The 109,658-nt window shown below is 58.8% G+C and carries 120 protein-coding genes, 3 tRNA genes and 1 riboswitch (2 of these 124 only partly in view); of the genes, 77 read left to right on the forward strand and 46 right to left on the reverse strand.

Translation table 11 applies throughout. The features are described 5' to 3' along the window. The 3 genes from V6N02_RS14320 to V6N02_RS14330 all read left to right on the forward strand — a co-directional run. Positions 1-229: EF-Tu C-terminal domain-related protein (locus V6N02_RS14320; RefSeq protein WP_478013484.1), on the forward strand; the 229-nt coding region annotated here is incomplete at its 5' end. Between the two features lie 395 nt (positions 230-624). Next, the gene (locus V6N02_RS14325; protein WP_371226383.1) at positions 625-1,485 is read left to right on the forward strand and encodes an HTD2 family dehydratase; all 861 of its coding nucleotides are present in this window, start codon (positions 625-627) and stop codon (positions 1,483-1,485) included. After that, on the forward strand, positions 1,482-2,735 hold the full coding sequence (locus tag V6N02_RS14330; RefSeq protein ID WP_371226385.1) for a CoA transferase: 1,254 nt from the start codon (positions 1,482-1,484) through the stop codon (positions 2,733-2,735). The genes V6N02_RS14325 and V6N02_RS14330 overlap by 4 nt, the downstream gene beginning before the upstream one ends. Positions 2,736-2,823: 88 nt before the next feature. Here the strand turns inward: V6N02_RS14330 and V6N02_RS14335 are convergent, their stop codons facing one another. Then, the gene (locus V6N02_RS14335) at positions 2,824-4,584 is read right to left on the reverse strand and encodes a trypsin-like peptidase domain-containing protein (protein ID WP_371226387.1); all 1,761 of its coding nucleotides are present in this window, start codon (positions 4,582-4,584) and stop codon (positions 2,824-2,826) included. 212 nt (positions 4,585-4,796) lie between these two features. On the opposite strand from V6N02_RS14335, the gene V6N02_RS14340 reads away from it, so the two are divergent. The 4 genes from V6N02_RS14340 to glyS are packed head-to-tail and all read left to right on the forward strand — an operon-like array spanning position 4,797 to position 9,000. Further along, the gene (locus V6N02_RS14340; protein ID WP_371227135.1) at positions 4,797-5,726 is read left to right on the forward strand and encodes a glycine--tRNA ligase subunit alpha; all 930 of its coding nucleotides are present in this window, start codon (positions 4,797-4,799) and stop codon (positions 5,724-5,726) included. Further along, positions 5,723-6,079 carry a VOC family protein gene (locus V6N02_RS14345; RefSeq protein ID WP_371226389.1) on the forward strand — a complete coding sequence of 119 codons (357 nt, stop codon included), beginning with the start codon at positions 5,723-5,725 and terminating at the stop codon, positions 6,077-6,079. Before V6N02_RS14340 ends, V6N02_RS14345 begins: the two co-directional genes overlap by 4 nt. Beyond that, complete coding sequence (locus V6N02_RS14350; RefSeq protein ID WP_371226391.1) at positions 6,079-6,603, forward strand: DUF6446 family protein; 525 nt, start codon at positions 6,079-6,081, stop codon at positions 6,601-6,603. The genes V6N02_RS14345 and V6N02_RS14350 overlap by 1 nt, the downstream gene beginning before the upstream one ends. 3 nt (positions 6,604-6,606) lie before the next feature. Then, complete coding sequence (glyS, locus tag V6N02_RS14355) at positions 6,607-9,000, forward strand: glycine--tRNA ligase subunit beta (protein ID WP_371226393.1); 2,394 nt, start codon at positions 6,607-6,609, stop codon at positions 8,998-9,000. Here glyS and V6N02_RS14360 read toward each other — a convergent pair. Both V6N02_RS14360 and V6N02_RS14365 read right to left on the reverse strand, forming a co-directional pair. Further along, entirely contained in the window at positions 8,997-9,710 is a 714-nt protein-coding gene (locus tag V6N02_RS14360; RefSeq protein ID WP_371226395.1) for an NUDIX hydrolase, read from the reverse strand. The two genes, glyS and V6N02_RS14360, sit on opposite strands and share 4 nt — an antisense overlap. A gap of 26 nt (positions 9,711-9,736) precedes the next feature. After that, a complete protein-coding gene (locus tag V6N02_RS14365; protein ID WP_371226397.1) occupies positions 9,737-10,126 on the reverse strand; it encodes a DUF983 domain-containing protein in 390 nt (129 codons plus the stop codon). Positions 10,127-10,342: 216 nt separating this feature from the next. Here V6N02_RS14365 and V6N02_RS14370 point away from each other — a divergent pair, with 216 nt between their 5' ends. The 4 genes from V6N02_RS14370 (at position 10,343) to V6N02_RS14385 (ending at position 12,332) form a co-directional block, all read left to right on the forward strand. Beyond that, the gene (locus tag V6N02_RS14370) at positions 10,343-10,804 is read left to right on the forward strand and encodes an EF-hand domain-containing protein (RefSeq protein ID WP_371226399.1); all 462 of its coding nucleotides are present in this window, start codon (positions 10,343-10,345) and stop codon (positions 10,802-10,804) included. 81 nt (positions 10,805-10,885) lie between these two features. Then, positions 10,886-11,470 (forward strand): RNA polymerase sigma factor, encoded by a 585-nt coding sequence (locus tag V6N02_RS14375; RefSeq protein WP_371227138.1) that lies wholly within the window; start codon positions 10,886-10,888, stop codon positions 11,468-11,470. Continuing rightward, the gene (locus V6N02_RS14380) at positions 11,467-11,841 is read left to right on the forward strand and encodes a hypothetical protein (RefSeq protein ID WP_371226401.1); all 375 of its coding nucleotides are present in this window, start codon (positions 11,467-11,469) and stop codon (positions 11,839-11,841) included. Before V6N02_RS14375 ends, V6N02_RS14380 begins: the two co-directional genes overlap by 4 nt. Beyond that, complete coding sequence (locus V6N02_RS14385) at positions 11,841-12,332, forward strand: periplasmic heavy metal sensor (protein WP_371226403.1); 492 nt, start codon at positions 11,841-11,843, stop codon at positions 12,330-12,332. Before V6N02_RS14380 ends, V6N02_RS14385 begins: the two co-directional genes overlap by 1 nt. Before the next feature lie 7 nt (positions 12,333-12,339). On the opposite strand, the gene V6N02_RS14390 is transcribed toward V6N02_RS14385, so the two are convergent. Further along, positions 12,340-13,776, reverse strand: coding sequence for a diguanylate cyclase (locus V6N02_RS14390; protein WP_371226405.1), 1,437 nt, complete (start codon positions 13,774-13,776; stop codon positions 12,340-12,342). Between the two features lie 86 nt (positions 13,777-13,862). Here V6N02_RS14390 and V6N02_RS14395 point away from each other — a divergent pair, with 86 nt between their 5' ends. From V6N02_RS14395 to V6N02_RS14410, 4 genes are all read left to right on the forward strand, one after another. Beyond that, the gene (locus tag V6N02_RS14395; RefSeq protein ID WP_371226407.1) at positions 13,863-14,147 is read left to right on the forward strand and encodes a DUF3572 domain-containing protein; all 285 of its coding nucleotides are present in this window, start codon (positions 13,863-13,865) and stop codon (positions 14,145-14,147) included. Then, positions 14,144-14,857: an HAD family hydrolase gene (locus V6N02_RS14400; RefSeq protein ID WP_371226409.1), complete on the forward strand. Its 714-nt coding sequence runs from the start codon at positions 14,144-14,146 to the stop codon at positions 14,855-14,857. Before V6N02_RS14395 ends, V6N02_RS14400 begins: the two co-directional genes overlap by 4 nt. Further along, on the forward strand, positions 14,854-15,747 hold the full coding sequence (locus V6N02_RS14405; protein WP_371226411.1) for a DMT family transporter: 894 nt from the start codon (positions 14,854-14,856) through the stop codon (positions 15,745-15,747). Before V6N02_RS14400 ends, V6N02_RS14405 begins: the two co-directional genes overlap by 4 nt. Before the next feature lie 88 nt (positions 15,748-15,835). After that, complete coding sequence (locus tag V6N02_RS14410) at positions 15,836-17,398, forward strand: trimethylamine methyltransferase family protein (RefSeq protein WP_371226413.1); 1,563 nt, start codon at positions 15,836-15,838, stop codon at positions 17,396-17,398. 419 nt (positions 17,399-17,817) lie between these two features. Here V6N02_RS14410 and V6N02_RS14415 read toward each other — a convergent pair whose 3' ends face one another. Genes V6N02_RS14415 through hisF form a run of 3 tightly spaced genes read right to left on the reverse strand, consistent with a single transcriptional unit; the run spans position 17,818 to position 19,202 of the window. Beyond that, complete coding sequence (locus tag V6N02_RS14415; RefSeq protein WP_371226415.1) at positions 17,818-18,123, reverse strand: Dabb family protein; 306 nt, start codon at positions 18,121-18,123, stop codon at positions 17,818-17,820. A 3-nt stretch (positions 18,124-18,126) separates the two neighbouring features. Beyond that, positions 18,127-18,441 (reverse strand): phosphoribosyl-ATP diphosphatase, encoded by a 315-nt coding sequence (locus V6N02_RS14420; RefSeq protein WP_371226417.1) that lies wholly within the window; start codon positions 18,439-18,441, stop codon positions 18,127-18,129. After that, entirely contained in the window at positions 18,438-19,202 is a 765-nt protein-coding gene (gene hisF, locus V6N02_RS14425; protein ID WP_371226419.1) for an imidazole glycerol phosphate synthase subunit HisF, read from the reverse strand. The genes V6N02_RS14420 and hisF overlap by 4 nt, the downstream gene beginning before the upstream one ends. 106 nt (positions 19,203-19,308) lie before the next feature. On the opposite strand from hisF, the gene V6N02_RS14430 reads away from it, so the two are divergent. Beyond that, positions 19,309-19,767 carry a DUF302 domain-containing protein gene (locus V6N02_RS14430; RefSeq protein ID WP_371226421.1) on the forward strand — a complete coding sequence of 153 codons (459 nt, stop codon included), beginning with the start codon at positions 19,309-19,311 and terminating at the stop codon, positions 19,765-19,767. A 6-nt stretch (positions 19,768-19,773) separates the two neighbouring features. Here the strand turns inward: V6N02_RS14430 and V6N02_RS14435 are convergent, their stop codons facing one another. Both V6N02_RS14435 and hisA read right to left on the reverse strand, forming a co-directional pair. Next, positions 19,774-20,118, reverse strand: coding sequence for a hypothetical protein (locus V6N02_RS14435; protein WP_371226423.1), 345 nt, complete (start codon positions 20,116-20,118; stop codon positions 19,774-19,776). A 160-nt stretch (positions 20,119-20,278) separates the two neighbouring features. After that, a complete protein-coding gene (hisA, locus tag V6N02_RS14440) occupies positions 20,279-21,004 on the reverse strand; it encodes a 1-(5-phosphoribosyl)-5-[(5-phosphoribosylamino)methylideneamino]imidazole-4-carboxamide isomerase (protein WP_371226425.1) in 726 nt (241 codons plus the stop codon). Between the two features lie 138 nt (positions 21,005-21,142). Between hisA and V6N02_RS14445 the strand changes: the two genes are divergently transcribed. Together V6N02_RS14445 and V6N02_RS14450 are read left to right on the forward strand one after the other, a co-directional pair. After that, positions 21,143-21,532, forward strand: a complete 390-nt coding sequence (locus V6N02_RS14445; protein WP_371226427.1) for a DUF2147 domain-containing protein — start codon at positions 21,143-21,145, stop codon at positions 21,530-21,532. Between the two features lie 145 nt (positions 21,533-21,677). Continuing rightward, a complete protein-coding gene (locus tag V6N02_RS14450; RefSeq protein ID WP_371226429.1) occupies positions 21,678-22,058 on the forward strand; it encodes a DUF2147 domain-containing protein in 381 nt (126 codons plus the stop codon). Between the two features lies 1 nt (position 22,059). On the opposite strand, the gene hisH is transcribed toward V6N02_RS14450, so the two are convergent. Then, on the reverse strand, positions 22,060-22,698 hold the full coding sequence (hisH, locus tag V6N02_RS14455) for an imidazole glycerol phosphate synthase subunit HisH (RefSeq protein ID WP_371226431.1): 639 nt from the start codon (positions 22,696-22,698) through the stop codon (positions 22,060-22,062). A 5-nt stretch (positions 22,699-22,703) separates the two neighbouring features. Beyond that, positions 22,704-23,291 carry an imidazoleglycerol-phosphate dehydratase HisB gene (gene hisB, locus V6N02_RS14460; protein ID WP_371226433.1) on the reverse strand — a complete coding sequence of 196 codons (588 nt, stop codon included), beginning with the start codon at positions 23,289-23,291 and terminating at the stop codon, positions 22,704-22,706. Between the two features lie 161 nt (positions 23,292-23,452). Between hisB and V6N02_RS14465 the strand changes: the two genes are divergently transcribed. Continuing rightward, on the forward strand, positions 23,453-25,393 hold the full coding sequence (locus V6N02_RS14465) for a hypothetical protein (protein ID WP_371226435.1): 1,941 nt from the start codon (positions 23,453-23,455) through the stop codon (positions 25,391-25,393). A 33-nt stretch (positions 25,394-25,426) separates the two neighbouring features. Here the strand turns inward: V6N02_RS14465 and V6N02_RS14470 are convergent. Beyond that, positions 25,427-25,501, reverse strand: a tRNA-Gly gene (locus V6N02_RS14470). 152 nt (positions 25,502-25,653) lie between these two features. Between V6N02_RS14470 and V6N02_RS14475 the strand changes: the two genes are divergently transcribed. Next, positions 25,654-26,169, forward strand: coding sequence for a CIS tube protein (locus V6N02_RS14475; RefSeq protein WP_371226437.1), 516 nt, complete (start codon positions 25,654-25,656; stop codon positions 26,167-26,169). On the opposite strand, the gene V6N02_RS14480 is transcribed toward V6N02_RS14475, so the two are convergent. The 6 genes from V6N02_RS14480 to V6N02_RS14505 form a co-directional block, all read right to left on the reverse strand. Then, the gene (locus tag V6N02_RS14480) at positions 26,138-26,938 is read right to left on the reverse strand and encodes a phosphodiesterase (protein WP_371226439.1); all 801 of its coding nucleotides are present in this window, start codon (positions 26,936-26,938) and stop codon (positions 26,138-26,140) included. The genes V6N02_RS14475 and V6N02_RS14480 overlap by 32 nt on opposite strands. Positions 26,939-27,023: 85 nt before the next feature. Continuing rightward, positions 27,024-27,413, reverse strand: a complete 390-nt coding sequence (locus V6N02_RS14485) for an MAPEG family protein (RefSeq protein ID WP_371226441.1) — start codon at positions 27,411-27,413, stop codon at positions 27,024-27,026. Between the two features lie 7 nt (positions 27,414-27,420). Beyond that, positions 27,421-30,864 (reverse strand): pyruvate carboxylase, encoded by a 3,444-nt coding sequence (locus V6N02_RS14490; protein WP_371226443.1) that lies wholly within the window; start codon positions 30,862-30,864, stop codon positions 27,421-27,423. 161 nt (positions 30,865-31,025) lie between these two features. Then, positions 31,026-32,090 carry a DMP19 family protein gene (locus tag V6N02_RS14495; protein WP_371226445.1) on the reverse strand — a complete coding sequence of 355 codons (1,065 nt, stop codon included), beginning with the start codon at positions 32,088-32,090 and terminating at the stop codon, positions 31,026-31,028. 26 nt (positions 32,091-32,116) lie between these two features. Next, positions 32,117-34,459: an ATP-dependent helicase gene (locus V6N02_RS14500; RefSeq protein ID WP_371226447.1), complete on the reverse strand. Its 2,343-nt coding sequence runs from the start codon at positions 34,457-34,459 to the stop codon at positions 32,117-32,119. Between the two features lie 75 nt (positions 34,460-34,534). Continuing rightward, complete coding sequence (locus tag V6N02_RS14505; protein WP_371226449.1) at positions 34,535-34,996, reverse strand: hypothetical protein; 462 nt, start codon at positions 34,994-34,996, stop codon at positions 34,535-34,537. Positions 34,997-35,155: 159 nt separating this feature from the next. Between V6N02_RS14505 and V6N02_RS14510 the strand changes: the two genes are divergently transcribed. From V6N02_RS14510 to V6N02_RS14525, 4 genes are all read left to right on the forward strand, one after another. After that, complete coding sequence (locus V6N02_RS14510) at positions 35,156-36,304, forward strand: alpha-hydroxy acid oxidase (RefSeq protein WP_371226451.1); 1,149 nt, start codon at positions 35,156-35,158, stop codon at positions 36,302-36,304. A gap of 81 nt (positions 36,305-36,385) precedes the next feature. Further along, positions 36,386-36,697, forward strand: a complete 312-nt coding sequence (locus V6N02_RS14515) for a hypothetical protein (RefSeq protein ID WP_371226453.1) — start codon at positions 36,386-36,388, stop codon at positions 36,695-36,697. A 67-nt stretch (positions 36,698-36,764) separates the two neighbouring features. Further along, a riboswitch (cobalamin riboswitch) is annotated at positions 36,765-36,966 on the forward strand. A gap of 103 nt (positions 36,967-37,069) precedes the next feature. Next, a complete protein-coding gene (locus V6N02_RS14520) occupies positions 37,070-37,339 on the forward strand; it encodes a hypothetical protein (RefSeq protein WP_371226455.1) in 270 nt (89 codons plus the stop codon). Positions 37,340-37,357: 18 nt separating this feature from the next. Further along, positions 37,358-37,906 carry a sugar O-acetyltransferase gene (locus V6N02_RS14525; RefSeq protein WP_371226457.1) on the forward strand — a complete coding sequence of 183 codons (549 nt, stop codon included), beginning with the start codon at positions 37,358-37,360 and terminating at the stop codon, positions 37,904-37,906. 195 nt (positions 37,907-38,101) lie between these two features. Here the strand turns inward: V6N02_RS14525 and V6N02_RS14530 are convergent, their stop codons facing one another. Further along, entirely contained in the window at positions 38,102-38,323 is a 222-nt protein-coding gene (locus V6N02_RS14530) for a DUF1127 domain-containing protein (RefSeq protein WP_371226459.1), read from the reverse strand. A gap of 267 nt (positions 38,324-38,590) precedes the next feature. On the opposite strand from V6N02_RS14530, the gene V6N02_RS14535 reads away from it, so the two are divergent. Further along, the gene (locus V6N02_RS14535; RefSeq protein ID WP_371226461.1) at positions 38,591-39,682 is read left to right on the forward strand and encodes an Mrp/NBP35 family ATP-binding protein; all 1,092 of its coding nucleotides are present in this window, start codon (positions 38,591-38,593) and stop codon (positions 39,680-39,682) included. 18 nt (positions 39,683-39,700) lie between these two features. Here V6N02_RS14535 and metF read toward each other — a convergent pair whose 3' ends face one another. Further along, positions 39,701-40,567 carry a methylenetetrahydrofolate reductase [NAD(P)H] gene (metF, locus tag V6N02_RS14540; protein ID WP_371226463.1) on the reverse strand — a complete coding sequence of 289 codons (867 nt, stop codon included), beginning with the start codon at positions 40,565-40,567 and terminating at the stop codon, positions 39,701-39,703. 98 nt (positions 40,568-40,665) lie between these two features. On the opposite strand from metF, the gene V6N02_RS14545 reads away from it, so the two are divergent. Then, positions 40,666-41,598: a LysR family transcriptional regulator gene (locus tag V6N02_RS14545; protein WP_371226466.1), complete on the forward strand. Its 933-nt coding sequence runs from the start codon at positions 40,666-40,668 to the stop codon at positions 41,596-41,598. 48 nt (positions 41,599-41,646) lie between these two features. Then, complete coding sequence (locus tag V6N02_RS14550) at positions 41,647-42,432, forward strand: inositol monophosphatase family protein (protein WP_371226468.1); 786 nt, start codon at positions 41,647-41,649, stop codon at positions 42,430-42,432. Between the two features lie 18 nt (positions 42,433-42,450). On the opposite strand, the gene V6N02_RS14555 is transcribed toward V6N02_RS14550, so the two are convergent. From V6N02_RS14555 to putA, 3 genes are read right to left on the reverse strand one after another with little or no spacing between them, the layout of a single operon-like run. Beyond that, entirely contained in the window at positions 42,451-42,828 is a 378-nt protein-coding gene (locus V6N02_RS14555; protein WP_371226470.1) for a GFA family protein, read from the reverse strand. Then, a complete protein-coding gene (locus tag V6N02_RS14560) occupies positions 42,825-43,568 on the reverse strand; it encodes a rhomboid family intramembrane serine protease (protein WP_371226472.1) in 744 nt (247 codons plus the stop codon). The genes V6N02_RS14555 and V6N02_RS14560 overlap by 4 nt, the downstream gene beginning before the upstream one ends. 32 nt (positions 43,569-43,600) lie before the next feature. After that, complete coding sequence (gene putA / locus V6N02_RS14565; protein WP_371226474.1) at positions 43,601-47,032, reverse strand: bifunctional proline dehydrogenase/L-glutamate gamma-semialdehyde dehydrogenase PutA; 3,432 nt, start codon at positions 47,030-47,032, stop codon at positions 43,601-43,603. A gap of 106 nt (positions 47,033-47,138) precedes the next feature. Here putA and V6N02_RS14570 point away from each other — a divergent pair, with 106 nt between their 5' ends. The 6 genes from V6N02_RS14570 to V6N02_RS14595 all read left to right on the forward strand — a co-directional run bounded on the left by V6N02_RS14570 (position 47,139) and on the right by V6N02_RS14595 (position 51,533). After that, the gene (locus V6N02_RS14570; RefSeq protein WP_371226475.1) at positions 47,139-47,615 is read left to right on the forward strand and encodes an Lrp/AsnC family transcriptional regulator; all 477 of its coding nucleotides are present in this window, start codon (positions 47,139-47,141) and stop codon (positions 47,613-47,615) included. 31 nt (positions 47,616-47,646) lie between these two features. Further along, positions 47,647-48,192 carry a tetratricopeptide repeat protein gene (locus V6N02_RS14575; RefSeq protein ID WP_371226477.1) on the forward strand — a complete coding sequence of 182 codons (546 nt, stop codon included), beginning with the start codon at positions 47,647-47,649 and terminating at the stop codon, positions 48,190-48,192. A gap of 68 nt (positions 48,193-48,260) precedes the next feature. After that, entirely contained in the window at positions 48,261-49,238 is a 978-nt protein-coding gene (locus tag V6N02_RS14580) for an SGNH/GDSL hydrolase family protein (protein WP_371226479.1), read from the forward strand. A gap of 145 nt (positions 49,239-49,383) precedes the next feature. Continuing rightward, a complete protein-coding gene (locus V6N02_RS14585; protein ID WP_371226481.1) occupies positions 49,384-50,268 on the forward strand; it encodes an SGNH/GDSL hydrolase family protein in 885 nt (294 codons plus the stop codon). Positions 50,269-50,366: 98 nt separating this feature from the next. Then, a tRNA-Leu gene (locus V6N02_RS14590) sits at positions 50,367-50,452 on the forward strand. A gap of 175 nt (positions 50,453-50,627) precedes the next feature. Further along, positions 50,628-51,533 carry a DMT family transporter gene (locus tag V6N02_RS14595; RefSeq protein ID WP_371226483.1) on the forward strand — a complete coding sequence of 302 codons (906 nt, stop codon included), beginning with the start codon at positions 50,628-50,630 and terminating at the stop codon, positions 51,531-51,533. Here V6N02_RS14595 and V6N02_RS14600 read toward each other — a convergent pair. Further along, positions 51,530-51,841 (reverse strand): ArsR/SmtB family transcription factor, encoded by a 312-nt coding sequence (locus V6N02_RS14600; protein WP_371226485.1) that lies wholly within the window; start codon positions 51,839-51,841, stop codon positions 51,530-51,532. The two genes, V6N02_RS14595 and V6N02_RS14600, sit on opposite strands and share 4 nt — an antisense overlap. 57 nt (positions 51,842-51,898) lie before the next feature. Between V6N02_RS14600 and V6N02_RS14605 the strand changes: the two genes are divergently transcribed. Further along, positions 51,899-52,693, forward strand: coding sequence for an alpha/beta fold hydrolase (locus V6N02_RS14605; protein WP_371226487.1), 795 nt, complete (start codon positions 51,899-51,901; stop codon positions 52,691-52,693). 127 nt (positions 52,694-52,820) lie between these two features. Here the strand turns inward: V6N02_RS14605 and V6N02_RS14610 are convergent, their stop codons facing one another. Further along, a complete protein-coding gene (locus V6N02_RS14610) occupies positions 52,821-54,380 on the reverse strand; it encodes an ABC transporter substrate-binding protein (RefSeq protein WP_371226489.1) in 1,560 nt (519 codons plus the stop codon). Between the two features lie 310 nt (positions 54,381-54,690). On the opposite strand from V6N02_RS14610, the gene betI reads away from it, so the two are divergent. The 5 genes from betI (at position 54,691) to V6N02_RS14635 (ending at position 59,352) form a co-directional block, all read left to right on the forward strand. Beyond that, entirely contained in the window at positions 54,691-55,284 is a 594-nt protein-coding gene (gene betI / locus V6N02_RS14615; protein WP_371226491.1) for a transcriptional regulator BetI, read from the forward strand. Continuing rightward, entirely contained in the window at positions 55,281-56,789 is a 1,509-nt protein-coding gene (gene betC, locus V6N02_RS14620; protein WP_371226493.1) for a choline-sulfatase, read from the forward strand. Before betI ends, betC begins: the two co-directional genes overlap by 4 nt. Before the next feature lie 64 nt (positions 56,790-56,853). Further along, a complete protein-coding gene (gene betA, locus V6N02_RS14625; RefSeq protein WP_371226495.1) occupies positions 56,854-58,512 on the forward strand; it encodes a choline dehydrogenase in 1,659 nt (552 codons plus the stop codon). Positions 58,513-58,580: 68 nt separating this feature from the next. Beyond that, positions 58,581-58,997: a hypothetical protein gene (locus tag V6N02_RS14630; protein WP_371226497.1), complete on the forward strand. Its 417-nt coding sequence runs from the start codon at positions 58,581-58,583 to the stop codon at positions 58,995-58,997. Positions 58,998-59,115: 118 nt separating this feature from the next. Then, entirely contained in the window at positions 59,116-59,352 is a 237-nt protein-coding gene (locus V6N02_RS14635) for an HP1242/YdcH family protein (protein ID WP_371226499.1), read from the forward strand. On the opposite strand, the gene V6N02_RS14640 is transcribed toward V6N02_RS14635, so the two are convergent. From V6N02_RS14640 to V6N02_RS14650, 3 genes are all read right to left on the reverse strand, one after another. Then, the gene (locus tag V6N02_RS14640) at positions 59,341-60,159 is read right to left on the reverse strand and encodes an alpha/beta hydrolase (protein ID WP_371226501.1); all 819 of its coding nucleotides are present in this window, start codon (positions 60,157-60,159) and stop codon (positions 59,341-59,343) included. The genes V6N02_RS14635 and V6N02_RS14640 overlap by 12 nt on opposite strands. After that, positions 60,159-61,550: a helix-turn-helix domain-containing protein gene (locus V6N02_RS14645; protein ID WP_371226504.1), complete on the reverse strand. Its 1,392-nt coding sequence runs from the start codon at positions 61,548-61,550 to the stop codon at positions 60,159-60,161. Before V6N02_RS14645 ends, V6N02_RS14640 begins: the two co-directional genes overlap by 1 nt. A 67-nt stretch (positions 61,551-61,617) precedes the next feature. Beyond that, positions 61,618-62,835: a multidrug effflux MFS transporter gene (locus tag V6N02_RS14650; protein WP_371226506.1), complete on the reverse strand. Its 1,218-nt coding sequence runs from the start codon at positions 62,833-62,835 to the stop codon at positions 61,618-61,620. Between the two features lie 178 nt (positions 62,836-63,013). Between V6N02_RS14650 and V6N02_RS14655 the strand changes: the two genes are divergently transcribed. From V6N02_RS14655 to V6N02_RS14695, 9 genes are all read left to right on the forward strand, one after another. Then, positions 63,014-64,546, forward strand: coding sequence for an acyl-CoA carboxylase subunit beta (locus V6N02_RS14655; RefSeq protein ID WP_371226508.1), 1,533 nt, complete (start codon positions 63,014-63,016; stop codon positions 64,544-64,546). Positions 64,547-64,624: 78 nt separating this feature from the next. Continuing rightward, on the forward strand, positions 64,625-64,960 hold the full coding sequence (locus V6N02_RS14660) for a hypothetical protein (RefSeq protein WP_371226510.1): 336 nt from the start codon (positions 64,625-64,627) through the stop codon (positions 64,958-64,960). Then, a complete protein-coding gene (locus V6N02_RS14665) occupies positions 64,957-65,397 on the forward strand; it encodes a DUF6497 family protein (RefSeq protein WP_371226512.1) in 441 nt (146 codons plus the stop codon). Before V6N02_RS14660 ends, V6N02_RS14665 begins: the two co-directional genes overlap by 4 nt. A 217-nt stretch (positions 65,398-65,614) precedes the next feature. Next, positions 65,615-65,758 (forward strand): hypothetical protein, encoded by a 144-nt coding sequence (locus V6N02_RS14670; RefSeq protein ID WP_371226514.1) that lies wholly within the window; start codon positions 65,615-65,617, stop codon positions 65,756-65,758. Positions 65,759-65,836: 78 nt separating this feature from the next. After that, positions 65,837-66,184 (forward strand): hypothetical protein, encoded by a 348-nt coding sequence (locus tag V6N02_RS14675; protein ID WP_371226516.1) that lies wholly within the window; start codon positions 65,837-65,839, stop codon positions 66,182-66,184. Positions 66,185-66,563: 379 nt separating this feature from the next. After that, positions 66,564-66,761, forward strand: coding sequence for a hypothetical protein (locus V6N02_RS14680; RefSeq protein ID WP_371226518.1), 198 nt, complete (start codon positions 66,564-66,566; stop codon positions 66,759-66,761). 355 nt (positions 66,762-67,116) lie between these two features. Then, positions 67,117-69,162, forward strand: a complete 2,046-nt coding sequence (locus V6N02_RS14685) for an acetyl-CoA carboxylase biotin carboxylase subunit (protein WP_371226520.1) — start codon at positions 67,117-67,119, stop codon at positions 69,160-69,162. Positions 69,163-69,164: 2 nt separating this feature from the next. Then, the gene (locus tag V6N02_RS14690) at positions 69,165-69,560 is read left to right on the forward strand and encodes a hypothetical protein (RefSeq protein WP_371226522.1); all 396 of its coding nucleotides are present in this window, start codon (positions 69,165-69,167) and stop codon (positions 69,558-69,560) included. A gap of 75 nt (positions 69,561-69,635) precedes the next feature. Continuing rightward, positions 69,636-70,115, forward strand: a complete 480-nt coding sequence (locus V6N02_RS14695; RefSeq protein ID WP_371226523.1) for a hypothetical protein — start codon at positions 69,636-69,638, stop codon at positions 70,113-70,115. Between the two features lie 7 nt (positions 70,116-70,122). On the opposite strand, the gene V6N02_RS14700 is transcribed toward V6N02_RS14695, so the two are convergent. After that, complete coding sequence (locus tag V6N02_RS14700; protein WP_371226525.1) at positions 70,123-70,578, reverse strand: DUF4174 domain-containing protein; 456 nt, start codon at positions 70,576-70,578, stop codon at positions 70,123-70,125. Between the two features lie 114 nt (positions 70,579-70,692). On the opposite strand from V6N02_RS14700, the gene V6N02_RS14705 reads away from it, so the two are divergent. Together V6N02_RS14705 and scpA are read left to right on the forward strand one after the other, a co-directional pair. Continuing rightward, entirely contained in the window at positions 70,693-71,697 is a 1,005-nt protein-coding gene (locus V6N02_RS14705; RefSeq protein WP_371226527.1) for a hypothetical protein, read from the forward strand. Next, positions 71,669-73,798, forward strand: coding sequence for a methylmalonyl-CoA mutase (gene scpA / locus V6N02_RS14710; protein WP_371226529.1), 2,130 nt, complete (start codon positions 71,669-71,671; stop codon positions 73,796-73,798). Before V6N02_RS14705 ends, scpA begins: the two co-directional genes overlap by 29 nt. Positions 73,799-73,855: 57 nt before the next feature. Here the strand turns inward: scpA and V6N02_RS14715 are convergent. Next, a tRNA-Met gene (locus tag V6N02_RS14715) sits at positions 73,856-73,932 on the reverse strand. A 151-nt stretch (positions 73,933-74,083) separates the two neighbouring features. Between V6N02_RS14715 and V6N02_RS14720 the strand changes: the two genes are divergently transcribed. From V6N02_RS14720 to V6N02_RS14745, 6 genes are read left to right on the forward strand one after another with little or no spacing between them, the layout of a single operon-like run. Further along, complete coding sequence (locus V6N02_RS14720; protein WP_371226531.1) at positions 74,084-74,584, forward strand: MAPEG family protein; 501 nt, start codon at positions 74,084-74,086, stop codon at positions 74,582-74,584. A 13-nt stretch (positions 74,585-74,597) separates the two neighbouring features. Beyond that, the gene (locus V6N02_RS14725) at positions 74,598-75,209 is read left to right on the forward strand and encodes a VOC family protein (RefSeq protein ID WP_371226533.1); all 612 of its coding nucleotides are present in this window, start codon (positions 74,598-74,600) and stop codon (positions 75,207-75,209) included. Further along, a complete protein-coding gene (locus V6N02_RS14730) occupies positions 75,206-75,694 on the forward strand; it encodes a GNAT family N-acetyltransferase (protein WP_371226535.1) in 489 nt (162 codons plus the stop codon). Before V6N02_RS14725 ends, V6N02_RS14730 begins: the two co-directional genes overlap by 4 nt. A 43-nt stretch (positions 75,695-75,737) precedes the next feature. Beyond that, a complete protein-coding gene (locus tag V6N02_RS14735; RefSeq protein ID WP_371226537.1) occupies positions 75,738-76,415 on the forward strand; it encodes a TerB family tellurite resistance protein in 678 nt (225 codons plus the stop codon). A gap of 3 nt (positions 76,416-76,418) precedes the next feature. After that, positions 76,419-77,450: an endonuclease/exonuclease/phosphatase family protein gene (locus V6N02_RS14740; protein ID WP_371226539.1), complete on the forward strand. Its 1,032-nt coding sequence runs from the start codon at positions 76,419-76,421 to the stop codon at positions 77,448-77,450. Between the two features lie 36 nt (positions 77,451-77,486). Continuing rightward, positions 77,487-77,852, forward strand: coding sequence for a hypothetical protein (locus tag V6N02_RS14745; RefSeq protein WP_371226541.1), 366 nt, complete (start codon positions 77,487-77,489; stop codon positions 77,850-77,852). Here the strand turns inward: V6N02_RS14745 and V6N02_RS14750 are convergent, their stop codons facing one another. The 5 genes from V6N02_RS14750 to V6N02_RS14770 all read right to left on the reverse strand — a co-directional run bounded on the left by V6N02_RS14750 (position 77,853) and on the right by V6N02_RS14770 (position 84,070). Beyond that, positions 77,853-79,400 (reverse strand): Ppx/GppA family phosphatase, encoded by a 1,548-nt coding sequence (locus tag V6N02_RS14750; RefSeq protein ID WP_371226543.1) that lies wholly within the window; start codon positions 79,398-79,400, stop codon positions 77,853-77,855. It abuts the gene before it with no gap. A gap of 54 nt (positions 79,401-79,454) precedes the next feature. Beyond that, a complete protein-coding gene (locus V6N02_RS14755; protein ID WP_371226544.1) occupies positions 79,455-81,629 on the reverse strand; it encodes an RNA degradosome polyphosphate kinase in 2,175 nt (724 codons plus the stop codon). Between the two features lie 75 nt (positions 81,630-81,704). After that, positions 81,705-82,379, reverse strand: a complete 675-nt coding sequence (locus tag V6N02_RS14760; protein ID WP_371226546.1) for a P-loop NTPase family protein — start codon at positions 82,377-82,379, stop codon at positions 81,705-81,707. Then, complete coding sequence (locus tag V6N02_RS14765; protein WP_371226548.1) at positions 82,379-83,455, reverse strand: AI-2E family transporter; 1,077 nt, start codon at positions 83,453-83,455, stop codon at positions 82,379-82,381. Before V6N02_RS14765 ends, V6N02_RS14760 begins: the two co-directional genes overlap by 1 nt. A 99-nt stretch (positions 83,456-83,554) precedes the next feature. Next, positions 83,555-84,070, reverse strand: a complete 516-nt coding sequence (locus V6N02_RS14770; RefSeq protein ID WP_371226550.1) for a fasciclin domain-containing protein — start codon at positions 84,068-84,070, stop codon at positions 83,555-83,557. 189 nt (positions 84,071-84,259) lie between these two features. Between V6N02_RS14770 and proS the strand changes: the two genes are divergently transcribed. The 6 genes from proS to V6N02_RS14800 all read left to right on the forward strand — a co-directional run bounded on the left by proS (position 84,260) and on the right by V6N02_RS14800 (position 90,257). After that, entirely contained in the window at positions 84,260-85,603 is a 1,344-nt protein-coding gene (proS, locus tag V6N02_RS14775) for a proline--tRNA ligase (RefSeq protein WP_371226552.1), read from the forward strand. A 124-nt stretch (positions 85,604-85,727) separates the two neighbouring features. Further along, the gene (locus V6N02_RS14780) at positions 85,728-86,225 is read left to right on the forward strand and encodes a DUF2937 family protein (RefSeq protein ID WP_371226554.1); all 498 of its coding nucleotides are present in this window, start codon (positions 85,728-85,730) and stop codon (positions 86,223-86,225) included. A gap of 3 nt (positions 86,226-86,228) precedes the next feature. After that, entirely contained in the window at positions 86,229-87,191 is a 963-nt protein-coding gene (locus tag V6N02_RS14785; RefSeq protein ID WP_371226556.1) for a hypothetical protein, read from the forward strand. 107 nt (positions 87,192-87,298) lie between these two features. Next, positions 87,299-88,549 (forward strand): lipoprotein-releasing ABC transporter permease subunit, encoded by a 1,251-nt coding sequence (locus V6N02_RS14790; protein WP_371227140.1) that lies wholly within the window; start codon positions 87,299-87,301, stop codon positions 88,547-88,549. Then, positions 88,542-89,225: an ABC transporter ATP-binding protein gene (locus V6N02_RS14795; protein ID WP_371226558.1), complete on the forward strand. Its 684-nt coding sequence runs from the start codon at positions 88,542-88,544 to the stop codon at positions 89,223-89,225. The genes V6N02_RS14790 and V6N02_RS14795 overlap by 8 nt, the downstream gene beginning before the upstream one ends. A gap of 54 nt (positions 89,226-89,279) precedes the next feature. Further along, positions 89,280-90,257, forward strand: coding sequence for an Ldh family oxidoreductase (locus V6N02_RS14800; protein WP_371226560.1), 978 nt, complete (start codon positions 89,280-89,282; stop codon positions 90,255-90,257). Here the strand turns inward: V6N02_RS14800 and V6N02_RS14805 are convergent. Beyond that, positions 90,254-90,697 carry a DMT family transporter gene (locus V6N02_RS14805; RefSeq protein ID WP_371226562.1) on the reverse strand — a complete coding sequence of 148 codons (444 nt, stop codon included), beginning with the start codon at positions 90,695-90,697 and terminating at the stop codon, positions 90,254-90,256. The two genes, V6N02_RS14800 and V6N02_RS14805, sit on opposite strands and share 4 nt — an antisense overlap. 125 nt (positions 90,698-90,822) lie before the next feature. Here V6N02_RS14805 and V6N02_RS14810 point away from each other — a divergent pair, with 125 nt between their 5' ends. Beyond that, on the forward strand, positions 90,823-91,224 hold the full coding sequence (locus tag V6N02_RS14810; protein ID WP_371226564.1) for a c-type cytochrome: 402 nt from the start codon (positions 90,823-90,825) through the stop codon (positions 91,222-91,224). A 20-nt stretch (positions 91,225-91,244) separates the two neighbouring features. Continuing rightward, complete coding sequence (locus tag V6N02_RS14815) at positions 91,245-91,649, forward strand: c-type cytochrome (RefSeq protein WP_371226566.1); 405 nt, start codon at positions 91,245-91,247, stop codon at positions 91,647-91,649. 26 nt (positions 91,650-91,675) lie between these two features. On the opposite strand, the gene V6N02_RS14820 is transcribed toward V6N02_RS14815, so the two are convergent. Beyond that, positions 91,676-92,056: a hypothetical protein gene (locus V6N02_RS14820; RefSeq protein ID WP_371226568.1), complete on the reverse strand. Its 381-nt coding sequence runs from the start codon at positions 92,054-92,056 to the stop codon at positions 91,676-91,678. A gap of 358 nt (positions 92,057-92,414) precedes the next feature. On the opposite strand from V6N02_RS14820, the gene V6N02_RS14825 reads away from it, so the two are divergent. Next, entirely contained in the window at positions 92,415-92,816 is a 402-nt protein-coding gene (locus V6N02_RS14825) for a DUF4864 domain-containing protein (protein WP_371226569.1), read from the forward strand. Between the two features lie 180 nt (positions 92,817-92,996). After that, complete coding sequence (locus tag V6N02_RS14830; protein ID WP_371226571.1) at positions 92,997-95,288, forward strand: glycosyl hydrolase family 28-related protein; 2,292 nt, start codon at positions 92,997-92,999, stop codon at positions 95,286-95,288. 8 nt (positions 95,289-95,296) lie between these two features. Here V6N02_RS14830 and V6N02_RS14835 read toward each other — a convergent pair whose 3' ends face one another. Further along, the gene (locus V6N02_RS14835; protein WP_371226573.1) at positions 95,297-95,950 is read right to left on the reverse strand and encodes a hypothetical protein; all 654 of its coding nucleotides are present in this window, start codon (positions 95,948-95,950) and stop codon (positions 95,297-95,299) included. A 123-nt stretch (positions 95,951-96,073) separates the two neighbouring features. Here V6N02_RS14835 and V6N02_RS14840 point away from each other — a divergent pair, with 123 nt between their 5' ends. The 5 genes from V6N02_RS14840 to V6N02_RS14860 all read left to right on the forward strand — a co-directional run bounded on the left by V6N02_RS14840 (position 96,074) and on the right by V6N02_RS14860 (position 98,477). Continuing rightward, positions 96,074-96,394 (forward strand): antibiotic biosynthesis monooxygenase family protein, encoded by a 321-nt coding sequence (locus tag V6N02_RS14840; RefSeq protein WP_371226575.1) that lies wholly within the window; start codon positions 96,074-96,076, stop codon positions 96,392-96,394. Continuing rightward, on the forward strand, positions 96,391-96,681 hold the full coding sequence (locus tag V6N02_RS14845) for a DUF5665 domain-containing protein (protein ID WP_371226577.1): 291 nt from the start codon (positions 96,391-96,393) through the stop codon (positions 96,679-96,681). Before V6N02_RS14840 ends, V6N02_RS14845 begins: the two co-directional genes overlap by 4 nt. A 61-nt stretch (positions 96,682-96,742) precedes the next feature. After that, positions 96,743-97,651, forward strand: a complete 909-nt coding sequence (locus tag V6N02_RS14850; RefSeq protein WP_371226579.1) for a DMT family transporter — start codon at positions 96,743-96,745, stop codon at positions 97,649-97,651. A 68-nt stretch (positions 97,652-97,719) separates the two neighbouring features. After that, entirely contained in the window at positions 97,720-98,127 is a 408-nt protein-coding gene (locus V6N02_RS14855) for a universal stress protein (RefSeq protein WP_371226581.1), read from the forward strand. Between the two features lie 95 nt (positions 98,128-98,222). Further along, positions 98,223-98,477 carry a TFIIB-type zinc ribbon-containing protein gene (locus V6N02_RS14860; RefSeq protein ID WP_371227143.1) on the forward strand — a complete coding sequence of 85 codons (255 nt, stop codon included), beginning with the start codon at positions 98,223-98,225 and terminating at the stop codon, positions 98,475-98,477. Positions 98,478-98,542: 65 nt separating this feature from the next. Here the strand turns inward: V6N02_RS14860 and V6N02_RS14865 are convergent, their stop codons facing one another. The 3 genes from V6N02_RS14865 to uvrB form a co-directional block, all read right to left on the reverse strand. Continuing rightward, complete coding sequence (locus V6N02_RS14865) at positions 98,543-98,971, reverse strand: hypothetical protein (RefSeq protein WP_371226583.1); 429 nt, start codon at positions 98,969-98,971, stop codon at positions 98,543-98,545. Positions 98,972-99,432: 461 nt separating this feature from the next. Beyond that, positions 99,433-100,182 (reverse strand): hypothetical protein, encoded by a 750-nt coding sequence (locus V6N02_RS14870; protein ID WP_371226585.1) that lies wholly within the window; start codon positions 100,180-100,182, stop codon positions 99,433-99,435. 3 nt (positions 100,183-100,185) lie between these two features. Continuing rightward, positions 100,186-102,396, reverse strand: a complete 2,211-nt coding sequence (gene uvrB, locus V6N02_RS14875; RefSeq protein ID WP_371226587.1) for an excinuclease ABC subunit UvrB — start codon at positions 102,394-102,396, stop codon at positions 100,186-100,188. Between the two features lie 177 nt (positions 102,397-102,573). Between uvrB and V6N02_RS14880 the strand changes: the two genes are divergently transcribed. From V6N02_RS14880 to V6N02_RS14890, 3 genes are all read left to right on the forward strand, one after another. Further along, positions 102,574-102,885: an ETC complex I subunit gene (locus V6N02_RS14880; RefSeq protein WP_371226589.1), complete on the forward strand. Its 312-nt coding sequence runs from the start codon at positions 102,574-102,576 to the stop codon at positions 102,883-102,885. Positions 102,886-103,045: 160 nt separating this feature from the next. Next, positions 103,046-103,912, forward strand: coding sequence for a polyphosphate kinase 2 (gene ppk2, locus V6N02_RS14885; RefSeq protein ID WP_371227145.1), 867 nt, complete (start codon positions 103,046-103,048; stop codon positions 103,910-103,912). Positions 103,913-104,081: 169 nt separating this feature from the next. Then, on the forward strand, positions 104,082-105,443 hold the full coding sequence (locus V6N02_RS14890; RefSeq protein WP_371226591.1) for an MATE family efflux transporter: 1,362 nt from the start codon (positions 104,082-104,084) through the stop codon (positions 105,441-105,443). Here the strand turns inward: V6N02_RS14890 and V6N02_RS14895 are convergent. The 3 genes from V6N02_RS14895 to V6N02_RS14905 form a co-directional block, all read right to left on the reverse strand. Next, positions 105,440-105,850, reverse strand: a complete 411-nt coding sequence (locus V6N02_RS14895) for a hypothetical protein (RefSeq protein WP_371226593.1) — start codon at positions 105,848-105,850, stop codon at positions 105,440-105,442. The genes V6N02_RS14890 and V6N02_RS14895 overlap by 4 nt on opposite strands. A gap of 104 nt (positions 105,851-105,954) precedes the next feature. Then, positions 105,955-106,332 carry a VOC family protein gene (locus V6N02_RS14900; RefSeq protein WP_371226595.1) on the reverse strand — a complete coding sequence of 126 codons (378 nt, stop codon included), beginning with the start codon at positions 106,330-106,332 and terminating at the stop codon, positions 105,955-105,957. Beyond that, positions 106,329-107,531: a pyridoxal phosphate-dependent aminotransferase gene (locus V6N02_RS14905; RefSeq protein WP_371226597.1), complete on the reverse strand. Its 1,203-nt coding sequence runs from the start codon at positions 107,529-107,531 to the stop codon at positions 106,329-106,331. The genes V6N02_RS14900 and V6N02_RS14905 overlap by 4 nt, the downstream gene beginning before the upstream one ends. 85 nt (positions 107,532-107,616) lie before the next feature. Here V6N02_RS14905 and V6N02_RS14910 point away from each other — a divergent pair, with 85 nt between their 5' ends. The 3 genes from V6N02_RS14910 to V6N02_RS14920 all read left to right on the forward strand — a co-directional run bounded on the left by V6N02_RS14910 (position 107,617) and on the right by V6N02_RS14920 (position 108,881). Next, positions 107,617-108,018, forward strand: a complete 402-nt coding sequence (locus tag V6N02_RS14910; RefSeq protein ID WP_371226598.1) for a helix-turn-helix domain-containing protein — start codon at positions 107,617-107,619, stop codon at positions 108,016-108,018. Between the two features lie 5 nt (positions 108,019-108,023). Further along, positions 108,024-108,287 (forward strand): FAD assembly factor SdhE, encoded by a 264-nt coding sequence (locus V6N02_RS14915; protein ID WP_371226600.1) that lies wholly within the window; start codon positions 108,024-108,026, stop codon positions 108,285-108,287. 93 nt (positions 108,288-108,380) lie between these two features. Then, the gene (locus tag V6N02_RS14920; RefSeq protein ID WP_371226602.1) at positions 108,381-108,881 is read left to right on the forward strand and encodes a MarR family winged helix-turn-helix transcriptional regulator; all 501 of its coding nucleotides are present in this window, start codon (positions 108,381-108,383) and stop codon (positions 108,879-108,881) included. Between the two features lie 47 nt (positions 108,882-108,928). Here the strand turns inward: V6N02_RS14920 and V6N02_RS14925 are convergent, their stop codons facing one another. Then, positions 108,929-109,658, reverse strand: partial view of a DUF1194 domain-containing protein gene (locus V6N02_RS14925; RefSeq protein ID WP_371226604.1) — the 3' portion only. The gene runs 2 nt beyond the window's last position; 730 of the gene's 732 nt are visible here — the last part of the coding sequence; the start codon is cut by the window's right edge — 1 of its three bases falls inside, at position 109,658; the stop codon is at positions 108,929-108,931. Beyond that, positions 109,657-109,658, reverse strand: a 2-nt sliver of a protein-coding gene (locus tag V6N02_RS14930; RefSeq protein ID WP_371226606.1) for a DUF1194 domain-containing protein. The gene runs 694 nt beyond the window's last position; only 2 of the gene's 696 nt are visible here; the start codon falls outside the window, past its right edge; the stop codon is cut by the window's right edge — 2 of its three bases fall inside, at positions 109,657-109,658. The genes V6N02_RS14925 and V6N02_RS14930 overlap by 4 nt, the downstream gene beginning before the upstream one ends.

The raw sequence follows: 109,658 nt of genomic DNA on the forward strand, positions 1-109,658 counted from the left end.
TCACACGCCGTTCTTCGCCAACTACCGTCCGCAGTTCTACTTCCGCACCACCGACGTGACCGGTACGGTTGAGCTGCCCGAAGGCACCGAGATGGTGATGCCGGGCGACAACCTGAAGTTCGGTGTTGAACTGATCGCGCCGATCGCCATGGAAGACGGCCTGCGCTTCGCCATCCGCGAAGGCGGCCGCACCGTCGGCGCCGGCGTCGTCGCTAAAATCATCGAGTAAGGGTGGCTTGCGTTAGCAAACGCCCGTAAGGCGATAGGGGAATTGCCCGGCAACTCACCAAAAAACCTGATCTCTAAACCACACGAAAAGGGCGCCCCCAAGGGTGCCCTTTTTTTGTCCAGAAGACACCTGTCCTCTCTTTTTCCGAGCAGATGGGTCAATCTGCCGCGCCTTTGCGAGGCGTGCGCGGCGCAGCATTTGCTCTGAAATGTGCTGGTTTCGCGCTCATCGGATGCAGCGTTTTGATCCGAATTTTCCTATAGGAAACAAAAGGCAATACCGAGTTTCTGCAATTGCAGCATCGCTTCGGCATACTACGGTATTCCGCTAAGTCATTGAAATATTGACTTTTTTATTTCCTCCGGCACTCTGGTTATGACACGGAGGAGAGATAGATGGATCAGATAAATGTGATCGCTTGGGAAGGTCGGAGCGAAACCCTTGACGGGTGCATCAGCCAGAGACAGGCCGCGCAGATCCACGCCACGCTTGGCAAACCCGGCACCCCCACTCCGACCCAAGGCGAAGCGATGCCGCAGTTGTGGCACTGGTGCGCTTTCCCGCCCGCGGTGCCGATGAATGAACTGGCGCGCGATGGGCACCCCATGCTGGGCGATTTCCTGCCGCCGGTGAAACTGGAGCGGCGAATGTGGGCCTCGGGCCGTCTGACATTTGGCGCGCCTTTGCGTGTCGGCGAACAGTTCACCCGCCGCTCGACCATCGCCAAAGTGTCCGAGAAAGAGGGTGCCACCGGACCCATGGTGTTTGTCACTGTCGATCATCAGATTTACGGCGACCGCGGGCTGGTGATCGAAGAGCAGCAGGACATCGTTTACCTGGCCATTCCCGACACATTCAGTCCGCCGAAAAAACGGCCATTGCCCGAAACGCCCGTGTTGCATGAGACCGCCGAAGCCTCCGAAGCACTGTTGTTCCGCTATTCAGCAATTACCTTCAACGCACACCGCATTCATTACGATCTGCCATATGCGCGGGAGGTTGAACACTATCCCGGGCTGGTCATTCACGGCCCCCTGCAGGCGATGTGGCTGATCGAGGCCGCGCGCGCATACAAGGGCCGCCTGCCACAGCATTTCGATTTTCGCGGCGTGCATCCCTGCCTGCTGACCCCGGGGGAACCGCGCACGCTCGATATCATGGGGGTCGAACCAAACCCATGCGCTCTTGAACTTTTTGTCGGTCAGGCCGGGCATCAGACGATGCAGGCCACAGCCATCTGGGAGGAAACGCAATGAACAGAATTCTTGACGGAATGCGTGTCGTTGAAAGCTCGGCCTTTGTGGCAGTCCCGCTGGCGGGGATGACCCTGGCGCAAATGGGGGCCGAGGTGATCCGAATTGACCGCCTGGAAGGAGGCCTTGATGCAACCCGCCTGCCGCTGACCCCGTCGGGCGACAGCCTGTTCTGGGCGGGCCTGAACAAGGGCAAGAAATCCATCGCCGTGGATATGCGCACCCCCGAGGGGCGCGATCTGATCACGCAGCTGATCACGGCGCCCGGCAAGGACGCTGGCATGTTCATGACCAACCTGCGCGTGCCTGGATTTACAGATTACAAAACCCTCAGCGCCCAGCGTCCCGATCTGATAATGGCGACGCTGACCGGGGATCGGAATGGCAATCCGCAGGTGGATTATACCGTCAATCCTGCCCTTGGCATCCCTGCCATGACCGGGCCTGAAGGCTATGATGAACCGGTGGCCCACGCGCTGCCCTGCTGGGACCTGATGGCCGGGCATCAAATGGTGTCTAACTTGCTGGCGGCCGAGCGTCACCGCCTGCGCAAAGGATCGGGGCAAGAGGTGGTGATGTCGCTCAAGGACGTTGCTGCTGCGACGATCGGGCATCTGGGGATGATTGGCGATGCGGTGATCAACGACAATGATCGCAGCAAATCCGGTAATGCGCTTTACGGGGCTTACGGGCAGGATTTCGTCTGCGCCGACGGGCAGCGAGTGATGGTAATTGGTCTGACAGACGGTCAGTGGAAGGGCCTGTTAAACGTGACAGGCACGGTCGAGGCAATGGCCAAGCTGGGTCGTCGCATGGGCCGTGACATGAATGAAGAGGGCACCCGCTGGGACCTGCGTCATCAGATCACCGCCATTCTGGCCCCGTGGTTTGCCGCGCGCCGCGTAGAAGAGTTTGCCCCCGAGTTTGAAACGCGCGGCCTGACATGGTCCGTCTTTCGCACGGTCAAGGAGGCGGTTCAGAAAGACCCTGACCTGAGTGAGGCAAACCAGATGTTCTCGGTGATTGATCAACCCGGTGTGGGCCGTTTCCCGGTACCAGGATACCCGGCCGAGTTCGGCAGCCATGGGCGATGCAGACCCGTACCTGCGCCGCGATTGGGTGAGCACACCGAGGAAATCCTTGGCGATGTGATCCGCCTGTCAGATGGGGAGATCGGACAATTGTTCGACAAGGGTGTGGTGCGCGGCATGGACCTGTCCAAGCACAGTAGCGCCTGCCGCTCGGCCGCTTGATCGGGCGGCAGAGGATCTCTGAGACACACCCGGCTGGTTACACTCCGGGGCGATTTTCAAAAGGTCGGATGGGCGCGCTGCGCTTACCTCATTCCCAGCAACTGACCAGCACCGTCATATTCGACGCTTTGCGGGTCAGGGCCTCGGGCGCGATTTGAGTGTTGCCTGTGGCCGCCGATGGCGACACACCGGCCTGTTGCAGGACTTGTGCCACCGTATCGGCGTTTGCAGCCAAGCTGACCCCTTCAGGCAGTTGCCGTCCTTCGCTGGGCGCAGGAAGCAGCATACCCAGAACACCGCCTGTGGCATCAACCACCGGGCCACCGGCATCGCCTTCAAGGGCTGCCAGCGCCAGGCGTTTCTGCTCCACCTCACCGTTCAGGCCCTTTACATCGGCCAGCTGTCCAAAGGTCAGCGTGGGTGCGCCCAACACACCGCCATAGGAATAGCCGGCGACGGCCACATCCGATTGCAGGCGGGGGGCAGCCATTTGGAACGCGGCCACGGCCATTGGCGCCAACTGCTCGACAGGGCGCAGCACTGCGATGCCAAACTTTGTGTCATTGGCGGCCAGCTCGGCCTCATAAATCTCGTCCAGGGTGATGCGTCCGCAATTGGCCACCACGTCGGATGTGGTCACGACCATGCCTGAGTTGTCCACGAAAAAGCCGGATCGCGACAGGGTAGGCCGGCGGATTTCCAACCCCGAGACCAGATCGATACTTTGGTTCTCCAACGTGCCCGCAGCCGCATCCAGCACTCCGTCAATACGTTGGAAGCTTTCCTGCATCTCACCCAAAAGGCGGGTGCGGCGCTCTTCGTCGCCTGCAGGCCAGACCAGGGTGAAGCCCTTGATCTCGCCATCCTTCAACCACGCTTGGGTGTGCGAGATTTTCAACGTACTCTCGCCGATCAGGACAAAAGAACTGTCCTTCAGGTCGCGCGGGCCGGTTTCGGGTACGATCTCAAGCGTTTGCATTATGTCAAACAGCCCGCCCAGCGTGCTTTTGTTGCCTCGCTGGCTGATCAGCAGAACTTTCGCGTCGATATCCCCGGTTGGGGCAAAATGTGCAAACGGGCTTTCATAGCGGTCAAAGCTGACCACCCCGGTGGGCAGGCGCATTTCGATACCCACGGCCTCGTCACGCACCAATTGCAGACCCAGCCCATCCAGCACCGCGTTGTACTGCCGCAACAACTCGGCACGTTGTTTGGTGGTCAGGATACCTGTGGATTCAAACGCGTTGGCCTCTTGCCAGTTGCGCATGGAATTGCGGGTGCCGCGGCCAAAGGCGGCATCGATCGCGCCGTTATAGAAACCGGCCCATTGCAAGGCAGTTTGCAGTTCCGCACGCTCCTCGCGGGACAGCAAAGCCTCGCTGGCGCGGGCCTCGCGCGGGGTTTCATCTGCGGCCTCGGGTTCGGGGACCGGGTCCACCTGCACCACATCCGGATCGGGTTGGGTGGGTTCAGGTTGGGGTTCGGTGATGATCAGCGCCGGACTGTCCAGAAGGTTGGCCCCGACGGGCCAGAATTGTTGCCGGAAATCGGCGCTTTCAGCCAGATAGCTGTCGCGCGGGATCACCCGATCTGCCCGCAGCGCGCGCAACCGTTGGGCCGCTTGTTCCGGTGTGTAGGGACCAAGCGCAATGGCGTACCAGCCGCCACCAAGGGAGAACCCGTTCACATCCGAGAAGCGGTTGGCATATTGGCGGATGCTGGCTTGCGCCCGGTTCAGGCTGGGTTGGGCCTCGATCTGGATCCAGGCGGTCTGTTGTGCCTGGGCGGGCTGTCCTGCCGGAATAAGCAGGGTAATCGAAAAAAGGAGTGTAATAAAAACGCGCGTCATCTTGGCTCTTTTGCCCTTCCGTGGAACAGACCTTGTTAAGGTTCCCTGCTTTTTAACAAATCTGTCGCCGGGCGCATCAGAAATATGAACCTGCCTGCCTGTCAGTACAGCCCTGTGACAGGGTGCGCACGCCCCAAACCTGCGATTGACGCTGCCGGGCCTGCGCCGTAGGTAGGGGCGGCACAATGACGGGGCATGGATCAGAGGACAGCATGGCCGAAAACAAGGCAAAACCACGCAGTTTTCAGGAGATTATCCTGCGGCTTCAAAGCTACTGGGCACACCAAGGCTGTGCCATCATGCAGCCCTATGACATGGAAGTGGGGGCAGGGACGTTTCACCCGGCCACGACCCTGCGTTCGCTGGGTTCCAATCCATGGGCAGCCGCCTATGTGCAGCCCTCGCGCCGCCCCACCGATGGGCGCTATGGTGAGAATCCCAACCGGCTGCAGCACTATTATCAGTATCAGGTGCTGATCAAACCCAGCCCGCCGGATTTACAGGATTTATATCTCGGCTCGCTTGAGGCGATTGGCATCGACATGGCCCTGCATGATATCCGTTTTGTCGAGGATGACTGGGAAAGTCCCACCTTGGGTGCCTGGGGCCTTGGCTGGGAAGTTTGGTGTGACGGAATGGAAGTCAGTCAGTTCACCTATTTTCAGCAGGTCGGCGGCCATGATTGCCACCCGGTCTCGGGCGAGTTGACCTATGGGTTGGAGCGTCTGGCGATGTACGTGTTGGGCATTGATCATGTGATGGATATGCCATTCAATGATCCCGATGCTCCGATTGCATTGAAATACGGCGACGTGTTCCGCCAGACCGAGCAGGAATACTCTCGTTTCAATTTTGACGTGGCCGATACCGCAGTGCTGCTGCGTCATTTCGAAGAGGCCGAGGCCGAATGCGCCGCGATCCTTTCGCAGGAGCACGTTGATCCCAAAACCGGTAAGCGCATCATCATGGCCCATCCGGCCTATGACCAATGCATCAAGGCCAGCCATATCTTCAACTTGCTGGATGCGCGCGGGGTGATCTCTGTCACCGAACGCCAGGCCTATATCGGACGTGTGCGCGCACTGGCCAAACAATGTGCCGACGCCTTCGTGCAAACCGAAGCCGGGGGCCACGCGGCATGACGATTACATCCTCCATCCCCGTTTTGCGCGGTGCGGATTATCCGCGCGCCAAGGCGTTCTGGGTGGACACCATGGGGTTCTCTGTTGCTGAAGAAGGCGGTGATCCGCCACGGTTTGGCATCTTTCGCCGGGATCAAGCCACGGTCTTTGTTGATACGTGGAAAGGTGCAGACCCCGCGCCATCACCCACCTGGCGGGCATACTTCCATGTCGGGGATGTCGACACCTTTGCCGCCGGCCTGCCTGCTGGAACCGTGATCGAAGGCCCGCGCGACGCCGTTTACGGAATGCGTGAAATCGAGATCGTGGACCCGGACGGCAACCGTCTTTGCTTCGGGGCGGACAACGCATGATGGGTAAAATTCTGGGAGGATCCATTGTGGTCGCCGCCTTGGTCGCCGGCGCGGCGATGTATTATCTGCAGGTCTATCATTTCTACGAAACGCTTGAGCCGAACGGCACAGACGACGTGACCCTCGTCTCGCTTGTTTCGGGTGAGGCTGAACCGGTGCTTTACGATGAATTTCAGGGCATTGACGCCAGCAGTTCTCCGATCCGCTATCGTGCCTGTTTCACCACCACGATGAGCCATGCGATGCTTTCTGAGACCTATGAACCTTACGAGGACGCCGAACCATTGGTCGCCCCCGACTGGTTTGAGTGTTTTGATGCCGAGGCCCTCGGGTCAGAACTGGAAGCGGGTACCGCGTTGGCCTTTCTGGGGGTGCGCGACGTGCAATACGGGATCGACCGGATCGTGGCGATCACCGAAGATGGCCGCGGCTATGCCTGGCACCAGATCAACCGCTGCGGCGAGGTTGTGTTTGATGGCAACCCGGTGCCCGAAGACTGTCCGACCCCACCGGAAAGGAATTAAGCCATGCCTGACCTTCTGATCGAACTCTTTTCCGAGGAAATCCCCGCCCGCATGCAGGCGCGTGCCGGTGAGGATCTGAAAAAGCGGATGACCGACGGGCTGGTCGAGGCCGGGCTGACCTATGCCGGGGCGGCGGTGTTCACCACGCCGCGTCGTCTGGCGCTGACCATCAACGGCATGCTGGCTGAATCGCCCGCCTTGCGTGAAGAACGCAAAGGCCCGCGGGTTGATGCACCTGAAAAAGCCATCGAAGGGTTCTTGCGCGGGGCCGGTGTGGCCCTTGAGGATCTGGAAATCCGGGACGAGAAAAAAGGGCAGGTCTACTTCGCGGTTATTGAAAAGCCCGGCCGTCCGGCGGCCGAGATCGTGGCCGAGGTGCTTGAGGATGTGATCCGCAATTTCCCCTGGCCCAAATCCATGCGCTGGGGGGCGGGCGGCCTGCGCTGGGTGCGCCCATTGCACTCGATCCTGTGCATCCTGACCGATGACGCGGGCGAGGCACAGACCGTTGCGTTGGAGATCGACGGGATTACGACGGGCAACAGCACGCAAGGTCATCGCTTTATGGCCCCGGATGCGTTTACCGTGTCGTCGTTTGAAGACTACGAGACCAAGCTGAAACGCGCCCATGTGGTGCTGAACGCGGGTGAGCGGGCCGAGCATATCTGGCAGGAGGCCAGCAATCTGGCCTTTGCATCGGGGCTTGAAGTGGTTGAGGATAAAGGGCTTTTGACCGAGGTCGCAGGGTTGGTGGAATGGCCCATCGTGCTGATGGGTACGATTGATGAAGATTTCCTGAGCCTGCCGCCCGAGGTGTTACAAACCTCGATGAAAGAGCATCAGAAATTCTTTTCGGTGCGCAATCCCAAGACGGGGCGGATTGAACGCTTTATCACCGTCGCCAATATTGAGACGGCCGATCAGGGCGCGACCATTCTGGCCGGCAACCAAAAGGTGCTGTCTGCCCGGCTGGCCGATGCGAAATTCTTCTGGGAAAACGACCTGCGCATCGCCAAGGACGGCATGGGCGCGTGGATCAAACAGCTTGAGAATGTCACGTTTGAGCGGCGTTTGGGATCACAGGCCGAGCGGATCAATCGCATTGCCGCGCTGGCCCGCGAACTGGCCCCGGTTGTGGGGGCCGATCCCGATCTGGCCGAACAGGCGGCGAAGGTGGCCAAGGCCGATCTGAGCTCGGAAATGGTCTATGAATTCCCCGAATTGCAGGGCTTAATGGGACGCTACTATGCGCTTGAGGCGGGCCTGCCCGAAGAGGTCGCCGTTGCCGCTGAAGAACACTACTCGCCGCTTGGCCCATCCGATGATGTGCCCACAGCGCCTGTCGCAGTGGCCGTGGCCCTAGCCGACAAACTGGACCTGCTGACCGGCTTCTGGGCGATTGACGAAAAACCCACCGGGTCAAAGGATCCCTTTGCCTTGCGCCGTGCGGCGCTAGGGGTGATCCGTTTGATTTTAAAAAATAATTTGAGAATTTCGCTGCCCGAGGTAAACTTCGGACAAATGCTCCAGAAGCTGATGCGCTACTATGATCTTGATATGCTGTACTCTGTAGAAGAATATAGGAATATCGGATCATTTACTTCTGAGGGTGCTGTAGATGCCATTTGGGAAGCATTCATCGGTTGGCGATCTAAGCTGCCGTTTTTGGCAATGTGGCGAGACTTGGAAAACTCACCATCTAAAGAACTGGCAGATTACTCCGGCCTGCTGTACGGAGTGGTCAACTACCTTAGTTTCGATGAAGATGGCAGAACCGAATACATGGCGGACATGTATGGAGGGTCTGAACACGAACATGCTCGGGAATTTCTTGGTGAAGTAGAGAATGTAGTTTCGTTCCTTAAGAATGAAGCGGATTCGCTCCTCTCCTTCTTCCATGACCGCCTCAAGGTTTACCTCCGCGATCAGGGTATTCGCCATGACGTGATTGACGCCTGTCTTGACGAAGGTGCCGATGATCTGGCGCGGGTGGTGGCGCGAGCCAAGGCGCTAAGCGAGGTGCTGGCGACCGAGGATGGTGAGAACCTTGTGCAAGGCTTCAAGCGGGCCAACAACATCCTGTCTCAGGCCGAAGAAAAAGATGGGGTCGAGTATTCCTATGGGGCGGATGTGAAATTCGCGGAAACCGACGAGGAAAAGACCCTCTTTGCCGCGCTTGATACCGCCGAAGGGCAGATCTCCAAGGCGCTGGAATCCGAGGATTTCGCCGGGGCGATGGGGGCGATGGCCGCCCTGCGCCCTGCTGTTGATGCGTTTTTCGAGGCGGTGCAGGTCAATACCGACAATTCCGTGGTGCGGCGCAACCGGTTGAACCTGCTCAGCCGCATTCGCCAGATTTGCGGGCAAGCAGCGGATTTAACCAAGCTGGAAGGTTAATCGTCGGCGTTCGGATCGTAGCCGCGCAGGCGCAGGAACAGGCTGGTTTCGTCATCATTGCGAAAGAACGGCACCGATTGAGGCGGGCTGGGATCATGCGCGCGCGCCTCGACCTCGGCCAGCACGACCTCGGTGATGAAGGGCAGGTCATATTCATGCCGTGCCTTGGCCAGCGGGACCCATTGCAGATGGGACAACTCATCCTCAGCGCGCGAGAAATCATCCAGATCGCTGGCAATCGCCCCGGAATCAATCAGGAAAAACCGCGCATCAAACCGGCGCGGGCGGCCCGGCGGCGTGATTGCGCGGAACACGAATTGCAGTGCCTCGGCCGAAGGCACGTGGCCCGTTGCGGCAAATTCGACCCAATCCTCGGCCGGGGTGCCGGGCCAGTCGCCGGGGGTGCCAAGGATCAGCCCGGTTTCCTCCCAAAGCTCGCGAATGGCGGCGATGGCAAGGGCATGAGAGAGGTCGCTCGCGCTGTCCTCGGCCAGACGATCGGCACAGAGCGCGGGTAGGGGCGTGGCCAGCGGCACATGCGAATCTGCCGCATCCAATGCGCCGCCGGGAAAGACGAACTTGTTGGGCATGAAGGCCGCCTTGGCTCCGCGCTGGCCCATCAATACATGTGGATCAGTGGCGCGATCGCGCAGCACGATCACCGTGGCGGCGTTGCGAATGGCGGTCTTGTCGATGGTGGCAGTGCTCATGATCGGCCCTTTCTCGGAGGAAAGGGTCAGGTCTTGTTGCCGAACCCATGCATCATGCGCGCCCATTGGAAGCCCACGATTGCCCCTTTCAATCGAGGCAGAAGGTAAAGCGACAGGCCGACACATCCAATAGCGAAAATGGTGAACAGAACCAGTGGCTCGGGGCGGAAATGCACGAACACGATATGCAGAAGCGGCGCCATCAGGTGCCCCACAATCAGGATGGTCAGGTAGGCCGGGCCATCATCGGCGCGGTGATGATGCAATTCCTCGCGACACACCGTGCAGGTGTCCCGCACTTTCAGGTATCCTTTCAACAGCGGACCGCTGCCACAATTCGGGCATTTGCCGCGGAACCCTTTGAACACTGACGGCCACACCGGGCGTTCCACTGGAATATCTGTTGCGTCACTCATAGCGCACCTGCTCGTTCGCGAATGCCCGTTTCTGATCCATGTGAGTGGAAACATAAAGGATTAAATTCCCGATGCGTCTCCATGTCGCAAAGCCCTGCAAGTTTTTTGAGCTTTGTGCGACGGAACGTTCGGGCTGCGCCGTAAAACCTATCAGAAACAGGCAGAGAGGCCGGTTTCGAACAGTAGATGAGACAGAGTGTTAAAGAGAGGCAGACCATGAACAACGTATTTTTGATGGGCGCGCTCAGCGTTGCGATCCTCACCGGTGCCGGTTTGGCCCATGCCCAAGAAGATGGCAAACCGCCCCGTGGCCCGCAATTCAGTTTTGAAGAGGTTGATACCAATGCCGATGGCAAGCTGACCAAGGACGAGATGCGCGATCATCGTCGCATCCAATTCATGAAGATGGATACCGATGGCGACGGTCAGGTCAGCGAAGCCGAGATGCGCGAAGGGATGCAGGCGAAATCGGCTGATCGTATCGAAAAACGCATCAGCCACATGATGAAGCGCCATGATGCCAATGGCGACAATCAACTCAGCCCGGATGAGATCAAACCCAAACGGATGGGCAAGATGTTCGATCGGGCCGATACTGATGGCGATGGTGCAATCTCGCGCGCGGAATTCGACGAGATGAAAGCCAAGCGTGCCAAAAACAAGGCTGATAAAGGCTGATACCACTCGCGGGTGGGCGCGGGGGTTTCGACCTCTGCGCCCCTCATTGCACGAAGGGGCCGCGCAGGGTAGGCCCGAATGATGGACATGGCGCTGGATCAGACAAGTGATATCCCGGATGAGGCGTTGTTGGTGCTGTTTGCCAATGGCGACCGCGTCGCGGCGCGTGCCCTGACCCTGCGCTTGACGCCGCGTGTGCTGGCCCATGCCTTTCGCATGACCGGCAATCGGTCCGAGGCTGAAGACATCGCGCAAGAGGCGATGTTGCGCTTGTGGAAAATCGCGCCTGAATGGCGGCAGGGCGAGGCCAAGGTGACCACCTGGCTTTATCGCGTGGTGGCCAATCTGAGCACGGATCGGTTGCGCCGCCGGGCGCGCTCGAGCCCGCTTGACGCGGCGGAGGATCCTCAGGATGAGCGCCCCTCGGCGTTAGAGGCCATGCAGGACAGGGCCCGTGCCGATGCGCTGCAAGCCGCGTTGAGTGATCTGCCGGATCGGCAGCGTGAAGCGGTGGTGCTGCGCCATATTGAGGGCTTGGCCAATCCGGAGATTGCCGAGATTATGCAGATCAGCGTTGAGGCGGTGGAAAGCCTGACCGCGCGGGGAAAACGGGCGCTGGCGGCCGGGCTGAAAGACAGACAGGATGAATTGGGGTACACAGAATGACGCAGGAAGATGATGACATGACCGCGCTTGACGCCCATTTTGCCGTCGCGCGCGCCGCCGCGCCGACCCCTTCGGACGATCTGCTTGCCCGCGTTCTGAATGATGCCGAGGCTGTGCAAAAGAAAGCGCCGTCGGCTGTGACGCCCGCGCCCGTTCGGATCAGTCCCATGACACAGCTGTTCTGCCTGCTGGGAGGCTGGCCTGCGATGGGTGGGCTGACCACTGCGGCAGTGGCCGGGCTCTGGTTGGGGATCAGTCCGCCGGTTGTTTTGCAGGAGTTGAGTGGCGGATATCTGGGGCCGGATGCCACTGCCTATCTGATTGATACCAGTGCTGATGTGGCCCTTGGTCTGGTTGAGGAGGCTATGTGATGGACAGCCCGGAACAAAAAACCAGCGCTGGGATGCGGCCTTGGCTGCGGGTGGTGTTTGGTCTTTCGCTGGCGCTGAATCTGCTTGTAGTGGGTGCCGTTGTCGGCTCGGTCATAAAATGGGGCGGCAAAGAGCGTGGCCCCGGCGCACGCATCGAACAGATGGGTGGCCCACTGACCCGGGCGCTGTCGAAACGCGACCGACACGAGATTGGCCGCGAGATGCGCCGTGCCTTCGATAAGACGCCCGACGGGCAAAACGAAAGACGTGCCGCCCTAGAGGCACTGGTGGCGGATCTGCGCGTAGACCGTTTTGATCGTGAGGTGGTCGCCGGTCACCTCGCGCGCCAACGGGCCTTCCTGAATGATCGGATGGCCTTTGGTCAGGGATTGATGCTGGAGCGGATCGAGAAGATGAGCGTTGAAGAGCGTGCTGCCTTCGCGGACCGCTTGGAGAAAAGACTGGATCGCGGACGTAAAGAGAAACGATAACAGATCGTTACGCCGCGCAAACCGTGTTACGCCCTTCGGCCTTGGAGCGATAGAGCGCGCGGTCCGCAAGATCCAGAAGATCATCGGTTCTGGTTTCGCTTGCATCGGCCAACGCCAACCCGATGCTGATTGTCACCCTGGCCGGGGCGCGTTGACCGGGCAGGGCAATGGGTGTGTCACGCACCAGGTGACAGAGTTGGGTCGCTATCTCACGGGCCTGATCCTGGGTTGTGCCGGGCACAATGATCAGAAACTCTTCGCCACCAATTCGCGCTACCAGGTCATCCTTGCGCATATGGCCCTGCAAAAGCTTTGCCACGTGGGTGAGTACCGCATCGCCCGCAGCATGACCGAACCGGTCATTGACCTGTTTGAAGTAATCGAGATCGGCCACCATAACCGCAAAACTACCCGCTTCGCTGCCTTGAGTTTCCATCAGGCAACGGAGATAGGACAGCGCGTAACGGCGGTTATAGAGCCCGGTCAGCGGATCAATCACGGCAGCCTGAAGCCCATCTTTCAACCTGTCGCGCAACCGGTCGCTGTTGCGTTTCTGTTCCAGCTGCTTGTCGATACGGAGCGCCATTTCCTCTGTCTCGGTGTCGATCACGATCACATCGCCAGCCCCCAGATCCAGCAGGTTCGAGGCCAGCGTCGTATCCCACTCGGGCATGACGGCAACCACCGGGCAATTGCGCGTGACCGGGTCGGCGCGCAGCTCGGCCAGCAGACGCAGCCCGTCTTGTCCCTGACCCTCGGCCAATTGCAATAGAAACAGATCCGGTACGGGTGTGGCCCCCATCGCAGGGTCGGGGACGACGGCGCACATGATTTCCTCGGCGCTCACCATCCGCAGGCTGTGATGCACATGCGAGGCCAACCGGGATTGCAGAACGCGCGCAGTTTGTTTTTGCTGGGCGATAAGACCGATGTTACCGAGTAGGTCAAAACAACCCTGGTCTTCTGCAAAGCCAAGCGCCTGCGCCGTCAGGGAGTGATGGCGCAATTCCTGATCCGAAAGGCGCTGACGCATGAGATTACGTAACCGGGCCAGCAATATCTGTTCATCCAGAGGCCGGCAAAGCACATCCTCCGCCCCGGCCTTGAGGGCACGGACACGATCTTCGGCAGTATCAGAGTTGAGGAGAACGACAACCGGGGTGGCCACGGCATCATCAGTGGAGAGTTGGAGGCGGTGAATACTATCGCTCAGCGCGCTGGTTCTGGCGTTGGCAGAGCTTTGATCCGCGCAAGAGCCTGTTTCGCCCTCTTCCCCCTGGCGTGCACTAAGAAGGATCATATCGGGGCGTAGATCGGGCAAGCGCGCACAGGCGTCATCCACCGAAGCTGCCTGCGCCACATCGTAATAGGCGGCCGACAATTTGACCTTCAGGATAATCCTGTTGGTCGCAAGATCGTCAATGATCAGCACACGGCCTGGCATATGGAGGGACCTTTCTGGCTTGCCCTTCTCGTTGGCTTGACTATCCATGGGAGAAGTTAAGAAATCCTTTCCGGGAATTAGGACACATGAGCATGTCGCAGCAGGCCGCGGAGGTCGTCGGATTGAAGGCGTTAACGTGGTTGGCGGGTCATGAAGACCTGCTGCCTGTTTTCCTGGGTGCTACTGGCGCATCTGAGGGTGACTTTCGCCAACGTATTGATGATCCAGAGTTTTTAGGGTCTGTTTTGGACTTCATCCTGATGGATGATGCATGGGTGCAAGAGTTCTGCGAGGCAGCCGCGCTGCCCAACGAGACACCCTATATGGCCCGGGTGACCCTGCCGGGCGGTGCCGAGGTAAACTGGACATGAGCGGTTTTGCGCCTAAAAGAGTTAACCCCGAAGGATTTCTGTTCGACAAGGACGGCACCCTTTTTGACTTTCATGCGACTTGGAATGTGTGGGCAGGTGGTCTGATCAGGGAGCTGTCTGGTGGCGATCCCGCGGTGATCGACGCGCTGGCCAGGTCGATGCATTACGATCTGGCCACGCAACGGTTTCTGCCTACCAGCCCGGTGATTGCCGGCACCAATCGCGAGGCGACGGAATGTGTTGCCGTCGCCCTGCCAGAGCGTGATTTCGACGAGCTTGAACATCATTTGATGGTTTCTTCATCGCAGGCACCTCTGGTGGCGGCCGTCCCTCTGGCGCCGTTTCTGGATGATCTGGCCGGGCGCGGCATGGCACTGGGCGTGATGACCAATGATACCGAGTTCGGCGCGCGGGCGCATCTCGACGTGGCGGGGGTCACGGAGAAATTCGACTTTGTGGCGGGGTTTGATTCCGGGCACGGGGCCAAGCCCGATCCCGGCCCGTTGCTGGCGTTTGCCCGCAGCATGCAACTGGACCCCGCAGCTGTCGTGATGGTGGGTGACAGCGCCCATGACCTGATTGCGGGCCGTGCGGCAGGGATGCAGACGATTGGGGTGCTGACCGGCGTCGCTGAAACGGACGACCTTGCCCCGTTGGCTGATATTGTCCTGCCCGATATCGGGCATATCCCCGCTTGGCTGGAGGGATGACACGACATCCGCTGTTTGGGTTGGGGCTGGCCACATTTGGCACCCTCATATTGACGCCTGACGCGTTGCTGATGCGGCTGTCGCAGATGGACGGGTTTCAGATGGCAGGCTGGCGTGGGCTGATCATGGGGATTGTACTGATCTTGGCCTGGGCCGTCACCAGCCGTCATCACCGGGCCGATGTCGAGGCACTGACCGAGCGGTTCGGTATCACCATCGTTATCTGTCAGGTTTTCAACTCGACCCTGTTCTGCCTTGGGATTGCCATTGCCCCCGTGGCCATCGTGCTGTTTGGCGTGGCCGCGGTGCCGGTTTTTGCCGCGCTTTTGGCCTGGCTTATCCTGGGCGAGCCGACCCGCGCTATCACATGGGCGGCCATCATCGCCGTGCTGATCGGCATTGGAATTGCTGTTTCAGGCAAGGCCGAGACGGGCGTAGCGTTTGATGCCACCTCGCTTTATGGTGCGCTGTTCGGGTTGGGCGTGGCGCTGGTGCTGGCGCTTAACTTCGTTGTTGTTCGGGCGCGTCCCCGCCTGCCGATCCTGCTGGCCATCGGTCTGGGTGCCCTGGTCGCCGGGATCGTCAGCACGTCGATCACTGGCATAGGTCAGATGGGGCAGGGACATATATGGCCGATGGCACTCACGGCAATGGTCGTGTTGCCCGTGTCATTTGCCTCCCTCTCGATTGCGTCGCGCTACACCCATGCGGCCAATGTAAGCCTGCTGATGTTGTTGGAGACGGTGTTGGGGCCGCTTTGGGTCTGGCTGGTTCTGGCCGAAACGCCAACACCGCGCATGATGCTGGGGGGCACCATCGTGGTGTTGAGTCTGTTTATCTACTTGATCGTTACCGGGCGTCGTGCGGTGAAACCCAAGCCGGGATCATGAAAACGACAAGCTAAGTCGCAAATCGGCATACCTTTGCCTGTGCCCCGGTGTTTCGTGAGGACACACCGGATCAGGGGAGGCACAGGGTATGGCCGAAGAGACCAAGCGCAGACGCAGAGGCGGAGGCCGGGCAGGCAATGCCGAACGCCGGGGCACCGCTGTGATTGAGCAGATGCCATGGAACCCGCCGGTCAACATTGACCGCCCCACAGAGCCGCTGACCGAAGAGGGTGTGCTGGCCATTCATGACGGGGCCATGCGTATTCTTGAGGAAATCGGGATCGAAATCCTGAACCCCGAGGCACTGGAGATTTTCCGCGATTCCGGTGGCTGCACCATCAATGGTGAAAACCTGCGTATGGGCCGTGATTTCGTGATGGAGATGGTCGCCAAGGCCCCTGAAAGCTGGACCATCACGCCGCGCAATCCTGACCGCACGATCACCATTGGCGGCAAGCATCTGAATTTCGGCAACGTATCTTCCCCGCCCAGCTATTGGGATATGCGGATTGGCAAGAAGGTGACCGGCACCCGCGAAATGTGTGCCAACCTGCTGAAACTCAGTCAGTATTTCAACTGCATCCATTTTGTGGGCGGCTATCCGGTAGAACCTCAGGACGTACATGCCAGCATCCGCCACCTCGACGTGCTTTATGACAAGCTGACTTTGACCGACAAAGTGGCGCATGCCTATTGTCTGGGCAAAGAGCGGGTCGAGGATGTCATGGAGATGGTACGCATTGCGGGCGGTCATACCCATGAAGAGTTCGAATCCGGCCCCAAGATGTACTCCAATATCAACTCCACCTCGCCGCTGAAACACGACTATCCGATGCTGGATGGCTGGATGCGGTTGGCGCGGCGCAATCAGGGCCTTGTGGTCACCCCCTTCACCTTGGCCGGGGCGATGGCCCCAGTGACCATGTCAGGCGCCGTGGCGCAATCGCTGGCCGAGGGACTGGTGGCGGTTGTTCTGGCACAGTTGATCCGCCCGGGTGCGGCCTGTGCCATCGGCACTTTTACCTCCAACGTGGATATGAAATCGGGCGCGCCCGCGTTCGGGACCCCGGAATACATGCGTGCCACCCAGATGACGGGGCAATTGGCACGGTTTTACAAACTTCCCATGCGCGCCAGCGGGGTGTGTGCCGCCAATGTGCCGGATGGGCAGGCGATATGGGAGACTTCAAACAGCCTCTGGTCGGCCGTGCAGGCAGGGGCGCATATGGTCTATCACGCCGCCGGATGGCTGGAGGGCGGATTGATCGCATCCCCTGAAAAATTCGTCATGGATTGCGAGATTCTACAGCATATTCAACGCTACATGGATCCATCTCTGACAGCGACAGGCCCCGATGAGATCGCGGTAGAGGCCGTGCGGGAAGTTGGTGATCAGGGGCATTTCTTTGGCATTCAGCACACCCAGGATCGCTATGAGACGGCCTTCTATCAACCCTTCCTAAGCGATTGGCGGAATTTCGAGGCATGGGAAGTTGCTGGCGGGGTCTGGACTTCGCAGCGCGCGCATCAGGTGTCTCAGGACATCATCGCCAATTTTGAAGCTCCGCCGATGGACGAGGCCATTCGCGAGGAACTGGCCGCATTCGTCGAGCGCCGTAAATCCGAGGGTGGCGCGCCGACAGATTTCTGAGGTTGCACGGCAGTTGTCCTCACCGCTTCGCCAAAGACTGCTGGCCAGTGGGCCTGATGATTTGCTCGGGCAGGCATGTGTCTGCTATCCGCAAGGGATTGGGGGCTGTCGGTCGCAAAACAGATATCCGACGACACAGATCTCATGACTGCTTTGAGCCCTGGGCGGTCATCCCCGCGCGGAATCAAGGCCGCAGGCCGCCGCGCGATCGTCCGTTGACCGAAAGTCGATTGCCCGGCAATCGACGCAGGGGGCCTCCCGTAAGGGCTGGCGATTTGGCCGGGCTTGGCGCGATGCGGTGAACTCTTGCGGATTTGGCTGCAATAAAGTGCACCAAAACGGGCGCTTGATCGCCAACCCGCGGTCTGGCCATCGCGCGGCTTTCAGATGTCCGCTCGGCCCCGCAAAGCGCGACTTAATTAGACATCTGCACGCCCAGTCGCCTCAAAATCCGCTGCGATCCGCAATTCCCGCATGGGCCGGACCAGGTCAATGCATTGTTGATAAACCGGATCGGCCTTATAGGCAGCAAGTGCGGCGTCATCGGCGAATTCGGCATAGACGACCACGTCGATCTGGGCACCCGCGATCTGATCGGCCTGCAGGTTGCGCCCCACCTCGAAATGCTGAGAATGCGGGATCCCGCCCAGCATCTTCAGCCCTTCCTGAATACGCTCAACATCTTCGCGCTTCTTGGCGCTGAAAAACACGATGTGACGAATCATGAGTTACCCTTTATTCCGTGCGGCCTTTTCGGCCAATCCGCTGGTGCCCTGGCGGCGGGCGAGTTCATCCATGACCGCGCTCAGCGACACCTGCCGTGATTCCAGCATCACCAGCAGGTGAAACAGCACATCTGCCGCCTCCGAGATCAATGCGTCACGGTCGCCCTTGACCGCCTCGATGATGGCTTCAACCGCTTCTTCGCCGAATTTCTCGGCCACTTTTTCGGGGCCTTGCGCCAGCAATTTGGCGGTCCAGCTGTCGCTGGGGTCAGCCTTGGCACGGTCCGAGATGATGTCTGCCAGATCTTGCAGGGTCATGCGGCTATCCTCACCGGAATTCCGGCCTTGGACATATGGGCTTTGGCCTCGGCAATGGTGTATTCGCCAAAGTGAAAGATCGAGGCGGCCAGAACGGCGCTGGCTCCGCCTTTGGTGACGCCTTCAACCAAATGATCCAGCGTGCCAACCCCGCCCGAGGCAATCACGGGAATGCGCACCGCGTCGCTGATCGCGCGGGTAAGAGGCAGGTTGAAGCCTTGCTTGGTGCCGTCGCGATCCATGCTGGTCAACAGGATTTCACCGGCACCCTTGGTTTCGACCAATTGCGCGAACTCGACCGCATCAATGCCGGTGGGCTTGCGCCCGCCATGGGTAAAGATCTCCCATTTGCCGGGGCTGACGGTTTTGGCATCAATGGCCACGACGATGCACTGGCTGCCAAACTGATCCGAGGCGTCGGCCACCACATCCGGGTTGGCCACGGCAGCGGAATTGAAACTGACCTTGTCGGCCCCTGCAAGCAGCAGGGCGCGTACATCCGCCGCCGATCGCACGCCGCCGCCCACAGTCAGGGGAATATAGCATTGCTCGGCCGTGCGCCGGACCACGTCAAACATCGTGCCGCGATTTTCATGCGTGGCGTGAATATCGAGAAAACACAGCTCATCCGCGCCAGCTGCATCATAGGCGCGCGCGGCATCCACCGGATCGCCCGCGTCTACCAGATCGACAAAATTCACGCCCTTCACCACGCGGCCATCGGCCACGTCAAGGCAGGGGATGATCCGAGTTTTCAGCATGGTTTCGCCGCTGTCATGATTGTCACGGGATTGTTTATGTCCAATCGCGTCCGGATGCCAGAGGATGGAGCCAACATTAATTGCCGCATCACGGAGATTTTTTGCGATGAAACAGACCATTGCCGCCGCAGCCATTGCCATCACCGCCGCCGGAGGAGCTCAGGCCATGAATGACGACATCATAAAAGTCCAGGCGCAGGGAGACGTTGCCACCACCATGGACGCGCTTGTTGCCGCTGTGGAAGGGGCCGGGGCCACGGTGTTCGCCCGGGTCGATCATGCTGGTGGGGCCGCGAAAGTCGATATGGAACTGGACCCGTCGCAGGTGCTGATTTTCGGCAACCCCAAGCTGGGGACACCCGCCATGCAGGACGATCCGCTGGCCGGGCTGTTTTTGCCGCTGAAAGTGTTAGTCTACACTGATGGGGCAGGGCAGGTCTGGCTGGCCTACGAGGATCCGAAAGAAATGTTGGATGACTTGGGCAGCGTGTCCGAGGATGCCGCGTACATCAAGAAGATGAGCGGTGCCCTGGGCAAACTGACCGCAAAAGCTGCCGGAGGCTAACCGGTATCACGCGCCTTTCGATTTAAGGCCCAGCCCCTCTATCGCGAAAGCGAAAAGGGCCAGCGGAATTCCGAGAAGAACGTAAATCTTGCCTGCGACAATCATGAGAGGTTGTCCCCGGGCGGCGAGGGAAGTTACGGCCTCGCCGCCAAGGCAGTTGGAATAGGTTGCTAAAAGCGTCCCGTCGCAGGCCAACATCGGCAAGATGACCAACGAGATCAACACGACGGCCACCAGCCCGCCCTGAACAAGTATCACGCGCGCCACCGGGCTTTTCATCTCGCGCCCCTTGATCACCGCGACGATGGCGGGCATGCCGAGAAAGAAGGATAAAAGGAAATCGCCAAGCATTTGAAATCACGTATCAAGTAAAGAAATTCAGTGATTTCATTATGTTCAGGGCGTCCAGCAAGTCAATCACGCATTCACGAATGCAAATGCGCGCGGGGTTCGCCCAAAACGGAAAAGGCCGAGGGCAGCCAACAGTACGGCGACCCGGAACAGGATCGTATCAACCCGCGTTAAACAGGGCCAATGCCTTGCCCAGATCGATCGCCCCATCATAAAGCGCGCGGCCCGAAATGGCACCATCAAGCGGGGCGCCGCAGGTCTTGAGGGCGCGCAGATCGTCCAACGAGCTGACCCCGCCAGAGGCGATCACAGGAATCGACACAGCGTTGGCAAGGGCCGCCGTCGCCTCGACATTCGGACCTTGCATCGCGCCGTCGCGGTTGATGTCGGTATAGATGATCGCCGCCACGCCCGCGTCCTCAAAGGATAGGGCCAGATCAGTGGCCTCAACATCGGTTTCTTCGGCCCAGCCTTTGGTGGCGACAAACCCGTTGCGCGCATCAATCCCGACGGCAACCTGGCCGGGGAAGGCCTTGGCGGCCTCGCGCACCAATGCGGGGTTCTCCACCGCCACGGTGCCCAGGATCACGCGGGCCAGACCCTTGGAAATCCACCGCTCAATCGTGGCCATGTCACGAATGCCACCGCCCAGTTGCGCAGGTACTCTTGTGCGTTCCAGGATCGCCTCGACCGGCGCGGCGTTCACGGGCTCACCCGCAAAAGCGCCATTCAGATCAACAAGATGCAACCACTCGCACCCCGCTTCGACAAAGGCCATCGCCTGCGCTGCTGGATCGTCGTTGAACACCGTCGCCTGGTCCATTTCACCTTTGACAAGCCGCACAGCCTGTCCGTCTTTGAGATCGATTGCAGGATAAAGGATCATTGGCCGCGCGCCCCCCGAAATACATTGAAACTCATTTGACATGGAGGGCAGGCGAATGCAACGCGACCCGACGTCAGACTTGATTGCAGAGGCCGCAATAGACCACACTCCGCCCACCACTCAGGGAGGAGTAAAGATATGAAGAGTTTCGCAATCGCCGCAGCGGCCTTGATGATCAGCACCGGCGCTGCGTTCGCCGATCCGATTTTGGGTACATGGAAGACCCAACCGGGGGATGATGGAAATTACGGTCTGGTGACGATCAGCAAATGCGGCAGCCAGATTTGTGGTGTCTTGGGGCAGGGATTTGATTCCGCTGGGAACAAGATCGATTCACCCAATATCGGGCGCAAGATGATCTGGGATATGAACGCCGATGGCGGTGGTAAGTATTCCGGCGGTAAGATCTGGGCCCCGGATCGTGACAAGACCTATAATTCCAAGATGGCGCTCAGTGGCAATTCACTGAAAGTGTCAGGCTGTGTGCTGGGCATTTGCCGCAGTCAAAACTGGACCCGCGCTAAGTGATCAAGGGCCGTTTCGGCCAAAAATTGCTGACAGGCCGCACGCTCAGGTTGCTGGGTGTGCGGCCTGTTTTATATGGTGCGAGGAAGATGTGATTGGCGCTTTGAGAGTGGTCGGCCCTCAAGCGCCCTCGCTTGGAGGAAACATCATGCGCCTTGTCCTTGTCTTTCTGTTTGCCGGATTTGCCAGCACGGCCGCGGCTGACCCCATTGTTGGAATGTGGCATACGCAGGCGGATCGCAAAGGTCAGACCGCCTATGTGCAAGTTCAAAACTGTGCTCAGGCCCTGTGCGGAACCATCGTCAAGGTGTTCAGCCCGGGCGGTCAGCAGATTGCTCATAAGAATGTCGGCCGGAGAATCTTCTGGGATATGATCGCGCAGGGCGGGGGCAGCTATGCCGGGCGGGCCTTGGTGCCAGCCTATAACAAGGAGTACGACGCGCAGATGTTGCTAAGCGGAAACAACTTGACCGTCAAAGGCTGTCTTGGACCGATCTGCGAAAGTCAGAAATGGTCGCGTGTGAACTAGCCTAGGGCGCCCAATTCAGGAAATTGGCGATCATGCGCAGACCGGTTGCCTGGCTTTTCTCGGGATGAAATTGGGTGCCGATCACGTTGTCGCGCCCCACCACGGCGGTGATCGCTCCTGCATAATCCGCATGCGCCAACAAGTGGGCGGCATCGTCCACGCGGAACTGATAGGAATGCACGAAATAGGCGTGATCCCCGGTGCTGATGCCTTGAAATATGGGATGGTCCTGATCAATCACCAGATCGTTCCAGCCCATATGCGGCACCTTTAGCGTTGGATCACTGGGTGTGATCGGCCCGACCGAGCCTCCAATCCAGTCAAACCCGGGCGTGGTTTGGTATTCCAGCCCTTCGGTGGCCATCATCTGCATACCGATGCAAATGCCCATGAAGGGCTTGCCACCTGTGATCACCGCCTCTTCGATGGCCTCGAACACGCCGCGATGATCGAACAGTGCCTGGCGACAGGCCGGAAATGCCCCGTCACCGGGCAACACGATCCGGTCAGAGGCCCGGATGACGTCCGGGTCCGAGGTGACAACGACGTTCCCTGCGCCGGTCTCGGATGCCATGCGCTGAAACGCCTTTTCGGCCGAATGCAGGTTGCCCGATTCGTAATCAACGATTGCAGTGGTCATGCGCTCTACAACGCGCCTTTGGTCGAGGGGATAGCATCGGCCTTGCGCAGGTCCGTTTCGACCGCATCGCGCAGGGACCGGGCCACGGCCTTGAATGCCGCCTCGGCAATGTGATGGCTGTTGATGCCGTGTAACTGATCGACATGCAGGGTGATGCCGCCATGGGTGCCGAGTGCCTGAAAGAACTCGCGCACCAGTTCGGTATCAAACGTGCCGATCTTGGGGGTGGGCAGTTCGATATGCCACACCAGAAACGGTCGCCCGGACAAATCCAGCGCGGCGCGCACAAGCGCGTCATCCATCGGCAGCAGGCAGGCGCCATACCGCCGGATTCCCTTTTTGTCCCCAAGGGCTTGGGTCAGGGCCTGACCCAGTGCGATCCCTACATCCTCGACCGTGTGGTGATCATCGATATGGGTGTCCCCGCTGCAGCGGATAGTCATATCGATCAGGGAATGGCGCGCCAGCTGATCCAGCATATGATCGAAAAAACCGACGCCGGTCGCATTGTCATAAGCCCCGGAGCCATCGAGATTGATCTCGACCGAGATATCCGTCTCGGCGGTTTTGCGGGTGATCTTGGCTGTGCGCATGGTGTGATCCTCGAAGATTGTGGGCGTTATAGGCGCGCGCGGAGACAGTTCCAAGCCTCAGTCGCGCCGGGGTGCCATGAATCAAAAAACCTGTGACATAGGATCAATTCGCCAATACGTTGTTTAGATATTCAAATTTCTTATTCAACGGTCTTATTCCGATGCGAACGTTACTCTCACGGCTGGGCCTGGCCCTTGGTGTTTGCGCCTTCATTGGCAGTTGTGCAGCGCCCAATCCACCCTATCGCACAACGCAGATGAGCGAGGCGATCTGTGCTAACGACCACGTTCTCGCGGCATCCAACTTTGAGCTGTCGAGCCGTGCCCCTGGGCAAGCGCTTACCAGGGAAGAGCTGAAAACGCTGCGCAAGTGCCCCCGGCAAAAGCACTTGCTGCCTGATGTCGATGCGCCGCAGGTCATGCTGGTCAGTACGGCATCTGATGGGGTCACCGTTCGTTCTGACAATGACTGGACCCGGCTTGCGGCCAATGCGGGGCGTCCCGGAGAGCTGCTGCACTCGGACAGTTATCATCTGGCCTTTGTCGAGGTGGAGGAAAAGGAAAACAACCTTGGCGCGCGTCAGACCAAGGTTGTCACGCAACACCTGGACAGGCTGGACAAGGCCGGGGCGCAGAACGTGGTCGTCGTTTTTGTTCACGGGTGGCGCCACGATGCAGCGCTGCGCGATGGGGATGTGCGCAAGTTTCGCCGTGTTCTGGGCTATACTCGCGCGGCGCTGAATTCGCGCTGTATCGAGAACGGAAGCTATTGCAATGCCGAGCTGACCGGGATTTTCGCCGCCTGGCATGGGCGGGCCTTTGACGAAGGCGAAACCGAGACGGATGCCGATACCGGCGCTGGAAACGGAATCGGGGCAATCGGCCCGATCCTGAGTTTCTGGAACCGGTTTGATCGCTCTGAATGCCTGGGTAAATGGCGGCCAAGTTGTGGTGGCGAGCCGCCTGCGCGATCTTCTTCGCCGCTCAAGGATTTGCTGAACGATGTCGAGGATGAGTTGCGCCTGAACGCAGGCAACCCCAAGGCGGACAAGCTGATGGTGGTAGGCCATTCGATGGGCGGCAACATTCTGGCCACCATGCTGCGCGACGACGCTATCGCGAAGGTCGCCCGTCATCGCGCGGGGCGCGAGATGACACCTTTGGCCGGTGACCTCGTTGTTTTGATCAATCCGGCCTCGCGGGCTGAAAACTGGTCACCCATCCAGATGCGAGAACGTCAGAAAGCCGGGTATGATCCGGATGATAACCGGATCAGTTGCATCGGGTCTGATCCGAACGTTCCGGTGGAGTGTGATCAAGCAGATCGTGATAGGCTGCAACGCTGGCACACGCTCTATCCTGCCACACAACGCCCGATCTATATCTCGCTGACGGCAACGACGGGATGGGGTACCCTCAAGAACGCAAACCGTGAGGTCGAGTACGACACTGCGACCGGTTGGGTGTTCGAGCTTTCACAAGAGGTGATCGGCATCGAACGGCGCGATGGGCAAATCGCGCTTGGTCACCAATTGCCGGATTATGCGGGTAAACGCAGTCTAAACGGTCGGGCCGTGGGCAATTCGCATGAAATGGCGGTGCTTGAAGGCGCACGCACGGATGATGGCAGGCGCTTTGCCTCAAGATATGCCAGCACGATGACCGCCGAGGCGGCATGGTGCGCGCCCGCCGACGGGTGGCTGCTGCGCGCGCGCACCAACGATCTTGGGCAGCCCGTGGCGCGCAGCATAAGTTGGGATTACGGCTATGTGCCGGTGGGCGAGGATGGCACGCGCGTGTCCACGCGTAACGTTGGCGGAGCCTTCAACAAGGCGGCCGTGCAATGGCGTCAGGCGATCTATCCCGCTGGTAAATCCCGACACTTGTCGGTTAGCCCGTGGACCACACCATTCTGGAACACCCGCGTGCTGGACAGCGCGATCCGGGGACACGCGGGTTGGGCCAATTACGCCACCTGGTGCGCGCTGAACCAGTTGGTGCTGGATGACGTTACACGTCCGGCAGAGGCCCCCGAGGTTGAACAGGCCTTGGCCGATGGCAAGCCGGTTGAGCCGCACGCAGCAATGAGCGTTGCGCAATGACGATGATACTTCTTGGTGGTTGGGTAGAGAATTTGGAGCGGGTGATGAGATTCGAACTCACGACATTTACCTTGGCAAGGTAACGCTCTACCCCTGAGCTACACCCGCATCCTTGAGTGAGGTGGGAGATATAAAGTCTGGGCCAAGCCTGCAAGCCCTAAATTGGGATGCAGCCCAAAAATGTGTAGCTTTGCCCCAAAATGAGGGGCCTAAAAGGGCTGCGGACAAGGGCTTTCTGTAAAAAAGAGGACTGGTGATGGATGGTTGATCTTGAGATCATGGCGTTTTCAGATGCGGAGCAGGTGTCTCAGATCGGCATAACCGTGGTTCGGGTTACCGCTGAGGCCTTGTATCAGACAAAGCCGGAAATCAATGAAACACAGGTGTTTCAACCGGCATCTCCAGCCACGCTGGTTGTGGAGATCATCCTGGATGCAACCGGTGTTGAGGAGGGTAAAGGCATCAGCTCGGTGCCGGAGGCGATCGAAAACTTCAAAAAGCTGACCTATGACTACAACGGAAGTCTTCATTCTCCCAACTTTCTGAAACTTAGATGGGACGGCAATGAATTGCGCTGCAGGTTGGCGGGGCTCAACCTGGATTATCTTCTTTTTGACCCCTCAGGTGCCCCGCTCAGATGCAGGTTGAACGCGACGTTCATTGAACATCAAGCAACTGGTACCCGTGACTGGCGGTCGGGTAAAAAGTCGGCCGATATGACGCGCGAGGTTGCGACCGCGCCGCCTAAATCGCCGAGGCCGGAGGCAGAGGGTTAAGCGTGAAATCCTCGGTATGGACGATAATCTGGTCGTCCTGCAGCAAGACCATACCATAGGCCCCTGGTTCGTCGATGGAGACATGATGATCGTCATCACCAAGGCTCATCGGCATCTGGTGGCATGGGCTTTTGAAGATGGCAGTCGGGATGCCACCTGCCGAGCCCGAAATGGTGCGGTGCACATGGCCCGCGACGATCTGTTTGACTTGCTGATGGGCGCGCAACCATTGGATCAACTCGGCGCGGTTGCGCAAACCGATATGGTCCATGCCGTCAAACCCGGTGAGGATCGGCGGGTGATGCATGAACAGGATTGTGGGGGTGTCTGATGCCTCGGTCAGTCGGTCTTCCAGCCAGCTCAGACGCGCTTCACACAGCAGACCACTATGTTGAATCTCGGCCTCCTCATCTGCCGTATCCAGCAGGATCAGGCGGTACCCATGGGCGTCGATTACCGTTTGGACAAACCCGTTTTCGTCCACCGGCGCCTCGGGAAAGGCGGCGCGGAACTTGGCGCGGATGTCGTGATTGCCGATGGTCATAGCCACCGGGATCGGGCAATCGGCGAGGGCGGCGCGCAACCGCGCGTATTCCTTTGAACTGCCATAATGTGCCAGGTCACCGGTGATGATGACATGGGACGCATCCGGATGCGTGGCCAGGGCGTGGGCCAGCCCTTGGGAAAACCGCGCAACCGGGTCGAGGCCGATAATATCACGGCCCTCTTTGACAAAATGAATATCGGTGAAAACAAGGAGCTTTTGCATCGGCTTGTCCGCTTAGGAAGGTTTGTTAAGCAGTGTATCGCGGATTCCTCACGCCCGTGATTTCCCCAAAACGACATAAGCGCGATCAGAAAACGCCATGTCCTACCAGGCCCAGAGCAGCGAGCAACAGCATCGCAAATGTCGCCAGCATGCCAGCCTGGCGTAACCACAGGCGTTTTCCGTCGGCCGTCAGCCCCACGGCGTGCAGGGTGCGACCAAGCAACAGAAGTGCACCCAGAAAATGCACTGACCAGAGCGGCGCACCCTGTATCTCGCACAAGGCCAACAGCAGAAGGCCAAGCGGGGCGTATTCGGTACAGTTGGCCTGAGCACGGATACGCTCTGACAGGTGTTTGTCGCCCCCATCCCCCAAAAGCGTGCGGGAACGGCGTCTCGCCAGGATCACCCGAATGCTGAGGATGATCAAAAGCAGGGTGAGCAAGCCAGCGTAAAGCGGAGTTGCGATGAGCGTCATCGAGGTCTCACTCCAGTTCGATCAGAAGGTCCTTGGCATCAATCTGACCGCCTGCACTCACATGCACGGCCTTCACGGTGGCGTCGCGCTCGGCATAAATGCCGGTCTCCATCTTCATCGCTTCGATGGTCAGCAGCAAGTCATCCTGTTTGACCTCCTGTCCCACGCTGACCGCGACCGAGGCAACCACACCCGGCATCGGGGCGCCGATATGGTTGGCATTGCCTTGCTCAGCCTTGGGGCGTTGGGTGGTTTGCGATTTTACCAGACGGTTGGGCACACGGATCACACGGGGCTGACCGTTCAATTCGAAGAACACCCGCACTTCGCCGTCATCCTGTGTTTCGCCCACGGCCTGCAGCAGGATTTCCATGGTCTTGCCGGGGTCAATCTCGACGCTGATCTCTTCACCTGGCTCCATGCCGTAGAAGAACGTCCGCGTCGGTAGGGTGCGCACCGGGCCATAGGCGCGATGGCGGCCCATGTAGTCAAGAAACACCTTCGGGTACATCAGATAACCGTTCAGGTCCTCGTCATCGACCGACTTGCCCTCCAGCTGCTCGCTGAGGTCCTTGCGCGTGGCCTCAAGATCGACCGGCTCAAGATGCTTGCCGGGGCGTTCGGTGTTGGGGCTTTCGCCTTTCAACACCTTGGCCAGGATCGTTTCTGGGAAGCCACCGGGAGGTTGGCCCAGATTGCCGCGCATCATGTCGATCACACTGTCAGGGAAGGCCACATCGGTATCCGGGTCTTCCACATCGTCGCGGGTGAGGCCCTGAGAGACCATCATCAGCGCCATGTCACCCACCACCTTGGAGGACGGTGTCACTTTCACGATATCACCGAACATCTGGTTCACATCGGCATAGGTGCGCGCCACTTCGGGCCATTTCTCTTCCAGACCCAGCGAGGCGGCCTGTGCCTTGAGGTTGGTGAACTGTCCACCGGGCATTTCATGCAGGTAAACCTCGGAGGAGGGGGCCTGCATCCCGGTTTCAAAGGCACGGTAATGGCTGCGCACTTCTTCCCAGTAATCCGAGATTTCGCGGATCGTGCCCATGTCGATGCCGGTGTCGCGGTCGGTGTTCTTCAGGGCCGAGACAACCGTGCCGAGCGTGGCCTGCGAGGTATTACCCGACAGCGCGTCCATCGCGGCGTCGGCGGCGTCTACCCCGGCGTCGGCAGCAGCAAGAATAGTGGCCGAAGCCGCGCCCGCAGTGTCGTGCGTGTGGAAATGGACCGGGATGGTCAGTTCGTCCTTCAGCGCCTTGATCAGCACGCGGGCCGAAGCAGGTTTCAGCAAACCCGCCATATCTTTCAGGCCCAACACATGGGCCCCTGCGGCCTCAAGCTCTTTGGCCATGCCGACATAGTATTTCAGGTCGTATTTGGCGCGGTCAGGATCAAGGATATCACCAGTGTAACAGACGGTGCCTTCGCAGATTTTGCCCGAGTCGATCACCGCATCCATGGCAACGCGCATGTTTTCCACCCAGTTCAGCGAGTCAAAGACACGGAATACATCGACTCCGGTCTCGGCGGCTTGCCGGACGAACTCCTGAACCACGTTGTCGGGGTAATTGGTGTAGCCCACACCGTTGGAAGCACGCAGCAGCATCTGCGTCAGCAGGTTCGGCATCCGTTCACGCAGGTCGCGCAGGCGCTGCCATGGGCATTCCTGCAGGAAGCGATAGGCGACGTCGAATGTGGCCCCGCCCCAGCATTCCATCGAGAAAAGCTGTGGCAGCTTGTGGGCATAAGCCGGTGCAACACGGATCATGTCAAACGAGCGCATCCGAGTGGCCAGAAGCGATTGGTGCGCATCGCGCATGGTGGTGTCTGTCAGCAAAAGTTGTTTTTGCTCCAGCATCCAGTCGGCAACGGCCTTGGCGCCTTTTGCATCAAGCAGGGTTTTGCTGCCCGGGGGCGGCGTTTCCAGCGGCGTGCGCAGGGCGCGTGGCAGCTTGAGATCAGCGGGCGGTTTGGGCTTGTCCGTCGTCTCGGGGTGCCCGTTCACCGTGATGTCGGCGATATATGTGAGAACCTTGGTGCCGCGGTCGCGTCGCTTGTTGAACTGGAACAGGTCGGGCGTCGTGTCGATGAACTTGGTTGTGTATTCATTGCTGAGGAATGTGGGGTGTTTCAGCAGATTTTCGACGAAGGCGATGTTGGTGCTGACGCCGCGAATCCGGAACTCGCGCAGGGCGCGGTCCATCCGTGCAATGGCCCCTTCCGGGGTTTGCGCATGGGCTGTAATCTTGACCAGCAGGCTGTCGTAGAACCGGGTGATCACGCCACCCGAATAGGCCGTACCGCCATCAAGGCGGATGCCCATCCCCGTCGCCTCGCGGAACGCGGTGATGCGGCCGTAATCGGGGATGAAATTGTTCTGCGGGTCCTCGGTGGTGATCCGGGTCTGCAAGGCGTGGCCGTTCAGGGTGACGTCATCCTGGCTGGGCTTACGGGTGGCTTCGTGCAGGGTCTTGCCCTCGGCGATCTTGATCTGGGCCTGCACGATGTCGATGCCGGTCACTTCTTCGGTGACGGTATGTTCCACCTGTACACGGGGGTTCACCTCGATGAAGTAGAACTGCTGCGTGTCCATATCCATCAGGAATTCGACGGTGCCCGCGCATTCGTAGTTAACGTGTTTGCAGATCTTGTAGCCGAGCTGACAAATTTCTTCGCGCTGTGCGTCGGTCAGGTAGGGGGCAGGGGCGCGTTCGACCACTTTCTGGTTGCGGCGCTGGACCGAGCAATCCCGCTCGAACAGGTGATACATGTTGCCGTGCTTGTCGCCGAGGATCTGCACCTCGACGTGGCGGGCGCGCAGGATCATCTTTTCCAGATACCCCTCGCCATTGCCAAATGCGGCCTCGGCCTCGCGCCGGCCTTCCAATACTTTTTCTTCCAGCTCTTCGGGCTTCTCAATGGGGCGCATCCCACGTCCGCCACCACCCCATGACGCCTTGAGCATCATCGGATAGCCCACCTCATCCGCTTGTTTGCGGACCAAGCCCATATCATCGCCCAACACATCCGACGCCGGGATGACCGGCACACCGGCCTCGATCGCGACGCGCCGTGCGCTGGCCTTGTCGCCCAGTGCGCGCATGGTTTCGGCCTTGGGCCCGATGAAAGTGATGCCATTGGCCGCGCAGGCATCCACGAAATCTGGGTTCTCGGACAACAGGCCATAGCCGGGGTGAATCGCATCGGCACCACACTGCTTGGCCACGCGGATGATTTCGTCAATCGAGAGGTATGCGGCGACAGGCCCCATGCCTTCCCCGATGCGATAGGCCTCGTCCGCCTTGAAGCGATGCAGCCCCAGTTTGTCCTCTTCGGCAAAGACAGCCACGGTGCGTTTACCAAGTTCATTGGCGGCCCGCATGATGCGAATGGCGATCTCGCCACGGTTGGCAATCAGGATTTTCTTGAATTCAGCCATCGGTTCTGTCTCCGTGATTGATGAGGCAGGGACGTTACGTCATGCCGCAGTGCAGCGCATTTGCGGCGTTTGTAAGATTTGTGAAAGGTTTTCGCAATGGCCGGTAAGAAACACTTACCGCTTTGCGAAAAATCCTACCCGCTCGTGCATGGCTGCGCGCGTTATTGGGGCCAGTAACCAGCGGCTTGCGCGCGCTCCTCGACCGCGTCCCAAATCGCAGGATCATCGGAAATCCACGTCCCGTCATTAAGGGCGCTATCGGTCGCCCGATCAAAGCCTTGCATGATACCTCGCCGTCGCTGTGTGTCACGCGGGTAGGGGGCGGGAAAATACGCCATCGCATCCCTCACGGCGGCTTCCTGCTCGGGTAGGTCCCACCGTGCCAGAACATCGGCAAACTGTGGGGCCAGCATTCCGGCCGAGTTGAAAATGTACTGATGCATCCCGCCATTCCCTGACTCGAGCAGGAAAAGATCAATCACATGAAGATCGGCCAGAATCGGGGGCAGGGCGGCTAAAGCGGTATCTGCCTGTTCCGGGGTGGCATAGCGTGGCACGCAGGTGCCGATCTGCTGCATAAGATAGATATGGCGATCATACGCCTCTACATTCTCCAGCTTCGCGGCATAAACGGGATAAGAGGGGTCGCCCTCCAAAAGTGCCTGCGCCTTATCCAAAAGGGGTGGTTGGGCCTTCAGGAAGGCATCGGATTGCGCGCGCAGGGTCGTATCCAGCAAGGGGTCTAGGATGTTGCCCTTGCCATCGCTCCACTGCGCATAGCGTTCCTCGGCCGTTGTGTTCCATATGGGAAAACCCGTGCGGGCAATGCGCAGTGCCGCCGCGTGCTGTTCCAGTCCATTGCGCTCCAGCACATCAAGATAGGTGTCAAACAAGCCAGCCTCGGGGAAGGCCGTGATACTCAGCAGCGGAAGGGTGCCCTTGGTCGACCACGACAATCGCCCCAGCAGAAGCGCGTCGCGTTCGGCGACGGACTTGCCTTCAAGCGCGCGCAGAACCGTATCGCGTTGTTGGCGGACATGGGCCGGAGAACCATAGTCGGGATAGGTGGTTTGGGCGAAATCGAACTCCAGCGCCAAGCCTTCGCGCTCGATCACCTCTGCCAATGGATAGAAAACCTGATGTGGTGCCGGGCAAGGCGAGTCTTCGGCATTGGCGAGGTTGGCCAAAGCCGTTAGGACAACAAGTGCAATACATCGCAGGTTCATGGCGAGGCCTGGCTAAATCATAGATTTTAGAACGGAATGTCGTCTGCACCGGTGATAAATCGGGCCACGACTTTCTTCAGCCCGGCTTTTTCAAACTCGATCTCCAGTTTGTCGCCCTCGATGCCGACAATCAGGCCATAGCCGAATTTCTGGTGGAACACGCGCTCACCCATCGTGTGCGCACTGGTGGCTTGCATGTCGATCACGCTGGATTTGGATTCGGCGGGTTGGCTGACGGGGCGGTTGCCGGCGCGGGCCTGCATGCGTTTCCAGCCGGGTGAGTTATAGACATCGGCATTCACGGCCTTTTGTTCGATGCTGCTGTCCATGCCCACGGCGCCATAGCCGCCACCATAAAGGCCCGGCGGGGTCAGCACCTCGACATGATCCTCGGGCAGTTCATCAATAAAGCGCGAGGGCATTTGCGATTGCCACTGGCCATAGACACGGCGATTGCCCGCAAAGGATATCGAGCACAGTTCCTCGGCGCGGGTGATGCCCACATAGGCAAGGCGGCGTTCTTCCTCGACGCCTTTCAGGCCGCTTTCATCCATGCTGCGTTGCGAGGGGAACAGACCATCTTCCCAGCCCGGCAGGAACACGGCGGGGAATTCCAAACCCTTGGCGGCGTGCAGGGTCATGATCGAGACCTTCTCGCCCGCTTCTTCGCTTTCATTGTCCATGATCAGGCTGACATGTTCCAGAAACCCTTGCAGGTTCTCGAACTGTTCCAAAGCCTTGACCAGTTCTTTGAGGTTTTCCAATCGCCCGGGTGCTTCGGGAGTCTTGTCGTTCTGCCACATCTCGGTATAGCCGGATTCATCCAGTATGATCTCGGCCAGTTCGATATGGCTGATGGTTGGATCGCCCGCCATCCGACCCCAGCGGGCAAGGCCCTGAAGCAGTTTGCCAAGTTCGCTTGCGCCCTTGCCGCCAAGGCCCTTTTCCTCAAGCAGGATCGCGGCACCCTCGACCAGCGGCACCCCATTGGCGCGCGCCATCGTCTGAATTTTCTGTTGCGCCTTGTCGCCAAGCCCCCGTTTGGGCGTGTTCACCACTCGCTCAAAGGCCAGATCATCCGAGGGACTGACCACCAGCCGGAAATAGGCCATGGCGTCGCGGATTTCCATGCGTTCATAAAACCGAGGGCCGCCAATGACGCGGTATGGTAGGCCGATGGTCAGAAACCGATCCTCAAAGGCGCGCATCTGATGAGAGGCGCGCACGAGGATCGCCATGGAATCCAGCCCGATTTCGCGCATGCCACGGGTGCCGCGCTGCATCGCCTCGATCTCTTCCCCGATCCAGCGCGCCTCTTCCTCGCCATCCCAATGGCCGATCAGGCGCACCTTCTCGCCGTTCTCGGCCTCGGTCCACAGCTCTTTGCCCAGACGGCCCTTGTTGCCCGCAATCACGCCGGATGCGGCGGCAAGGATATGCGGGGTCGAGCGGTAATTCTGCTCGAGCCGGACCACATGCGCGCCGGGAAAGTCTTTTTCAAACCGCAGGATATTGCCCACTTCGGCGCCGCGCCAGCCATAGATTGACTGATCGTCATCGCCCACACAGCATATGTTTTTATGTCCGCCCGCCAACAGGCGCAGCCACAGGTATTGGGCGACATTGGTATCCTGATATTCGTCCACCAGGATATAGCGGAACCAGCGTTGATACTGTGCCAACACATCCGGATGGGCCTGAAAAATCGTGACCATATGCAACAGCAGATCGCCGAAATCGACCGCGTTCAGCTCTTTCAGGCGGGTCTGGTATTGGGTGTAAAGCGGCACGCCCTTGTCATTATAGGCCGTCGCCTCGCTGGCAGGCACTTGTTCCGGCGTCCAGGCGCGGTTTTTCCAGTGATCAATCACCCCGGCCAGCGCCCGGGCAGGCCAACGCTTGTCGTCGATATTCGCGGCCTGAACCAGTTGTTTCAACAGGCGCAACTGATCATCAGTATCGAGTATGGTGAAGTTTGATTTCAATCCGACCAGCTCGGCATGGCGGCGCAGCAGTTTTACACAGATCGAATGGAAGGTTCCCAGCCAGGGCATTCCTTCCACATGTTCGCCCAGCATTCGGCCGACACGGGATTTCATCTCGCGCGCGGCCTTGTTGGTGAAGGTCACGGCGAGGATTTCGTTGGGGGCCGCCTTGCCGGTGTTCAGCAAATGCACGATCCGCGTGGTCAGCGCCTTGGTCTTGCCCGTGCCAGCCCCCGCCAGCATCAGCACCGGGCCATCCATCTTTTCCACTGCCTCTCGCTGGGCCGGGTTCAACCCGTCCAGATAGGGGGTAGGCCGCGCGGCCATGGCGCGGGCGGCAAGGGAAGGGGAGGTTTGCGCCCCGGATTCGTCATAACTGCTCATGATCGGCACGATAACGTGGCTTTCGGATGAGTTAAAGAAAATGTTCGGGGATTGTTCCTTGCGTGTTGCGCATATTTATGACCCGGCGATTTCGTGCGGGAGAACGGCTGACAGGTCGCACACGTCCGTTCGTGGCACGTCGTTTCTCGCCTCGCGCCACGCCGGGCGCATGGGGCCGGTGGCGGCCCATCTGACAATGAAATCCTCGGCGCAGCGCAGATAGGTCACCCCAACCATTCCTGCGGTCTGGCGCAGCTCGTATTCAAACCGCCCTTCAAGCCCATCGCGGTCGATCAGGATCACTACCGGGATTTTTCCGGTCAGATGTTCATAAAACAGCGCCTGATGCAGGCTGTCGCGGGCCGAGGATTTGCCGTCCAGCCCGATTTCGATCACGTGGCTATCGGTCTCACAATCCACGCGTACATGGCGGCTGAGGCCGTTCACATCGAAATATTGCCGTGTTTCGCCATCGCTTCCGGCCAGAAAGGCGCATAGCAGCGCGGCCAGTTCCACTTCGCCCATAGGGTTGCTCACTCAAGTCCAAGCATTAACGCTTGGTTAAGAATTGTTACCATGGGGCGCGTTCAGGTTTAAACAAAAGAAGAACATTTGGTTAGCGGCCCGGCCTGACGCTCATCTGGATCTACTCGGTCCTCTGGACAATTTCGCCCTTCCCACCGCACAGTCCCTCGGATGGACTTGCATGTCAGATATCCCGCCCTCAGCGATCTGCGTATCCGTGCCAAGCGGCGTTTGCCGCATTTTGTTTGGGAGTACCTTGATAGTGGCACGGGGCAAGACCTGGCCAAGATACGCAATCGGCAGGCGTTGGATGATGTGCGGTTGATGCCTTCGGTTTTACATGGTGAAACCACCCCCAATTTACAGACGGCTTTGCTGGGCCGTACCCATGCTTTGCCTGTAGGCATCGCGCCAGTTGGTATGTCCGGGCTGATCTGGCCCGATGCCGAACGCCATTTGGCCCGGGCGGCGGCGGTGGAACAGATTCCCTATACGCTCTCGACTGTGGCCAGCCAGAGGCCCGAAGACCTGCAACCCGTCATCGGCGAAGACGCGTGGTTCCAGCTTTACACGCCCCGCGATCCTGACATTCGCAGCGACATGCTGACCCGGGTCAAAGCCGCTGGTTTCTCGACCCTAGTGATGACGGTTGATGTGCCCGTGGGCAGCCGCCGCGAACGCCAGATGCGCTCGGGGTTGACGCAGCCGCCTCGTTTGACAGCACGCCTTCTGGCGCAGATCGCGTTCCGTCCGGCCTGGGCATTGGGCATGACGCAGCAAGGGATGCCGCGGATGCGCCTGATTGACGATTATGCGCCCGATACCAAGGGGTTGCCCTCGAACGCTCATGCCGGATACCTGCTGCGCACCGCACCGGATTGGGACTATCTGCGCTGGGTGCGCGATGCCTGGGACGGGCCGATGGTGGTCAAAGGGATCTTGCGGGTTGAGGATGCCCAGCGGCTTGAAGATGAGGGCGTTGATGCGATCTGGGTGTCCAACCATGGTGGTCGACAGTTTGATGCGGCCCCGACCGGCATCGAGATGTTGCCGGCGATCCGGGCAGCGACACGCCTCCCCTTGATCCTGGATGGCGGTGTCGAGAGCGGGCTTGATATCTTGCGGGCCATCGCTTTGGGCGCGGATTACGTGATGATGGCGCGCGCGTGGCACTATGCGCTGGCCGCGCTTGGCCCTGCTGGCCCCGCGCATCTGGCTGATATCCTGCGCGCTGATCTGATCGCCAATATGGGGCAACTTGGCCTGACCAAGCTTACCGAGGTGCGCGAATGTGTTTGGTCCGGCTCGGTTCCGCGTTAACGATGTCTTTACCTTGTCGTTGAGCGGCTGCGCGCGATCCAATAGTTTGTGGTCACCGTGTTAACCCGGCGGAGAGGCGCGATGAAAGTGACCAGACTGATCCTGATCGCGACAGGTCTTTTGCTTTCAGCCTGCGCTGCGCCGCCCAAGGCTCCAACGATGAGCGCTTTTGATCTGGATTTGTCGCACCCATCGCCAAATTCCAATTACATCCGCGTCGCCCCGGGGGCGGGTGAAACCGGGTTGCCCCTGCCTCAACATATCCTGAGTCCCGATTTTTCAACCTATCTGCGCCAACAGACCGGGTGTGTGCGGGATGCCTCGCGTCCCACAGCAGTGTTGGGGAATCGTGTCATGCCCGCCGGGTATATGGTTCCGATCACCTGTCCATGACGACCTCTGCCTGTCGGTTTCATGCCGCATCGCGGCGAAGTTTGACTTGCGCGGTGTATCGCTTTGGGCAAAACTGAAAGTCTGAGGTGCCCCTGCGATTTGCACGATCAACGGGGAGAATTGGGAAGCCGGTGAGATACCGGCGCTGCCCCCGCAACGGTAAGAATTGGGGGATGTTGCACGATGCCACTGGGCCAGCCAACGGCCCGGGAAGGCGCAACATCCAGAGCCCGCCAAGCCCGGAAACCAGCCTTGGGTCTACGTCGAATCGCGGTGGGCGGTCGGGACGGATGATTGGCCTCAAAAGGCCCCATCCCTCTAGGCTCCATCGCCCCATCCGGCCCGGGGTGTGGCCGGGGAGAAACTGAGAACATGACTGCCACACGCATTATAGACGGGTTGGAAGCCCTTGACTTGAAAGGTGAAGATGCAGCCGCAGCCGCGCGGCTGGGGTTTCTGGAATGGGTGTTTGCCATGCCGGGCGCGGCCACGCCACAAGACGCGGTTGATGCGCTGAAAGTACCTGAGGCGCAGAATCCCGGTAGCGCTGCGGCGCAGGCTTTTGTCGATTTCCTGCACCAGGCGACCAGCCCTGTGACGCGACCCCGGTCACGGGGCGGGCGCGCGCGGCGCTTGCATTAGAACAGGAATCGGGCGGCCATGAATTCAGAACGCGAGAAAATGGCCGCCGGGCAATGGTATACCTGCCTGGACCCCGAATTACTGGCTATGCAGATGCGGGCGCGGGATGCGCTGCATCAACACAATCACCAACACCCGGATGAGCGTGGGCCGTTAGGGGCCAAACTGGCCGCGCTGATGGCACATGTTGGGCAGGATGTCTGGATCGAGTCTCCGTTTCATTGCGCCTATGGCGTGAACATCTATCTGGGCGACCGGGTCTATCTGAATTCGGGCTGTGTGTTGCTGGACACGGCCGAACTGCGCATCGGCGCGCGCAGTATGTTGGGGCCTCAGGTGCAGATTTACTGTCCCAACCACCACAAGGATCGCCAGAAGCGTGCCGAGGGGCTGGAACGTGCGCGTCCTGTCAAAATCGGAGAAGATGTCTGGATTGGGGGTGGTGCGATCATCCTGCCGGGCGTCACTATCGGCGACGGGGCCATTGTCGGCGCTGGCAGCGTTGTGACAAAAGATGTGCCTGCCGGCGTGACCGTCGTCGGAAACCCGGCGAAACCTTTGACTTGAAATAAGAATGGCGGCACCCGAGGGAGGAGAGGGTGCCGCCATCAAAGCACGTCAGACCCAAATGGGAGGAGGAGGGTCGTTCGCGATCTTGACCGGGTCAGAAACCCGGGAATTTTGGCTATGACATCAGGGAGGAGGAGTGCCATAGCCGGGTACAGATGCCCCGGGGGAGGAGGAGGGACATCCGATCTGGTGTTAGGTCTCTGCGCCGTAGACAGCCTCGCGGGCCGCGCGTTTGATCTCGCTGCGGTGCAGGCCCATATCGGCCAGTTGTGCGCTGCTGAGTGAGGACAACTCGTCCATAGTGATGCGGTAGTTGCGGTAATCCTGGATCCGCTGCACAGTCTTGTTCAGCGTTTCGGCGATGGTCAGGGTGAGCGCGTTGCTGCGCGATTGGGTCAGGGGTGCAAACGTCATTGTCTTGGGTCCTTGCGGAATACTATTCATTGCGACGCCCGTTCTGGGCTGCTCGTGTCTCTTGTTGGAGAAGATAGGTATATGCTGCAGGTGCACAATCCCCTGTCGGAGCAATGCTGCTATGCAGCAAGCGCATAGAAGAAAGTGACCTAACGTCATGCTATTGTTGCAATAATCCTGAGCGACACTAAGAGTGTTACGAAGTCGCCTTGCGCCCGGCGCAAAACATGCCACCTATAGATCAAAGGCCAAAACAGGAGCGCGCGTATGTCCATCACCCCAGAGCAGATCAAAGCCGAGTTGGATCGTCTGGAGCTGCCGGATGGCGGTACGCTGATCTCGCGCGATATGGTGCGTGCATTGATGATTGAAGGCGATACGGTGCGCTTTGTGATCGAAGCGCCTAGCCCGGATATTGCCCGCCAGATGGAACCTCTACGCGCGGCTGCAGAACGTGCAGTGCTTTCGCTGGAGGGTGTGGCAAATGCCAGCGTTGCCCTGACCGCGCATGGACCCTCAAAAGCCCCGCCCGCCGCCCCCGGCGGCGGCGCAGCGCCCAGCCTGAAAATCGGGGGGCATGCCAAGGGCGGTCAGGAATCGATACGGCCCGATACTATCCGCTCGATCCTGGCTGTAGCGTCGGGGAAGGGCGGTGTAGGGAAATCGACCGTTTCGTCCAATCTGGCCGTGGCCCTGGCCAAGCAGGGCCGCCGTGTTGGGCTGCTGGATGCCGATATCTATGGCCCCTCGCAGCCCCGTATGATGGGCGTCAACAAACGTCCGGCCAGCCCCGATGGCAAGATTATCGAGCCGCTGCATGCCCATGGCGTCACCCTGATGTCGATTGGCCTGATGCTGGACGAAGAAAAGGCGGTGATCTGGCGCGGGCCGATGTTGATGGGTGCATTGCAACAGATGCTTAGCCAGGTGCGCTGGGGCGAATTGGACGTGCTGATCGTCGATCTGCCGCCGGGCACGGGCGATGTACAGATGACCTTATGTCAACGGGCCGCGCCCACCGGGGCGTTGGTTGTCTCGACCCCGCAGGACGTGGCGTTGCTGGATGCCCGCAAGGCGATTGATATGTTCAACACGCTGAAAACCCCGGTGCTGGGCATGATCGAGAACATGTCGACCTTCCATTGCCCCAATTGCGGGCACGAGGCGCATATTTTTGGACAGGGTGGGGTTGCAGCCGAGGCCGAAAAACGCGGCTTTCCGTTCCTCGGCGCGTTGCCGATTGACCTCGACACGCGACTGGCCGGGGATTCGGGAATCCCGATTGCCGCGGGAAACAGCCCTGCGGCCGAAGCCTATGCGCGGTTGGCTGACCGTTTGATTAAAGGCGGGGTGGCCTGAGGCGCACAGGGTCGACGCTCAGGCCACATCCCGCAGCTGAACACGGGGTGTTACGCCCAAGGCATGACAGATATCCCGTGTCAGGTCCGGTTTGTTGAGAGTGTAGAAGTGCAGATGCTCAACACCGCCATCCAGCAGCTCTGAACATAGTTCGGTTGCAATGGCGGTTGCCAACAGGTCATGACGGTCGTCACGCAGCGCCTTTTCAAACGCATCGTCCATCCAGGCGGGGATATTGGCCCCGCAGGCCGTTGCAAACTTTCGCGTCCCGGTCCAGTTTTCAATTGGCAGAATGCCAGGGATAATCGGCGCATCAATCCCGGCTTTCTCGCAGGCATCGCGGAAACGGAAGAAGGTTTCGGCCTCAAAGAAGAACTGGGTGATCGCTTCGGATGCACCGGCATCAATCTTGCGCTTGAGCCACTCGACATCGGCCTGAGCGCTGACTGCTTCGGGGTGCTTCTCGGGGTAGGCGCCCACGCGGATGGTGAAATCACCGGTATCTGCCAGCGCCTCAATCAACTCGCAGGAATTGGCGAATCCGTCGGGATGGGGTTCGAACCCAGCGCTGCCTTTGGGGGGATCTCCGCGCAGGGCCACGATTTCGGACACGCCTGCGTTGGCGAAGTCACGGGCGATGGCCAGCGTTTCCGCACGCGAGGCATCGACACAAGTCAGATGCGCCGCCACGTTCAGGCCCGACGAGGCATGCAGGGTGCCGACCGCATCGCGGGTCAATTCGCGTGTCGTGCCGCCCGCACCGTACGTGACCGAGACAAAACTGGGGTCCAGCGGGGCCAGTGACTGCACCGTGTCCCAAAGGCGAAACGACGCCTCAAGGGATTTCGGAGGGAAGAATTCGAATGAGATGGAGGGAACGGGCATCTGATTTTCCTAGCGAGACGGTGGTTGCCCTCTTGTTACAGGTCGATCTATATGAGACAACTTCATATAATTCATGGTTTGAATGAGGTTCGTTCATAATGCATATCGAGTTCCGTCATCTGAGAACCATCCGTGCCATCCACCAGGCGGGGGGACTGGCCCGCGCCGCCGACGTGTTGAACATCACCCAGTCTGCTTTGAGCCATCAGATCAAGGGGTTGGAAGATCAGGCCGGCGTTGAATTGTTCGTGCGCCGCTCAAAACCGTTGAAGCTTTCCGCAGCAGGGCAGCGCCTATTGCGGTTGGCCGAAAAAATCCTACCCGAGATCGAAGCGCTGGAAGACGAGTTTTCAGGCCTGCGCGAGGGCAGCGCCGGGCGCATGCATATCGCCATTGAATGTCACGCCTGTTTTGAATGGCTTTTCCCGGTGCTTGAGCGGTTTCGCAGGACCTGGGGCGATGTGGATGTGGATATCCGCCCGGGGCTTGCCTTTGATGCGTTGCCGGCCTTGCAGAAAGAAGAGGTCGATCTGGTGGTCTCGTCCGATCCCGAGGATTTGCCGGGGGTCATCTTCAAACCGCTGTTTGACTATGAACCGGTTTTCGTGGCCTCCAGTCAGCATCCATTGGCCCGGAAAGACTATGTCGAAGCCGATGATTTCCGCGATCAGACCCTGATCACTTATCCGGTGGATCGCACTCGCTTGGATGTCTTCACCGAGTTATTGATCCCGGCCAAGGTGGAACCCCAAGCCGTGCGCAAGGTTGAACTGACCGCTGTTATCCTGATGCTGGTGGCCTCCAATCGCGGGGTCTCGGTACTGCCGGATTGGGTGGTGCGCGAGGTCAAGACAAGCAGCGATTACGTGACCCGAAAAGTAACCCGCGAGGGGCTGACCAAGCGTCTCTACGCTGCCATCCGGGAGGACGACGCAGACAAGCCCTATGTCGCACAGCTGATCAAACTGGCGCGCGACATTCCAGTACGCTTGCAACGCGGTGACGAGGTGAAGGCACAGGCCCTTGTATGAGCGGGCCTGGGGGCGTATATGCGCGGCCTGAACATCAGGAGTTTTCCCATGGCGGGCAGTGCCAATCTTAACATCATGCTGAAAGCCGCGCGCAAAGCGGGCCGTGCCCTGGCCAAGGATTTTCGCGAGGTCGAGAACCTTCAGGTGTCGATGAAAGGTGCCGGTGACTTCGTCAGCCGCGCCGATCTTGCCGCCGAGAAAATCCTGAAAGAAGAACTGATGGGTGCACGCCCGACCTATGGCTGGCTGGCCGAAGAGGGGGGCGAAGAAGAAGGACAGGACCCGACCCGCCGGTGGATCGTTGATCCGCTGGATGGCACCACCAATTTCCTGCATGGATTGCCGCATTGGGCGATCTCCATCGCGTTGGAGCATAAGGGTAAAATCGTCTCGGGCGTGATATATGATCCCAGCAAGGACGAGATGTTTCTGGCCGAAAAAGGCGAGGGTGCGTTTGTGAACGAGGCGCGTTTGCGGGTCTCGGGGCGCTCGAAAATGATCGAAAGCATCTTTGCCACGGGCGTGCCTTTTGGGGGCCGTCCTGATCTGCCGACGACTTTGCAGGACCTTGCCCGCCTGATGCCGGCCTGCGCCGGTGTGCGTCGGTTCGGGTCCGCCGCGCTGGACATGGCTTACGTCGCGGCTGGTCGCTATGACGGGTTCTGGGAACGGGGCCTGAACGCCTGGGATATGGCCGCCGGGATCATCATTTGCCAGGAAGCGGGTGGGCTGATCGAGCCGCTGAACCCGCACGGTAACATCCTGGAAGATGGTCAGGTAATCTGCGCCAATGAAGCGATTTTTGACAAGTTTTCCAAAGTGATCCGCGGCTAAGCAGACCGGGTTCGGTTTCTACGCTTTTGATGAACGATCCGAAGGATGGTTAACACCATCCGTCCACGGAATAGGTTCGTATTCAGCCGGATTGACGCCCTCGATACAGCCCAGGTTTACCCCGTATTCATCGGGGTTTGAGCGCCGTTGATGATGGGTGTAAATCCCGCAAGTCGCACAAAAGTAATGCTTCGCCGCGCCGGTATTCCACGTGTAGAGCGACAGGTTTTCCGCCCCTTTGACCACTTCCAGCAACGCCAAAGGGACGCTGATATTCGGGGCCGCCCGGCGTCTGCAAAAGCTGCAGTCACAGCGTTGTGCGCCGGTGATGCCACCTGGCAGGTCAAGGCGCAGTTCAACCGCACCGCAATGACAGGTTGCCTTATGCACGCTCATTTGCGTTTAACGCGGGGGATGCGCGAGGCGGCGAGTTCATAGGTTGCTTCGGGATGCGGGGGATGGCCCTCGGTCTGTTCCCAGAAAGCCGTACCGCCATGGCGCAAGAACAGAGGGATCGTCAGGATCAGCCCCACGACAAATCCGCCCGCATGCGCCCAATAGGCCACGCCGCCGCCTGAACTGTCCGCACCAACGCCGGCAAACAGCTGAAACCCAAACCATAATCCCAGCATGACCCAGGCCGGGATCGGGAGAATGCGCACATAGAAAATGATAATCAGCAGGATATCCACCTTGGCCTTGGGAAACAGCAGCAGATAGCCCCCCATCACGCCGGCAATCGCGCCCGAGGCCCCTACTGTTGGCACCTGTGAGTAAGGGCCCGCGATGACATGCGCCAGACCCGCGCCCATGCCAGCGGCGATATAGAAAAGAAGATAGCCGACATGGCCCATCTCATCTTCCATATTGTCGCCAAAAATCCACAGAAACAGCATGTTGCCGGCAAGGTGCATCCAACCCCCGTGCAGGAACATCGAGGTGAGCATGGTCTGATATGTTCCCTCGGTTGTGACCAGAACCGGCACCATGGCCCATTCATAAAAGAACTGATTGATCGCGCGCGGGTCGTTAAACATCGACACATAACTGAGGAAGACCACGATGTTGATGGCCATCAGCGCATAGGTGACATAGGGCGTGCGCCCCGAAGGGTTGTGATCGCGTATCGGTAACATGGGGCTGACACTGGCCCCGCGCCCTCAGGAGGTCAAGACATACCCCCCAAGAGGGCCGCGTTTCCACCCGCTGCTGTGGTATCGACACAAACATGACGCTCGTGACAGGCATGTCCGCGATCTGGCGCACCGGTGATGAGCGGCAGGATTGGCCCCGTGCGTTTAGACAGCGCGACGCCGATTGGCTGCGTTGCTTCGGATGTGTCCCAACAGATGACACCCGAGATCCCGTCTAGATCTGTCAATGCTTCGGTATCGATACTGCCGGTCGCTTCAACCGCAACACCGCCCAGATTGGCAACCATGCGTGCCTGGGTCGCCGCGGCCTCAGGTCCCGGACCCATGCACAGGATCGCTTTGCGGGGGAAGGCTGTCAGGCGGTTGGACTCGCCGGTTGGCCCCGGCAGCACCAGGTCGCTTTGCGCGGCAGGGGCGTTTGCGTTGGCCTCGGCGATGGCGAGGGCCAGCACATCCAGTGGCATCGGAGCGGTCCACGCGCTGCTGCGCTCGGGGGCGGGCCGTGCACTGAACCGTGTCAGGTAGTTTGGCCCGCCCGCCTTGGGGCCAGTGCCAGACAACCCTTCTCCTCCAAAGGGTTGGCTGCCGACGATGGCCCCGATCTGGTTACGGTTCACATAGTGGTTGCCCGCTTCGACCCGCTCGGTCACATGCTGTACGCGGTCATCAATCCGGGTCATCAAGCCAAAGGTCAACCCGTATCCCGTGGCGTTGATTGCGTCGATCACATCGTCCAATTCATGCGATTTGAAGGTCGCCATATGCAGCACAGGGCCAAAGATTTCGCGTTCCAGATCGGCAATCCCGTTCACGCGCAGCAGGGTGGGGGCGATGAAGGTGCCGGAATTGGGTGTCTTCAATTCATGTATCAAACGGCCTTCGGCGCGGGCGGTCTGAATATGATCGGCGATGCCCGAGCGGGCCAGTTCGTCAATCACCGGGCCGACATCGGTGCTGAGGGCCCAGGGGTCGCCCATCTGCAAGGCATCCATCGCGCCGGTCAGCATCTCGGTGAAGCTTTCGGCGATGTCTTCCTGCACGTAGAGGCAGCGCAGGGCGGAACAGCGTTGCCCGGCGGATTGAAAGGCCGATTCCACGATCGCCTGTACGGCCTGTTCAGGCAGGGCGGTGCTGTCGACGATCATCGCGTTCAAGCCCCCGGTTTCGGCGATTAGCGGTGCGCCGGGCGCCATGTGCTGTGCCATCGCACTGCGGATCTTCATCGCGGTGGCGGTCGAGCCGGTGAAGGCCACGCCATGCACGCGGGGGTCTGAGGTCAGCGCCGCGCCCACATCGCCCCCACCGGGCAGCAATTGCAGCGCGGTTTTCGGCACGCCCGCCTCGTGCAGCAGGGTGATGGCGCGATGGGCGATCAGCGGGGTCTGCTCGGCGGGTTTGGACAGTACGGCATTTCCTGCGGCAAGTGCGGCGCTGATTTGCCCGGAGAAAATCGCCAGCGGGAAGTTCCACGGGCTAATGCATGTGAAGGTGCCCACCGGCGCATCGCTGGACGCATTGGCCCCGTAATAGCGCAGGAAATCAACGGCTTCGCGCAGCTCGGCCACCGCATCCAGTTGCGTCTTTCCGGCCTCGCGCGCCAGCAAGGCGAACAGTTCGCCAAAATTCTCTTCGTAAAGGTCCGCCGCTTTGGACAGGACCTTGCCGCGTTCTTCTGCAGAGGCAGCCCAAGGTTTGGCCGAGGCCAAGGCGGTCTCGATATCCGCCGCGCTGGCGGTGGCGACAGTGCCGGGCTGATCCGCCGGGTTGGCTGGATTTGTGACCGGCGTTGGAGCGTTCGAGGCCAGTTTGCCTGCCAGCAAAGGTGCGCTGGACCAGCTATGTTTGGCAAAGGGGCCACGGGCGGCGTCGATCGTCTCCAGCGTGGGCAGATGTTTCAGGTCGAAGCCCTTGGAATTGATCCGCTCAGGTTGGAACAGGTCGGGGCCTTTGCGCAATGCGGGTGTGGGATCATTTACCGTCAGGAACGGATCATGGGCGACGGTTTCGGGCGCGACATCTTCGTCGACGATCTGGTTGACGAAGCTTGAATTGGCCCCGTTTTCCAACAAACGCCGCACAAGGTAAGCCAACAGATCGCTATGCGCGCCAACAGGGGCATAGATGCGGCAACGAGTGCCTTCCTGTTGCAGAATGATGTCATGAAGCGCCTCACCCATGCCGTGAAGGCGTTGGAATTCATAGGTTTCCTTGTCCGCGCCCATATCCAGAATGGCGGCTGCAGTATGGGCGTTGTGGGTGGCAAATTGTGGGTAAATCCGGTCGGTCATGCCCAGAAGTTTGCGGGCATTGGCGATATAGGAAATGTCGGTCGCGGCTTTGGAGGTGAAGACCGGGAAACCATCAATGCCGTTCACTTGCGCCAGTTTCACCTCGGTATCCCAATAGGCGCCTTTGACCAGACGTACCATGATGCGACGATCCAGCCGTGTGGCCAGATCATGAAGGAAATCAATCACATGAACGGCGCGTTGCCCATAAGCCTGCACCACAACACCAAAGCCGTCCCACCCGGCCAAAGCGGGCTCGGACAATGTTGCCTCGATCACGTCCAGCGATAGGGATAGCCGGTCTGCCTCTTCGGCGTCGATATTCAGGCCCATGCCCGCAGATTTCGCCAACAGGGCCAGACTGCGCAGACGGGGCATCAAGATATCCATCACCTGATCGCGCTGGGCGACTTCATAGCGGGGATGAAGCGCCGACAGCTTGACCGAAATGCCGGGGTTCTTGCGGATATCCACATCATTGCAGGCGTTTGAAATAGCCGTGATCGCGCGGGAATAGGCCAGATGATAGCGGGTGGCATCGGCATCGGTGCGCGCGGCCTCGCCCAGCATGTCATAGGAATAGGTATAGCCCTTTTTCTCCATCCCGGCCGCACGGTCCATCGCGCCTGTGATGGTTTCACCCAGCACGAACTGGCGCCCCATTTCCTTCATGGCGCGCCCCACGGCGGTACGGATCACCGGCTCACCCAGCCGTTTCATCGCGCCGCGCAGATGGCCCACCGGCCCCGGCTGGTCTTCCTTCAGGACCTTGCCGGTCAGCATCAAGGCCCAGGTTGAGGCATTGACCAGCGAGGAGGTGGATTGCCCCATATGTTTGCCCCAATCGGACGGCGCGATCTTGTCCTCGATCAGCGCATCAATCGTGTCGGCATCAGGCACGCGCAGCAGTGCCTCGGCCAGGCACATCAGGGCGATGCCTTCATCCGTCGACAGGCCATATTCGGCGAGGAATTCTTCCATCAGCCCGGGCGAGGATTGCCCACGGATCGCCCGAACCAGATCGGCCCCGCGCGCCGAGATGCGGGCGCGGTCGGCCTCGGATAGATCAGCCTCGGCAATCAGGCGTTTCAGCGTGACGGCCTCGTCTTCGTACGTGGCCAGATCGATGGTGCGGCGCAGATCAGTGGAATCAAGCATAGCAAACCCCCAAGGTGGAATAGCTTTCAATACCATGGTATACGCAGGCGGTTTTCCCGTTGAATGAGATTAAAAGGTCGATTGACCTGAAAAAAGGGTGATATTCATGAAAAATGATCAGATCGAGCTGGATCCGTTTGACCGTGCCATCCTGCGGATTCTGGCCACAGATGGACGGATCAGCATCACCGATCTGGCCGGAAAGATTGGCTTGTCCAAATCACCAACCCAGGCGCGGTTGCGCAGGTTGGAGAAAGACGGCGTGATTACCGGGTACCGGGCGCTGTTTGATCCAATCCGACTGGGGCTGGATCATGTCAGCTTTGTCGAGGTGCGCTTGCACGACACGCGCGAGGCAGCTTTGGCCGAATTCAACGCCGCGGTGCGCAAAATCCCCGAGATTGAGCAGGTGCATCTGATTGCCGGAAAGTTTGATTACCTGATGAAAGTGCGCACTCAGGACATGAACGACTATCGCATTGTTCTGGCCGAGAAAATCAGCACCCTGCCGCATGTTGCAGGTACCTCGACCTATGTTGCGATGCAGGCGATCAAGGAAAACTCACTTGCAGATGTGATTTGACCTGTGGGGTGGATGGGCCATTCTTGGCCTCATGAAACATCTCCTTATCTCTCTCTGCCTGGCGGGCCCTGCCATGGCCCAAACCTGTCCAGAAGCCCCTGATCATTCCGAGGCGCTTGCCGCGTTGATTGAAGAAACGCGTGCCGCCCCGGATCAGGCCAGCGGCCTTGATCTGTCCAATCAGATGTGGGCGCTTTGGGCCGATGCACCGGATGCGCAGGCGCAAGAGATGCTTGACACCGCAATGGCGCGCCGCGAGGCTTTTGACTTTGACGGGGCGATGACGGCTGCCAATGCGCTGATCGACTACTGCCCTGACTACGCCGAGGGCTACAATCAACGCGCTTTCGTGAATTTCCTGCGCAATGACTATGACGCGGCCCTGCCTGATCTGGAAAAAACGCTTGAGCTGAATGATCAGCATGTTGCCGCTCTGACCGGGCAGGCCTTGACCCTGATGGCATTGGAACGCCCCGGCGAGGCGGCGTTGATCCTGCGACGGGCATTAAAACTGAACCCGTGGCTGGGCGAGCGCAGCCTTCTGCCGGTTCTTGAGGCACAAGAAGACGCGCTGTGATGCGCCTGTCACGAAACCGTTAAGGGATTAAGGCTGGGCCTTGGTCCTGATCCGGGCGATGGTATGGCATGATAAAGCGTTTCTTATTTGGTTTGATCGCTCTGATTGGCGCGGTTGTGGTTGTCAGTTGCGCCACAGTTCAACCGCCCACCCCTGTGGTGCACAGCCCCCCTGAACCCGCCGCTGTTTCGGTGCCAGCCCCCGCCGCACCTGTTGCCGTCGGGCACGCGCGATTGCCAGAATTTGCGCCGCCGCCTTACGGGCCGGATATATTGGTTGTGGGCGACAGCCAGATTTCGTTTGGGGCAGGCGCGCAGCATATGGCGTTTTTTGGCGATCTGAGCGGCCAATGCGGACCGGATGATGATCAGGCGCGCGCTTTGGACAATTTTGGCGCGCGTACAGTCGCAGCGCTGGGGGTGCGCTCCACCGCGTTGCACAGTTGGACCGCCAGCGAAGGGGCGTCCAAAGGGTTGGTCTGTGACCCAGATAAGAAATTTGGCGTCAATGCAGGGGTTTACGGGGTCGATGGCCAGGCCGGTCGGCGCTATGTTCAGATCGGGGAGGGCGCGCCTTATCAGTTTTGCCGTCCCGGTCAATCGGCCTTTCAGGCAATGTTTCGGGACGGATATTACCGCCCGAAACTTCTGGTCCTGGCGTTTCTGGGGAATGCGACCGAGCGGTGGGGCAATACGCAATCTGTCGCTGGGGATGTGGCGGCGATGATGGCGCAGATTCCAAATGGTCAGGCTTGTATCATCATGACTACCTCGCCCGTGTTTGAGGCCGCAACCAATACGGCCCGCCAACAGGCACAGGCCAACCTTGAGCGTGCGGTGACAGCAGACGGGCGGTGTAGCTTTGTAAGAGGCCTCACAGCGGCGACCTTGGCGCAGGCCACGGGCAATCCTGCGTTTTTTAAGACTGATGAGACGGGCAAGGTGAGTGACCCGCTTCACCCCAATGCGGCGGCGCAAGAACGTTTCTTTGCATCGATCAGGCCGCAATTGTGCCGTGCGGTTCTTGAACAGATCGGTCCGCGGTGAAGCGTGGGCGACCAATGCACCGGCAGATCACTGTTTTGTTTATGGCGACGCGGGCGGTTTTGTTTTAGCTGCAGTGCATTGGGAATGGGCATGACACCGGGCTGGCATGTGTAAACAACGCGTTTGGAACCGATTTATGATTGGCATGGCAGCCGCAATATTCGTGGTGCTGGGCCATATGCCGGTCGCCGCCGGGGATTTCCGATCCCCCGATATTCTGGTGCTGGGTGACAGCCAGATCAGTTTTGGGTCCGGCCCGGTATTGTTGGATTTCTTTCAAAACATCGACACCCATTGCGGGATGACACCCGAGGCCGCCAAAGACCTTGAACGGCTTGGTGACAAGGCAGTGGCGGTGATAGGCGTGCGGTCAACTTCGTTGCGGTCCTGGGCGGCGCGCAAGGGATCAGCCAAGGGCAGCATTTGCGATGTGGATAAGAAATGGAAGGCCAATGCCGGTACATTCGGGACGGTCAACACGACCGAGAACAAATATGTGCAGATCGGAAAAGGCCCGCAATATCAGTTCTGCAAGAAGGGCCAGTCGGCCTTTGAGGCGATGTTCACGAAGGGCTATTACGAACCCAAGCTGCTGATCATGACCTTTCTTGGCAATTCCGCACATCGCTGGTCAGCGGACAAGTACAAGGCGCTGGAGGATGTAGAGGCGACGATGTCGCAACTGCCCGAGGGTCTGCCCTGTATCTTTATGACCACTGCGCCATCCTACACAAAAAAGTCGGTGGCCTTGCGCCTGAAGGCACAGGAGAACGTGAAGTATGCTTTTAGTATGCAGGGCAGCCGGTGCAGTTTTGTTGAAGGGTTCACGCCGGAAACGATCGACGCCAACCAGGGCAACCGACTATATTTTCGGCGCAACAAATCGGGTCGGGTGAAAGACCCGTTTCACCCCAACGAGAAGGCGGCCGAAAACTTCATCATGGTGCGAACACCCGACATTTGTCGGGCCGTGATCCATCAGATGTCATCCAGACCCTCTCAAACGGCCTCACTACCGTCCATACCATGATGTCTTGGTTAAGATCCCGGTTTCGGGCCGTTTTTTGCAGTGATCGGGCGTTGTGGAACTTTACACCGCCATCTTGAGCAGGTTACCAGACGGAGCATGCCCGCGTGGTGGAATGGTAGACACAGGAGACTTAAAATCTCCAGGCCGTAAGGCCGTGCCGGTTCGAGTCCGGCCGCGGGTACCACATGTAACAAGTCGACTGCCCTTGGCGGTTTATGATTGCTCCTCGCGTTGGCATGGTTTTCCGGAGTTCTGAGAATAGCGTGCGCAGGCACCGCGGGACACGCTCGCGCGTTTCGCGGTCATGCGTGACGCATTCAGGCTCGACAAGGTCGGGGCGGCCCTTGTTAATGCACCTTATGAGCAGTGAACAGGCATCCCGGCCCGGGTGGGGCGTTTTCTGGATGATCATGACCGGCGTGCAATTCATTGGCGTGACCGCGTTGGTCAAGATGTTGGGCACGCGCATTCCGGCACCCGAGGCGGCTTTTTTGCGCTATGTTCTGGGCTTGGTGTTCCTCATCCCGTTCCTGGGGGCGATCCGCCGGATCAGGATGGATCGAAAGACTTTTGGCCTGTTTGCGGCACGGGGGGTGGCACATACGCTGGGTGTGGCCTGCTGGTTTTATGCGATGGCGCGTATTCCCATCGCCGATGTAACCGCGATCAATTACCTTTCGCCTGTTTATGTCACCCTTGGGGCTGCTTTGTTTCTGGGCGAGCGGCTGGCGTTGCGACGGGTACTGGCCGTGGCGGCAGCGTTGGCGGGGGCATTAATTATCCTGCGTCCGGGCTTTCGTGATGTCGAGATGGGGCATCTGGCGATCATGGGCACAGCGTTTCTTTTCGGCGGGTCATATCTTTTGGCCAAGCTGCTATCGGGGCGCTGCAGCCCGCTTGTGGTGGTCACCATGTTGTCCCTCACGGTGACGATTGGCCTTGCCCCCTTGGCAGCGATGAGCTGGGTGACACCGACATGGTTTGAACTGCTGATCCTGTTTGGCGTGGCGACATTGGCCACGGGCGGGCACTACACCATGACCCTGGCGTTCCGGGCAGCCCCTTTGGCGGTGACACAGCCTGTGACGTTTCTGCAGCTGGTCTGGGCGGTGCTGCTGGGGGCGGTCTTCTTTGCCGAGCCAGTGGACCCCTGGGTGATCCTGGGCGGGACGGTGATCGTTTTGTCGATCAGCTTCATCTCGTGGCGCGAGGCACAACTCAAACGCCGACAGGTGACCCCAAGTGTAAGTGAAACAAAGGTTTAGACGCCTAGCTTGCGCCCCAACCAGCGATGGTATTCAGCCAAGGAGCGCTCATGTCGCTGGCAGTAAACCCATCTTTCATGTCGTTTTGTAGTGACGAAACCAGCCAGTCTGAGCAGGTCCATGTGGCGGCTCAGCGTGGGTTGCGACACACCAAGCGCCTTGGCTATCAACGTCATGCACACACCGAATTTCGCGGGGTCAGCGGACCATTGATCGCCAAAATGCCGTTTGGGATGTGACAGCAACTTGAGAATCTTCAAACGCTGATCACTGGCAAGAGCTTTGATTTGAGCTTCGCGGTTAGGCATGAATTTGTTATATAGCAAATTAGCGAAATAACAATATAGAGAATCATGATGCTGCCCATGGACCGGACATTCATCCATGAAGGGCGCAGTGTTCGCTGGGGCAAGATCGGCGAAGGGCCGCCCTTGGTGCTGATCCACGGCACCCCGTTTTCGTCACAGGTCTGGCGGCGGATTGCCCCGCTATTGGCGCGTCAATGGACGGTCTACTACTTCGATCTTCTGGGATATGGTGCATCCGAGAAGGGCGGTGATGTCTCGCTTGGGGTGCAAAACGGGCTGCTGGCGGCCTTGCTTGGCTATTGGAAATTGGAGCGACCCGAGGTGCTGTGCCACGATTTCGGTGGGGCGACAGCGCTCAGAGCGTATTATCTCGACGGACTACGATACCAACGGTTAGTAATTATTGATGCTGTGGCGCTTGCCCCGTGGGGATCACCTTTCGTGGCGCATGTGCGCCACCATCAGAGCGTGTTTACCGGATTGCCCGCCTATGCGCATGATGCGTTGTTGGCGGCCTATCTGAAGGGTGCGGCCTATGGCGATTTGAGCGCGGCTGCGTTGGACGCCTATATGGGCCCTTGGCAGGGTGAAGAAGGGCAGGCGGCTTTTTACGCCCAGATTGCGCAGATGGATCAAAGGTTTACCGACGAGGTCGAACCCTTTTATGGGGCGCTGGATTGCCCGGTCACCGTACTTTGGGGTGAGGAAGATGCCTGGATTCCAATCGAAAAGGGAGAGGACCTGGCAAGGAAGCTGTCAGATCGCCCGCTGATCCGCGTGCCCGGGGCAGGGCATCTGATGCAGGACGATGCGCCCGAGGCGATTATCGCGGCAATGCTGGGGGGCGGGTGAGAGACGTCAATTTGACGTGGCTTAAGATCGGCAACCAGACGCACCACCATTCGCCAAAAAAAGAGGCCGGAAAATCCGGCCTCTTCCTTCACTGTCCCTCGTCTTGTTGCGAGGTCTGGTAAATGCCTTAGGCGAACCACCAGCGTTCGGCCCAGCGTTCTCCATCCATATCCCAGTTTGATGCTTTCGCATCGGGGGTGCCGACCTTTTTGTTGGTGGCAAAGACATAGTTGGCAAACATCGGGATGATGATCGCGCCCTGGTTCGAGACGATTTCTTGCATCTCGTAGTACTGCGCCTGACGCGTTGCCGGGTCCAGTTCGGCACGGGCGGCAACCATCAGCTCTTCGAAGCGGTCGTTGCACCAGAACCCGTCGTTCCAGGCGGCACCACAGGAGTAGGCCGTTGCGAACATCTGATCCTGAACCGGACGACCCGACCAGTAGACGGCCGAGAAGGGTTTCTTCATCCAGACGTCTGACCAGTAACCATCATTGGGTTCGCGCACGACGGTCAGGTCGATGCCAGCGGCCTTGGCGGAGTTCTGGAACAGAACGCCTGCGTCAACCGAGCCCGCAAACGCGGCGTCGGCGGCGGACAGGCTGACCTCAAGGCTGTCGAGGCCGGATTCTTTCAGATACCACTTGGCTTTATCCGGATCGTAGGTTTTCTGTTCCAGCTCGGTGTTGTAGTAAAGCTGTCCCTGACCCACGGGGATGTCGTTGCCGACAGAACCGTAGCCAAACAGGATTTTCTCGACCATTTCTTCGCGGTTGATCGCGTATTTCAGGGCCTGACGGACATTGTTGTCGTCAAACGGCGCCTGTTGCGAATTCATGGCGAAGGTGAAGTGCTGCGTGCCCGCGACCGAATGGATGGCCAGCGATTGATTGCGTTCCAGCAGGCCGACGGTTTTCAGGTCCATCCGGTCGGCCACGTCGACATCGCCCGATACCAGGGCGGTTGTCCGTGCGTTCTGGTCAACCAGCGCCAGCATCTCGATGCTGTCGAAGAAGCCAACGTCGTCACGCCAGTGGTTAGGATTGCGCTCCATTTCAACAGAGACACCAAAATTCTTCGACTTGAGAATGTATGCACCGCAGCCATCACCCGATTGCCAGTCGATGCTGTCATCTTTGGCGGGGTGAATGGTCAGGTGATAATCCGACAGGATGAACGGGAAGTCGGCATTGCCGCCGGTCAGTTCAAACACAACCGTGTCGTCGCCTTGTGCGGTCATGTTGGCGATAGGCTCAACCAGCGGGCCAGCGGCCGAGGTGCTGTCGGGGCCACGGTGGAAGGCGATCGAGTTGATCACGTCCTGGGTGGTCAACGGCTTGCCCGAGTGGAACGTGACGCCCTGACGGATCTTGAAGGTCCAGGTTTTGGCATCTGCCGTCGCTTCCCAGCTTTCGGCCAGTTCGGGCACGAGGCTGCCATCGGCGGCCACTTCGGTCAGGCGGCCGTGGATGGCAAAGGCCATACCGATGGTAAAGCCGTTTTCCCATGTGCCGGGGTTCAGCGTGTCGGTGGTTTGGCCGTGGCCCTTACCGACGCGCAGGTGGCCGCCGCGTTTGGGGGCTGCCATGGCCGCGCCGCCCAGGGGCAGGGTGGCCAGGGCCGCACCAGCGGCCGTTGTTTTCAGAAATCCGCGGCGGTCCAGCATTCCGCCTTTGATGATCGACATAACTAATCTCTCCCTGTCGTTGATCATTGAGTGGTAATGTGCCCGATGCCGTTAGGTCGGCTCTGGGCGGGGTGTCACGCGTCGATTTGCGGGAAGATGTGAAGATGTCTGATCCGGCAAAGCGAGGTGAAATCCGTGTTCTGTTGTCAGTTATTGTCCGGACGATAATGCGTTAGCGCCCAAACATGCAATGACTTTTTAGTGAGTCATCACTGCGATGCCTTGTCATAGTTTTTATTGATTGACGAGTCAATTAAACCACAATACGCCAATTACACAAAGAGTTCGCAATGACGAGGGGAGTGTCGGCATGCCCAAGCTGGGGATGGAGCCGATCCGCCGCACCGCATTGGTGGAGGCGACAATTACCGAGATTGGCGCACGGGGTACCTTGGATGTCACCGTCAGCCAGATCGCCAAACGCGCGGGTATGTCCAGCGCGCTGGCGCATCATTATTTCGGCTCCAAGGAACAGATGTTTGCCGCCGCCATGCGCCATATCCTGAGCTTGTACGGAGCCGAAGTGCGCGGCGCGATGATCATGGCCCAAACCCCTCGCCAGCGGATCGAGGCGATCTTGCGTGCCAGTTTTGCCCCGCGTCAATTCCGCCCTGAGGTCGTTTCAGCTTGGTTGAATTTCTACGTTCAGGCGCAAAAGTCTGAGGCTGCCCATCGGTTGCTGAATGTCTATCACAAACGTCTGCGCTCACACCTTCTGTACGAATTCCGCAAATTGACAGGGGATGAGGCGCTGGCCCGCACCCTGACCCGTGGTCTGGCCGCGATGATCGACGGGCTGTACCTGCGCCAGGCGCTTCGGGGGGATCCGATTCCTCCTGAGACCGCGCTGGACGTACTGCTGCACTACATCGAAACCTCGTTGCCTAAGGACCCGGCGCAATGACCCAACCCAATATCCTGATCTTCATGGTCGATCAGTTGAACGGGACGCTGTTCCCGGATGGCCCCGCCGAATGGCTGCATGCCCCCAACCTGAAAAAACTGGCGACCCGCTCGACCCGGTTTGCCAATGCCTACACCGCGTCGCCCCTCTGTGCGCCGGGACGGGCTTCGTTCATGTCAGGCCTGCTGCCCTCGCGCAGCCGGGTTTATGACAATGCCGCCGAATTTGCCGCAGATATCCCCACCTATGCGCACCACCTGCGCCGCGCGGGCTATCAGACCTGCCTGTCGGGCAAGATGCATTTTGTCGGTCCTGATCAGATGCACGGGTTTGAAGAGCGCCTGACCACCGATATCTACCCGGCCGATTTCGGCTGGACCCCGGATTACCGTAAACCGGGCGAGCGGATTGATTGGTGGTATCACAATATGGGATCCGTCACCGGCGCCGGCGTGGCCGAGATTTCAAACCAGATGGAATATGATGACGAGGTCGCCTACCACGCCACGCGCAAGGTTTACGATCTGGCCCGCGGCAAAGACGACCGCCCTTGGTGCCTGACCGTAAGCTTCACCCATCCCCATGACCCCTATGTGGCGCGCAGGAAGTATTGGGATTTATATAACGATTGCAAATATCTGTCGCCAGAAGTTCCGGCAATGGATTATGAAGATCATGACCCTCACGCACAGCGAATTTTCGACGCCAATGATTGGCGCAAGTTCGACATAACCGAGGATGATATCCGCCGCTCGCGCCAGGCGTATTTCGCCAATATCTCGTATCTGGATGACAAGATCGGTGAGGTGCTGGAGGCCCTTGAAGGCACGCGGCAAGAGGCGATCATTCTGTTTGTGTCCGATCACGGCGACATGCTGGGCGAGCGCGGTTTGTGGTTCAAAATGTGCTTCTACGAAGGATCCGCGCGGGTGCCTTTGATGATCGCCGCCCCGGATATGGCACCGGGTCGCGTCGATGATCCGATCAGCACAATCGATGTGTGCCCCACTTTATGCGATCTGGCGGGTGTAAATATTGACGAGGTGTCCCCGTGGGTCGAAGGCCAATCGCTGGTCCCGCAGGGCAAGGGGGCCAAACGCATGTCCCCTGTGGCGATGGAATACGCCGCCGAAGCATCCTATTCGCCATTGATCGCGTTGCGGCAGGGACGTTGGAAGTATACCAACTGCGCGCTTGACCCTGAGCAACTGTTTGATCTTGAGTCGGACCCGCAGGAACTGACCAATCTGGCGGAAGACCCGTCTGTCGCCAAAGTGCTGGAGTATTTCCGGCGCGAATCCGCCGCGCGCTGGGATCTAGAAGCCTTTGATGCGCAGGTTCGCGAAAGCCAGGCGCGCCGATGGGTTGTCTACGAGGCCCTGCGTCAGGGCGGTTACTATCCCTGGGATTATCAGCCGCTGCAAAAAGCGTCTGAACGCTACATGCGCAACCATATGGACCTGAACACTGTCGAGGAAAACGCGCGTTTCCCGAGGGGCGAATGATGATCCTGCTTTTCACTAATCTTCGTATCCTCAATTCCCACCCGCAACATGAAGCGAGCTGCTGATGGAAGCTGATTATGTCATCGTAGGCGCTGGCAGCGCAGGCTGTGCGATTGCCTATCGTCTGGCTGAGGCGGGACAGTCTGTTCTGGTCGTCGAACATGGCGGCACCGATGCCGGGCCGTTTATTCAGATGCCCGGTGCACTGAGCTATCCCATGAACATGAAAATGTATGACTGGGGTTTTCAGTCCGAACCCGAGCCAAATCTTGGCAATCGCCGCCTCGCTTGCCCGCGGGGCAAGGTGATTGGCGGATCTTCGTCGATCAATGGCATGGTCTATGTGCGTGGCCACGCGATGGATTTCGATCACTGGCGCGATCAGGGAGCCGAGGGCTGGGGTTATGCCGATGTGCTGCCCTATTTCAAGCGCCAGGAAAACTGGGACGATGGTGGCCATGGCGGTGATCCCGATTGGCGCGGCACGTCGGGTCCGCTGCATGTCGGGCGTGGGACTATGTGGAACCCCCTGACCCGGGCCTTTATCGAGGCAGGCCGACAGGCCGGGTACCCGGTGACCGAGGATTACAATGGTCATCAGCAAGAGGGTTTCGGACCGTTCGAGCAGACCGTCTGGAAGGGGCAGCGCTGGTCAGCGGCCAATGCCTATCTCAAACCCGCACTCAAACGCGAAAACTGTGATCTTGTGCGCGGGCTCGTCCACCGCATTGTGATCGAGGAAGGGCGCGCTGTCGGGGTGGAGGCCACCGTGAAAGGGCGACGCGAGGTCGTTCGCGCCCGGCGGGAAGTGATCATTGCGGCCTCAGCTATCAACTCGCCCAAGTTGCTGATGCTTTCGGGCATTGGTCCTGCGGCTCATCTGGCCGAGCATGGGATCCCGCTGGTCGCGGATCGCGCCGGCGTGGGGGCGAATCTGCAGGATCATCTTGAGGTTTACATACAGATGGCGGCCAGCCAGCCGGTCAGCCTTTACAAGTATTGGAACCTTGCGGGCAAGGCGATGGTCGGGGCGCAATGGCTGTTTACCAAGACCGGGCCGGGTGCCAGCAACCAGTTTGAAAGTTGTGGGTTTATCCGGTCGGCTCCGGGGATCGACTATCCCGACATTCAGTTCCATTTCCTGCCCATCGCCGTACGCTATGACGGCAAGGCCGTTGCTGAAGGACACGGATTTCAGGCGCATGTCGGTCCGATGCGCTCGACCTCGCGCGGGGATATCAGGTTGCGCAGTGCTGATCCAATGGACGATCCGCTGATCCGCTTCAACTATATGAGCCAGGAGCGGGACTGGGAAGAATTCCGCACCTGTATCCGCCTGACCCGCGAGTTGTTCGAGCAGGACGCATTCAAACCTTATCTACGACATGAAATTCAGCCCGGGGCCGAGGTGCAAAGTGATGACGCGCTGGATGATTTCATTCGCGAGCATGCCGAAAGCGCCTATCACCCGTGTGGCACCTGCCGGATCGGTCGCGCGGACGATCCGCATGCAGTGGTTGATCCGGAAACGCGGGTGATCGGTGTGGATGGATTGCGCGTGGCCGACAGTTCGGTTTTTCCACGCATTCCCAACGGCAACCTCAACGCCCCCTCGATCATGGTGGGAGAGAAGGCCAGCGACCACATTCTCGGTCGCACGCCGCTGCCCCCGGAAAATGCCGAGCCGTGGATGCATCCCAATTGGCAGGCTGCACAGCGGTAGATGTAAAGCGCGTGACCTGCGATGTACCTCGTGGCAAAGTGTCGTCAACCAGCCGCAGGAGCGACGTTATGAGAACCGCAATTGTCATCGCGATGATATTAGCGACACCTGCTATCGCCTCTCCCATGTGGGAGCAGGCGGATCGCTGGACCTGTACGCTTGAGCGGCATATGCGCGTCGCCGACGGCACCAGCGTCGTTGAGATGGACCCAAACGGGCTCAGCTTCGGCATTGATTTCGGTGCAGGCACACTCAGCAGTGCCTTTGTTGGTGGGGCCGCGCCGATTATCGCGCGTTACCATCACAGCTCGGACGGGGCGGCAAGCAACATCCTGATCGCGGACTGGGAGACGGGAGAGTATCCGGTGGTGATCCAGGAAAACGGTGGCAGTTTCTGGCAACTTGCGGGCTCGGGCACGCTTGAGCAGGGCGATGAAGTCTGGATGGCCATGTATCGCTGCCTGCCCGATGTGCCAGAGTCGTAGCCCATCTGGTCGCTGCGAAACAGGGCTTCTATTCACCAACAGATTTGATCCGTGTCAAAGCCGCGTCAAGGTCCTTCGCCTAGCCTGATTGACGGACCTGACAGGAGGAGCACGCTGTATGTCGCACACACCCCATGAGCTGCACGAAGAATTCCCCGAACATGCCGGAAAAATCACCGAGCTGAAGTCAAGTGATGCGCATTTTGCCCGTCTGGCGGATGAGTATCACGAGATCAACCGCGCCGTGCATCGCGCAGAAACAAATGTTGAGCCGATGGAAGCTTTGGCCGAGGGCGAGATGCGCAAGAAACGCGCGCTGTTGAAAGACGAACTGTATCGGATTCTATCGGCCTGATGTAGCGTCGATAAACGACCAGATTTGGGGCAGAACATCGCTGCGCCATATATCGGTATGGCCTGCACCAGATACGGCTAGAAAACGTTTTTCCTTTGATGGGGCGATAGCGAAAACCTGTCGCCCCATGTCAATCGGAATCAGGGCATCTTCGCTGCCATGCAGCACCAATAGCGGCGCGTGCAGGGAGCGCGCGTGGTCGCGGCTGTTCCAGATGTTTTTCATCCGCTCAATCAACGGTTCCAGTTGTGGATAGGTGGTTTGCACCACTTCGGGCAGGGATGTGAACGGTGCCTCCAGAATCACGGCAGCGGGTTGCGGATTGCCTGGCTGCGCCAGCAGTTTCAACGCCACGCCTGTGCCAAGGCTTTCGCCATAAACCACTGTGTTTCGCGGGGTGAGGCCGGGGATCAACGTGCCCATTTCGGCCCAAACCAATGTGGCATCGCGGGTCAGCGCTGCTTCTGACGGGCGTCCTGTGCTGCCAGAGGAACCGCGATAGGCCGGGGCGATCACGCCATAGCCGCGATTAGTGAAGCGGGTGAACCGTCCGGCACGGTTCGCCAGATTGCCGGCATTGCCATGGAAGTACAGGATCGTTGGTTTGCCAGCACGGGGTGGGCTCACCCAGATGATCAGTGTTTGTATTCCGCTGCGCAACTGCATTTCGGTCATATTAGACAGCCCCATGCGGGCCGGTGCAACGCGCGTGGCATCAAAGGGGTAAACGGCATTTCGTTCAAACCTGCCAAGGCCGAAGAACAGCCCGTCGCCAAGCAACGCGATAACCAGCAGCAGTTTGACCATCAGCCCACCTTGTAGGGCAGAACGCCGCGTTCATCTGGTGTGATCGAAAGGCGGCGTTCCAGCGGGGGAACCGAACGTTGATGGCAATCCGTCCGCTCGCAAATCCGGCAGGAAATGCCGATCGGCTCGAACGCGCGGGCATTCGTAATATCCAGATCATCGGCATAAACCAACGCATCGGCATGTTTCACTTCGCACCCCAGCGCGATAGCAAAGCGGCGCACGGGCGCACCAAAACTACCGCCGGGTTTCGAGACGTCGCGGGCCAGCGAGATATACCGCACCCCATCCGGGGTTTCGGCCAGTTGGCGCAGGAACCGGCCCGGGGTTTCAAACGCCCGGTGCACATTCCAAAGCGGGCAGGCTCCGCCAAAGCGGGCGAATTGCAACCGCGTGGCCGAGTGGCGTTTGGTGATCGTGCCCGCCTGATCGACACGGACAAAGAAGAACGGCACACCTTTTGCGCCCGGGCGTTGTAGGGTGGCGAGACGGTGACAGACCTGTTCGACAGAGGCCCCGAAACGGTTCGCCAGTAGCTCCAGATCATGCCGGTCCTCGGCGGCGGCCTGTTGGAATCTTGTATAGGGCATCAGGGCGGCACCTGCGAAATAGTTGGCCAGCCCGATTTTGGCGATGGCGCGGGCAGCATCGGATTGGAACTTGGCCAGATCCAGTGTCGCCTCAAGCAATGCATCCTGGGTCAGCAGCGCCAACTGCAATAGCATTTGAAACCGTCTGGTCTCGGGTTCGGCCCGGGACGACAGGTACAAAATCCGGCTATCGCGATCAAACCGGCGCAAGGGGCCGTCATCCGAGGCGGCGATGGTAATGCCCATCTCGCCCAGCCGCTGTTCGGCGACGGATTGCACGGATTGCCCTGAGCGGGTGAAATGCTCGGCCGCGCGGTCAACCGCGTCGATGTAGTTGTCACAGTAATGGAAAAAATCCCGCACCTCGTCCCACGGGCTGGGCCGCGCGCGGGCATCTTCGCGCCCAAGCGCCTCGTCCAGCGAGGCAAGCCGTTCATGGGTCAACCGATAGGCCGAGTGCAGTGCCAGAAAGGCACGGGCCAGGGCTGGCGCGTTGGAGGCGGTCAGGCGCAGGTCGGCCAAGGGTGGGGCGTCATCTGCAAAAACCGGATCGGCCAGCGCTTCGCGCATGTCGCTGACCATGCGTTCGGCGTCGCCGGTGCTTAACTCAGTGACGTCAAAGCCGAATTCCTGTGCCAGTGCGAGCACCACCGTGGTGCTCACGGGGCGATTGTTGTTCTCCATCTGGTTCAGATAGGGCAACGACACGCCCAGCTTGGCGGCAAAGTCCTTTTGGGTCAGGGCGAGGCGCTGCCGGGTTTCGCGTAGCTTGGCCCCGGCATAGAGTTTTTGGGTGGGCATTAGGGTGGCCTTTGCAGATTAGCTATATGCGCAGATTATGTTTGCAAAGCCTGGCGTGCAATCCCTGTCAGGCGCGTGCGATGTGCCGTTCGCGCCAGATCACGAATTGAATGGCGGCGATGCCGGCCAGTGCGGTGCCGAGCATGATCCAGAGCAGGTTGAAGGCGGCTGTTTCAGGGCTGAGGCCCAAGCCGGCCAATACCGAGAGTGCCGCCCCGCCACCGATCATCAGCGACCCGCCGAGACCCGAGGCTGTGCCTGCTAGATGCGGACGGACCGAGAGCATCCCCGCCGTGGCGTTCGGGATGGTCATCCCGTTGCCCAGTCCCATCAATGTCATCAGACCAAAGAAGGTGAAGACCGAGGCGAGTCCCAGATAGAAGAGCGCGAGGTTGACGGCGATTCCCACAGCGTTGATCAGCGTGCCCCACATCACCATTCGGTTGACGCCAATCCGCACCGAGAAGCGGCCTGAGATGAAGTTGCCGAGGAAGTATCCGATGGCAGGGGCTCCGAAAAAAAAGCCCAGTTGGGCAGGCGCCAGGCCAAACACCTTGTCCCCCACGTAAGGCCCACCGCCCAGATAGGCGAAGAACGCCCCTGACGAGAGTGCCGAGGCCGAGGCATATCCCCAGAAACGCGGACTGAGAAACAACTCAGGATATTCCCGGAACTGCTCGCCAAGGGAGCGTGTGGTTGCCGGGGCTGTCTCCCCAAGATCGGCCCATGTCAGCCAAAGTACGACTGCCCCCAGTAGGAACAGTGCGCCAAAAGCGGCTTGCCAGCCCAACCACTGATCGAGTGCGCCGCCGATGGCGGGGCCGATCATCGGTACCACCGCCATGCCCATCGTCACGTAGCCGATCATGCTGGCGGCCTGTGCCTCGGGCACCATATCCCGCACCACGGCCCGGCTAAGCGCCATGGCTACAACGATGGCAGCCTGCATCATCCTGAAGAACAGGAAAACCCAGACGTTCTGCGCCAGAATGCAGCCCAGCGTGGCGACCAGGAAGATCGCGAGGCCCGCCAAGATCACCGGGCGGCGGCCCAGCTTGTCGGAGATCGGGCCGATCAGCAGTTGAAGTACCGCATTGACCGCCAGGTAAAGTGCCACGGAAAGCTGCATCAGCGCATAGTCCGTTTCAAAATAGGCAGTCATGCCGGGCAGGCTGGGCAGAAAGATGTTGAGCGCCAGCGTCGACAGGCCCGCCAGCAGGATCAGGGTCACAATATGCGGCGGGGTGTGCCGGTCCAGCAGGCGAATGTCGGGGTGACTGGTCATCCGACATGGGTAGGAGGGGTGTAGGGCGAAGTCCATTCCGAGATTGTATCAATTTGCAGATTTGCGAATTAGCCAAGAAGGGTTTCCCAGTATTTGCAAATTTGCGGGATTCCGCTTTGATCCGCAACAGGGCTTGCCTATTGTGGCGCGAAATTCGCCACGAGATTAGGGGACGCAGATGAAAGATATCCTTCAGGTACTGGAAGACCGCCGCTCGGTTGCTCGCATGGGCGGAGGAGAACGCCGGATCGCCGCACAGCATGCCAAGGGCAAGCTGACCGCACGTGAACGGGTCGAACTTCTGCTGGATGAAGGCAGCTTTGAAGAGTTTGACATGTTTGTCGCGCACCGCTGTGTCGATTTCGGGATGGATAAAGAGCGCCCTTACGGCGACGGTGTGGTCACTGGCTGGGGGACGATCAATGGCCGGATGGTCTATGTCTTTTCTCAGGACTTTACGGTTCTGGGCGGTTCGGTTTCTGAAACCCACGCCAAGAAAATCTGCAAGATCATGGATATGGCGATGGAAAACGGCGCGCCGGTGATCGGGATCAACGATTCCGGTGGCGCGCGTATTCAAGAAGGCGTGGACAGTCTTGCCGGCTATGGCGAAGTGTTTCAGCGCAACATCGAAGCCTCGGGCGTGGTGCCCCAGATCAGCGTGATCATGGGCCCCTGCGCGGGCGGTGCGGTCTATTCCCCGGCGATGACCGATTTCATCTTCATGGTCAAAGACAGCTCGTACATGTTCGTGACCGGTCCCGACGTGGTGAAAACCGTGACCAATGAACAGGTTACTGCCGAAGAGCTGGGTGGGGCATCAACTCACACCAAGAAATCCTCAGTCGCTGATGCAGCCTTTGAAAACGATGTCGAGGCGCTGGCCGAAGTACGCCGCCTGGTGGATTTCTTGCCCTCGTCGAACCGCGAAAAACCCCCGGTGCGCCCGTTCTTTGATGAGCCGGGCCGGGCCGAAGCCAGCCTTGATACGTTGGTGCCGGAAAATCCCAATACGCCCTACGATATGAAAGAGCTGATCACTAAGCTGGCGGATGAGGGCGATTTTTATGAAATACAGGAAGAATTCGCCAAGAACATGATCACCGGTTTTATCCGGCTGGAAGGGCAAACCGTTGGCGTGGTGGCCAACCAGCCGATGGTGCTGGCTGGCGTTTTGGATATCGATAGTGCCCGCAAGGCCGCGCGGTTTGTGCGGTTCTGCGATTGCTTTGAAATCCCGATCCTGACGCTGGTCGATGTGCCGGGCTTCTTGCCGGGCACCAGTCAGGAATATAATGGCGTGATCAAGCACGGTGCGAAACTGTTGTTTGCCTATGGTGAAGCGACAGTTCCCAAGGTCACGGTGATCACCCGCAAGGCCTATGGTGGGGCCTATGTGGTGATGTCCTCCAAGCATCTGCGAGGCGATTTCAACTATGCCTGGCCAACCTCCGAGATCGCGGTAATGGGTGCCAAGGGCGCGACTGAGATTATCCACCGCGCCGATCTCAATGACCCCGAAAAACTGGCCAGTCACACCAAGGACTATGAAGATCGGTTCGCCAATCCGTTCGTGGCCGCCGAGCGCGGGTTTATAGACGAGGTGATTATGCCCCGCAGCACCCGGATGCGCGTGGCGCGTGCCTTTGCCAGCCTGCGCAACAAGTCGCAGAAAATGCCGTGGAAAAAGCACGACAATATTCCGCTTTAACTACGCTACCCAAGAAAATTCGTACGAGTTTTCTTGGGCTTTGATCAAAGATAGCGTTTTTTGAGGATGCTCACTCAGATGACCCGCAACACCTGGCATATCCTTAATGAGGACGGCGCGCTGACGATGGCGCGGCGGGTGCCAGTGCGGTTTGATCTGGGCGTGACCACGCACCTGCCGGGAGGAGACAGGTTGCGCCTCGCGCAGCAGGTTCGGCAGGATGTGTGGCGGGCTTTGCAAAATCTGCGGGGTTTTGCCCCTGCAATACGGGTCGCGGAGTGCGCCAACGGCCTTGAGATCACGGCGGGCGGGCAGGTTGATGGAGTGATTCCCCGCAAGGCAGCCGAGGCGCGGATTGCCGAGGTGCTTGAGAACCCGGCCAACCGTGCGCGTTGGCAGAGGTGGGCGTCATGAGGCGCTGGCTTTGGTTGGCGGTTGGACCGCTATTGATTCTACTGGCGGGCGGGGCGCTTTTGCTGCTTTTGCCCGAGGAAGAGGTGAAATCCGCCCGCAAGTATGAGGCGGGCGTTGTGCCCTTGCCATCGGGCCTTGAGGCCGAGTTCCATGAAATGCTGTGGGATCGCCCGGGGCAGGGTCTGGTCTATCGGTTCCGCTTTGTTGCGCCTGCCTTTGAAAAGACGGATGACGTGGATACCCTGATGGCCGACTTACAGCATTTGTGCACCTATTATGCGCTGCCCAAGCTGGCCAATACCGGGCCATTGCCGGGTCAGGTAATCATCTCGCTGGCTGATAAACCCTCGGAATTTGGCCAGTATGACCCTGATGTCACTCAGGTTTTCGAGGCCTATAGGGTCAAAGACGGGGCCTGCATCTGGGAGATGTTTTGATGCAACCACAACATGTTGCGCACCATAACTCACCCTGCGGACGGTTTGAGGCTTTCGAGTCACAGGGTGGCAGCATTGCGCGCAAAGAATTTAAACTGATGCCTTTTTCGGATATGGTGCCGGAGGATTGCACCCAAGCAATCTTACCCTCGCAAGAAGGGCGAACCGGGGCCTTGGCCGCGGTTTTGCCTGCGAACAAGAGAGACAGGAGACAAATATGTCGAACAGCATCAAAGGCGTTTTGGCGCTCGGGCTCGTGGCCCTGGTGGCAGCCTGCGGCGGCCAGCAAGAAGAAGAGTTTGTGGTGGTTGAGCCCGAACCGATCTCGGTCGAGCCGGTCTACACAGGCAAGTACAAGTAATCCACTTGCCAAGCATCCAGAACGGGCCCTTGGGCCCGCTCTGATCCCTGCGCGCCCCTTCATTCCGGGGGGTGGGCCATGCTGAAGCATCGCGGGTTCCCGGGCAGACTGCCGGGTACGGATTACCAATTCACGATTCGACGCGCCAACCCCAGAGGGGTGACGCCGATCACCGAACGGGAACGCTATCGCGACCGCCGCGCGGCCGACAAACGCGCCGATGCGGGTTTTGTTCGTGCCTTGTGGGAGTGCTTTGGCGATCAGCCGTTTGAGCGCGGAAATCTGGATGCCGGGCGTCTGAGCTGGCTTTTTGGCCGCGAAGTTTTGCCCGCTGAAGACCCGTTTGACCCTGCCAGCTATGACGCTCTGCTTGTTCTGGACGTTGCGGCGGCCCGCGCGGCCTTTCCCGAGGCTTTTGCCGAATGAACGTTGTGATCGCATATCCCAAGCGGCAGAACGGCATTTTCTTGCCTATAGGTTGCGCAAACACGCGGATTACAGCCGAAAGCGGTGACCCGATAGCCCCCACGATGGACAGTCGGCGCGTTCAGCGCAACATGGGCCGTGTAGTGTACGCCCTTCCCCTAGGGGCTTTGTTTGCAAGTCTATTCCGTTACCCTTCCCCTAAAGGACGGCATTGCGCTACCCCGCGCAGGCCGTCCTTTTTTTATGGGATATCAAGTGTTTGGCGAGACCAGCGGGCAATTGCTCAAAACAGGCACTATATAAGGGAGGGCTTTGACGCGCGCGGTGCTTTGGCATCATGTGCTGCCCAAGATGAGCATAACAAAAGAGGCATATTCCCATGCGACCTATCCTTTTCGCGGCCCCAATCCTTGTCTTCCTTGCCGCCTGCGGCGAAACGCCGTTGGAGCAGGGGGTCTTTGGAGCAGGTGTGGGCCTTGGCACTGCGGCGGTGCTGGACGGCAACCTGGCGGCTGGTGCTGCCATCGGGGCGGCAGGCAACCTGCTTTACTGCCAGACCAACCCGAACCGCTGTTGACCTAACGGCAACAAAGTCACATCGGGGAAGAAATTGTTTCTGTTCCCATTGGCTTAGCCGATCCAACGCTGTAGACCAAGCCCAATGGGGGGCGTCCACGAAACGAGGCGCTGAATATGGGCATCATAGCAAGAGCAGTAATCTTGTTAGCAATTCTGGGGGCATGCAGCGCCCCCGACGTGTCGAGCCGCATGGCATTCGACCCGTATATGCTGACTCCGATTGCAGATTAATCGCGTTTCCGGGCTCTGCCGCCCGGTCTGACGCACCGACCACGCTGACAAAGCGCAGAACCTGGCCTTGGCCGGGTGCTGCGCTTTTGTCGTTTTCAGATGATTGAAAGAAGGGACGACAGATGTTCAAGAAGATCCTGATTGCCAACCGCGGTGAAATTGCCTGCCGAGTTATCAAAACCGCGCGCAAGATGGGCATCTCGACGGTTGCGATTTATTCCGATGCCGACCGCGACGCGCTGCATGTGAAGATGGCTGATGAGGCCGTTCATATCGGCCCGCCCCCTGCTTCTGAGTCCTACATTGTCATCGATAAGGTAATGGATGCGATTCGTCAGACCGGCGCCGAGGCGGTGCATCCGGGCTATGGCTTCTTGTCGGAAAACCCCAAATTTGCCGAGGCGCTGAAGGCCGAAGGCGTTGCCTTTATCGGGCCACCCGTTGGTGCCATCGAAAGCATGGGCGACAAGATCACGTCGAAGAAAATCGCGCAGGACGCTGGCGTTAGTACGGTGCCGGGCCATATGGGCCTGATCGAAGATGCGGATGAGGCGATCAAGATTTCAAGCGAGATCGGGTACCCGGTGATGCTTAAAGCTTCGGCTGGCGGCGGCGGTAAGGGCATGCGCATTGCATGGAATGAAAGCGAAGTGGCCGAAGGATTTCAGGCCTCCAAGAACGAAGCCGCCAGCAGCTTCGGCGATGACCGCATGTTCATCGAGAAATTCGTCACCCAGCCGCGCCACATCGAAATTCAGGTGCTTTGTGACAGCCACGGCAACGGCGTGTATCTGGGCGAGCGGGAATGCTCGATCCAACGCCGGAACCAGAAGGTGGTTGAAGAAGCGCCCAGCCCCTTCCTGGACGAGGCGACCCGCAAAGCAATGGGCGAGCAATCCCTCGCATTGGCCCATGCGGTGGGATACTCCAGCGCGGGGACGGTGGAATTCATCGTCGATGGCGACCGGAATTTCTATTTCCTCGAAATGAACACGCGCTTGCAGGTGGAACACCCGGTGTCCGAACTGATCACCGGTGTCGATCTGGTTGAGCATATGATCCGCGTGGCGGCTGGTGAGAAACTGTCGCTGACCCAGGATGATATCAAACTGAATGGCTGGGCCATGGAAAGCCGGGTCTATGCTGAGGACCCATACCGTAACTTCCTGCCTTCGATTGGCCGTCTGACCCGCTATCGCCCGCCCGCCGAGGTGGCAGCGGGGCCACTTCTGACCAATGGCAAGTGGCAGGATGAGGCTGGTGAAGGTGAGACCGCTGTACGCAACGATACCGGCGTCTATGAGGGCGGCGAGATCAGCATGTATTATGACCCGATGATCGCCAAGCTGTGTACTTGGGCCCCAGATCGCAAGCAGTCGATCGAGGCGATGCGCGTGGCGCTGGACAGTTTCGAGATGGAAGGGATCGGCCACAACCTGCCCTTCCTGAGCGCGGTGATGGATCATCCCAAATTCGTATCGGGTGATATGACCACGGCCTTTATCGCCGAGGAATATCCGGACGGTTTCGAGGGTGTGACGCTGGACGAAGGTGCATTGCGCCGGATCGCGGCCAGCTGTGCGGCGATGCACCGCGTGGCCGAAATTCGCCGCACCCGTGTGTCGGGCCGGATGGATAATCATGAACGCCATGTCGGCGATGATTGGGTGGTCAGCCTGCCGGGGCAGAGTTTTGCCGTCTCCATTGCAGCTGATCGTGATGGCTCGACCGTGACATTTGAGGATGGCACCACCATGCGCGTGACGAGCGATTGGACGCCGGGTGATCAACTGGCTCTGCTCGATGTCGATGGCAGCCCCTTGGTACTCAAGGTTGGCAAGGTCAGCGGGGGCTTCCGCATTCGCAGCCGTGGGGCGGATATCAAAGTGCATGTGCGCACGCCGCGTCAGGCCGAACTGGCCGCGTTAATGCCCGAGAAACTCCCGCCTGATACATCCAAGATGCTGCTGTGCCCGATGCCGGGCTTGATCGTGAAGGTCGATGTGGCCGTGGGCGATGAGGTGCAGGAAGGTCAGGCTCTTTGCACCGTTGAGGCCATGAAGATGGAGAATATCCTGCGCGCCGAAAAGAAGGCGACCGTAACCAAGATCAATGCCGGACCGGGCGACAGTCTGGCCGTGGATGACGTGATTATGGAGTTTGAGTAACCATGCGGATCTGGATGGTTGGTGCGACTTACACGCTGGCGTTTGTCGCTGCGCTTGCGTCTATCTGGGCCTTCATGGCGCTGGGTGTCGACGCGTTTTTTGAAAACGCGACCGGCAGCTCCTCACTGACCATGCTTTTGTCCATGCTGGTGGGGCTCTGTGTGTTCTCTCTGGTCTACGGGCTGGCCTCGGGGAGGGCGCTGAAATGGCGGTACTGGGCCTATGTGCCGGTGCTGTTGCTCGTGATCCTGGCGGGGTCGCTTCAACTGGTCTGGAACGGTTATGTGACTGTTATTGAGGCGATTGCATTTGATGTTTTGTTGGTGTTCTTCGCGGGATTTCTGGCCTGTCTGCAGCGTGATGCGGTGGCGGCACCTGCAAGTGGCGCGATCGAGTGATGATCTGAGGAGCGTGTAATTTTCCATCTGCGGGACATATCGAAGTTACGGGCGTCTGCTGCCCCGGCGCTGGCGTTGAGCGGGCTGATGGCGCTGGGCAGTTGCGCGCGTACCGACGAGACCGCGTTGCGCGCACATCTGGGTCAATGGTTTGCCTTAGGCGAAACCATGAGCTTTGATAGCAATTGGAGCTGTGCGGCCGGGGCCTTCCGTTTGGTCGATACGCAAGTAGGTTCGGCCCTGCCGATCATCGGCAATGCGCCGCGCGCGATGCAGGTTTTGCTGGATCGTGGGGCCGTCGCGCTGGATCAAGCCGGTGTTGCGCCCGATCAGACGCTGATCGATTTGGTAAATGCCAATCGCGACTTGGGCACAAGAATGCGTCGTGCCGCGATTGACGGATTGTCCTGCATGGATGAACTGACCGAAAGCGCGTTCAGCTATGCGTTGGAAACACCGGGCGGGTTGCTTGCCTTTGACAGTAATCTGGGGGCGCTGATCCTGATGGATCGTCGGCGTTCGGTGCTGGTTGTCAGCATGGGGGAGGGGGCGTGATGCGGGTTCAGCTGTCACCGCGCCTGTCGCGGATTTCCTGCTTGCGCATGGGCATCTTGTCGATCGTGCGCGAGATTTCACGCACATCCCAGGGCAGCGGTTTGCGCAGGTATATCGTGCCATCCTTGCCAATCAGCACCAGCATGAAACCGCGTGGATGCAACCGATCCCGCAGGGCCGAATTTGCCGACGGATCGGTATCGGTCAGAACCACCACATCGCGCTCGGCCAATTCGCCAAATTCAGCGTTCAAAAACTCCATTTGCTGGATGTATCGCGGGTCAGCCGGACTATCGGCAAAGACAACGATGGGCCGTTTTATCCATACAAATTCATTCAAATTGTCGATACCGTCGCCCAAAATGACCTCTTCAATAGCGGGCTCAGCAGCGACGTCTGCGGTCTGGGCCAGCGACGCGGCCGGCAAAAAACTAAGAAAAACAAGCGCGAATAGTGGTTTCATGGTCTCTCCTGTCGATCAGGATATAGGGCGTGGCGTGGCCAAAGCGAAGAGGCAAGCAAACCTCGAACGAGAAAATTTTAGCATTAATGGGTTCGATAGTTTCGGGGGCACAACATGACACGCTCAACCCGAAACCCGCTTCGTGTGACGGTTCGTCACGGAAAGGCACAAGACCCGATGGATATCACATTGCATTTGGGCGCACATCGCTCCGCCTCAACCGTGTTTCAGAACTATATGAGCGAGAACCGACACGAGCTGGCAAATCGCGGCATCGGATATTGGGGGCCACAACATACGCGCTCTGGGTTGTTGCGAGGTGTGGTCGCAGTCCCCGGCGCAATAGCCGAACCAACCGCGCAGTTTCGCCGGGCGAGAGGGCGCATCGCGCTGAACCTCAAACAGGTTGAAGGCCGGGGCTTGCGCCAGTTGATCATCAGCGATGAGAATATGATCGGTGCACCGCGCCGTAACCTGCGTGAAAGCAAGCTCTATGGCGCGATTGGTCAACGTCTGGCCCGCTATGGCGAGGCTTTTGATGGGCGGATCGCGCGGGTTGTCCTGTCCATCCGCAGTCAGGATCGCTGGTGGTCGTCCGTCGCGGCGTTTTCCGTCGGTCGCGGCCATCGCGTGCCCACGAAAGATGACCTTGACCGGCTGGTCACAACGAACCGTCACTGGCGCGATGTGATCACCGACCTGGCCTGCGCCTTGCCGGGCGCTGCACTGATTGTTCTGCCCTACGAAACCTGGGGTGGCGTGCCCGAGAAAAAACTGACGCTGATGACCGGGCTGGCCAACCCACCGATGACATATGCCCGTGAATGGCTGAACCGGGCGCCGGGCCTGGCCCAACTTAGACAAGTGCTGCGGGACAGGGGACTGAAACCTGAAGGTCTGCTGCCTGAAGGTGAGGGGCGTTGGCAGCCCTTTGATACCGCCCAAACAATGGCTTTGCGGGAGGCTTATGCCGACGATCTGTTCTGGCTACGCGCCGGGGCGGATGGCCTTGCCACCCTGATCGAGGAAACCGGGACAGATAAGACGGGGAAAACCCCGCTGTCGTCCCAGACCACAAGAGGACAATCCTATGGGATCGAAGAAAGACGCCTGGCGTGATATCGCCGAAAAAGAGCTGCGGGGGCGCCCGCTGGAGGATCTGACCTGGAATACCCTGGAGGGGATCGAGGTTCAGCCACTCTATACCGAAGATGACACCAAGGATCTGCCGCATCTGGGCACGATCCCGGGGGACGCGCCGTTTACACGCGGCGTTAAGGCGACGATGTATGCGGGCCGCCCCTGGACGATCCGCCAATATGCGGGCTATTCGACGGCGGAGGAATCCAACGCCTTTTACCGCCGCAACCTGGCTGCTGGTCAGCAGGGTGTTTCCGTTGCTTTTGATCTGGCCACGCATCGCGGGTATGACAGCGATCACCCGCGCGTATTAGGAGATGTCGGCAAGGCCGGAGTGGCGATTGATTCCGTTGAGGATATGAAAATCCTGTTTGACGGTATCCCGCTGGATAAAGTCAGCGTGTCGATGACCATGAACGGCGCTGTGATCCCGATCCTGGCCAGCTTCATTGTCGCCGGGGAAGAGCAAGGTCATGACAGATCGGTCCTGTCGGGCACGATCCAGAATGACATTCTCAAGGAATTCATGGTGCGCAACACCTATGTCTATCCGCCGGAACCCAGCATGCGGATCATCGCAGACATTATTGAGTACACCTCGAACGAGATGCCCAAATTCAACTCGATCTCGATCTCGGGTTATCACATGCAGGAGGCCGGTGCGAACCTGGTTCAGGAACTGGCCTTCACCATCGCGGACGGCAAGGAATATGTGAAAACAGCCATGGCCCGGGGCATGGATGTGGACAAGTTTGCCCCTCGGCTCAGCTTTTTCTTCGCCATCGGCATGAACTTTTTCATGGAAGTGGCCAAGCTGCGTGCGGCGCGGTTGTTGTGGCATAAGGTGATGGACGATCTTGGGGCAAAAAGCCCGAAGTCCAAAATGCTGCGCACCCATTGCCAGACCAGTGGTGTCAGCCTGCAGGAACAGGACCCCTATAACAACGTGATCCGAACCGCCTACGAGGCGATGAGCGCGGTTCTGGGCGGCACGCAGTCTTTGCACACCAATGCTCTGGACGAGGCGATTGCGCTGCCTACTGATTTCAGCGCCCGTATCGCACGCAATACCCAGTTGATTTTGCAGGAAGAAACCGGTGTCACCAATGTCGTCGACCCGCTGGCAGGCAGCTATTATGTCGAAAGCCTGACCAATGAACTGGTCGAGGCCGCGTGGAAGATCATCGAGGAAGTGGATGAAATGGGTGGCATGACCAAGGCCGTCGCATCGGGCATGCCCAAGCTGCGGATCGAGGAAAGCGCCGCACGTCGTCAGGCGATGATTGACCGGGGCGACGAGGTGGTCGTGGGCGTCAACAAGTACCGCAAAGACCAGGAAGACCCGATCGATATTCTGGAGATTGACAACGATCAGGTGCGGGAATCGCAAGTTGCCCGGCTTGAGAAAATCCGCGCCAGCCGGGACGACGCTGCCTGTCAGGCGGCTTTGGATGAATTGACACGCCGCGCGTCCGAGGGTGGGAACCTTCTGGAAGCCGCAGTTGAAGCGGCCCGCGCGCGGGCCTCGGTGGGAGAAATCAGCATGAGCATGGAAAAAGTATTCGGCCGTCATCGCGCCGAAGTTAAAACTCTGGCCGGGGTTTATGGTGCGGCCTACGAGGGCGACGAGGGATTTGCGGCGATCCAGAAATCCATCGACAGTTTCGCCGAGGAAGAAGGGCGCCGCCCCCGCATGTTGGTGGTGAAGATGGGCCAGGACGGTCATGACCGCGGTGCCAAGGTGATTGCCACGGCCTTTGCCGATATCGGTTTTGACGTGGATGTTGGCCCGCTGTTCCAGACGCCGGAAGAGGCGGCACAGGACGCCATCGACAACGATGTACACGTGGTGGGCATCTCGAGTCAGGCGGCGGGGCACAAAACCCTTGCGCCCAAGCTGATTGATGCGTTGCGCGACAAGGATGCGGGCGACATTATCGTGATTTGCGGCGGTGTAATCCCCCAGCAGGATTATGATTTCCTCAAGAAAGCCGGGGTGAAGGCGATCTTTGGGCCGGGCACAAACATCCCTGAAGCCGCGCAGGACATCCTGCGTCTGATCCGCGAAGCCCGCGGATAGGGCCATGCAAGACCGGTCTCGGGCGGATGGTCGGGGCCGGGCGCTTATGGGGTGTGATGGTGGCGTGGGGGAGACTTGAACTCCCGACCTAACGATTATGAGTCGTTCGCTCTAACCAACTGAGCTACCGCGCCATCGGGCTGTGGACTAAGCCAGAGGCGCGCGCCCGTCAAGGCAGAAATGCCTGTATCTTGATTGCAAACCCGCAACGCCACCCGTTGATTTCCCGATTGGAAAGTCCGACAGTCCGATCTCAAACATTTTTGGCGCTGGAACAGTGGGCGGATGGGCAAAAGACAAAAGATTGCAGCGGGTATGATCGCAGGGCTACTTTGGTCGATAGCCTTGTTATGGGGCGCGGCCACCTATGTGCAATTGCCTGTGTTTACCCTGATGCCGACCATCATGACCGCTTTTCTGGCTCCGGGCCTTATCATGGTTGCGATGGTCGCTCGCCTTGCGCAGCGTCGGTTCTTTGATGACGCGATCATTGATGGCACGGAGCTGCGCGGCGCGGCCGAAATCGATCAATGCGTGTTGCGCAACACGGGCGAGCAACTGATACTGGCCTTGTGCATCTGGCCGGCTGCTGCGGTCTTGCTGACCGGGGCGGGGCCCGGTGTGATTGTTTGCCTGGGGCTGGGTTTTTTTGTGGCGCGGCTGGCGTTCTGGGTGGGCTATCATGTCTCGCCACTGCTGCGGGCGTTTGGGTTTGCAGCGACGTTTTACCCGACTGTTCTGGTGGCGATCTGGGGCTTGTCGCGGCTGGCGGCGGGATTCAGTTGAGAAGAAAAAGACCATGCTAAAGCTCGATCACATCGCCATTGCGGCAGAAACACTGGAAGAAGGTCGTGCCTATGTCGAGGCCACGCTGGGAGTGGCCTTGCAGCAAGGCGGACAGCATGGCCATTATGGCACGCATAACGCGCTTCTGGGCCTCGAAGACGGGCTTTACCTTGAGGTGATTTCGATTGATCCCGCGGCACCGAAACCGGCCTATCCAAGGTGGTTTGACCTGGATCGGTTCAGCGGGGCAGCACGGATCGGGAACTGGATCTGCCGCAGTGACGATATCGCTGCTACGGTTGCTAAGCTGCCTCAGGCGGGCATACCAGTGCCGCTGTCGCGTGGCTCGGTGCGTTGGACCATGGCGGTGCCGCCAAACGGGCAGCTTCCTTATGATAACTGCTTTCCGGCGCTGATGCAGTGGCAGAGCAGCCCGATCCCGGCCGATGTTTTGCCCACATCGGGCTGTCGATTGATGCGTTTGGTGATCCGGCACCCGCAGGCAAGCCAATTGCAGTCTGAGTTGGCCGCCTGCCTGAGGGACCCGCGTCTGAATTACGAGGCTGGTCCTGTTGGGATCACGGCTCATTTTGACACGCCATCGGGGCCAAAGGTGCTGACATGATGATCCGTCCGGCACGGGCCGAAGATGCGCCCGCGATTGCCGAGATATGGAACTACAATATCCGGCAGACGGCCAATACGTTCACAACCGTTGAGAAGACAGCGGAGGGTCTTGCGGATGATATCGCCGCGCGACAGGTCGAAGGGCGGGCCTTTCTTGTCGCTGAAGACGGTGAGCAAGCAGTTGGATTTGCAACCTATTTCCCCTTCCGCAGTGGCCCGGGCTATGCCCACACAGCCGAGCATTCGGTGATGTTGAATGAGGCCAGGAAAGGGCTGGGCATAGGCCGCGCTTTGGTGACAGCCTTGGAAGAACACGCGCGAAAGTCGGGTGTTCATGTATTCATTGCGGCTGTCAGCAGTGAAAACCCGAACGCCATCGCGTTTTACAAGGCCATCGGGTATGCGCAGGTGGCTACTATGCCGGAATTGGGCCGCAAATTTGACCGCTGGATGGACCTGATCCTGTTGCAAAAGCGTCTATAAGGTCGCGCTGACAACCCCAATGAAACCCTCTAGGATGGCCCCCATGTCAATCTGGACCCGCATAACCGATGCGCTGAGCGCGCTGACCTCGGGCGAGGGGCTGAGCGCGGTGTTTGACCGTTTGCGCAGCCCGCCCGAGCGCAGCGTTGCCTTTACCATCGCTGTGATTGCGTTGAGTGCGAAGATGGCCAAGGCCGATGGACTGGTGACGCGTGACGAGGTGACAGCCTTTCGCGAAGTGTTCCAGATCGCGCAGGATGACGAGGCGGGTGCCGCGCGCGTGTTCAACCTTGCCCGTCAGGACGTGGCGGGGTTTGAAGACTACGCGACCCGGATCAAGCGGATGTTCGGGGATGAAACCACGGTGCTGGTCGATCTGATGGAGGGGCTGTTCCACATTGCCATGGCCGATGGCGTGTATCATCCGAATGAGGATGCCTTCCTGGAACGGGTGGGTGAGATTTTTGATCTGCCGCCGCTCGAGTTCCAAAGCCTACGCAGCCGGTTTGTTCCCGATGCCAAGCCTGACCCATACTCCGTGCTGGGTGTCACAACGGATATGTCCCGGGACGAAATCAGGGCGGTCTGGCGTAGTTTGGTACGCGAGGCACACCCGGATCGAATGATGGCGCGCGGTGTTCCCGAAGAAGCCATCAAACTGGCAGAGAAACGGATGGTCGATATCAATCGCGCCTGGGAAGAGATCAACGGGGGCGCTTAGGGCATGCGCATCGCCACCTATAATGTTGAGTGGTTCAATGCCCTCTTTGATGATGAAGGCAATCTGCTGGATGATGGTGAATGGTCGGCGCGCTACAACGTTACACGGGCTGATCAATCGGCCGCTCTTGGAATCGTGTTCACGGCGATGAACGCCGATGCAGTGATGATCATCGAGGCGCCCGATCAGAACAGCCGCCGCGCTACCGTTCCCGCACTGGAGCGGTTTGCCGAGGTAATGGGGCTGCGTACGCGCAAGGCATTGATTGGCTTTGAAAGCGAAACACAGCAGGAAATTGCCTTGCTTTATGACCCGGAGCAGATGAGCGCACGGCACGATCCAAAAGGGCAGGAGACCGGCAAGAAGGGGTCAAGTGATGCGCCGCGCTTTGACGGGGTGTTTCGGATTGATCTGGATATCGATGCGACAGAGGATCGGGTGGTGTTTTCCAAACCACCCTTTGAGGTGGAACTGACCACGATTTCGGGTGCGGTGTTGCGGCTGATCGGTGCGCATCTGAAATCGAAGGCACCCCATGGGGCCACGGGGCGCGATGCGATCATGCGTATGGCGATTTCCAACCGGCGCAAGCAACAGGCGCAGGCGGTATGGTTGCGCCAGCGTATTGAAGGGCATTTGGCGGCGGGCGAGTCACTGATCCTGTTGGGGGATTTGAATGACGGTCCGGGCCTAGATGAGTATGAGCATCTTTTTGGCCGTTCGTCGGTCGAGATCATCATGGGCGAGCGTCAGGACGGGGCGATCCCGCTTTATGACCCACATGCGCGTCGTGCACTGACCCGCAAGATTGGGCCGATCAACACCACCGCGCGCTTTTATCTGAACCACGAAAAACGCTACATGCAGGCACTGCTGGATTACATCATGATCTCGCCCGATTTACGGGACAAAAACCCGCAATGGCGCATTCTGCACCCGTTTGACGACCCGGATTGCTGGAAGCTGCCCGAGCTGTGTAATGCGCTGATTACCGCCTCTGACCACTTCCCGGTGCTGCTCGATCTTGATCTGTGATCTTACATTCATCACAATCATGCATATCTATTGGGAATGAAACACATCGCAACATACGGCGCTGTTCTGGCGTTGGTGGCCCTTCCCCTGCAGGCGCAGGAGGCCGAGGGGGACGATGGATTTTCCCTGATGGAGCGCGGCGCGCAATTGTTTTTTGAGGGCATCATGCGCGAAATGGAACCCACTTTGGATGATCTGCAAGGCATGGCCGAGGATATTCAGCCAGCGCTGCGTGGGTTCATGGAAGAAATGGGTCCGGCCTTTGCCGAGCTGATGGGCCAGATCGGGGATCTAAGCACCTACCACCCGCCGGAAATTCTTCCTAATGGCGACATTATCCTGCGCAAGAAAACCCCTGAAGAGATTCTGGAAGATACGCCCGACGGCGAGATCGAGATTTAGTCAGCCCTTCAAGTGTTTGATCTGCGTCTCGGCTTCAAGGGAGCTGGCCAGAGATTGAAAACGTGCCTCGGCGACTTCGCCGAACATGGATGCACCATGGGGCGACAGACGTAGTTCCAGCAGCTTCTTCTTGGGAAACCAGCGCAACTCGCCGGAGTCGACATCTTCGCTGAGCCACAGCACAGCGCCAAAACGCATTGCTTTGCCCAGTATTTCAGCCTGCAGCTGATCGGCGGGGGGTAATAAATCATAAAGGTCTTCAAACTGCGTGCCATCGCGTCGGTTGGAATAGCGGTGCAACAGTGCCAGGCCCAAAAACACCCGTTCGGAGTGCTTCAAACCGCCCAGATTGGCCCGCGTGGCATTATCAAAACACACCTCGGCGCGGTAATCCGGATGGGCGCGCCAACTGACATCGTGCAAAAGGCACGCGGCTTTGACCAAGCGGCGCCGCTCGGGTTTGATGGATTTGAAGATCGGCTGAATGTAATCGAACACCAGTTTACCAAAACCCGGCACGCGGGCATCCTTGGCCTCGGCAAAACGGCAGGATTCGATCAGAGGATCGCGATCACGCAGGCGCTGGGGCATCTGCTCATACAGCAGCCCTTCGCGGATACCATAGCTGGACACCGCGATATCATGAGGTTTGAAGGCCTTGACCACCTCGCGCAGGACTTCGATGGCGTGGGGAACAAGGGCCATCCGCGCGCTCGAGACACCAGCGGCGACGCGCAAGTCTTCAAGATCGGACTTGGCAATGAACTTGGCGGTGTCACGGACCGATTTGGCGGTCATACGGTATTCATGCAGCACCCTGAGGGGATAGCCACGTCGGTGCATGTCGATCTTGGCAATGGCCCGCCATGATCCGCCGACAAGAAACAGCCGGTTGTTTTGTGGTCCCAGTTCGGTGCGCATCCCGTTCAGCGTCTCGCGGATAATCGCCACGCGGGCTTTGCGCCCGCCCTTGATATCGCGAAGCTTGAGCGGGCCAAGTGCCGAACTGATCCGGCGCCCGACATGCCCGCCATTGATCTCGGCAAGTTCCATGGACGCGCCACCAATGTCACAGACCAGCCCATATGCACCGGGCCAGCCCAAAAGCACGCCCTGCGCCGACAGCCGCGCCTCTTCTCGTCCGTCGATAACCCAGAGTTTCAGGCCGGTTTGTTCCTCGACCTCGCGGCAAAACTCTGGGCCATCTTCAGCCTCACGCACCGCGGCGGTGGCGACCGCACTCAGCGGGCCGGTACCCATGCTGTCACCCAGCAGTTGAAAGCGGCGAATGGCTTCAAGCGCCCGGACGCGGCCTTCCGGGTTCAGCCGCCCTGTAGAGGCAAGCCCTGCGCCAAGCGCACACATGATTTTTTCATTGTAAAAATAAGCCGGGCTGCGTGCGGCACCATCAAACACCACCAGCCGGACCGAGTTAGATCCGACATCAACAACGCCGACACGTCTGAGTGCCCGGGAAGATGGATCATTGAAAAGGGGACGCCCGAACGGACCCCAATCCGATTTATCCGAGGTGTCGGCCCCGTCCATGCGTGTCACCCCGCGGATAGTGCGCTTCGTTTATGCGACAGCGATTAGGAACGGTCAATCCTCGGTATGGGTCAGCTTGGGCACATCGGCTGCCCCTGCCGAGCCGCGCCCGGACAGCGATGGATTTTCCATGAAGAAGCGGTGACAGGAAAATGCAAACTCTCCTTCGGTCAGCTGCGCGCGGGTAAATCGACCATCCGGTCCCATCACCCAGCTTTGCGCCACATCGGCCATATTGGCTGCCATGATTTGTCCAACGATCTGCGCTTTCACGGTTGGATTTTCAATCTCGACAAGGGTTTCCACACGCCGGTTCAGGTTGCGCCCCATCCAGTCAGCCGAAGATATGAAAACGCGTGCCTTCTTGGACGGCAACTCCTTGCCATTGCCAAAACAGACAATGCGCGAGTGTTCCAGAAACCGTCCGATTACGGATTTGACACGGATGTTGTCGGACAACCCCCTGATGCCGGGGCGCAGCCCGCAGATGCCGCGGATGATCAGGCTGATCTGCACGCCACCCGCAGATGCGCGGTAGAGCGCATCGATCACGTCAGGATCGATCAGCGAGTTCATTTTCGCCCAGATTACAGCCGGGCGCCCGGCCTTCGCGTGCTCGATTTCCTGATCAATCATCTCGAGCAGACGTGGTTTCAGGTCAAGGGGTGAGATCGCGAGGTTTTCCAGCGTGTCGGGTTGGGCGTAACCCGAGAGATAGTTGAACACTTTGGTGGCATCCCGCCCCAGCACGGTATCGCAGGTGAAAAAGCTGAGATCGGTGTAAATCTTGGCGGTAATCGGGTGATAATTGCCGGTTCCGTAATGGGTGTAGGTGACAAGGGTGTTCCCTTCGCGGCGCACCACGGTCGAAATTTTTGCGTGTGTTTTCAGGTCCATAAAACCATACACTACATGTGCGCCCGCGCGTTCCAGGCGGCGGGATTGGCGAATGTTGGCGGCCTCGTCAAAGCGGGCTTTCAGCTCGACAAGCGCGGTTACGGATTTTCCATCCTCGGCCGCTTCACAAAGGGCGCTGACGATTGGGCTGTTTTTCGAGGTGCGGTAAAGCGTCTGTTTGATCGCCACCACGTCTGGGTCGCGCGCGGCCTGATTGAGAAAACGCACCACCATATCGAAGGTCTCATAGGGGTGGTGCAGCAGCATATCTTTCTGACGGATCGCAGCGAACATATCACCATCGTGATCCTGTACGCGCTCAGGCACGCGCGGCGTAAAGCTGGGCCAAAGCAGGTCATAGCGATCATCCAGTACCAGCTCGCTCAGATCGGCCAGACCGATCATGCCTTCAACCTCGACCACCTCATCGGGGATGACGTGCAATTCATCCATGATCACGCGTCGCAGATCGGTGGGGGCTTTGGCCGAGATTTTCAGGCGCACCACTTCGCCCCGGCGGCGGCGTTTCAGGGCCACCTCGAATTCGCGCACCAGATCTTCGGCCTCTTCCTCGACCTCCAGATCGCTGTCGCGAAGCACCCGGAAAGTACAGTGACCCTTATAGCGATAGCCAGGGAACAGTGTGTCGAGCCGCAGCAGCAGAAGCTCTTCAAGTGGCAATACGCGATGCGTGCCTTCCTCGGCGGGCAAGGTCACGAAGCGGTCGATCTGCTGCGGAATCGGAAGCAGCGCCTGAAGCGGGCGTTTGTCTTTCTTGCGTTCCAGTTGCAGGGCCAGCGAGTAGCCAAGGTTTGGAATGAACGGAAACGGGTGCGCGGGGTCAATCGCCAGCGGCGAGAGTACCGGAAAGACCCGGGACATGAACACGTCTTCAAGAAATGCGGTATCGTCCGCCGTCAGGTTGGTGTGATCGAGGATTGAAATCCGCTCATCTTCCATCTCGCCGCGCAGAATGTTGAAAGTCTGCTGTTGGGCCTCCAGCAATTTGCGCGCGTCCTCATTGATCAGCACCAATTGCTCAGCGGCGGTCAGTCCGTCCGCCGCTGGTGTCGTGTTGCCCGCATGGGCCAGTTCGCGCAGGCCAGCGACACGTACGTTGTAAAACTCATCCAGATTGTTGGCCGAGATCGAGAGAAAGCGCAGCCGCTCCAGCAGCGGAACGCGCCGGTTCTGCGCCTCTTCAAGCACTCGCCAGTTAAAGCCAAGCCAGCTGAGTTCGCGGTTAAAGAACCGGCCCGGGCCGTCGAGGTCGAGATCCGGCAGATCGACGGCATCGGGCAGGGGAGCTTTGAGGAAATCGGCATTGGACATTTGCGGCTGATACGGACCCTATGTGACGGTTAAATGACGGAAAACGCGATAGATTGAGAAGACGGTAAGATGGCGTCAGCGCGCGGGCTTGTCCAGCACTTTTGCAGCCAGCGCCCGGGTGATCGGCGCGCCTTGATCAAGGGCTGTGCTATCCAGCCGTTCGACAATCTCGCGGGCTGCAGAGAAAGATCGGTCAATGCGTTTGACCAGATAGGGGATTGTGCCCGGCGAGGGCGAAAGTTGGCGGTCGGCCATTTGCTTCATTAACACGGCTGCCAGCAGGGCATCATCCGGGGCATCAAGCGTGGTGGCGGGCGTGCCCTCCATCCGGCTGGCTAGATCAGGCAGGGCCAGGCCCCAGCGATTGGCCGGCAGGCCTGTGGTGATCAGCAAAGACTGCCCCTCGGCTAACACCAGATTGTGCAGATGAAACAGCGCCTCTTCCGCTGTCCTGTCACCGGCGGTGGTCTCGGCGTTTTCCACGGCTACCGGCGCGCGGGCCAAGGTGGGAATATCCGCCCCGGCCAGATCGCTTGCCTTTAGGATCGTTGCCCCTGCGAGGGCTGCCCAGACATGGGCAAGGTGCGTCTTGCCTGCGCCAGTCGGGCCGATCAGCAACAATTTGCGCGCGGGCCAGTCCTGCCATCCCTCGATCAACCCCACTGCAGCCGCATTGGCTGGCGAGACAAAGAAATCCTCGCGCCCCAGAGCCTGGCGCACGGGCAGATCAAAGCTGAGTTGTTGTGCCATTACTCGGCTGCGTCCTCGGCCGGTTGTTCAGGACCACGATACAGACGACTTGACTTGTATTGCGAGATAAAGAACCGCGCCAAGACGCCGATGGAGGCCGCGACGGGCACCGCAACCAGCATGCCGACAAAGCCAAACAGCATCCCAAAGACCGATAGCGCAAAGATCAGCCAGACCGGGTGAAGGCCGACCGAGCTGCCCACCAGTTTGGGGGTCAGAACGTTACCCTCGATGACCTGGCCCAAGGCAAAAATGCCTGCCACCAGCCCGATCGAGACCCAGTCTCCCCAAAACTGAAACAAGGCCAGACCGATGGCCAATGCCCCGCCGACCAGTGCGCCGACATAGGGGATAAAGGTGATGAGCCCGGCTATCGCCCCCACCACCATGCCGAATTGCAACCCGACCAGCATCAGGGCGACCGCATAGTAGGTGCCAAGGATCAGGCAGACGGTGCCCATGCCACGAATGAAACTGGCCAATGTGCGGTCAATCTGACTGGCCAGATCGCGGATTACCGGGGCATGTTCGCGCGGTAGCAACTCGTCAATGCTGGCGACCATGCGGTCCCAATCATAGAGTAGATAAAAGGCCACGACGGGGACGATCACAAACAGCAGCATGACATTGATCAGAGAGGCGGCCGAGGTCAGAACGGAGTTCAGCAACTCACCGCCGCGTTCCTTGATCGTGTCGCCAATGGCCAGCAAGGATTGGTGCAGGGTCGAACTGTCATCCAGGATTTCCGGGAACTTTTCGCTCAGGAAATCACGCAGGTCCTGAGCCAGTTGCGGGGCTACATTAAACAGAGCCACGGCCTGTTCGACCAGTGTCGGCACGACCAGAAGCGCCATAATGACAAAGATCAGAACTGCGATCAGAGTGATAACGGTGACCGACAGAGCTCGACTACAGCCCATTGCTTCAAGGCGATCCGCGACCGGGTCAAGGAAATAGGCAATCGCGCCGCCCAGAACGAAGGGCAGAATCACATCGCCCAGAAACCAAAGGGCCAGAAAGAAGATTGCCGCGGCAATTCCCCAGTATTTCATCTGTGTGGAGCTGGTATGGGCCATCGTTGCCTCGGGATTTGAGCGTTACCCCCTAGCAATCGCCCATGGCGCGCGGGCTTGCAAGTGGCCCCGCCCGAAAAGACGGGGCCGGATGTCTGAACTTTAGTGGCAGGCCGGGCGGGTGCCGGGCAGCAGAACCTTGTCCACAACGTGGATCACACCATTGTCGGCCATGATATTGGCGACGACGACCGTGGCGCTGTCACCGGTGCCGTCGGCAATCGACACACCATCGGAGTTGTTGGTGATGCACAGACGCTCGGAGGTTAGGACCGGCTTGAAATAGTTTGACCCGCTTGGAATCATTTCGGCGGTCAGCTTGCGATCATCGACATGATAGAGCAGCACATCGGTCAGCTGCCCTTTGTTCTCGGGTTTCAGAAGTGTTTCCACCGTGCCCTCGGGCAGCGCGGCGAAAGCATCATTCAGCGGGGCATAGACAGTGAAAGGGCCGGGGCCCGACAGCGTTTCGGCCAGACCGGCGGCTTGAACAGCGGCGACCAGCGTGCTGAAACGCTCATCTCCCGCGGCAATCTCGACGATGCTCGAGGCTTTGGCACCGGTGGCCATGGTCAGGGCCACGGTCGCTGTGGCAGCAATTTTAAAACACGGTTTCATTTGGTCGTCCTCTCTGTTGGTGCAAATCAATTGCGTGTGAGGAGGTCTACGGGGCGTCCGGTAAAACGGTTCATACTGGTAACGCAGCCGTGATAATCGCGTGATCAGGTAATTTGCCCGAAGTTCTCTTGTCTGCCCGGGTGCAAAGCCATAAACCCCTTGCGAAATAGCATTGCATCGAGGTTCCCCATGCGCCTGTCCCGATACTTCCTGCCGGTTCTCAAGGAAAACCCCTCTGAGGCGCAGATCGTCAGCCATCGGCTGATGCTGCGAGCGGGGATGATCAAACAATCCAGCGCCGGGATTTATTCGTGGCTTCCCATGGGGTTCAAGGTCCTGCGCAAGCTGGAGGACATCGTGCATCAGGAACAACAGCGTGCCGGACATATCCCGGTGTTGATGCCCACATTGCAGCCCGCTGATCTGTGGCGCGAAAGTGGGCGCTATGATGCGTATGGCGAGGAATTGCTGCGCATTCGCGACCGGCACGACCGCGATATGCTTTATGGCCCGACCAATGAAGAAATGATCACGGATATTTTCCGCGCCCATGTGAGCAGTTACAAAGATCTGCCCCTGACGCTCTATCATATTCAGTGGAAGTTCCGCGATGAGATCCGCCCGCGCTTTGGCGTGATGCGGGGGCGAGAGTTCTTCATGAAGGACGGGTACAACTTCGATCTGACCAAGGAAGATGCGCTGCACGCCTATAACCGCCATCTCGTTAGCTATCTGCGCACCTATGAACGTATGGGCCTGCAGGCGATCCCGATGCGCGCCGATTCCGGGCCAATTGGCGGCGATGACACGCACGAATTCCTTGTACTGGCCGAGACGGGCGAGTCAGAGGTGTTTTATGACAGCGCTGTGACCGACCTCAGCTTTGGGGATCGCGAGATTGACTATGATGACGTTGCGCAGTGCGCCGGTGTGATGGAAGAATTCACCACGAGATACGCCCGCACGGATGAGACCCATGACGAGGCCGAATTCCAGAAAGTCGCGGAAGAGCGCCGCCGCGTGGCGCGTGGCATCGAAGTGGGGCAGATTTTCTACTTCGGGACCAAGTATTCCGATGCGATGGGGGCGACTGTGCAAGGCCCTGATGGCAAACCGACACCGGTGCATATGGGCAGCCATGGCATCGGCGTCAGCCGTCTGGTGGGGGCGATCATCGAGGCCAGCCATGACGACAAGGGCATTATTTGGCCCGAAGGTGTGACGCCGTTCCATGTGGGCATCGTCAACCTTAAGCAGGGCGACGACGCGGCCGATGCCGCCTGTGAGGCGCTTTACAAGTCGGTCGAGGCGCTGGACCTAGAACCGCTTTATGATGATCGTGATGAACGGGCAGGGGGCAAGTTTGCGACGATGGACCTGATCGGTCTGCCCTGGCGGATCACGGTCGGGCCTCGCGGGTTGAAAAACGGTGTGGTCGAACTGACCAGCCGTCGCACAGGCGAAAGCGAAGAATTGCCGCCCGAGCAGGCGGTTGAGAAACTCGCGCTGATCTATAAGGATCACATGGTATAAGATTGCCGAAAAAGGCAGGTATCATGAGCGGTTTTCCGGTGAAGCAAATGGTGTTCGTGCGCCCTGTGCGGCTTTACGAGTGCTTGAATTTTACAGCCAATACAATCGCCTCAGGCAACACCGCATGTTTGTGAGGGTGCTGATCTTGATGGGTGGGATGACTGGGGCGGCAGGTTTGTCGCAATTTCCGGAGTTTTCGCAGCAATACACCCAGCGTCTGGCCGGTAAGGTCGAGGAGTTGAGCCGTTTTGTCGAAGAGTTTGACGCCGATGCAAGCGATGTCGGTGCGAGCCGTGAACAGGCGTTGGTTGATCTTGCGCAAGGCGGGGCGATCGGAGCTGAGCGGGCGCAAACCATAGTCACCACGATTGAACGTCAGGACCGCTTGAGCGCCGCGCTTGAGGAGTTGCGCGGCGCCGGGCCCTTTACCCGCGCCTTTCACGCCAATGCCTTTACCGACAGCGAGTTGGCGCGTGGAACGCTGAGTGACTTCAAACCGGCACTGCCGCTGAGTTTCGAGGGTTTGGTGTTTGCCGGGGTCGGATTCTTGATGGGGCTCGGGCTTCTTTCGGGTTTCAATGCAATTTGCCGTCAGTTGTTCCTGCGCCGGAAAGTCACCTGAGCGATGAGCCCGCTTAGTGAAACCTTCCTGATCGTCGCCGGCTTCAGCGCCTTGTTCACCGGTTTGGCCCTTGGACTTTTCGTTGCGCTGCGCCACTCGGTTCTCTGGGCCGTTGTTGCGACCCTGGCAACCGGAGGGCTTGCCATCTGGATGCTGCTGGCGATGGGGGGAGGCCCGGGATATCTGGGCAGGGCGGGATGGATCGCCCTTGGAGTAGTGCTGGGAGCCGTGGCCTTTGCACTCGTTTGGGCCGCGTTCGTCCGTTTCCGGATCAGCAAGCACGGCCTGCCCGTGGCATTGATTGCGTTGGCGGTGCCTGCGCTTGTGGCCCTTGCCGTGACGTTCGAACGCCAGATGTTGCCCAATGCGGTCTGCGTGAGCGATGCAATCCCTCTGAAGTTGGGCCAGTTCGATTTTCAAATCAGCCCGGATTTCAATGCCGACCTCAGGTTGACCGGCGCGGCGCGCGAAAGCGTTCGCTACTCCTATCGCGCCCGACACAAAGAGGATATGCGGCGGTTGTGCGATCTGACTGATGGCGGGGACACACCGCTTGCGGTTGATATGGTCTGGATGTCACCGGGGGCCTATGCGCTGTCTCTCGATCAAGCCTGCACAGGTGATGTCCGCCCATTTTACTGCCAAGGCGATCTGCCGGATGGTTTTCGGCATCTGGAGTCTTTGCAGTTGATGATCCGAGATGAAACGACCTTGCGCTATGAGATGAGCCATGCGTTGAAACCCGCCTCTGACACCCTTTACTTTGATGGCAATGACCTGAATGGCGAGATGTGTTTGGGCGATGATGAAAGCAGTGGCGGATTTGTCTGTCGGGTTTGGCGGGCGCTGGACAAGGATACGATTGTTTTGGTTACAGGACGCAGCGGTGGATTGGGATCGCATGAGTTTTATTTGTCCTCGCTCAAGGGCAGCATGGATTTCATGTTGCAGGTGATGGCGCGATGACCCTGTTCCCCTTGACCTCCGGGGCTGCTGCACGCACTGTCCGCAAAAAATAAACACCGAGGTTTCCCGTGGCAGGTTCCACCGCCCCTTTTGCGCCCTTTGAATGGATGATCGCCTGGCGCTATCTGCGTGCCAAGCGGGCCGAGGGCGGCGTGTCCGTCATGACGTGGATATCGCTGATCGGGATCACATTGGCAGTGTTTGCCCTGATCGCCACGCTGGCTGTCCGCTCGGGCTTTCGGGCCGAGTTCGTTGATACCATCCTGGGTTCCAATGCCCATGTCACGGTCTACAGCGTCGGGCAGGTGGATGATGTCACGGGTCGGATTGATCGCACGATTGAGAATTACGACGACATGGCCGACGCCGTGCGCGCTGTGCCGGGGGTGACACGGGTTGCGCCGCTGGTCAAAGGGCAAGTGATGGCCAATGCGCGCGAGCGCAACGCTGGCGTGGAAGTGTTTGGGATCACGGCAGAAAACCTGTCGACGATCCCACGTATCGCCAACCCGGAAACAGCCATTGGCAACATAGCCGACTTTGAAAGCGGGGTTGCGATCGGGTCGGGCGTAGCGCGTGAATTAGGGGTCAGCTTGGGCGATCGGATCAAACTGATTCTGCCGAATGCCATCAAATCACCGACTGGAGCTTTACCCCGAATCAACACCTACGATGTGACTTATATATTCACCGCCGGGCGCTATGATATTGATCGGACGCGCATTTATCTGCCCTTTGCCGAAGCTCAGAGTTTCTTCAATCGCGAAGGGCGCGCCGATGAGCTGGAGGTGATGGTCGGGACCCCTGATAGCGTCGATGTCATGACGCTGGAACTGATGCGCGCGGCTGGCGATCGTAGTCAGGTCTGGACGTGGAAAGACGCCTCGGGCGGGTTCTTGCGCGCACTGGAGGTGGAGGACAACGTGATGTTCGTGATCCTGTCGATCCTCGTGCTGATCGCGGCGATGAACATTACCAGCGGCCTGATCATGCTGGTCAAGAACAAGGGTCGCGATATCGGGATTTTGCGCACCATGGGGCTGACTGAAGGGTCGGTACTGCGGGTGTTTTTCATCTGCGGGGCCTTTACGGGCATCATAGGTACGGCCATGGGTGTGATTCTGGGGTGCCTCTTTGCGATCTATATCGACCCGATTTTCTCGATGGTGAATTTTTTCAGCGGCGGACAGGTCTGGGATCCGTCGATCCGGGGGATTTACCATCTGCCCGCCAAGCTGGAATTTGCTGATGTGATGTCAGCCGTGGCCCTGTCGCTGAGCCTGTCTTTTGTTGTTACCATTTTCCCGGCTCGCCGCGCAGCCCGGATGAACCCGGTTGAGGCGCTGCGCTATGAGTGAAGCAATGTTGCACCTTTCGGGGATCACCAAGGTCTATAACGCAGGCAAAACCAATGAGGTGTCGGTGCTGACCGGCGCTGACCTGACGTTGAAGGCCGGTGAGATTGTCGCGCTGGTTGCCCCGTCGGGTGCCGGTAAATCCACCCTGTTGCATATGGCCGGGCTGCTGGACACGCCAGATGCGGGAACGGTTGAGATTGCAGGCACGGATATGACGGGCCTCAGTGATCGCCGCCGTACTGTCGCGCGGCGTCGGGATGTGGGGTTTGTCTATCAGTTCCATCACCTGCTTCCCGAATTCACCGCGCTGGAAAACATCGTGTTGCCGCAACTGGCCAATGGTGTTGTCCGTGGTGCGGCTGAAACCCGCGCCCAAGAGTTGCTGACCCGCGTTGGCATTGGAGACAGGGCATCGCACCGCCCCTCGGCCATGTCGGGCGGTGAACAACAGCGCGTGGCGTTTTGCCGGGCCCTGGCCAATCAGCCGCGCGTTTTGTTGGCGGACGAGCCGACAGGCAACTTGGACCCGGCGACCTCGGATCAGGTGTTCGGTGCGCTGGTGGATCTGGTGCGCGGCACCGGGCTGGCGGCATTGATTGCCACCCACAATCTGGACCTTGCCGCCCGGATGGACCGGGTTGTGCGGCTGGATCAGGGTAAAGTCGTTCCTGCCTGATTGACCCCCCTGCCATTCGCCGCCAAGGTGCCGCGAAACATATGGGAGAGTGTGATGCCTCAGATCAGCCTGGACGAGATCGAAACTCAAACCACCAAGGCCTTGAGCCGTCATGGCGCAGTGCCATGGGTTGCGGCTAGTGTCGCACGGGCGGTGCGCAGCGCCGAAGCCAACGGCAATAAGATTTGTGGCCTCTATTATTTGGAAAGCTATTGTCTACAACTGGCCTCGGGGCGGGTGAAAGGCGATGTGGAGCCTGATGTGACGCGCCCCCGGTCAGGTACGGTGGTTGTCGATGCCGGGTTCGGGTTTGCCCAGCCCGCGTTTGAGCGTGGGTTGCCCGAGGCTGTCAATGCAGCACAAGAATGCGGCGTGGTCAGTCTGGCCATTGCCCATGCACATACCTGTACATCTCTGGGCTATTTCACCGAACAGATTGCGCGGGCGGGCCTGATCGGGATGGGCTTTACCAATGCGTCGCCGATTGTCGCAGCTCCTGGGGGGAAAACCCGCGTGATTGGCACCAACCCGATGTCCTTTGCGGTGCCTGACGGGCAGAGCGGTGTGGCGATGTTGTTTGATCAGTCCACCACCACCGTAGCCTTGGGCAAGATCACTATGGCGAACGCCGCGGGAGAGAGCATTCCCGAAGGCTGGGCCGTGGACAGCGGCGGCAATCCTACCACCGATCCTGCCGAGGCATTGAAGGGATCGCTGGTCAGCATGGGCGGTTACAAAGGCTGGGGCCTAGGGCTGATGTGCGAATTGCTGGCGGCAGGCATGACGGGCAGCAAGGCGGGTCCCGATATCGGCCCACTCAAAGCCCCTGAAGGTGCGCCGCATGACATTGGTGATTACTACCTGCTGATTGATCCCGGTACATCGGGCGTCTTCCATGACCGCTTTGCACGGATTGCTGAGGTGATTGTGCGGGACGAAGGCACGCGCATACCGGGGCAGGGCAAACAATTGATGGATCCGGTCGAGGTGGCCGATACCACCTGGGCGCAAGTGCTGGACCTGGCCGGTTAAACCTGCTGGGTGATAAACACCCCGGCGGCCATGACGGAAATCCCCAGCGCACGGGTCAGGGACAGCGGGGAGATCTGTGCGCCGAACAGGCCGAAATGGTCAATCGCCGCCGCGCTGATCAGTTGCCCGAGCAGGATGAAAAAGACTGCGTTGCCCACGCCAAACCGCGGGGCGACATAGGTGATGGTCAGGACATAAAAGGCAATCAGGCACCCGGCCAGAAGCAGGTGCTTGGGCGCGTTGAGGACTCCCATCACGGCCCCGGGTTTGCCAAACATCAATACCGCCAGTGTGCTGAGCAGGGCCACCACGAACAGGATCGCTGCCGCTGCCACGGGCGAGCCGAGCCGTGTACCAAGCGCCGCGTTCAAGGCCGCCAGAACCGGGATGCCGATGCCGGCAACCAGCATGATGGCGGCGTAGGATGTGGTGGGGGGCATGAGATGATCTCCGCTGGTTTGACAGGGGCAGGTTTACACAGCGCACAGGCCTGATCCAGATCAAAATGGAGCGGGCATGTTTGCGTTAAACTTGGCACTCGGGCGGCGATAAACAGGACAAAGCCATGAAACTCATCTCGTTACTGATCACAGTGCTTGGAACTGCCACATTGCTGGGCTGTGCTGTACCGCCGGATGATCGAGGCGAGCAGTTGTACATGAGTTACTGCGTCAGCTGTCATGGGCAGAGCGCCGAAGGAAATGGGCCGCTGGCCGATGATTTGCCGCAACGACCCGCCGACCTGACCCAACTTGCCGCGCAAAATAGCGGGGTCTTTCCGAGCAGCCGGGTGATGGCCAAGATTTATGGCTATCCCGGCCGTTATCAAACGGACATCATGCCGGAATTTGGCCCTGAACTTGCTGGCCCGACAGTGCTTTGGACGGATGAAACGGGTGCCGAGGTGGAAACGCCGCAGGCCCTGCTTGATCTACGAGACTATCTGGCCCGACTTCAGACTCTTTAACCCACGCTTGGAGGACCCCCATGAAACAGATGTTTTTCGCCTTCTCCCTAATGGCCTTGGCGCTACCCGCGCACGCCGACGAAGTCGATGCCGGGCGTGATCTTTACCAGTACCACTGCGCCACTTGCCACGGAATCGAGGCCACGGGGCAGGGACCGATGCAACCTGTGCTGACCGTGCAACCGGTTGACCTGACCCGGCTGAGTGCAAACAATGATGGAGAGTTTCCGCTGATCCGGGTGATCAAACGGATCGACGGGCGCGACCCATTGGTCAGCCATGGAAGCCCGATGCCAGTTTATGGCGATTTCTTTGAAGGCGAGGATGTGAGCCTGAAAACACCATCTGGACAGCCCATACTGACAAGTCGGCCTGTGGCTGATCTGGTGGCCTATCTGGACAGCCTGCAATCGCAGTCTGACTAACCGTACCTCGCTTTCGCTGGCTTGGGCTAGCGTGTACCTTCGTGCGGGAACTTGGCCCAGATTTCGACCCCCTCGAGGTATTCCTTGGCTTGTTGAAGGCGATTTTCGGCTTCTTCAACTGCACTTTGGCTGCCTCGCTTGCGTGCGCGTTCTTTGGAGGCCTCTAGCTTGGTGATCCTGGTTTTGATTTTCGTGATCTCCCGGGCAAGCCGGGCTTTGCGCTTGGCCTTGTCCTTGATCTTGGCCATATCACGCATCAGACGGCGGAAGGATGCACGGTCAAAATCAGCCATAGCAACAAGCCATTCCACCATGTTTCCGCTGAAACCGTCCACTTTGACACGTGGACCGCCGCGCGAAACTCGGCCTCTGTTGTCATAGAGCGTCGCGATTTCGCGTTTCGACAAGTTGGCAAAGTCAGCTTGGCTGTAACGCTCTTGCAAAACCGGAGCTTTTCGTGGGGCAGTTGAGGAGGATGAGTCCCTGTCGCTGGCACCACCGCCGCCGCCAGATAGGGCAGGGGTGGATGATGCGGCGAAGGATCCCGCCAGAAATGCAAGGGTGGCGCGGCGAGTGAGTTTGAATCGAGTTGGCACGATATCTCTCCTGGGTAAGGGCGTCTGAAAAAAACAACAAGCTACAATGAGATCGTTTTTAACATAATCTTCCTCTTTGTCATTAGAGGTATAGCTACCTTGTGAACCCGAACCATTGATCGAATGTGCGACGGCTCTATCGTTCTAAGAGGACATGCGAGGGCTTGATATGAAACGATTGATAGGCATTCTCTTGGTGGCTTGGGCCATGGCCGGACCGGCACGCGCTGACGAGACGGCAATCCGAACTGTTATCGCTGATCAAATCGAGGCGTTTCAGGCCGATGATTTTGTCACGGCTTTCTCCTTCGCCAGCCCGACCATTCAAGGCATTTTCCGCACGCCTGAAAATTTCGGCACCATGGTGCGCGAGGGGTATCCGATGGTGTGGCGTCCGAAAGAAACAAGGTTTCTTGGCGTTGATGTTATCGACGGACAGCTTTGGCAGAACGTTTTGATCCGGGATCAGCAAGATCAGTTGCACATCCTGGAATATCAAATGATCAACAGCGAAACAGGTTGGAAAATCAACGCCGTACGGTTGCGAAAAGAACCTGAGGGTACCGCCTGATTCCCGACTGTTGATATCGGGTTGATGCGCGCTCAACTACCGTACGGTGTCATGAACTCCGGTTAACCCTTGATTGATAATTCCCTGAGCCACCGGGCGCACCCGGCTGGCGAAACATGAGACATCCGGCAATGCGGGCCAAGCCTTTGCGGTGGCCACCGGGTGCGGAAAGGGAATTGAATGAACAAGGCAATCACCGACGGCATTGATTTTATGCCCCCTGCCTTCGCAAACGGTTTGGATGTGTGGTCCAGCGGCGATGGCACCCCGGGGTCCGACACCTATGAAAGCGCGCCGAACGCTGCCCTTGTGCCGGCCGACCAGGATTTTGGCGGAGCATTGGAAATTCTGAAGACAAGCGCCACCCAGCGGCTGCGGTACATGGGGGAAACTCCAATCCTGCCGGGCTGCTATCTGCAGGTCACGGCCCGTATCAAGGCGATCAGTGGCAGCCTGCCAACCGTGCGCATCGCGGCCTGGGCAGGCGGTGCCGGTGGCGTGGCGCTGACGGGTGTTCCTTTGAACACGTCGCCGGTCACCTTGTCGAGCTATGGCGAGGTGGTCGAAGTCAGCGCCATTGTCGGTCTGGGGAATCGTCCGGGTGTGGATATGGCATGGGGCGCGCAAGCGATATATGGGCATTTCGGACTGGATCTAACCGGTCCGAATGGCGGGGTCGTGCGCATTGACGATATCGAGATCACCGATGCCACGTCTGTTTTTCTGCGCGATATGATGGATTGGGTGGATGTGCGTGACTATGGCGCCGTGGGGGACGGCACCACGGATGACCATGCCGCCTTTGAGGCCGCGGATGCGGCTGCCAACGGGCGACAGGTATTGATCCCCGAGGGGACGTACCGGCTGGAAGAAAGCGTCACCTTTCAAAGCCGCACCCGTTTTCAGGGCACGGTCACGATGCCGGATGATAAAATCCTGTCTCTGACCAAGAACTTCGATTTGCCGTCATATATCGACGCTTTCGAGTCAGAGGAACTGGCCTTCAAGAAAGCGTATCAATCGCTGCTGAATAACTCCGGCCATGAGTCACTGGATCTGGGCGGGCGCGTGATTGAAGTGCGTGGCCCGATCGATATGCAGGCTGCGGTCAACAACAAGACCACGTTCAAACAGCGCCGGGTGATCCGCAATGGTCAGTTTTCGTCTGTCAATGGGCCGAATTGGGATACCGAGGTTCACACCTCTCAAGGGACGTATTCGCCAAGCAATAATAAGGTGTTGACCAACGTTTCTAACGTCGCAAACATCCCTGTTGGTTCTCTGATTGAAGGCAATGGCGTGGGCCGCGAAGTCTATGTGCGTGACAAGAATGTCGGGGCGCAGACAGTCACCTTGAGCGCGCCGCTCTACGATGCGGCTGGCACCCAGACTTACACGTTCCGCCGGTTCAAATACATGCTGGATTTCAGTGGGTTCGATACGATTTCGAAGTTCTCAATGTCGAACATCGAATTTCAATGTTCGGGCGATTGCAGCGCGATCCTGCTGCCGCCGACTGGTACGGCCTTCCATTTGCGCGATTGCTTTATCACCCGCCCCAAGGACCGGGGCATTAGCAGTCACGGTGAAGGCGATCAGGGTATGAAACTGGATCGGTGTCAGTTCATCTCGAATGAAAGCCCGCTTTTGGCCACGCAGCGTCAGTCGATTGCGTTGAACGCCAACGGGAATGATCTGAAGCTGCGCCATAATCGGGTTGTACATTTTCGTCACTTTGCGGTGCTGGGCGGGTCAAGCACGATTATCGTTGGCAACCATGTGTTCCAGGGCGACAGTGGGCCTGTTGGGCCGCGCGACGCGGGGTTTGTTCTGACACGGACCAACAACCGCGCGACAATCACGGGTAACTATATCTGTGATTGCTCCGTGGAATGGGGCAACGAACATGATGCCACGCCTGATTTCTCAAGCGAGTTTTCGTTCAGCGGGCTCAGTATCACGAACAACGTCTTCCTGTCACAAAGTACCGCGGCTTGGTTCAACTTTATCGAGGTCAAACCCCACGGTCCGGGCCATTTCATCAATGGCCTGACGGTTACGGGAAACACTTTCCGTCTGATTGATGGCAATATCGACCGGATCGAGGGGATCAATACCAGCTTTGCGAATATGGATTTCAACAGGTTCCGCAACATCACATTTGCGGGCAACACGTTCAGCAATGTGAATGATCACACGTCGAATCCGCTGGTGGTCAACCATGAAGAGGGCAGCCCGCAACAGGTCTGGACGGTCGATTTTGGGCCTAATCTGCCCTTCAATGGCTATGCCCAGACTGTTGAAGCCGTTCTGCCCAAAGGACCGATAGAGGATGCGTCTAACAATACCTACTGGGGCGCGCCCTATTATGTTGCAAGGCAGGGGCCGGATCAAAACCGGGTGCTGTTGAACTGGGAACGTCCGGTGAGTGGTGAGGTGACGATGCGGGTGCGCATGGACGACCCTGTGTAGGGCGGCAGTCAGAACTTTTGCCAGAGGCCTATCTTCAGTCCGAGGTCTTCAGAATTGTTAATCCCGGCCAGCGCACCCAGTTCAATGTGCTGGCCGGGCTTGCGTTCATAAACGAATGAAGGCGCCAGCTTCAGATATTCCGGGTTCATCAGATGATGGCCGCTTTGCAGCTGAACCATCACCTTGGTGCGTTCACCTAGGTTGAGACCGACCGTGATATCCGTGGTGATGTCCATGTTGCCGCCGTCGATTTCGATACGAGCAAGCGTATCGACAGCCATCCAACCCGACCGATCCCCCAGTGAAAAACCACGTCCGATTGACAGGCCAGGACGCAGGACTGCCTCCTGTTCGGTCGTCCCAACTCCAAGTTCTGCTGCTATTTTGAAAGGTGAGTCCGGGCTGCCAAATGCCATTTTCGCGAAGACAATCGCCTTGTAAAGGTCATCTTGAGTGCCGCCCAGATCAAAGCCCAACGTCACATTTTTGTTTAATCCGTATTCCAAATAGGTGGTCGCAAAGCTTGGGCCGATTTCCGAGACCGGGGCCTCAATGCTGAAAGAAAGAAAACCCTCGCCCGCTGAGCGCAGCCAGGGCCCGGCCTGTGCAGAACTGGCCAGCAGTATCCCCCCCAGTATCGCAGGCCATAAGAGTCGCATCATCCGGTCCAAATCCAAAATGCTTAACGTCCAACATGGTTAACGATGGTAAATCCTTGGTTAACAAAATGAGGGTTTTGCCCCGGGTGCTGCTTGCTGATACTCTGGACTAAGAGGAGAGATGCCATGCCTACCATCGCCCCATCCAACAGCTACCAGACTGTTCTGACCACGTTTGAAATGACACCCGGTACCTGCCAGGACCTACTGGATGCACTGGTGGATGCCTATGAAAACTTCATTTCAAAACAACCCGGCTTTATCGGTGCCGGCCTGCATGTCAACGATGCCCAGACCCGCATCGCCAACTATTCGCAATGGAAACGCCGCGAAGATTTTCAGGCGATGTTGCGCAGTGATGAAATGCGGCGGCGCAATCGTGAGATCAACACATTGTGCAAGACCTTCGAGCCGGTGATGTATGACGTGGCGGCAACATTTGAATGACTGATAGTTCCGAACAAAGCCTAGCAGGCGATACCACTGCCGAATTAAGAATCGTTCGCCGCGAGTTGGAGAAGCTGAATTCCCATCGCTTTATCCGGATGCATAATTCGGTCTTTCGGCTGCTGACCTTCAATTTCATGCGCGGTCTCGCCTTCGGGCTGGGCACTGTGCTGGGGGCGTCGGTATTGTTGTCGCTGGTCGCCTGGTCGGTCAGTCAGATCGAATTTCTGCCGATCATCGGTGAATGGGCGACGGAAATTGCCCGCCAAATGAAGGCTGCGCAGTAGCCTCTCTCAGATGCGCAAGAAACGGGTCGTGCCCGTTCACGCTGTATGAGATGGAGGTGCGATGACATCGCCTGCTTCTCAAATCACCCCAGTCGCCGCCCTGATGCTGTTAGGACTTGCCTTGGTGTGGGGCGGGTCTTTCTTCTTCGCCGAGATTGCTCTCCAAGGTGTCCCACCGCTGACCATCACCTTGTTCCGCGTCGGCCTGGCTGTACCCGCGCTGGCCTTGGTGATCTGGGTGCGGGGCATTTGCGTGCCGCGATCTTTGCGTATCTGGGGCTGTTATCTGGTGATGGGGGCGCTGAACAACGCGCTTCCGTTTTCGCTGATTTTCTGGGGGCAAACGCAAATCGAATCCGGTCTGGCCTCGATCTTGAACGGCACGACGGCTTTCTTTGGCGTACTGGTGGCCGGCCTTATTTTGAAGGATGAACCGCTGACCCCGAACAAGATCATTGGTGCATTGTTCGGGCTGGCTGGCGTGGTCGCCATTCTGGGGTTTGACCTTTTGGGCGGGCTTGATCCGCGTGACCTGGCGCAATTGGCGGTGCTGGGTGCGGCTCTGTCTTATGCATTTGCGTCGGTCTGGGCCAAGGTCACCCTGGCCGGTATCCCTGCGCAGATGAATGCCTTGGGGATGTTGACCGGTAGCACGGTCTTGATGATCCCCGTGGCGCTCTGGTCGGATGGGGTCCCGACCTTCGGCTATAGCGCATCAGTCTGGGCGGCCCTTGTGGCGATGGCTCTTTTGTCAACGGCCATCGCCTATCTGCTCTATTTCGGCATTCTCGTGCGGGCAGGGGCGGCCAATCTGATGCTTGTGACGCTGATGATCCCGCCTTTTGCTGCGGGGTTGGGCGCGGTTTTCCTGGACGAACGCTTGTCGCCGGACGCGTTTGTCGGTTTTGGCCTGATTGCCCTCGGCCTTTTGATCACCGATGGCCGCCTTTTCAAACGTCGCGCCGTCTGACCTGTATCAAGGAACACGGCCTCGCATTCTGCCATAAGGGAGCTAACAACCACTTCTGGAGAAACGCCATGTATCACAATATTCTCGTTCCGATTTCCTTCGAGGAAGACCGCGATTCCGCCGGAGCACTTGAGATCGCACAGGCTTTGGCCGCGGAAGGGGCAAAGATCACCCTGTTCCACGTGATGGAGCAGGTGCCCGCCTATGCCATTTCCTACATCACTCAGGAGCATCGCACCGAAAGCCGGCGCGCGATCGAAACCGAACTGGCCGATATGGTCGCCGACGTTCCAAATGGCGAAGGTCTGGTGGTGGAAGGGCATTCAGGCCGCACGATCCTGGACTGGGCCGAGCAGAAAAAGGCCGATTGCATCGTCATTGCCAGCCACCGCCCCGGCATGCAGGACCTGTTTCTGGGCAGTACCGCGTCGCAGGTTGTGCGCCACGCCACCTGCGCGGTGCATGTGATCCGCTAAGGCGCGCGGTATCCTGCGGGTTTGCGTCGCACCCCTTTTCGCGAAGGGGTACGCGCCCCATATCGATGTCTATACCCAACAAGGAGATGACACCGATGCAATGCCCGATTGATGGAACCCAACTTGTCATGGCCGACCGCGCCGGGGTCGAAATTGACTATTGCCCGCAATGTCGCGGCGTTTGGCTGGATCGCGGTGAATTGGACAAGATCATCGAACGCTCTGCCGCGCCTGCGCCACAACCACAGGCCGCACCCCGGCATGATCCGCGTGACGGATATGAGGATGACCGCAGCTATCGCAAGAAGAAAAAACGTGGTGGGTTCCTGGAAGATATCTTTGATTTCTAGTTCGTAGGGCGGGGTTCACCCCGGCTTGCCCGTCCAATGGCGGGGTGAACCCCGCCCTACGCCCTTTAGCTTGCCAAAGGCACACCCTCGCAGGCTCGAAACGCCGCTACCGGCCCGGCGGCGCCCTCCAGTGGAAAGGCAATTTCCACATCGCCTGCTATTGCCGTGGCGGTATGGTTGTATTGCAAGCCATCCAGCACATTGCCAAAGCCCCGGTCGGTCACGGTCAAGGCGCTGCGGTCGGCGTTCAAAACATGCCGACCTGTCCCGATTGCCCGCGCGTGCGGTCCATCAAAACGCATCCCGAAACTCGGCGTCTCAGCCCACGGCTGGGCACGCGAAATGGTCAGTGAATAGAGCGGCTGCGTTGGATCATATGTCAGTTCGATCCGCGCCTGTGACGTCTCATGGGACAGCAGGCATGGCAGGCCGGGGGTGAATTCCCAAGCCTGGGCCGCACTGGCAAAGAGAATAAGGGGTAAAGTGAGGCGCATATGCGAAGGATAGCACGGATGTCTGCCAAGGCGAGGCCGTGCGTTGGATGATGCGTCATGATCGGGAAATCAAGTCAGAGGGCTGGCTATCTTGCGTGGGTGGCTGGCGTAGCGCGCTGGCTGATCCCGGAGGATTGGCTGGCTGGCTTTTGCGAGCGGCCTGCGTGATTTGCTGGCACTCTGATCTTGAGAGGAAGATAGGAGTGCAGGGCGGTGAGTTCAAGGGAAAAATAAATTAAATCAATTAGTTGAGTGGTTTTGTCGGGTATTAAATTCCGATGGTTTTTGTCGGGAAATGGCGGTTGACGCCTGTTTGTCGAAAAAGGAATGAAGCCCAATAAGTTAGAGGGCGTCTCCATGCGTCAAACTATGAGTTTCGACCTTGTAAGACAGAGTTGGCTGGGGGTTTACCTAGCCTGTTGTCACTGGGTCAACGGAGTTGGGATGAAACTTCAAATACTTTAGGTTTTGGCCACAATTGGTCGCGCGGTTTTGCTATCTTCGTCGAATTCATAAACTTTTTCGATATCAGAATATAGACCTAGGGATTGTGCCTCGAATTCTAACCACTTTTCAATGAAAGGCTCTAAGAAATCTCCTAGATGCTGTTTCCCGTCAGCATATATTGGCGCTGCATAGTGTTGAACCTGATGTGAAACAGATGAGTACTGCACTCCGGGCGAAATCATCAAGATTGCATCAATTGCGGGTGTGCTTCGAGACATGGCATGACCAGCAAGATACTTTAGAAGTTCAAGTGGTCCGAATAGCAACTCGTTCAAGTTTGCACATATCAGTATACTGTCGTGTTTCTTACCAAGAAGAATGCGAGACGAAATAACTTGTTTGTTGGCTTTGCGAACTGTGTTTTTGATCGAATTCTGAACTTTACCGTGAACAAACCGAACAACTTTCTGTGGAAGAGGAGCCACACTATTGAGCCAGTCATTTTTTCGGGAAAGCGGAAACCCAAAATTTGCTAAACCCTCCTCTACCAATCCAAGTACAAAATCATGTTCTCCATGGTTTTTATTTAGAGTCTTTAACTCAATGATGATTCCTGGATTCGGAAAGAAGTAGTCGGCACATTTGGTTCCATCAGGAATTTTCCCTGAGAGCATCTTATCGAGTCGACAGCCGTTCAATTCAGATTCCACAAATTTATCGAACAGGCATTCAAATGATGCAGGCGTGAAAGTGAGTTCCGGCATTCGTCACCTCTTCCGCCGCTTCACATTGCCGCCCCGTTGTCCGGGCCGTCCGGCGGTTGAGCGGCCCTTGGATTTCACAGCGGCGTCGCTGGCGGCCTCAATCGCGGATTGGCGGGCCAATGGATCGTCGGCCACAGCCAGATCAACCGCCTCAAGCCGTTTCACCTCGTCGCGCAGGCGGGCGGCCTCTTCGAATTCAAGGTTCTCGGCGGCCTTGCGCATCTCCGCGCGCAGCCCGTCCAGATGGGCTTGCAGGTTTGCCCCGATCAGCGGTTTGTCGACCTTGGCGGTGACGCGGTTCATATCCACGTCGCCCTTGTAGAGCCCCGCCAGAATGTCCTCGACGTTTTTCTTTACAGTCTCGGGGGTTATGCGGTGTTCTTCATTATAGGCGAGCTGCTTGGCGCGGCGGCGGTCGGTTTCGCCAAGGGCACGCTCCATCGAGCCGGTGATCCGGTCGGCATACATGATCACGCGGCCCTCGGCATTGCGCGCGGCGCGACCGATGGTCTGGATCAGCGAGGTTTCCGAGCGCAGGAAGCCCTCCTTGTCTGCATCCAGAATTGCAACCAACCCGCATTCAGGGATGTCCAAGCCCTCGCGCAGCAGGTTGATACCGATCAGAACGTCGAAGGCGCCCAGACGCAGATCGCGTAAAATCTCAATTCTTTCAAGGGTATCAATGTCGCTGTGCATGTACCGCACCCTGATGCCCTGTTCGTGCAGATATTCGGTCAGGTCCTCGGCCATGCGTTTGGTGAGCGTGGTGACCAGCGTGCGGAAGCCTTCGTTGGTGACGTGGCGCACCTCGTCCAGCAGATCATCGACCTGCATGTCGACAGGACGAATCTCGACCTCCGGGTCCAGCAACCCGGTGGGGCGGATGACCTGTTCGGTGAAGACCCCGCTGGTCTGCTCCAGCTCCCACTTGGCAGGGGTGGCGGACACGAACACCGATTGCGGGCGCATCGCGTCCCATTCCTCGAACTTGAGGGGGCGGTTGTCCATGCAAGACGGCAGGCGGAAGCCATGTTCCGCCAGCGTGAATTTACGCCGGTAGTCGCCTTTATACATCCCGCCAATCTGGGGGACCGAGACGTGGGACTCATCGGCAAAGACGATGGCGTTGTCGGGGATGAACTCGAACAGAGTCGGGGGCGGTTCACCGGGGGCGCGGCCTGTGAGATAACGGGAATAGTTCTCGATCCCGTTGCACACACCCGTGGCTTCCAGCATTTCAAGGTCGAAATTGGTGCGCTGTTCCAGCCGCTGCGCCTCAAGCAATTTGCCCTCGGACACCAATTGATCCAGTCGGACGCGCAGCTCTTTGCGGATGTTGATGATGGCCTGCTGCATCGTTGGCTTGGGCGTCACGTAATGCGAGTTCGCATAGACGCGCACCCGGTCCATCGTATCGGTTTTCTCGCCCGTAAGGGGGTCGAATTCGGTAATAGATTCAAGTTCTTCTCCGAAGAAGCTCAACCTCCATGCGCGATCTTCAAGGTGGGCCGGAAAAATCTCAAGGCTGTCGCCGCGCACCCGGAAAGAGCCGCGTTGAAACGCCTGATCGTTGCGCTTGTAGGTTTGCGCGACCAGATCGGCCATCACCTTGCGTTGGTCATAGTCGTGCCCGACCTGCAGATCTTGCGTCATCGCGCCGTAGGTTTCAACCGAACCGATACCATAGATGCACGACACCGACGCCACGATGATCACATCGTCGCGTTCCAGAAGCGCACGGGTGGCCGAGTGGCGCATCCGGTCGATCTGTTCGTTGATCTGCGACTCCTTCTCGATATAGGTATCGCTGCGCGCCACATAGGCCTCGGGCTGGTAGTAGTCGTAGAAGGACACGAAGTATTCGACCGCGTTATGGGGAAAAAACCCTTTGAATTCCCCGTAAAGCTGCGCGGCGAGGGTTTTGTTGGGCGCCAAGATGATCGCCGGACGCTGTGTTTCCTCGATCACCTTGGCCATGGTGTAGGTTTTACCGGTGCCTGTTGCGCCCAGCAGAACCTGATCCCTTTCCCCATCCAGCACGGCCTGGGATAGCTCGGCAATCGCGGTCGGCTGGTCGCCGGCAGGTTCAAATGCGCTGACCATCTCAAGACGCCGACCGCCTTCCAGCTTCAATCGTTTGCGCACATCCTCACCGCCGCTGGCGATGGCGGCGGCCAGTTCGGAATCGGTTTTGTCGGAATGGGCGAAGGGCATGTATGCGGTTCCTTGAAGGGGGACAGGCGCAGATTTGATCTCTTTTGCGGGCACTTCAACCCCTCTTGCCGTGCTGCTGACCAAAACTGTCATCAGGGGGCGCTGACTGCCGTGATTATCCGTCTTGCTGCTGGGCGCGCAATTTGGGATAAGAAAACCGCACGAAGGAGAGCACATATGCGCGCACGCATCTATCAACCGGCCCGCACCGCGATGCAGTCAGGCACCGCCAAGACCAAACATTGGGTTCTGGAACATGTGTCCGAAACCAAGCGCGAGGTTGACCCGCTGATGGGCTGGACCTCGAACAGCGATATGCAGGCACAGGTGCGCTTGCGGTTTCCTACCAAAGAGGCTGCGCTGGAATACGCCGAGGACAATGGCATCGAAGCAGTCGTGCAGGACCCCAAGCCCCGCAAGCCCAATGTCCGCCCGGGCGGTTATGGCGAGAATTTCGCCACCAACCGGCGGGCTGTGTGGACGCATTGACGTCATTGGGTCTTTCTTGATCCCGATCAAGGTTTGCTCTGCCTCGATCTGCTAGCGTCCAAGCGGTATTTTTAAGCCTTTAGGAGACGCGAACATGGCCACACCCAAACCAACAGCAAAAGCCGCAGCCAAGCCGAAACTGGCAGAGGCGCCCGTTGAGATGAATCCAAAGATGGACACCCCATCAGTGATCGAGGCGTTTGAAAGCGGGGCCTATCCCTATGAAACCAAGATGGGGCGCCGTGAATACGAAACGCAAAAGGCGGCTATTCAGGCGGAATTGCTGAAGGTTCAACTGTGGGCGCAGGAGACAGGGCAGAAGTTTGTCCTGCTGTTCGAGGGACGTGACGCCGCCGGTAAGGGCGGAACGATCAAACGTTTCACCGAGCATTTGAACCCGCGGACCGCGCGTGTGGTTGCCTTGAACAAACCCACCGATGAAGAACGTGGGCAGTGGTTTTTCCAGCGTTACATCAACCATTTGCCGACCAGTGGCGAAATGGTCCTCTATGACCGGTCATGGTACAACCGCGCCGGTGTTGAGCGGGTGATGGGCTTTTGTGAACCAACACAATATCTGGAATTCATGCGCCAGACCCCTGATCTGGAACGGATGCTGGTGCGGTCAGGTATCCGGCTTTACAAATACTGGTTTTCGGTCACGCAGGACGAACAACGCCGCCGCTTTGCCAGTCGCGAGACAGATCCGTTGAAACAATGGAAGCTGAGCCCGATTGACAAGGCGAGCCTTGATAAGTGGGACGATTACACCGAAGCCAAAGAAGCGATGTTCTTTTACACCGACACCGCCGATGCACCCTGGACTGTGATCAAATCCGTCGACAAGAAACGCGCGCGTATCAACTGTATGCTGCATTTCCTCGACTCGCTGGATTATCCGGGCAAGGACCTTGAGGTGGCCCATGCGGCGGACCCGCTGATCGTGAGTTCAGCCAACCATGTGGTGCACGAGTCTCAGCATATTCTGGGTGCGGCCCTGCACCCGGATCAGCGCAAACCGCGTTGAGCAAACTAGTTTGACCTGAACGAGTGGCGTCGCCACGCTCTATTCTGATTGGAGCCTGTGGCGGACACCAGAGATGACAACGGGCCACTGCGCTGTTTGGCGCAGTGGCCCGTTTTACGCCGTCCAGAAAAATCTTGCCCTGGTAGCGCCCCGCCCCTAGGGCTGGGGTATGACAGCCCGTTTGACATATAGCCAACATTTGCGTGCCATTCTGACGCTGGGTCTGCCCTTGGTGGGTAGCCACATCGCGCAGATCGCCATCGTGCTGAGCGATGCGGTGATGCTGGGATGGTACGATGTCGAGGCGCTGGCGGCGCAGGTGCTAGCGGGCGAGATATTTTTCGTGCTGTTCATCTTCGGCTCGGGCTTTGCCTGGGCGGTGATGCCGATGGTGGCCGCAGCCCAGGCCGCCGGGGAAGAAGTACAGGTGCGCCGCGTCACCCGGATGGGGGGCTGGGCCTCGCTGGGGTTCGGGGTGCTGATGTTGCCGCCCATGCTGATGGCCGAACCGATCCTTTTGGCGTTGGGGCAGGAACCCCAGATTGCCGAATTGGGTGGAGACTATCTGCGCATTGCCGGGTGGGCGATTTTCCCGGCTCTTTTGGTGATGGTGTTGAAATCCTATCTGGCCGCGCAGGAACGCACGCAGGTGGTTTTCGTAGTCACCGTGGCGGGTGTCGCCCTGAACATTGTGCTGAACTACCTGTTCATTTTCGGAAATCTTGGCTTTCCCGAGATGGGCATTCGCGGTGCGGCGCTGGCCTCGGTCATTGGTAATTTCGTCTCATTCGCGGCGCTGGCGATCTATGCAGCGCGCAAGCTGCCCGAGCATGAACTGTTCGTGCGGGTCTGGCGCCCGGATTGGGAAGCGTTTGGGCAGGTGTTTCGCCTTGGCTGGCCCATTGGCCTGACCAGCTTGGCGGAATCCTCGCTGTTTCTGGCCTCCTCCATCATGATGGGCTGGATCGGCACGGTGGAACTGGCTGCGCATGGCATTGCAATCCAGATCGCGGCGATCACTTTCATGGCGCATCTTGGGTTCTCCAATGCGGCCACGGTGCGCGCCGGACAGGCCTATGGGCGGCGCGATCCCGTGGGTCTGAGGGATGGGGGCAAGGTGGTGATCATGGTGTCGGCGGCGATCGCGTTGGCGACGGTGGTGATGTTCCTGACGATTCCTGAGTTGCTGATCGGGGTGTTCATGGACCCTGACGAGCCGGAGCGCGCCGCAGTCATCGCCGTGGGTGTCGGTCTCTTGGCCGCTGCGGCCCTGTTTCAACTGGTGGATGCGGCACAGGTTCTGGCATTGGGACTGCTGCGCGGGGTGCAGGACACGAAAGTGCCGATGGTCATCGCGGCGATCAGCTATTGGGCCGTGGGCGTCCCGGCCAGCTATCTGCTGGGCTTCACCTTTGGGCTGGGCGGGGTTGGCATCTGGCTGGGACTGGCCATTGGTTTGGCGCTGGCAGGCGGCTTCCTGATGTGGCGCTTCTGGGGGCGGGCCGTGCCCAGTTTGCCGGAGCGATCCTAGTCGTTATCCTCACGGCTGAGAAGCCGATCCGCCTTCTTACGCACCAAAACGGTGCGTAGATCATGCATCGCCAGCAACAGCGCGTCGGTGACATTCTCCAGATCCGCGTCCGAAGCCCGGCTTTGCGCCCAGTGGGTTGTGGTGTTGAGGTAATCCACCGCGCGGTGGATATCGTCAATGTCCCGTTGCGCCAGAAGGGCTTCACGCTCGGCCATCCATTCTTCGATGACCTCCATGTCACGGTCGCTGAGATCGCGGTCGCCATGGGGTTTGATCTGGCCATTGCGGATGTTGATCACGGCGATCTGATCCATGTCGATGCGACGCTGACGGTTTTCGGTGTCCACACGAAACACGAAGGCGCCGTTTTCGCGGACCCGGAAGTAGTATTCGGGCAGGTCTGTCATGGGCAGGTATCGCGCTCGTCTTTTTGGGCCTCTCCGCGACAATGGCGCGAGATGGCGGTTTTTTCAACTCTCCGTTTGATCCACCAGCGGTAGCCAGGGTGTGGCTATGCGGTGTTCAAGCCGGGGTCACCCATCTCCAATACGCGCCAGAGAGAGCCATTTGGGTCATGTAAGGTAAACATACGTGGCACATCTCCGCCCAGCTCGAACGGAGAGTCGCCCAGCCTTGGGAAGCCCTCCTTGACGATCAGTCCCAGTTTCGCCCATTCCATATGAAGGGCATCGATATCAGCAATCCGCAGACAGGCCGAGAACCAACTGTCTGCGGGGTCAAGATCGGGATGCGGGAAAAACTCCAGCCAATGGCCATGCCATGTCATGATCATCCAATTGTCGCCGCGATATAGCGTCTCGAAACCCAGCCGGTGATAAAAGGCCTGCGTTTCGCCGAAATCGCGGGCAGGGAGGTTGGCTGTGATCATGTAAGCCCGCCACAGAATGCAGCGATCCGCTTGCAGGCCTCGGTGAGGTTATCATCCGAAGTGGCATAGCTCACCCGGAAACAGGGGCTCAGGCCGAAAGCCGCGCCAAACACCACGGCCACGCCGGTGTCCTCCAGCAGGGCGGTGGCAAAGGCTTCGTCCGTGTCGATCACCTTGCCGCTGGCTGTAGTCTTGCCGATCAGTCCGGCAATCGACGGGTAGACATAGAACGCGCCATTGGGCACAGGGCACTCAATCCCGTCGATGGTATTCAGAGCCTCAACCACCAGATCGCGGCGGCGTTTGAACATCTCATTATTGGGCGCGATAAACTCCTGCGTGCCGTTCAGCGCCTCGACCGCGGCCCATTGGCTGACCGAACAAGGGTTCGAGGTGCTTTGCGATTGGATCTTGCGCATTGCCCCAATCAATTCGACAGGGCCAGCCGCATAACCGATCCGCCAGCCAGTCATCGCGTAGGCCTTTGAGACGCCATTGCAGGTCAGGGTGCGCTCATAAAGTTGTGGTTCAACCTGCGCGGGGGTGCAGAACTCAAACCCGTCATAGACAAGGTGTTCATACATATCATCGGTCATCACCCAGACTTGGGGGTGACGCATCAGAACGTCTGTCAGCCCCTTCAATTCATCCCAGGTATAGCCCGCCCCGGTGGGGTTGGAGGGCGAGTTGAAGATGAACCACTTGGTTTTCGGCGTGATCGCAGCCTCAAGTGCCTCAGGCGTCAGTTTGAAACCGGTCTCGATGCCCGCCGGGGCAATCACCGGCTCGCCCCCTGCCAGCAGCACCATATCGGGATAGCTGACCCAATAGGGGGCGGGGATCACAACCTCGTCGCCGGGGTTCAGAGTGGCCATCAGGGCGTTATAGAGAATCTGTTTGCCGCCGGTGCCGATGCTAACCTGCGCAGGTTCATAGCTGAGATCATTGTCGCGTTTCAGCTTGGCACAGACCGCCTGTTTCAGCTCGATAATACCATCGGGCGCGGTATAGCGGGTTTTGCCATCGCGGATCGCCTGAATGCCCGCTTCGGCGATATTCGCGGGAGTCGAAAAATCGGGTTCGCCCGCGCCAAGGCCGATAACATCCTCGCCAGCGGCCTTCATTTCGTTCGCTTTGGTCGAAACTGCGATGGTTGGCGACGGTTTGACGCGTGATAGTGTCGCGGAAAGGAAGGTCATCAGGCGCTCCGGGTTTTATCTCTGACATGCATCTCTTAGGTACTGGTTCCAACGTGATCAAGCATCATTCCCGAAAGGAAGACCAATGAACGCACTTCAAAAAGAAAGCTGGTACAGCCCTGAAGCGACGACCTTTGGGGACCGCCTGTCGGGCGCGCGCGAAGACGCGGGCATGGCGCAGGAAGAAATGGCGCGTCGTATCGGTGTGAAGCTCAAGACCCTGCGCAACTGGGAAGACGACTTTTCCGAACCGCGCGCCAACAAGCTGTCGATGATGGCTGGGATGCTGAACGTGTCGTTGCTGTGGTTGCTGACCGGTGAAGGCGATGGCCCCAATGCCCCCACCGCAGGCGAACTGTCAGGCGATGTGGCCGACATCCTGAGCGAAATTCGCGATCTTCAAACCGAGATGACCCTGTGCGCTGATCGGTTGAACCAGCTTGAACGCCGCTTGCGCGCGACCTTGCAGGTTGAAGCAGCCGAGTAAGCCCGGTGAGCGAGACACGTGCCACACGTTTGAAGCGTCTGCATATGCGCTCGATGCGGCGGGGCATCAAGGAAATGGATATCATCCTGTCCCGCTTTGCCGAGGCGAGGCTTGAAACGCTGAGTGAAGACGATCTGGCGCTTTATGAGGTGCTGTTGGAAGAGAACGATCAGGATCTTTACCAATGGGTTACCGGGCAGGAGCGCGCGCCGGATCAATTGCAGCCCCTGATTGACAAAATCGCAGCCCTGACGGCAAAGGGCGGATAATAGATCGCATTTTAGGCGCTATTGCCTTTGTTTAACCGATTATTTGGCAATTTACCTCAAGGTCCCTCCGAGCAGTTATGTACGGAGACGGATATGAGTTTTCAAACCCAGGTGCCCCAGCCGGCGGAACAGCAGAGTTTCATGACCGGCTATCTGGATGCGCTGGCGCTGGTGGAACGGTTGCACCGGTTGCTGTTGGACGTGATCAAGGATGAGTTTGAGCGTGTTGGCGTCCTTGAAATCAACGCGGTACAGGCGCTGTTGTTGTTCAATATCGGCGACAACGAGGTGACGGCGGGCGAGTTGAAAACGCGCGGCTACTACCAGGGCAGCAATGTCAGCTACAATCTGAAAAAGCTGGTCGATATGGGGTACATGCATCATCAACGCTGCGAAATTGATCGCCGCTCGGTGCGAGTGCGACTGACCGAAAAGGGGCGCAACATCCGTAATGTGGTGGGCAAGCTGTTTGAGCGCCACGCCGACGGCATGCAGGGTAAAGGCGTTATCGGGACGGACGGGATTGATCAGATCACCAGTGCGCTGCGCAGGGTGGAGCGATACTGGACCGACCAGATTCGGTATATCTACTAAAGACTAACCAGAAGGGGCAGGCCCTTGGCCTGCGTTGGAATCTCGGCTTAATGCGCGCGGGGCAAGGGGCCGCGAAGTGACAGAACCGGTGTATCCAGCTCACGGATCAGCTTGCGTTTCATAGCGTTTGCAAAGTCCACGTGGTTGGTCGCCACTTCTATGAAAGCGCCAGGGCCACGAATGACGAAGGCGCCAAAGTAGGTCTCAAGGGTTTTTACGTTGTTGAGGTTCTTGGTCGTATTGGCGCGGCTTTGCGGGCCGATAACCAAGGCATTCACCGTGATTTGCCCCAGGTCATCCACGCTCAGAGCGCCCGGATGCGCCCCGATATTGGCGGGCCCATCCCCCGAGATGTCCAAAGTTCGTTGCCAGCATTCCGGGTGCTGGGCCAAAGCCTGGGCCCCGTATTGCAGGGCCGCAGAAATCGCCGTGGAGGGGCCGTCGATCTTGAGACTGGCGGTTTGGCGCAGGGTATTGGCAATGTCGCCAAGCTGATCGGCGCTGGTGATTTCGCGCCAGGCGATCAACTCGCGCTGATCTGACATTCCACTCCATTCATAGATCATCAGGCGTATCGGGGCCTGCGGGAATTGCAGGAACGCCTCTTGCACATCCGGGGCTGTGAGGGCAGCGGCCAGACCATCCAGTTGCAACCGGTACTCTGTCGCATCAACCGATCCTGAGACATCAAGGCCCAATGCCAGTGCCTGCCGACATGCGGCCTCCGCTGCGGGCGCCAAGGCCAGGCAAGCCCAAAGGAAGATCCAAGGCAGTCTC

This window comes from Roseovarius conchicola (assembly GCF_041403425.1).
Classification (GTDB): Bacteria; Pseudomonadota; Alphaproteobacteria; order Rhodobacterales; family Rhodobacteraceae; genus Roseovarius; species Roseovarius conchicola.

Excerpts from the sequence above, each read along its gene's own strand:
- V6N02_RS14325 (WP_371226383.1), top strand. The coding sequence starts at position 625 with ATGGATCAGATAAATGTGATCGCTTGGGAAGGTCGGAGCGAAACCCTT.
- V6N02_RS14330 (WP_371226385.1), top strand. The coding sequence starts at position 1,482 with ATGAACAGAATTCTTGACGGAATGCGTGTCGTTGAAAGCTCGGCCTTT.
- V6N02_RS14335 (WP_371226387.1), bottom strand. The coding sequence starts at position 4,584 with ATGACGCGCGTTTTTATTACACTCCTTTTTTCGATTACCCTGCTTATT.
- V6N02_RS14340 (WP_371227135.1), top strand. The coding sequence starts at position 4,797 with ATGGCCGAAAACAAGGCAAAACCACGCAGTTTTCAGGAGATTATCCTG.
- V6N02_RS14345 (WP_371226389.1), top strand. The coding sequence starts at position 5,723 with ATGACGATTACATCCTCCATCCCCGTTTTGCGCGGTGCGGATTATCCG.
- V6N02_RS14350 (WP_371226391.1), top strand. The coding sequence starts at position 6,079 with ATGGGTAAAATTCTGGGAGGATCCATTGTGGTCGCCGCCTTGGTCGCC.
- glyS (WP_371226393.1), top strand. The coding sequence starts at position 6,607 with ATGCCTGACCTTCTGATCGAACTCTTTTCCGAGGAAATCCCCGCCCGC.
- V6N02_RS14360 (WP_371226395.1), bottom strand. The coding sequence starts at position 9,710 with ATGAGCACTGCCACCATCGACAAGACCGCCATTCGCAACGCCGCCACG.
- V6N02_RS14365 (WP_371226397.1), bottom strand. The coding sequence starts at position 10,126 with ATGAGTGACGCAACAGATATTCCAGTGGAACGCCCGGTGTGGCCGTCA.
- V6N02_RS14370 (WP_371226399.1), top strand. The coding sequence starts at position 10,343 with ATGAACAACGTATTTTTGATGGGCGCGCTCAGCGTTGCGATCCTCACC.
- V6N02_RS14375 (WP_371227138.1), top strand. The coding sequence starts at position 10,886 with ATGGACATGGCGCTGGATCAGACAAGTGATATCCCGGATGAGGCGTTG.
- V6N02_RS14380 (WP_371226401.1), top strand. The coding sequence starts at position 11,467 with ATGACGCAGGAAGATGATGACATGACCGCGCTTGACGCCCATTTTGCC.
- V6N02_RS14385 (WP_371226403.1), top strand. The coding sequence starts at position 11,841 with ATGGACAGCCCGGAACAAAAAACCAGCGCTGGGATGCGGCCTTGGCTG.
- V6N02_RS14390 (WP_371226405.1), bottom strand. The coding sequence starts at position 13,776 with ATGCCAGGCCGTGTGCTGATCATTGACGATCTTGCGACCAACAGGATT.
- V6N02_RS14395 (WP_371226407.1), top strand. The coding sequence starts at position 13,863 with ATGAGCATGTCGCAGCAGGCCGCGGAGGTCGTCGGATTGAAGGCGTTA.
- V6N02_RS14400 (WP_371226409.1), top strand. The coding sequence starts at position 14,144 with ATGAGCGGTTTTGCGCCTAAAAGAGTTAACCCCGAAGGATTTCTGTTC.
- V6N02_RS14405 (WP_371226411.1), top strand. The coding sequence starts at position 14,854 with ATGACACGACATCCGCTGTTTGGGTTGGGGCTGGCCACATTTGGCACC.
- V6N02_RS14410 (WP_371226413.1), top strand. The coding sequence starts at position 15,836 with ATGGCCGAAGAGACCAAGCGCAGACGCAGAGGCGGAGGCCGGGCAGGC.
- V6N02_RS14415 (WP_371226415.1), bottom strand. The coding sequence starts at position 18,123 with ATGATTCGTCACATCGTGTTTTTCAGCGCCAAGAAGCGCGAAGATGTT.
- V6N02_RS14420 (WP_371226417.1), bottom strand. The coding sequence starts at position 18,441 with ATGACCCTGCAAGATCTGGCAGACATCATCTCGGACCGTGCCAAGGCT.
- hisF (WP_371226419.1), bottom strand. The coding sequence starts at position 19,202 with ATGCTGAAAACTCGGATCATCCCCTGCCTTGACGTGGCCGATGGCCGC.
- V6N02_RS14430 (WP_371226421.1), top strand. The coding sequence starts at position 19,309 with ATGAAACAGACCATTGCCGCCGCAGCCATTGCCATCACCGCCGCCGGA.
- V6N02_RS14435 (WP_371226423.1), bottom strand. The coding sequence starts at position 20,118 with ATGCTTGGCGATTTCCTTTTATCCTTCTTTCTCGGCATGCCCGCCATC.
- hisA (WP_371226425.1), bottom strand. The coding sequence starts at position 21,004 with ATGATCCTTTATCCTGCAATCGATCTCAAAGACGGACAGGCTGTGCGG.
- V6N02_RS14445 (WP_371226427.1), top strand. The coding sequence starts at position 21,143 with ATGAAGAGTTTCGCAATCGCCGCAGCGGCCTTGATGATCAGCACCGGC.
- V6N02_RS14450 (WP_371226429.1), top strand. The coding sequence starts at position 21,678 with ATGCGCCTTGTCCTTGTCTTTCTGTTTGCCGGATTTGCCAGCACGGCC.
- hisH (WP_371226431.1), bottom strand. The coding sequence starts at position 22,698 with ATGACCACTGCAATCGTTGATTACGAATCGGGCAACCTGCATTCGGCC.
- hisB (WP_371226433.1), bottom strand. The coding sequence starts at position 23,291 with ATGCGCACAGCCAAGATCACCCGCAAAACCGCCGAGACGGATATCTCG.
- V6N02_RS14465 (WP_371226435.1), top strand. The coding sequence starts at position 23,453 with ATGCGAACGTTACTCTCACGGCTGGGCCTGGCCCTTGGTGTTTGCGCC.
- V6N02_RS14475 (WP_371226437.1), top strand. The coding sequence starts at position 25,654 with ATGGTTGATCTTGAGATCATGGCGTTTTCAGATGCGGAGCAGGTGTCT.
- V6N02_RS14480 (WP_371226439.1), bottom strand. The coding sequence starts at position 26,938 with ATGCAAAAGCTCCTTGTTTTCACCGATATTCATTTTGTCAAAGAGGGC.
- V6N02_RS14485 (WP_371226441.1), bottom strand. The coding sequence starts at position 27,413 with ATGACGCTCATCGCAACTCCGCTTTACGCTGGCTTGCTCACCCTGCTT.
- V6N02_RS14490 (WP_371226443.1), bottom strand. The coding sequence starts at position 30,864 with ATGGCTGAATTCAAGAAAATCCTGATTGCCAACCGTGGCGAGATCGCC.
- V6N02_RS14495 (WP_371226445.1), bottom strand. The coding sequence starts at position 32,090 with ATGAACCTGCGATGTATTGCACTTGTTGTCCTAACGGCTTTGGCCAAC.
- V6N02_RS14500 (WP_371226447.1), bottom strand. The coding sequence starts at position 34,459 with ATGAGCAGTTATGACGAATCCGGGGCGCAAACCTCCCCTTCCCTTGCC.
- V6N02_RS14510 (WP_371226451.1), top strand. The coding sequence starts at position 35,156 with ATGGACTTGCATGTCAGATATCCCGCCCTCAGCGATCTGCGTATCCGT.
- V6N02_RS14515 (WP_371226453.1), top strand. The coding sequence starts at position 36,386 with ATGAAAGTGACCAGACTGATCCTGATCGCGACAGGTCTTTTGCTTTCA.
- V6N02_RS14520 (WP_371226455.1), top strand. The coding sequence starts at position 37,070 with ATGACTGCCACACGCATTATAGACGGGTTGGAAGCCCTTGACTTGAAA.
- V6N02_RS14525 (WP_371226457.1), top strand. The coding sequence starts at position 37,358 with ATGAATTCAGAACGCGAGAAAATGGCCGCCGGGCAATGGTATACCTGC.
- V6N02_RS14530 (WP_371226459.1), bottom strand. The coding sequence starts at position 38,323 with ATGACGTTTGCACCCCTGACCCAATCGCGCAGCAACGCGCTCACCCTG.
- V6N02_RS14535 (WP_371226461.1), top strand. The coding sequence starts at position 38,591 with ATGTCCATCACCCCAGAGCAGATCAAAGCCGAGTTGGATCGTCTGGAG.
- metF (WP_371226463.1), bottom strand. The coding sequence starts at position 40,567 with ATGCCCGTTCCCTCCATCTCATTCGAATTCTTCCCTCCGAAATCCCTT.
- V6N02_RS14545 (WP_371226466.1), top strand. The coding sequence starts at position 40,666 with ATGCATATCGAGTTCCGTCATCTGAGAACCATCCGTGCCATCCACCAG.
- V6N02_RS14550 (WP_371226468.1), top strand. The coding sequence starts at position 41,647 with ATGGCGGGCAGTGCCAATCTTAACATCATGCTGAAAGCCGCGCGCAAA.
- V6N02_RS14555 (WP_371226470.1), bottom strand. The coding sequence starts at position 42,828 with ATGAGCGTGCATAAGGCAACCTGTCATTGCGGTGCGGTTGAACTGCGC.
- V6N02_RS14560 (WP_371226472.1), bottom strand. The coding sequence starts at position 43,568 with ATGTTACCGATACGCGATCACAACCCTTCGGGGCGCACGCCCTATGTC.
- putA (WP_371226474.1), bottom strand. The coding sequence starts at position 47,032 with ATGCTTGATTCCACTGATCTGCGCCGCACCATCGATCTGGCCACGTAC.
- V6N02_RS14570 (WP_371226475.1), top strand. The coding sequence starts at position 47,139 with ATGAAAAATGATCAGATCGAGCTGGATCCGTTTGACCGTGCCATCCTG.
- V6N02_RS14575 (WP_371226477.1), top strand. The coding sequence starts at position 47,647 with ATGAAACATCTCCTTATCTCTCTCTGCCTGGCGGGCCCTGCCATGGCC.
- V6N02_RS14580 (WP_371226479.1), top strand. The coding sequence starts at position 48,261 with ATGATAAAGCGTTTCTTATTTGGTTTGATCGCTCTGATTGGCGCGGTT.
- V6N02_RS14585 (WP_371226481.1), top strand. The coding sequence starts at position 49,384 with ATGGCAGCCGCAATATTCGTGGTGCTGGGCCATATGCCGGTCGCCGCC.
- V6N02_RS14595 (WP_371226483.1), top strand. The coding sequence starts at position 50,628 with ATGAGCAGTGAACAGGCATCCCGGCCCGGGTGGGGCGTTTTCTGGATG.
- V6N02_RS14600 (WP_371226485.1), bottom strand. The coding sequence starts at position 51,841 with ATGCCTAACCGCGAAGCTCAAATCAAAGCTCTTGCCAGTGATCAGCGT.
- V6N02_RS14605 (WP_371226487.1), top strand. The coding sequence starts at position 51,899 with ATGGACCGGACATTCATCCATGAAGGGCGCAGTGTTCGCTGGGGCAAG.
- V6N02_RS14610 (WP_371226489.1), bottom strand. The coding sequence starts at position 54,380 with ATGTCGATCATCAAAGGCGGAATGCTGGACCGCCGCGGATTTCTGAAA.
- betI (WP_371226491.1), top strand. The coding sequence starts at position 54,691 with ATGCCCAAGCTGGGGATGGAGCCGATCCGCCGCACCGCATTGGTGGAG.
- betC (WP_371226493.1), top strand. The coding sequence starts at position 55,281 with ATGACCCAACCCAATATCCTGATCTTCATGGTCGATCAGTTGAACGGG.
- betA (WP_371226495.1), top strand. The coding sequence starts at position 56,854 with ATGGAAGCTGATTATGTCATCGTAGGCGCTGGCAGCGCAGGCTGTGCG.
- V6N02_RS14630 (WP_371226497.1), top strand. The coding sequence starts at position 58,581 with ATGAGAACCGCAATTGTCATCGCGATGATATTAGCGACACCTGCTATC.
- V6N02_RS14635 (WP_371226499.1), top strand. The coding sequence starts at position 59,116 with ATGTCGCACACACCCCATGAGCTGCACGAAGAATTCCCCGAACATGCC.
- V6N02_RS14640 (WP_371226501.1), bottom strand. The coding sequence starts at position 60,159 with ATGGTCAAACTGCTGCTGGTTATCGCGTTGCTTGGCGACGGGCTGTTC.
- V6N02_RS14645 (WP_371226504.1), bottom strand. The coding sequence starts at position 61,550 with ATGCCCACCCAAAAACTCTATGCCGGGGCCAAGCTACGCGAAACCCGG.
- V6N02_RS14650 (WP_371226506.1), bottom strand. The coding sequence starts at position 62,835 with ATGACCAGTCACCCCGACATTCGCCTGCTGGACCGGCACACCCCGCCG.
- V6N02_RS14655 (WP_371226508.1), top strand. The coding sequence starts at position 63,014 with ATGAAAGATATCCTTCAGGTACTGGAAGACCGCCGCTCGGTTGCTCGC.
- V6N02_RS14660 (WP_371226510.1), top strand. The coding sequence starts at position 64,625 with ATGACCCGCAACACCTGGCATATCCTTAATGAGGACGGCGCGCTGACG.
- V6N02_RS14665 (WP_371226512.1), top strand. The coding sequence starts at position 64,957 with ATGAGGCGCTGGCTTTGGTTGGCGGTTGGACCGCTATTGATTCTACTG.
- V6N02_RS14670 (WP_371226514.1), top strand. The coding sequence starts at position 65,615 with ATGTCGAACAGCATCAAAGGCGTTTTGGCGCTCGGGCTCGTGGCCCTG.
- V6N02_RS14675 (WP_371226516.1), top strand. The coding sequence starts at position 65,837 with ATGCTGAAGCATCGCGGGTTCCCGGGCAGACTGCCGGGTACGGATTAC.
- V6N02_RS14680 (WP_371226518.1), top strand. The coding sequence starts at position 66,564 with ATGCGACCTATCCTTTTCGCGGCCCCAATCCTTGTCTTCCTTGCCGCC.
- V6N02_RS14685 (WP_371226520.1), top strand. The coding sequence starts at position 67,117 with ATGTTCAAGAAGATCCTGATTGCCAACCGCGGTGAAATTGCCTGCCGA.
- V6N02_RS14690 (WP_371226522.1), top strand. The coding sequence starts at position 69,165 with ATGCGGATCTGGATGGTTGGTGCGACTTACACGCTGGCGTTTGTCGCT.
- V6N02_RS14700 (WP_371226525.1), bottom strand. The coding sequence starts at position 70,578 with ATGAAACCACTATTCGCGCTTGTTTTTCTTAGTTTTTTGCCGGCCGCG.
- V6N02_RS14705 (WP_371226527.1), top strand. The coding sequence starts at position 70,693 with ATGACACGCTCAACCCGAAACCCGCTTCGTGTGACGGTTCGTCACGGA.
- scpA (WP_371226529.1), top strand. The coding sequence starts at position 71,669 with ATGGGATCGAAGAAAGACGCCTGGCGTGATATCGCCGAAAAAGAGCTG.
- V6N02_RS14720 (WP_371226531.1), top strand. The coding sequence starts at position 74,084 with ATGGGCAAAAGACAAAAGATTGCAGCGGGTATGATCGCAGGGCTACTT.
- V6N02_RS14725 (WP_371226533.1), top strand. The coding sequence starts at position 74,598 with ATGCTAAAGCTCGATCACATCGCCATTGCGGCAGAAACACTGGAAGAA.
- V6N02_RS14730 (WP_371226535.1), top strand. The coding sequence starts at position 75,206 with ATGATGATCCGTCCGGCACGGGCCGAAGATGCGCCCGCGATTGCCGAG.
- V6N02_RS14735 (WP_371226537.1), top strand. The coding sequence starts at position 75,738 with ATGTCAATCTGGACCCGCATAACCGATGCGCTGAGCGCGCTGACCTCG.
- V6N02_RS14740 (WP_371226539.1), top strand. The coding sequence starts at position 76,419 with ATGCGCATCGCCACCTATAATGTTGAGTGGTTCAATGCCCTCTTTGAT.
- V6N02_RS14745 (WP_371226541.1), top strand. The coding sequence starts at position 77,487 with ATGAAACACATCGCAACATACGGCGCTGTTCTGGCGTTGGTGGCCCTT.
- V6N02_RS14750 (WP_371226543.1), bottom strand. The coding sequence starts at position 79,400 with ATGGACGGGGCCGACACCTCGGATAAATCGGATTGGGGTCCGTTCGGG.
- V6N02_RS14755 (WP_371226544.1), bottom strand. The coding sequence starts at position 81,629 with ATGTCCAATGCCGATTTCCTCAAAGCTCCCCTGCCCGATGCCGTCGAT.
- V6N02_RS14760 (WP_371226546.1), bottom strand. The coding sequence starts at position 82,379 with ATGGCACAACAACTCAGCTTTGATCTGCCCGTGCGCCAGGCTCTGGGG.
- V6N02_RS14765 (WP_371226548.1), bottom strand. The coding sequence starts at position 83,455 with ATGGCCCATACCAGCTCCACACAGATGAAATACTGGGGAATTGCCGCG.
- V6N02_RS14770 (WP_371226550.1), bottom strand. The coding sequence starts at position 84,070 with ATGAAACCGTGTTTTAAAATTGCTGCCACAGCGACCGTGGCCCTGACC.
- proS (WP_371226552.1), top strand. The coding sequence starts at position 84,260 with ATGCGCCTGTCCCGATACTTCCTGCCGGTTCTCAAGGAAAACCCCTCT.
- V6N02_RS14780 (WP_371226554.1), top strand. The coding sequence starts at position 85,728 with ATGTTTGTGAGGGTGCTGATCTTGATGGGTGGGATGACTGGGGCGGCA.
- V6N02_RS14785 (WP_371226556.1), top strand. The coding sequence starts at position 86,229 with ATGAGCCCGCTTAGTGAAACCTTCCTGATCGTCGCCGGCTTCAGCGCC.
- V6N02_RS14790 (WP_371227140.1), top strand. The coding sequence starts at position 87,299 with ATGATCGCCTGGCGCTATCTGCGTGCCAAGCGGGCCGAGGGCGGCGTG.
- V6N02_RS14795 (WP_371226558.1), top strand. The coding sequence starts at position 88,542 with ATGAGTGAAGCAATGTTGCACCTTTCGGGGATCACCAAGGTCTATAAC.
- V6N02_RS14800 (WP_371226560.1), top strand. The coding sequence starts at position 89,280 with ATGCCTCAGATCAGCCTGGACGAGATCGAAACTCAAACCACCAAGGCC.
- V6N02_RS14805 (WP_371226562.1), bottom strand. The coding sequence starts at position 90,697 with ATGCCCCCCACCACATCCTACGCCGCCATCATGCTGGTTGCCGGCATC.
- V6N02_RS14810 (WP_371226564.1), top strand. The coding sequence starts at position 90,823 with ATGAAACTCATCTCGTTACTGATCACAGTGCTTGGAACTGCCACATTG.
- V6N02_RS14815 (WP_371226566.1), top strand. The coding sequence starts at position 91,245 with ATGAAACAGATGTTTTTCGCCTTCTCCCTAATGGCCTTGGCGCTACCC.
- V6N02_RS14825 (WP_371226569.1), top strand. The coding sequence starts at position 92,415 with ATGAAACGATTGATAGGCATTCTCTTGGTGGCTTGGGCCATGGCCGGA.
- V6N02_RS14830 (WP_371226571.1), top strand. The coding sequence starts at position 92,997 with ATGAACAAGGCAATCACCGACGGCATTGATTTTATGCCCCCTGCCTTC.
- V6N02_RS14835 (WP_371226573.1), bottom strand. The coding sequence starts at position 95,950 with ATGATGCGACTCTTATGGCCTGCGATACTGGGGGGGATACTGCTGGCC.
- V6N02_RS14840 (WP_371226575.1), top strand. The coding sequence starts at position 96,074 with ATGCCTACCATCGCCCCATCCAACAGCTACCAGACTGTTCTGACCACG.
- V6N02_RS14845 (WP_371226577.1), top strand. The coding sequence starts at position 96,391 with ATGACTGATAGTTCCGAACAAAGCCTAGCAGGCGATACCACTGCCGAA.
- V6N02_RS14850 (WP_371226579.1), top strand. The coding sequence starts at position 96,743 with ATGACATCGCCTGCTTCTCAAATCACCCCAGTCGCCGCCCTGATGCTG.
- V6N02_RS14855 (WP_371226581.1), top strand. The coding sequence starts at position 97,720 with ATGTATCACAATATTCTCGTTCCGATTTCCTTCGAGGAAGACCGCGAT.
- V6N02_RS14860 (WP_371227143.1), top strand. The coding sequence starts at position 98,223 with ATGCAATGCCCGATTGATGGAACCCAACTTGTCATGGCCGACCGCGCC.
- V6N02_RS14865 (WP_371226583.1), bottom strand. The coding sequence starts at position 98,971 with ATGCGCCTCACTTTACCCCTTATTCTCTTTGCCAGTGCGGCCCAGGCT.
- V6N02_RS14870 (WP_371226585.1), bottom strand. The coding sequence starts at position 100,182 with ATGCCGGAACTCACTTTCACGCCTGCATCATTTGAATGCCTGTTCGAT.
- uvrB (WP_371226587.1), bottom strand. The coding sequence starts at position 102,396 with ATGCCCTTCGCCCATTCCGACAAAACCGATTCCGAACTGGCCGCCGCC.
- V6N02_RS14880 (WP_371226589.1), top strand. The coding sequence starts at position 102,574 with ATGCGCGCACGCATCTATCAACCGGCCCGCACCGCGATGCAGTCAGGC.
- ppk2 (WP_371227145.1), top strand. The coding sequence starts at position 103,046 with ATGAATCCAAAGATGGACACCCCATCAGTGATCGAGGCGTTTGAAAGC.
- V6N02_RS14890 (WP_371226591.1), top strand. The coding sequence starts at position 104,082 with ATGACAGCCCGTTTGACATATAGCCAACATTTGCGTGCCATTCTGACG.
- V6N02_RS14895 (WP_371226593.1), bottom strand. The coding sequence starts at position 105,850 with ATGACAGACCTGCCCGAATACTACTTCCGGGTCCGCGAAAACGGCGCC.
- V6N02_RS14900 (WP_371226595.1), bottom strand. The coding sequence starts at position 106,332 with ATGATCACAGCCAACCTCCCTGCCCGCGATTTCGGCGAAACGCAGGCC.
- V6N02_RS14905 (WP_371226597.1), bottom strand. The coding sequence starts at position 107,531 with ATGACCTTCCTTTCCGCGACACTATCACGCGTCAAACCGTCGCCAACC.
- V6N02_RS14910 (WP_371226598.1), top strand. The coding sequence starts at position 107,617 with ATGAACGCACTTCAAAAAGAAAGCTGGTACAGCCCTGAAGCGACGACC.
- V6N02_RS14920 (WP_371226602.1), top strand. The coding sequence starts at position 108,381 with ATGAGTTTTCAAACCCAGGTGCCCCAGCCGGCGGAACAGCAGAGTTTC.